This window comes from Schaalia turicensis, from assembly GCF_019380255.1.
GTDB classification, from domain to species: domain Bacteria; phylum Actinomycetota; class Actinomycetes; order Actinomycetales; family Actinomycetaceae; genus Pauljensenia; species Pauljensenia turicensis_A.
Map to the genome: position 1 here is coordinate 115344 of NZ_CP048928.1, position 115343 is coordinate 230686.

At 59.4% G+C, this 115343-nt stretch carries 101 protein-coding genes, 7 tRNA genes, 1 other RNA gene and 1 pseudogene (2 of these 110 cut by a window edge); 67 read left to right on the forward strand and 43 right to left on the reverse strand.

Annotation, left to right across the window (positions count from 1 at the left end; genetic code table 11):
• The 6 genes and pseudogenes from G5S47_RS00475 to G5S47_RS00500 form a co-directional block, all read right to left on the reverse strand.
• Window positions 1–278: the 5' portion of an HNH endonuclease family protein gene (locus tag G5S47_RS00475; RefSeq protein WP_103632995.1), read on the reverse strand. 487 nt of this gene lie to the left of the window's left edge; only the first 278 of its 765 coding nucleotides appear in the window; it begins with the start codon at window positions 276–278; its stop codon lies beyond the left edge, outside the window.
• Between the two features lie 315 nt (window positions 279–593).
• Window positions 594–1469: an ABC transporter substrate-binding protein gene (locus G5S47_RS00480; protein ID WP_219585849.1), complete on the reverse strand. Its 876-nt coding sequence runs from the start codon at window positions 1467–1469 to the stop codon at window positions 594–596.
• A gap of 171 nt (window positions 1470–1640) precedes the next feature.
• Window positions 1641–2267 (reverse strand): annotated as a pseudogene (locus tag G5S47_RS00485) (ABC transporter permease); the annotation flags it as partial.
• Window positions 2240–2932 carry an ABC transporter permease gene (locus G5S47_RS00490; RefSeq protein WP_219585591.1) on the reverse strand — a complete coding sequence of 231 codons (693 nt, stop codon included), beginning with the start codon at window positions 2930–2932 and terminating at the stop codon, window positions 2240–2242. The gene G5S47_RS00490 and the pseudogene G5S47_RS00485, both read right to left, overlap by 28 nt.
• Window positions 2929–3750: an ABC transporter ATP-binding protein gene (locus tag G5S47_RS00495; protein ID WP_006680688.1), complete on the reverse strand. Its 822-nt coding sequence runs from the start codon at window positions 3748–3750 to the stop codon at window positions 2929–2931. Before G5S47_RS00495 ends, G5S47_RS00490 begins: the two co-directional genes overlap by 4 nt.
• A gap of 294 nt (window positions 3751–4044) precedes the next feature.
• On the reverse strand, window positions 4045–5442 hold the full coding sequence (locus G5S47_RS00500; RefSeq protein ID WP_179370110.1) for a uracil-xanthine permease family protein: 1398 nt from the start codon (window positions 5440–5442) through the stop codon (window positions 4045–4047).
• A gap of 254 nt (window positions 5443–5696) precedes the next feature.
• On the opposite strand from G5S47_RS00500, the gene G5S47_RS00505 reads away from it, so the two are divergent.
• The 4 genes from G5S47_RS00505 (at window position 5697) to G5S47_RS00520 (ending at window position 7192) form a co-directional block, all read left to right on the forward strand.
• Window positions 5697–6431, forward strand: a complete 735-nt coding sequence (locus tag G5S47_RS00505; protein WP_219585592.1) for a glutamine amidotransferase-related protein — start codon at window positions 5697–5699, stop codon at window positions 6429–6431.
• Between the two features lie 87 nt (window positions 6432–6518).
• Window positions 6519–6603, forward strand: a tRNA-Ser gene (locus tag G5S47_RS00510).
• A gap of 80 nt (window positions 6604–6683) precedes the next feature.
• Window positions 6684–6779: signal recognition particle sRNA small type (gene ffs, locus G5S47_RS00515), an RNA gene on the forward strand.
• A 340-nt stretch (window positions 6780–7119) separates the two neighbouring features.
• A tRNA-Arg gene (locus tag G5S47_RS00520) sits at window positions 7120–7192 on the forward strand.
• Here the strand turns inward: G5S47_RS00520 and G5S47_RS00525 are convergent.
• The 4 genes from G5S47_RS00525 to gluQRS form a co-directional block, all read right to left on the reverse strand.
• A complete protein-coding gene (locus G5S47_RS00525; protein ID WP_219585593.1) occupies window positions 7158–7481 on the reverse strand; it encodes a helix-turn-helix domain-containing protein in 324 nt (107 codons plus the stop codon). The two genes, G5S47_RS00520 and G5S47_RS00525, sit on opposite strands and share 35 nt — an antisense overlap.
• 251 nt (window positions 7482–7732) lie before the next feature.
• Window positions 7733–8122, reverse strand: a complete 390-nt coding sequence (locus G5S47_RS00530; protein WP_219585594.1) for an HIRAN domain-containing protein — start codon at window positions 8120–8122, stop codon at window positions 7733–7735.
• Window positions 8123–8528: 406 nt separating this feature from the next.
• Window positions 8529–8900 carry a hypothetical protein gene (locus tag G5S47_RS00535; RefSeq protein ID WP_103633173.1) on the reverse strand — a complete coding sequence of 124 codons (372 nt, stop codon included), beginning with the start codon at window positions 8898–8900 and terminating at the stop codon, window positions 8529–8531.
• Window positions 8901–8985: 85 nt separating this feature from the next.
• The gene (gene gluQRS, locus G5S47_RS00540; RefSeq protein WP_219585595.1) at window positions 8986–9933 is read right to left on the reverse strand and encodes a tRNA glutamyl-Q(34) synthetase GluQRS; all 948 of its coding nucleotides are present in this window, start codon (window positions 9931–9933) and stop codon (window positions 8986–8988) included.
• Window positions 9934–10014: 81 nt separating this feature from the next.
• Here gluQRS and G5S47_RS00545 point away from each other — a divergent pair, with 81 nt between their 5' ends.
• The 5 genes from G5S47_RS00545 to G5S47_RS00565 all read left to right on the forward strand — a co-directional run bounded on the left by G5S47_RS00545 (window position 10015) and on the right by G5S47_RS00565 (window position 14028).
• A complete protein-coding gene (locus G5S47_RS00545; RefSeq protein WP_219585596.1) occupies window positions 10015–10557 on the forward strand; it encodes a fluoride efflux transporter FluC in 543 nt (180 codons plus the stop codon).
• A complete protein-coding gene (locus G5S47_RS00550; protein WP_219585597.1) occupies window positions 10554–11021 on the forward strand; it encodes a fluoride efflux transporter FluC in 468 nt (155 codons plus the stop codon). The genes G5S47_RS00545 and G5S47_RS00550 overlap by 4 nt, the downstream gene beginning before the upstream one ends.
• A 235-nt stretch (window positions 11022–11256) precedes the next feature.
• Window positions 11257–12249, forward strand: coding sequence for a methionine ABC transporter ATP-binding protein (locus tag G5S47_RS00555; protein WP_006680697.1), 993 nt, complete (start codon window positions 11257–11259; stop codon window positions 12247–12249).
• Window positions 12246–13007, forward strand: a complete 762-nt coding sequence (locus G5S47_RS00560) for a methionine ABC transporter permease (RefSeq protein ID WP_219811019.1) — start codon at window positions 12246–12248, stop codon at window positions 13005–13007. The genes G5S47_RS00555 and G5S47_RS00560 overlap by 4 nt, the downstream gene beginning before the upstream one ends.
• A gap of 172 nt (window positions 13008–13179) precedes the next feature.
• Window positions 13180–14028: a MetQ/NlpA family ABC transporter substrate-binding protein gene (locus tag G5S47_RS00565; protein WP_219585598.1), complete on the forward strand. Its 849-nt coding sequence runs from the start codon at window positions 13180–13182 to the stop codon at window positions 14026–14028.
• A gap of 199 nt (window positions 14029–14227) precedes the next feature.
• Here G5S47_RS00565 and G5S47_RS00570 read toward each other — a convergent pair whose 3' ends face one another.
• Both G5S47_RS00570 and upp read right to left on the reverse strand, forming a co-directional pair.
• On the reverse strand, window positions 14228–14776 hold the full coding sequence (locus G5S47_RS00570; protein ID WP_006680700.1) for a YagU family protein: 549 nt from the start codon (window positions 14774–14776) through the stop codon (window positions 14228–14230).
• Window positions 14777–15012: 236 nt separating this feature from the next.
• On the reverse strand, window positions 15013–15651 hold the full coding sequence (gene upp, locus G5S47_RS00575; protein WP_219585599.1) for a uracil phosphoribosyltransferase: 639 nt from the start codon (window positions 15649–15651) through the stop codon (window positions 15013–15015).
• A 291-nt stretch (window positions 15652–15942) separates the two neighbouring features.
• Between upp and tadA the strand changes: the two genes are divergently transcribed.
• Both tadA and G5S47_RS00585 read left to right on the forward strand, forming a co-directional pair.
• A complete protein-coding gene (gene tadA, locus G5S47_RS00580) occupies window positions 15943–16794 on the forward strand; it encodes a tRNA adenosine(34) deaminase TadA (RefSeq protein WP_006680702.1) in 852 nt (283 codons plus the stop codon).
• 118 nt (window positions 16795–16912) lie between these two features.
• Window positions 16913–17002, forward strand: a tRNA-Ser gene (locus tag G5S47_RS00585).
• Between the two features lie 114 nt (window positions 17003–17116).
• On the opposite strand, the gene G5S47_RS00590 is transcribed toward G5S47_RS00585, so the two are convergent.
• The 3 genes from G5S47_RS00590 to dcd all read right to left on the reverse strand — a co-directional run bounded on the left by G5S47_RS00590 (window position 17117) and on the right by dcd (window position 20015).
• Window positions 17117–18019, reverse strand: coding sequence for a hypothetical protein (locus tag G5S47_RS00590; protein ID WP_006680703.1), 903 nt, complete (start codon window positions 18017–18019; stop codon window positions 17117–17119).
• A gap of 106 nt (window positions 18020–18125) precedes the next feature.
• Window positions 18126–19427, reverse strand: coding sequence for a hypothetical protein (locus G5S47_RS00595; protein WP_006680704.1), 1302 nt, complete (start codon window positions 19425–19427; stop codon window positions 18126–18128).
• A 6-nt stretch (window positions 19428–19433) separates the two neighbouring features.
• The gene (gene dcd, locus G5S47_RS00600; protein ID WP_006680705.1) at window positions 19434–20015 is read right to left on the reverse strand and encodes a dCTP deaminase; all 582 of its coding nucleotides are present in this window, start codon (window positions 20013–20015) and stop codon (window positions 19434–19436) included.
• A gap of 45 nt (window positions 20016–20060) precedes the next feature.
• On the opposite strand from dcd, the gene G5S47_RS00605 reads away from it, so the two are divergent.
• Entirely contained in the window at window positions 20061–21107 is a 1047-nt protein-coding gene (locus tag G5S47_RS00605) for an HhH-GPD family protein (RefSeq protein WP_219585600.1), read from the forward strand.
• A gap of 172 nt (window positions 21108–21279) precedes the next feature.
• Here the strand turns inward: G5S47_RS00605 and G5S47_RS00610 are convergent, their stop codons facing one another.
• The 4 genes from G5S47_RS00610 to G5S47_RS00625 all read right to left on the reverse strand — a co-directional run bounded on the left by G5S47_RS00610 (window position 21280) and on the right by G5S47_RS00625 (window position 27213).
• A complete protein-coding gene (locus G5S47_RS00610) occupies window positions 21280–22680 on the reverse strand; it encodes an ABC transporter permease (protein ID WP_219585601.1) in 1401 nt (466 codons plus the stop codon).
• Entirely contained in the window at window positions 22677–23468 is a 792-nt protein-coding gene (locus tag G5S47_RS00615; protein ID WP_219585602.1) for an ABC transporter ATP-binding protein, read from the reverse strand. Before G5S47_RS00615 ends, G5S47_RS00610 begins: the two co-directional genes overlap by 4 nt.
• 1 nt (window position 23469) lies before the next feature.
• Entirely contained in the window at window positions 23470–24525 is a 1056-nt protein-coding gene (locus G5S47_RS00620) for an efflux RND transporter periplasmic adaptor subunit (protein ID WP_219585603.1), read from the reverse strand.
• 225 nt (window positions 24526–24750) lie between these two features.
• Window positions 24751–27213 carry a (Fe-S)-binding protein gene (locus tag G5S47_RS00625; RefSeq protein WP_219585604.1) on the reverse strand — a complete coding sequence of 821 codons (2463 nt, stop codon included), beginning with the start codon at window positions 27211–27213 and terminating at the stop codon, window positions 24751–24753.
• Window positions 27214–27464: 251 nt separating this feature from the next.
• On the opposite strand from G5S47_RS00625, the gene purF reads away from it, so the two are divergent.
• Together purF and purM are read left to right on the forward strand one after the other, a co-directional pair.
• Window positions 27465–29069 carry an amidophosphoribosyltransferase gene (purF, locus tag G5S47_RS00630; RefSeq protein ID WP_219585850.1) on the forward strand — a complete coding sequence of 535 codons (1605 nt, stop codon included), beginning with the start codon at window positions 27465–27467 and terminating at the stop codon, window positions 29067–29069.
• A gap of 91 nt (window positions 29070–29160) precedes the next feature.
• Window positions 29161–30351, forward strand: a complete 1191-nt coding sequence (gene purM, locus G5S47_RS00635; RefSeq protein ID WP_179370119.1) for a phosphoribosylformylglycinamidine cyclo-ligase — start codon at window positions 29161–29163, stop codon at window positions 30349–30351.
• Between the two features lie 288 nt (window positions 30352–30639).
• Here purM and G5S47_RS00640 read toward each other — a convergent pair whose 3' ends face one another.
• The 7 genes from G5S47_RS00640 to G5S47_RS00670 all read right to left on the reverse strand — a co-directional run bounded on the left by G5S47_RS00640 (window position 30640) and on the right by G5S47_RS00670 (window position 34089).
• The gene (locus G5S47_RS00640; RefSeq protein WP_006680713.1) at window positions 30640–30906 is read right to left on the reverse strand and encodes a DUF3073 domain-containing protein; all 267 of its coding nucleotides are present in this window, start codon (window positions 30904–30906) and stop codon (window positions 30640–30642) included.
• Window positions 30907–31101: 195 nt separating this feature from the next.
• Window positions 31102–31410 (reverse strand): DUF3618 domain-containing protein, encoded by a 309-nt coding sequence (locus tag G5S47_RS00645; protein WP_006680714.1) that lies wholly within the window; start codon window positions 31408–31410, stop codon window positions 31102–31104.
• A complete protein-coding gene (locus G5S47_RS00650; RefSeq protein WP_006680715.1) occupies window positions 31407–31835 on the reverse strand; it encodes a phage holin family protein in 429 nt (142 codons plus the stop codon). Before G5S47_RS00650 ends, G5S47_RS00645 begins: the two co-directional genes overlap by 4 nt.
• Window positions 31836–31948: 113 nt before the next feature.
• Complete coding sequence (locus G5S47_RS00655; RefSeq protein WP_219585605.1) at window positions 31949–33565, reverse strand: P-loop NTPase family protein; 1617 nt, start codon at window positions 33563–33565, stop codon at window positions 31949–31951.
• Between the two features lie 214 nt (window positions 33566–33779).
• A tRNA-Phe gene (locus tag G5S47_RS00660) sits at window positions 33780–33855 on the reverse strand.
• Window positions 33856–33882: 27 nt separating this feature from the next.
• A tRNA-Asp gene (locus tag G5S47_RS00665) sits at window positions 33883–33956 on the reverse strand.
• A 60-nt stretch (window positions 33957–34016) separates the two neighbouring features.
• Window positions 34017–34089: transfer RNA gene (locus G5S47_RS00670), tRNA-Glu, on the reverse strand.
• Between the two features lie 222 nt (window positions 34090–34311).
• Here G5S47_RS00670 and G5S47_RS00675 point away from each other — a divergent pair.
• The 3 genes from G5S47_RS00675 (at window position 34312) to G5S47_RS00685 (ending at window position 37686) form a co-directional block, all read left to right on the forward strand.
• A complete protein-coding gene (locus G5S47_RS00675) occupies window positions 34312–36297 on the forward strand; it encodes a mechanosensitive ion channel family protein (RefSeq protein ID WP_219585606.1) in 1986 nt (661 codons plus the stop codon).
• 90 nt (window positions 36298–36387) lie between these two features.
• Window positions 36388–36807 (forward strand): peptide-methionine (R)-S-oxide reductase MsrB, encoded by a 420-nt coding sequence (gene msrB / locus G5S47_RS00680; RefSeq protein ID WP_103633163.1) that lies wholly within the window; start codon window positions 36388–36390, stop codon window positions 36805–36807.
• Window positions 36808–36813: 6 nt separating this feature from the next.
• The gene (locus tag G5S47_RS00685) at window positions 36814–37686 is read left to right on the forward strand and encodes an EamA family transporter (protein WP_103633162.1); all 873 of its coding nucleotides are present in this window, start codon (window positions 36814–36816) and stop codon (window positions 37684–37686) included.
• A 390-nt stretch (window positions 37687–38076) separates the two neighbouring features.
• On the opposite strand, the gene G5S47_RS00690 is transcribed toward G5S47_RS00685, so the two are convergent.
• Window positions 38077–38151 (reverse strand) — tRNA-Lys (locus G5S47_RS00690).
• 79 nt (window positions 38152–38230) lie between these two features.
• On the opposite strand from G5S47_RS00690, the gene G5S47_RS00695 reads away from it, so the two are divergent.
• The 4 genes from G5S47_RS00695 (at window position 38231) to G5S47_RS00710 (ending at window position 45578) form a co-directional block, all read left to right on the forward strand.
• Complete coding sequence (locus G5S47_RS00695; RefSeq protein WP_006680725.1) at window positions 38231–38863, forward strand: hypothetical protein; 633 nt, start codon at window positions 38231–38233, stop codon at window positions 38861–38863.
• A 167-nt stretch (window positions 38864–39030) separates the two neighbouring features.
• Complete coding sequence (locus G5S47_RS00700; RefSeq protein ID WP_219585607.1) at window positions 39031–41427, forward strand: RNA degradosome polyphosphate kinase; 2397 nt, start codon at window positions 39031–39033, stop codon at window positions 41425–41427.
• 209 nt (window positions 41428–41636) lie between these two features.
• Entirely contained in the window at window positions 41637–42833 is a 1197-nt protein-coding gene (locus G5S47_RS00705; RefSeq protein WP_006680727.1) for an NUDIX hydrolase, read from the forward strand.
• Between the two features lie 570 nt (window positions 42834–43403).
• Window positions 43404–45578 (forward strand): VaFE repeat-containing surface-anchored protein, encoded by a 2175-nt coding sequence (locus G5S47_RS00710; RefSeq protein ID WP_219585608.1) that lies wholly within the window; start codon window positions 43404–43406, stop codon window positions 45576–45578.
• 119 nt (window positions 45579–45697) lie between these two features.
• Here G5S47_RS00710 and G5S47_RS00715 read toward each other — a convergent pair whose 3' ends face one another.
• The 4 genes from G5S47_RS00715 to G5S47_RS08755 all read right to left on the reverse strand — a co-directional run bounded on the left by G5S47_RS00715 (window position 45698) and on the right by G5S47_RS08755 (window position 48222).
• Entirely contained in the window at window positions 45698–47011 is a 1314-nt protein-coding gene (locus tag G5S47_RS00715; RefSeq protein ID WP_219585609.1) for a chloride channel protein, read from the reverse strand.
• A gap of 7 nt (window positions 47012–47018) precedes the next feature.
• Window positions 47019–47468, reverse strand: a complete 450-nt coding sequence (locus G5S47_RS00720; protein ID WP_219585610.1) for a MarR family winged helix-turn-helix transcriptional regulator — start codon at window positions 47466–47468, stop codon at window positions 47019–47021.
• A gap of 221 nt (window positions 47469–47689) precedes the next feature.
• Complete coding sequence (locus G5S47_RS00725; RefSeq protein ID WP_219585611.1) at window positions 47690–47881, reverse strand: hypothetical protein; 192 nt, start codon at window positions 47879–47881, stop codon at window positions 47690–47692.
• Between the two features lie 224 nt (window positions 47882–48105).
• Complete coding sequence (locus G5S47_RS08755; RefSeq protein ID WP_505566627.1) at window positions 48106–48222, reverse strand: hypothetical protein; 117 nt, start codon at window positions 48220–48222, stop codon at window positions 48106–48108.
• Between the two features lie 400 nt (window positions 48223–48622).
• On the opposite strand from G5S47_RS08755, the gene G5S47_RS00730 reads away from it, so the two are divergent.
• From G5S47_RS00730 to G5S47_RS00750, 5 genes are all read left to right on the forward strand, one after another.
• Window positions 48623–48949: a histone-like nucleoid-structuring protein Lsr2 gene (locus tag G5S47_RS00730; protein ID WP_006680732.1), complete on the forward strand. Its 327-nt coding sequence runs from the start codon at window positions 48623–48625 to the stop codon at window positions 48947–48949.
• A gap of 53 nt (window positions 48950–49002) precedes the next feature.
• Complete coding sequence (locus G5S47_RS00735) at window positions 49003–49740, forward strand: phosphoglyceromutase (protein WP_006680733.1); 738 nt, start codon at window positions 49003–49005, stop codon at window positions 49738–49740.
• Window positions 49741–49951: 211 nt separating this feature from the next.
• Window positions 49952–50470: a CarD family transcriptional regulator gene (locus G5S47_RS00740; RefSeq protein ID WP_040318486.1), complete on the forward strand. Its 519-nt coding sequence runs from the start codon at window positions 49952–49954 to the stop codon at window positions 50468–50470.
• 27 nt (window positions 50471–50497) lie between these two features.
• The gene (locus G5S47_RS00745; protein WP_219585612.1) at window positions 50498–51289 is read left to right on the forward strand and encodes an IspD/TarI family cytidylyltransferase; all 792 of its coding nucleotides are present in this window, start codon (window positions 50498–50500) and stop codon (window positions 51287–51289) included.
• Between the two features lie 218 nt (window positions 51290–51507).
• Window positions 51508–52872, forward strand: a complete 1365-nt coding sequence (locus tag G5S47_RS00750; protein ID WP_219585613.1) for an MFS transporter — start codon at window positions 51508–51510, stop codon at window positions 52870–52872.
• A 149-nt stretch (window positions 52873–53021) separates the two neighbouring features.
• Here the strand turns inward: G5S47_RS00750 and ispF are convergent, their stop codons facing one another.
• Window positions 53022–53546, reverse strand: coding sequence for a 2-C-methyl-D-erythritol 2,4-cyclodiphosphate synthase (ispF, locus tag G5S47_RS00755; RefSeq protein WP_219585614.1), 525 nt, complete (start codon window positions 53544–53546; stop codon window positions 53022–53024).
• A gap of 75 nt (window positions 53547–53621) precedes the next feature.
• Here ispF and thrC point away from each other — a divergent pair, with 75 nt between their 5' ends.
• From thrC to G5S47_RS00880, 25 genes are all read left to right on the forward strand, one after another.
• Entirely contained in the window at window positions 53622–55085 is a 1464-nt protein-coding gene (gene thrC, locus G5S47_RS00760) for a threonine synthase (RefSeq protein ID WP_219585615.1), read from the forward strand.
• A gap of 110 nt (window positions 55086–55195) precedes the next feature.
• Window positions 55196–56656 (forward strand): cysteine--tRNA ligase, encoded by a 1461-nt coding sequence (cysS, locus tag G5S47_RS00765; protein WP_103633154.1) that lies wholly within the window; start codon window positions 55196–55198, stop codon window positions 56654–56656.
• 233 nt (window positions 56657–56889) lie between these two features.
• The gene (gene rlmB / locus G5S47_RS00770; protein ID WP_219585616.1) at window positions 56890–57879 is read left to right on the forward strand and encodes a 23S rRNA (guanosine(2251)-2'-O)-methyltransferase RlmB; all 990 of its coding nucleotides are present in this window, start codon (window positions 56890–56892) and stop codon (window positions 57877–57879) included.
• Window positions 57880–58366: 487 nt separating this feature from the next.
• Window positions 58367–59344 (forward strand): SPFH domain-containing protein, encoded by a 978-nt coding sequence (locus G5S47_RS00775; protein WP_006680741.1) that lies wholly within the window; start codon window positions 58367–58369, stop codon window positions 59342–59344.
• Window positions 59345–59386: 42 nt separating this feature from the next.
• The gene (locus G5S47_RS00780) at window positions 59387–59608 is read left to right on the forward strand and encodes a type II toxin-antitoxin system antitoxin (RefSeq protein WP_006680742.1); all 222 of its coding nucleotides are present in this window, start codon (window positions 59387–59389) and stop codon (window positions 59606–59608) included.
• A 144-nt stretch (window positions 59609–59752) separates the two neighbouring features.
• The gene (locus tag G5S47_RS00785; protein ID WP_006680743.1) at window positions 59753–61033 is read left to right on the forward strand and encodes an adenylosuccinate synthase; all 1281 of its coding nucleotides are present in this window, start codon (window positions 59753–59755) and stop codon (window positions 61031–61033) included.
• A gap of 489 nt (window positions 61034–61522) precedes the next feature.
• The gene (locus tag G5S47_RS08445; protein WP_006680744.1) at window positions 61523–62497 is read left to right on the forward strand and encodes a hypothetical protein; all 975 of its coding nucleotides are present in this window, start codon (window positions 61523–61525) and stop codon (window positions 62495–62497) included.
• Window positions 62498–62594: 97 nt separating this feature from the next.
• Window positions 62595–63239, forward strand: a complete 645-nt coding sequence (locus G5S47_RS00795) for a heme-binding beta-barrel domain-containing protein (RefSeq protein WP_006680745.1) — start codon at window positions 62595–62597, stop codon at window positions 63237–63239.
• Window positions 63223–64512 (forward strand): CAF17-like 4Fe-4S cluster assembly/insertion protein YgfZ, encoded by a 1290-nt coding sequence (gene ygfZ, locus G5S47_RS00800; protein ID WP_006680746.1) that lies wholly within the window; start codon window positions 63223–63225, stop codon window positions 64510–64512. The genes G5S47_RS00795 and ygfZ overlap by 17 nt, the downstream gene beginning before the upstream one ends.
• Window positions 64512–64943 carry a D-aminoacyl-tRNA deacylase gene (gene dtd, locus G5S47_RS00805; protein WP_006680747.1) on the forward strand — a complete coding sequence of 144 codons (432 nt, stop codon included), beginning with the start codon at window positions 64512–64514 and terminating at the stop codon, window positions 64941–64943. The genes ygfZ and dtd overlap by 1 nt, the downstream gene beginning before the upstream one ends.
• Before the next feature lie 152 nt (window positions 64944–65095).
• Window positions 65096–67564 carry an ATP-dependent Clp protease ATP-binding subunit gene (locus tag G5S47_RS00810; RefSeq protein ID WP_006680748.1) on the forward strand — a complete coding sequence of 823 codons (2469 nt, stop codon included), beginning with the start codon at window positions 65096–65098 and terminating at the stop codon, window positions 67562–67564.
• 483 nt (window positions 67565–68047) lie between these two features.
• Complete coding sequence (gene ppdK / locus G5S47_RS00815) at window positions 68048–70756, forward strand: pyruvate, phosphate dikinase (protein WP_006680749.1); 2709 nt, start codon at window positions 68048–68050, stop codon at window positions 70754–70756.
• A 377-nt stretch (window positions 70757–71133) separates the two neighbouring features.
• Complete coding sequence (locus G5S47_RS00820; protein WP_006680750.1) at window positions 71134–71550, forward strand: DUF4418 family protein; 417 nt, start codon at window positions 71134–71136, stop codon at window positions 71548–71550.
• The gene (locus G5S47_RS00825; protein WP_257878466.1) at window positions 71528–72439 is read left to right on the forward strand and encodes a DUF6273 domain-containing protein; all 912 of its coding nucleotides are present in this window, start codon (window positions 71528–71530) and stop codon (window positions 72437–72439) included. The genes G5S47_RS00820 and G5S47_RS00825 overlap by 23 nt, the downstream gene beginning before the upstream one ends.
• 68 nt (window positions 72440–72507) lie before the next feature.
• A complete protein-coding gene (locus G5S47_RS00830; RefSeq protein ID WP_257878467.1) occupies window positions 72508–73632 on the forward strand; it encodes an FtsX-like permease family protein in 1125 nt (374 codons plus the stop codon).
• Between the two features lie 15 nt (window positions 73633–73647).
• Entirely contained in the window at window positions 73648–74856 is a 1209-nt protein-coding gene (locus tag G5S47_RS00835; protein ID WP_006680753.1) for an ABC transporter permease, read from the forward strand.
• Window position 74857: 1 nt separating this feature from the next.
• Window positions 74858–75577 carry an ABC transporter ATP-binding protein gene (locus G5S47_RS00840; protein ID WP_179370134.1) on the forward strand — a complete coding sequence of 240 codons (720 nt, stop codon included), beginning with the start codon at window positions 74858–74860 and terminating at the stop codon, window positions 75575–75577.
• 126 nt (window positions 75578–75703) lie between these two features.
• Entirely contained in the window at window positions 75704–77302 is a 1599-nt protein-coding gene (locus G5S47_RS00845) for an FTR1 family iron permease (RefSeq protein WP_219585618.1), read from the forward strand.
• A 41-nt stretch (window positions 77303–77343) separates the two neighbouring features.
• Complete coding sequence (locus G5S47_RS00850) at window positions 77344–77976, forward strand: iron transporter (protein ID WP_006680756.1); 633 nt, start codon at window positions 77344–77346, stop codon at window positions 77974–77976.
• Window positions 77977–78078: 102 nt separating this feature from the next.
• Window positions 78079–79341, forward strand: a complete 1263-nt coding sequence (locus G5S47_RS00855; RefSeq protein ID WP_006680757.1) for a DUF2318 domain-containing protein — start codon at window positions 78079–78081, stop codon at window positions 79339–79341.
• A gap of 46 nt (window positions 79342–79387) precedes the next feature.
• A complete protein-coding gene (locus G5S47_RS00860) occupies window positions 79388–80659 on the forward strand; it encodes an ABC transporter permease (protein WP_207326468.1) in 1272 nt (423 codons plus the stop codon).
• A gap of 5 nt (window positions 80660–80664) precedes the next feature.
• The gene (locus G5S47_RS00865; RefSeq protein WP_006680759.1) at window positions 80665–81828 is read left to right on the forward strand and encodes an ABC transporter permease; all 1164 of its coding nucleotides are present in this window, start codon (window positions 80665–80667) and stop codon (window positions 81826–81828) included.
• A 10-nt stretch (window positions 81829–81838) separates the two neighbouring features.
• Complete coding sequence (locus G5S47_RS00870) at window positions 81839–82579, forward strand: ABC transporter ATP-binding protein (protein ID WP_006680760.1); 741 nt, start codon at window positions 81839–81841, stop codon at window positions 82577–82579.
• On the forward strand, window positions 82576–83127 hold the full coding sequence (locus G5S47_RS00875) for an FMN-binding protein (protein ID WP_006680761.1): 552 nt from the start codon (window positions 82576–82578) through the stop codon (window positions 83125–83127). The genes G5S47_RS00870 and G5S47_RS00875 overlap by 4 nt, the downstream gene beginning before the upstream one ends.
• A 2-nt stretch (window positions 83128–83129) precedes the next feature.
• Window positions 83130–84218 carry an FAD:protein FMN transferase gene (locus G5S47_RS00880; RefSeq protein WP_006680762.1) on the forward strand — a complete coding sequence of 363 codons (1089 nt, stop codon included), beginning with the start codon at window positions 83130–83132 and terminating at the stop codon, window positions 84216–84218.
• A 185-nt stretch (window positions 84219–84403) separates the two neighbouring features.
• Here G5S47_RS00880 and G5S47_RS00885 read toward each other — a convergent pair whose 3' ends face one another.
• Window positions 84404–87595, reverse strand: a complete 3192-nt coding sequence (locus G5S47_RS00885; RefSeq protein ID WP_257878468.1) for an FAD-binding and (Fe-S)-binding domain-containing protein — start codon at window positions 87593–87595, stop codon at window positions 84404–84406.
• A gap of 258 nt (window positions 87596–87853) precedes the next feature.
• Here G5S47_RS00885 and G5S47_RS00890 point away from each other — a divergent pair, with 258 nt between their 5' ends.
• Window positions 87854–89104 carry a hypothetical protein gene (locus G5S47_RS00890; RefSeq protein ID WP_006680765.1) on the forward strand — a complete coding sequence of 417 codons (1251 nt, stop codon included), beginning with the start codon at window positions 87854–87856 and terminating at the stop codon, window positions 89102–89104.
• Window positions 89105–89142: 38 nt separating this feature from the next.
• Here the strand turns inward: G5S47_RS00890 and G5S47_RS00895 are convergent, their stop codons facing one another.
• Window positions 89143–90330 (reverse strand): alpha/beta fold hydrolase, encoded by a 1188-nt coding sequence (locus G5S47_RS00895; protein ID WP_219585619.1) that lies wholly within the window; start codon window positions 90328–90330, stop codon window positions 89143–89145.
• A 231-nt stretch (window positions 90331–90561) separates the two neighbouring features.
• Between G5S47_RS00895 and G5S47_RS00900 the strand changes: the two genes are divergently transcribed.
• Entirely contained in the window at window positions 90562–91851 is a 1290-nt protein-coding gene (locus tag G5S47_RS00900) for a C40 family peptidase (protein ID WP_285084210.1), read from the forward strand.
• A gap of 107 nt (window positions 91852–91958) precedes the next feature.
• Here the strand turns inward: G5S47_RS00900 and G5S47_RS00905 are convergent, their stop codons facing one another.
• Window positions 91959–92450: an inorganic diphosphatase gene (locus G5S47_RS00905; protein WP_040318497.1), complete on the reverse strand. Its 492-nt coding sequence runs from the start codon at window positions 92448–92450 to the stop codon at window positions 91959–91961.
• 107 nt (window positions 92451–92557) lie between these two features.
• On the opposite strand from G5S47_RS00905, the gene G5S47_RS00910 reads away from it, so the two are divergent.
• The 10 genes from G5S47_RS00910 to G5S47_RS00955 all read left to right on the forward strand — a co-directional run bounded on the left by G5S47_RS00910 (window position 92558) and on the right by G5S47_RS00955 (window position 103671).
• On the forward strand, window positions 92558–93934 hold the full coding sequence (locus tag G5S47_RS00910) for a D-alanyl-D-alanine carboxypeptidase/D-alanyl-D-alanine-endopeptidase (protein WP_103632665.1): 1377 nt from the start codon (window positions 92558–92560) through the stop codon (window positions 93932–93934).
• Between the two features lie 145 nt (window positions 93935–94079).
• A complete protein-coding gene (locus tag G5S47_RS00915) occupies window positions 94080–94916 on the forward strand; it encodes a hypothetical protein (RefSeq protein WP_181002143.1) in 837 nt (278 codons plus the stop codon).
• Window positions 94909–96039, forward strand: a complete 1131-nt coding sequence (gene tilS, locus G5S47_RS00920) for a tRNA lysidine(34) synthetase TilS (RefSeq protein ID WP_219585620.1) — start codon at window positions 94909–94911, stop codon at window positions 96037–96039. Before G5S47_RS00915 ends, tilS begins: the two co-directional genes overlap by 8 nt.
• A 132-nt stretch (window positions 96040–96171) precedes the next feature.
• The gene (gene hpt / locus G5S47_RS00925; RefSeq protein ID WP_219585621.1) at window positions 96172–96726 is read left to right on the forward strand and encodes a hypoxanthine phosphoribosyltransferase; all 555 of its coding nucleotides are present in this window, start codon (window positions 96172–96174) and stop codon (window positions 96724–96726) included.
• Window positions 96727–96810: 84 nt separating this feature from the next.
• The gene (gene ftsH / locus G5S47_RS00930) at window positions 96811–98790 is read left to right on the forward strand and encodes an ATP-dependent zinc metalloprotease FtsH (RefSeq protein WP_103632698.1); all 1980 of its coding nucleotides are present in this window, start codon (window positions 96811–96813) and stop codon (window positions 98788–98790) included.
• Window positions 98790–99362, forward strand: coding sequence for a GTP cyclohydrolase I FolE (folE, locus tag G5S47_RS00935; RefSeq protein WP_219585622.1), 573 nt, complete (start codon window positions 98790–98792; stop codon window positions 99360–99362). Before ftsH ends, folE begins: the two co-directional genes overlap by 1 nt.
• Entirely contained in the window at window positions 99359–100186 is an 828-nt protein-coding gene (folP, locus tag G5S47_RS00940; protein ID WP_006680776.1) for a dihydropteroate synthase, read from the forward strand. Before folE ends, folP begins: the two co-directional genes overlap by 4 nt.
• Window positions 100183–102405, forward strand: coding sequence for a 2-amino-4-hydroxy-6-hydroxymethyldihydropteridine diphosphokinase (gene folK / locus G5S47_RS00945; RefSeq protein WP_219585623.1), 2223 nt, complete (start codon window positions 100183–100185; stop codon window positions 102403–102405). Before folP ends, folK begins: the two co-directional genes overlap by 4 nt.
• The gene (locus tag G5S47_RS00950; protein WP_006680778.1) at window positions 102406–102882 is read left to right on the forward strand and encodes a DUF3180 domain-containing protein; all 477 of its coding nucleotides are present in this window, start codon (window positions 102406–102408) and stop codon (window positions 102880–102882) included.
• Between the two features lie 54 nt (window positions 102883–102936).
• The gene (locus G5S47_RS00955) at window positions 102937–103671 is read left to right on the forward strand and encodes a hypothetical protein (protein ID WP_006680779.1); all 735 of its coding nucleotides are present in this window, start codon (window positions 102937–102939) and stop codon (window positions 103669–103671) included.
• 125 nt (window positions 103672–103796) lie between these two features.
• Here G5S47_RS00955 and disA read toward each other — a convergent pair whose 3' ends face one another.
• The 4 genes from disA to G5S47_RS00975 all read right to left on the reverse strand — a co-directional run bounded on the left by disA (window position 103797) and on the right by G5S47_RS00975 (window position 108714).
• Window positions 103797–104867, reverse strand: coding sequence for a DNA integrity scanning diadenylate cyclase DisA (gene disA, locus G5S47_RS00960; protein WP_006680780.1), 1071 nt, complete (start codon window positions 104865–104867; stop codon window positions 103797–103799).
• Between the two features lie 37 nt (window positions 104868–104904).
• Window positions 104905–106275 (reverse strand): DNA repair protein RadA, encoded by a 1371-nt coding sequence (gene radA, locus G5S47_RS00965; protein ID WP_006680781.1) that lies wholly within the window; start codon window positions 106273–106275, stop codon window positions 104905–104907.
• A gap of 81 nt (window positions 106276–106356) precedes the next feature.
• Window positions 106357–107031, reverse strand: coding sequence for a potassium channel family protein (locus G5S47_RS00970; protein ID WP_040318363.1), 675 nt, complete (start codon window positions 107029–107031; stop codon window positions 106357–106359).
• 150 nt (window positions 107032–107181) lie between these two features.
• Window positions 107182–108714: a TrkH family potassium uptake protein gene (locus G5S47_RS00975; protein ID WP_257878470.1), complete on the reverse strand. Its 1533-nt coding sequence runs from the start codon at window positions 108712–108714 to the stop codon at window positions 107182–107184.
• 209 nt (window positions 108715–108923) lie between these two features.
• Between G5S47_RS00975 and G5S47_RS00980 the strand changes: the two genes are divergently transcribed.
• From G5S47_RS00980 to G5S47_RS00990, 3 genes are all read left to right on the forward strand, one after another.
• Window positions 108924–109151, forward strand: coding sequence for a helix-turn-helix domain-containing protein (locus G5S47_RS00980; protein WP_006680784.1), 228 nt, complete (start codon window positions 108924–108926; stop codon window positions 109149–109151).
• An 89-nt stretch (window positions 109152–109240) separates the two neighbouring features.
• A complete protein-coding gene (locus G5S47_RS00985) occupies window positions 109241–109339 on the forward strand; it encodes a 30S ribosomal protein bS22 (protein ID WP_003792170.1) in 99 nt (32 codons plus the stop codon).
• A 109-nt stretch (window positions 109340–109448) separates the two neighbouring features.
• Window positions 109449–110117 (forward strand): histidine phosphatase family protein, encoded by a 669-nt coding sequence (locus G5S47_RS00990; RefSeq protein WP_103632669.1) that lies wholly within the window; start codon window positions 109449–109451, stop codon window positions 110115–110117.
• Window positions 110118–110138: 21 nt separating this feature from the next.
• Here the strand turns inward: G5S47_RS00990 and G5S47_RS00995 are convergent, their stop codons facing one another.
• From G5S47_RS00995 to G5S47_RS01005, 3 genes are all read right to left on the reverse strand, one after another.
• The gene (locus G5S47_RS00995) at window positions 110139–110609 is read right to left on the reverse strand and encodes a hypothetical protein (RefSeq protein WP_219585624.1); all 471 of its coding nucleotides are present in this window, start codon (window positions 110607–110609) and stop codon (window positions 110139–110141) included.
• A gap of 155 nt (window positions 110610–110764) precedes the next feature.
• On the reverse strand, window positions 110765–111658 hold the full coding sequence (locus G5S47_RS01000; protein ID WP_219585625.1) for a 1,4-dihydroxy-2-naphthoate polyprenyltransferase: 894 nt from the start codon (window positions 111656–111658) through the stop codon (window positions 110765–110767).
• Window positions 111659–111806: 148 nt separating this feature from the next.
• Window positions 111807–113123 carry an AMP-binding protein gene (locus G5S47_RS01005; RefSeq protein WP_006680788.1) on the reverse strand — a complete coding sequence of 439 codons (1317 nt, stop codon included), beginning with the start codon at window positions 113121–113123 and terminating at the stop codon, window positions 111807–111809.
• Between the two features lie 96 nt (window positions 113124–113219).
• On the opposite strand from G5S47_RS01005, the gene G5S47_RS01010 reads away from it, so the two are divergent.
• Window positions 113220–114734 (forward strand): L,D-transpeptidase family protein, encoded by a 1515-nt coding sequence (locus G5S47_RS01010; protein ID WP_257878471.1) that lies wholly within the window; start codon window positions 113220–113222, stop codon window positions 114732–114734.
• A gap of 101 nt (window positions 114735–114835) precedes the next feature.
• Here the strand turns inward: G5S47_RS01010 and G5S47_RS01015 are convergent, their stop codons facing one another.
• A protein-coding gene (locus G5S47_RS01015; protein WP_219585626.1) for a 1,4-dihydroxy-2-naphthoyl-CoA synthase crosses the window boundary here: on the reverse strand, window positions 114836–115343 show its 3' portion. The gene runs 473 nt beyond the window's last position; 508 of the gene's 981 nt are visible here — the last part of the coding sequence; its start codon lies beyond the right edge, outside the window; the stop codon is at window positions 114836–114838.

The window sequence follows — 115343 nt, forward strand, 5'->3', positions numbered from 1 at the left end:
TGGTCGCGATCGTAGTCGGGTGCGTCATCATGATCGAGAACGGTGAGTGCTTTCAGTTGCCTCGCAGCTTCGCTGGGAGGCAGATCGTCGACGGAAACTGAGTGGGGGACGAGGAAGCCAACATCGTTCCACAGGCGGCCGAGCATAAAACGGAACGAGGGAAAAACACAATACGACCCGATACAGATGATGATCAACGCGACCGCGATGTCACCGATGCGGAGGGCTCTTCCATGAACCCTGCCACGACCGCGTGACGAAGTACGTCGTTTTCCCACGTGCTGCGCTCCTTTCTGCGGGCTGATCTCAGTCGCATTGGCGAGGCGAGGTGCAAGTCCAGCAAGCATCGTCGGCGACTAAAGAAGAGTATGTGGTCCTTACTAGTGTGACGCACGCTGAGGACAAAGGGAGGTTATCCACAAGCAGGCGTCTACGGTGAAGACGACTTGAAGATTTCTTCGAGCCGGCAATTCCGGTGTCATCCATAAGGAGGTACGTGCAACCGTTGATCGCGCACGATCATGCGTTAATAAGTGTGATCCCTACCATGTAGAAACCAAATTGCACAACGCGCTCAAGGCCGAAATTTTGCTTTAAATCAGCCCTTTGCGCTCCAACCATGAGCGAGCAATGGTAGCCGCCGGCGCGCCATCTTCGGTCGATTGACGGTTCATCTCCACCAGATCCGCGCTCTCAAGGGTCGCGGACACGCGATTGATCACGGCAGTCGCGGCCTCGTCGATTCGCGGGGAGACGATCGGCACCACGTGGGAGGCCAGGAATAACCCCTTCGGGTCCTCCAAGACTGTCAGATCTGAACCCGCCAGCGACGGGTCAGCCGAATAGATGTCGACCAGTTGCACGTCGCCGTCACGCAGAGCCTTCAGCGTGAGCGCGCCACCCGAGTCCTCGATCGGCGTGAACGTCGCGGTCACGCCGTACATGGACTTCAGTCCAGCCGGACCGTAGGGGCGCGTTGCCAACTCCGAATTGCCGCCGATCTTTACCGATCCCACGGATGCGAGGTCGCCGATCATCGTCAGCGAGTGTTCGTTCGCGAACTCGGTCGTCACCACGTACGAATCCTGGTCGGCAGCAGGCGCAGCGTTCAGCACGCGCAGTCCGTCCGGCAGAGTGGCGCTCAGAGCCTCGTACACCTCGTCTGCGCTGGTCTGCGTCGCGTCGGCATCCAAGTACTGCAACAGTGAACCCGTGTATTCGGGGAACACGTCGATCGCGCCCGCCTGGATTTCTGGCATGTAGACCTCACGCTGGCCGATGCGCAGTTCACGAGTGACCGCGAATCCGGCCTCCTCGAGGGCGATGGCGTAGGTTTCGGCGATGATTTCGTTCGAGTAATAGTCCTGCGATCCGACGATGATCGTCTCGCGCCCGTTCGATTGTGAGCTCGGGTCGAAGGTTGCTGCGGTCGCACACGCGCTGGTCGTCAGAGCAGTGGCGCCGAGCATTGCGGTGACAGCTTTGCGCTTGCGTTTTACCGCCGAGCGAGTCGCGGCGCGCGCATTGCTTTCGTTCTTCGTTGTGCGTCGTCCAAAGAATCGACGAGGCCGCTCAGCGTTCCCAGCGCCTTCGCCATTCAGGCGCGGGTTGCGTGATGCTCGCACCCACAGGGCGTCCAGAATCAATGCGAGGGCGACAACCAGGATCGCGCCACCAATCATCTGCCCGTAATCGCGGGTTTTCAGACCTGTGTAGAGGAAACGACCCAGCCCAGCGTCCGCGGTGTACGCCGCGAGCGTTGCAGTGGCGACAACCTGCAGGGTCGTCGAGCGCAAGCCACCAATAATCAAGGGAAGCGCGGCGGGCAGTTCAACTTCGCGTACGACTTGCATTTCGGTCAGGCCGATAGCTCGAGCAGCATCCACCGTTGTCGGAGAGGCTGACCCGATACCGGAATACGTTGCTGACAGCATCGGAGGAACCGCCAAAATCAGAAGCGCTAAGAATGGTGCTGACAAGCCAATACCCAGCCACAAGCCGATCAAAGTCAGAACACCCAGCGTCGGGATCGCTCGCGCCACCCCGAACGTCGCGCTCATTAGCGTGACAAAACGGCCGGTGTGCCCGATGTAAATACCAATTGGCAGCGCAATCAGGCCGGCAATGGTGACAACGCCGACAGTCACGCCAAGATGTTGAACAATACGAATGAGGATCCCCGTGGACCCCGTCCAATGGCCACCAGCAAACAGCCATGTCAATGCATCCATGAGCAAGCTCATGCGGCCACCTCCGCCTTCAAACATGGGTTAGAAACAGGGGAGCGATGAGGCGCGGATCCCGGCCTCGTCCATGGGGTGAGCAGGGCGCCCACGGCGATGGTCAGCGCATCCAAAACAAGCGCGACCAGAACGGTTGCAACCAAGCCGGCGAATACCTCGGACACCAGACCTCGCTGGAATCCGTCGGTGAACAGCGTGCCCAGCGAGCGAATCCCGATGAACGCACCTACGGTCACCAGCGACACCGTCGACACAACGACCACGCGTACGCCCGCGATGATGACGGGCAAGGCTAGTGGGAGTTCGACTCCGATGAACTTACGCCATGAGCTCATGCCAGCGGCGTCCGCAGACTCGAGAACCGAAGCTGGCAGAGAGGTAAACGCATTCGCGACCTGACGGATCAGCACCGCGATCCCGTAGAGCGCAAGAACGATGATGATGTTCAGCTCGCTCCGGAGCGCAATTCCTACGATCACGGGGATCACAACAAGCATTGGCAGTGAGGGAATCGCATACAGCAACGACAGTGCGGTCAATAGTGGGCTACCCCAGCGCTTCGAACGCGTCGAAGCCCAACCGACCGGGATTGAAATGATGACCGCGGCCAGAATTGCTGGTATCGCGATGCGTAGGTGCGCGACAGTAAGCTCCCAGAGTAGTAAGTAGTTTTGCGACAGCCAACTCATCGGAGTTCGCCTTCCGGCAACAGGCCGAGCGGACGGCCATCCGGGTCAGAAACGAGTGTGCCTGCGGGCGTGGACTTCATACTCAGACGGCGTTGGCCGGACGACCCGACGAAGGACGCGACAAAGTCGTTCGCGGGGTTCGTCACGAGGTTCTCGGACGTGCCCACCTGCGCTAGGACGCCACCGGTCTGCAGAACAGCGATCTGGTCGCCGAGCATGAACGCCTCATCTAAGTCGTGCGTAACGAACAGGATGGTCGTGCCCACGCGGTCACGCAGGTCGCGGAGCTCCCGTTGCAGGTCGGCGCGAACCAGCGGGTCCAGTGCGCCGAAAGGTTCGTCCATCAGCAGAATGTCCGCTTCGTTTGCGAGCGCGCGAGCAACACCCACCCGCTGACGCTGGCCACCTGACAGCTGCGCCGGATAGCGTTTCGCGAGGCCTCGATCCAAACCAACCAGGTCCATCAGCTCTAGCGCGCGTTTCGCCGATTCTCTACGCGAGGCACCCTCAAGACGCGGAACCGTCGCAATGTTGTCAACAATGCTGCGATGTGGGAAAAGTCCAGCATCCTGGAGCACGTATCCGATCGAGCGACGCAACTTCACCGGGTCCACATCCGCAACATCCTGCCCGCGCACAACCACGCGCCCAGATGTGGGGGAGAGCATCCGATTCACCATCCGCATCAGCGTCGTCTTGCCCGACCCAGACGTGCCCAGCAGGACCGTCGTCGTATGAGGCTCAACGTGCAGAGAAACGTCATCCAACGCCGTCGTCCCGTTCGGGAACACGTGCGAGATGTGGTCGAAAGTAATCACCGAGATGTCTCCTTTCGACGAAGACATGGAAGAGGAGGTGCGCAGGACATTACTGACCCTGGACACCATTCAAGGGTCTACCGGTATGAACGCCAAGGCTTCCCAAGATATTCAACCAATGTCAGCGAGTTTTAGTGACCTTGCGCATCTTCACTGTGGGAATTGCATGAAAATAGCCGGTGAGTGCCCCGCAGGGGGCAGTCACCGGCTATTCGCTCTGTAACTGGCCTCGTCAATTGGTGCTTACTGGATGTGCACCGAGGCTGTAGTCGGACTGAGCCGACTTCGCGTCAATCACGCTTCAGTTGAAGGTGCCTTCCGACGCTTCGCGTAGGGTTCGGACTCGAGTTCCGTGCCAGCGGGAACCGATGCGGGCGAAACCTGTTCGAGGTTCGTACCACGGGCCTTCGAGATCCAGCGCATGACGTGGTAGATGACAATCGCTGCAACGGAGCCGAGCGCAATACCGGAGAAGGTCATCTTGCCAGCAATCAGCGTGTAGTCGGCGATGGCGACAACCATGGCGACCGCAGCGGTGTTCAGGTTAACCGGATCGGAGAAATCAACGCGGTTCTGAACCCAGATACGAACACCGAGCATGCCGATCATGCCGTAGAGGATCGTTGCCGCTCCACCGAGGACACCGGCTGGGATCGTTGCGATGATCTGGCCGAACTTCGGCAGCATCGACAGGGCGAGAGCGGTGAAAGCTGCGACCACGTAAGCGGCGGTCGAGTAGACGCGGGTTGCGGCCATAACGCCAATGTTCTCGGCGTAAGTCGTCGTACCGGAGCCACCACCGAAGCCTGCGATCATCGTGGACAGGCCGTCGGCGAAGAGTGCGCGACCGGTGACATCATCCAGGTTCTCGCCGGTCATTGCGGACACGGACTTCACGTGACCGATGTTCTCAGCCATGAGGACCAGGACAACCGGGACGAACAGGCCTATCAGCGACAGGTCGAAGGCCGGGGCGCGGAACGCCGGGGCGCCAACCCAGTCGGCGTTTGCGATGGCGGAGAAGTCGACCTCGCCACGGATGCAGGCGGTTGCGTAGCCAATCAGAACACCGATGAGGATCGCGAGGCGACCGATGATGCCCTTGAATAGGACCGTGATCAGCAGGATCGAAACGATCGTGACGGTTGCGGTCAGCGGGGCGGTCTTCACGTTGTTCCATGCGCTAGGCGCAAGGTTGAAGCCGATCAGGGAGACGATTGCGCCGGTCACCACCGGGGGCATCAGCTTGTCGATCCAAGCAGCACCCGCGAAATGAACGATCAGGCCGATGATGAAGAGCGAGCCACCGGCCATGATGATGCCACCCTGTGCCAGGGAAGCAAGATGGTCGTCGATGGTCTGGCCACCGCCGGCAACGTAGCCGGTCACCGCGCCGATCGGTGCGATCAGCGCGAAGGACGAGCCGAGGTATGAGGGAAGGCGTCCGGCTGTGATGAGCAGGAACAGCAGGGTTCCGAAGCCGGTGAAGAAGAGAGTTGTTGACGGGTCGAAGCCGGTCAGCAGTGGAACGAGGAAGGTTGCGCCGAACATTGCAACAACATGCTGAATGCCGATGCCGATTGTTCGAGGCCACGTGAGTCGCTCGCTGGGGGAGACAACCTCGCCGGGGGCAATGGAAGTGCCGTCACCGTGCAGGGTCCAGCGGAAGAAGCCACGGGAATTATCGCTCATGGAAGAGCTCTCCGATCTGATCAGTTGATGGGCAGGGCCGTTTCACCGGTCAGAACATCAGATTAGCTTGCAGTGATATTGCGCCGGTAGTTTGGTGTCCGTTCTGTGAACGAATAGGCGCGAAGATGCAATTTGGTGCAAGGTTGGGACTGCGTATTTTCATCTGCAGTGTGGTGACGAGGCTCCTTGCGGATCGACAGTCTTCATTCTGAGAATTGTTAGACCATTTCCAAGTCTTTACCTATCCTTGACGTATGAAACCTCTCTTGCTGGTGTCGACACGTCCCGAAGACGTTGAAGTTGAAGCGGAATACCGTTCGTTTCAGCGAACGACCGGCCTAGCAGAAACCGAGCTTGAACAGGTCAGACTCGACATGCTCGGTCTGCCTGACATTGATGTTGAGGCCTATTCCGGCATCATCGTTGGTGGATCTCCCTATGGGACGACAACGTCCGACGTCCACAAGTCGGCGACGCAGAAGCGCGCTGAAGCTGAACTGTTCCACCTTCTTCACGATGTGACGACCGCTCACATTCCCTGTTTTACAACCGGGTATGGAACGGAAGTTGCGGCTGTTCTGATGGGTGGTCAGGTGACGACCAAGTGGGCTGAGCCCGCGCAGATCACCGAGATTTATATGGTTGCCGAGCATGCGGATGATCCGATCTTGGAAGGGGTTTCCCGCACGTTCTACACCTATGTGAACCACACAGAAGCCGTTGAAGAGCTCCCCGAAGATGCGGTCTTGTTGGCGAAATCGCTGACCTGTCCCGCTGAAGTCATGCGGTTTTCAGACAACTTCTACGCGACGCAGTTCAACCCGGAAATCGATTCTGATGCGATTCGTGCTGCCCTTGAACGCTATGAAGATGCGGGTTATCCGGGCACCGATGATGTGGAATCGCTGATGCTTGCCGGGCGCCTAGGGGCGTGTGACCATCAGGCGGGCAAGCTGGTTCGCAATTTCGTTCGCCTTTTTGGTGCGTGACCTATCCCATGAGGGTGTTCGATGTGCTGAGTTAGCATTTTTAGACCGTTTCAGCCTAAGATAAGCAAGCGCACTGATGTGCGTGCTGGAGGATTCGCCTAGTGGCCTATGGCGCACGCTTGGAAAGCGTGTTGGGTGCAAGCCCTCGGGGGTTCGAATCCCCCATCCTCCGCGGTTGTCCCGTCATCCTTTGGGTGGCGGGACTTTTGTTTTTCCGAATCGCCTTTGTGTGGTGGCGTGTGTAAACTGGGGAGCGATCCTCCGTGTGACGGTATCATCTGAACCTCCCCAGGGCCGGAAGGCAGCAAGGATAAGGGTGCGCTGCCGGGTGCGCGGAGGGTCCTTTTATTTTCCGCTTATATTCCGCACAGGCGCGGAATGGGAACGAAAACATGACGAACGCTCCTTCGTGGCATCGCTCGTGTGATCCTGCTCGACGTATCTGACTCAGATCGCGTCGACTACGCGTTGAGAGGGGGCCTCGTGCCCCGTTTTCCGTACGCGAAAAGCGCGCGACGGTGGTACGAGGCTCCTTCTTTATGTGGTTTCGGTCATTCACAGGGAGACTAAAATAGGAATAAATGGCTTGAATGAGCCCGCAATGGACTATTGATGTGATGCAAGCCCCATCTGCGAGTTTGTCATTGCGGGGTCTCGCGCGTAAAGTTGTTTTCAGCCAAACGGCGATGCGCTCGTAGCTCAATGGATAGAGCATCTGACTACGGATCAGAAGGTTGGGGGTTCGAGTCCCTTCGAGCGCGCAGCGGCCCCCCTCGGTGCGACCCACCGGCGGGGGTTCTGCATTTCTACCGAATGATCGGTAACGAGCTCTTGGACAGAGACGTCAAAAAGCTCAGATAGCGCATCAAGTTCGTGCAATTGCCAGGGTCGCAAGCCTTTCCACCGCTTGGTAATTGCTCCCTGAGACATTCCAAGCTCACGCCCCAGAGCTACCTGATTAATCTGCAGTCGGCCAGCGTGCGCGCGCACGTTTGAAGCAACAATATCGGCGGTGCTGACATGCTCATCTATGACTATTGCTGTGCTCATGTTGCTTAGTTTAGTCCAAAACGGACTATATCTATCATCATGGAGAGAATGCAGGCGGTCATTAGTCGTGAAGTTAAGCGATACATGAAAAAGACCGGTAATACACAGGCCTATATAGGTTCATTGCTTAACGTAACTCAGACGCATATCTCCCGACGCCTAACTGGTCGCACAAATCGGAGCGTCGACGATCTTGATGCCCTCACTGACGCGGGAATCGTTTACCCCCTGTGGGAGGACGCTGAATGATGCTAGGCGTACACCCGCAGTGCCCACCGGCCTTTTGTATCTCTCCACAAACGTGCATCGGCTCCAAGTTCATACGTCGAAGCGCTCTTGAACTGACGGTGAAAGCGTGTCGTTTCCTCATGTGGAACATGCCCGAGCAACGCAGAGCCGTAGCAGACCATCACCGCATTGGGGTCGTATTCGTTGTCCGGTTCAGGAATTAGGCTAACCGTCAGCGGGTACCCGTGCGGTGCTCCGACCTTTTCAGGAAGTTGCCACCCCTCAGCCTTCGCAACGCGTTTGAAAGCTCTTTGGTAATACTCTCGCCCTGTCGCTATGAACTCTTCGCTCGGGGTCGCCGCAATGACTTCGCGCGTGCGTTGTTTCCTGAACAAGTTTCCAAAAAGTCCCATACCCACATCATTACACCCCGCAACAGAATCGAGAAGTAGTTATGAGCAAAGAAATTACAGACGACAAACTGTGCAGGCATGCCTATTTCTCTCAGGTGTGATGGTCGCCGTCCATGGGCATTAGACGAATTGGCAGACGTTGCAGAACTGTTTGGGTGTTCCGTGCCTGAGTTGATTTCGGGCAACATTGCCCAACAAACGCAGAACCCCCGCCGGTGGATCGCACCGAGGGGGGCCGCTGCGCGCTCGAAGGGACTCGAACCCCCAACCTACTGAATGCGCTTTTTGGGGCTAATGCCCGAATTGTGTGTCTTTTCGGGCGTGTCGGGGTGATTTTAGTGGCCTGCCCAGCCTTTGCGGATGTGTAGGGATCCGTCTTGGTATTTGCTCCGATGAGTTTGCCGTGTCAGATATTGACGGTGACAATCCAGCGGTCAGCGTCGAGGAAAGCGGTTGTTTTGACCGCTGTCATTCGCAGGCCGTTGTCAGCGCGCATGCGTTCCATAGTGTCTGCGACCTGTTCGTGATTGAAAGTGGCGATCGGCTTACCCAGGCAGTTCACTTCCAAGTAGCCATCGGAGAACCCGCCGTGCACGATGAGCATGCAGTGGAACTCTGCAGGAGCATCCGCGCTGGTTGGAGCCCACTTTTCTTTGCGCGCACGACGTGCAATCGTGACGTCAAGGTCGTGCGACGGCTCTAACTGCGTCCAGTTGTCCGACTCTGCAACGATGAGCGTCGGTTCTTTGTATCCGAAAAGCTTCTGGAAGAAATCCATGGGTTAAGTGTGACACGAGGCCACCTACTTCTGCTGGTCATGCTCCTGTTCAGAAAGTGGAGGATGGAGGTGAAACCCGGTTGGCTCAGAATGCGGGGAGTCCGGTGGGCGGGGTGACAATCCACGGGTCAAGGGGGAGTGCTCGCAGGGAGTCGATGGGGAGAGCGTCTGCAATGTCGATGGCGGTTTGCGCTCCGTCGACCCCCAGGGAACGACCAATCCATTCGACGGCATCCTCCGTGGTCCACCCAAGTTCATGCAGGTCAGCGAGGGTGACGGCTCCGTCGCGCTTCGCGAGGCGAGAGCCCGCCTTGTTCAGTGCCAGTGGCACGTGCACGTAAGTCGGGACCGCGATTCCGAGCAGTGTTGCCAACGCCGCTTGAGCGGGCGCTTGAGACAACAGATCGTCGCCTCGTACAACTTGGTCGACATGCTGGAAGCCATCATCGACCACCGCGGCCAAGTTGTACGCGGGCACGCCGTCAGCACGGCGCAGCACGAAGTGATCGACGGGGCCGGTGAAAGAACCGTGGAGTTCGTCGAATACGGTCCACTCGCTTGCTGGAGCGCGAAGGCGAAGCGCGGGAGTACGCCCGATTTCGGTGAGCTGTCGGCGTCGAACCTCGCGCTCAGTGTCAGTCAGGTTGAGGCATGTGCCGGGGTAGTGTCCCGGCGGAACATGGGGAGCGGACGCGGCTTCTTTAATGTCCTTGCGGGAGCAGTAGCACTCGAACGCATATCCCTGCTCGAGCAGGTAATCGAGCGCCTGCGTGTGGGCGGCTGAACGCGTCGTCTGCACCAGTATTGTGCCATCCCAGTTCAGTCCGATCGCTTTCAGGTCGCCGATCTGGCGGTCGGCGCTGCCCGAACGCACGCGGTCTATATCTTCCATGCGCAGGACAAACGAGCGCCCGCTATTACGCGCCCAGGCCCAAGCGAGGATCGCGGTCCGCAGATTCCCGACGTGAAAATCCCCGGTAGGAGAGGGCGCAAAACGTCCCACGCCTTGCTGAATGAGGGAACCGCTGGTCATGGGTTTAGTGTACAAACTGCGCCGACAGGGCAGGCTGATCGTTCCTGCCCGAGTCTCGTGAACTTGTGTAGGCTGGACGCGATGAATGATCCTGCAAAGCCCGTCCAGCGCATCTGGCCGTACGTTGCCGTTGGTGGCGCGTTGGGCGCGCTTGTTCGCGCTGGCGTGGACTATCTGACAGTGTTCTTCCCCGATTCTGCGGTCATTTCGCACGCGGTTCCCATCATGTGGTCGACGGTTCTCGTGAATCTTCTCGGCGCGTTTGTGCTTGGTGTGGTCGTGCCGCTTTTTACTGATCCCTCACGCGAGTGTGTGCGCCTGCTGGTTGTCACCGGCTTCCTGGGAGCGTTCACGACCTACGGCACATTGATCGCTGCAACTGCGAATGGGATGATCGCGTCCGGATCTATTGTTGGGGCGATTGTTCCGGCGCTCGCGTCGCTGACGTTGCTTTTCCTTGGCGTCGTGTGTGCGGGGTGCGGTTGTGCGCTGGGCCGCTTTGTAAAGTTCGGCATGTTCGAGGTCGTTGAGGTGATTGACGAGGCCGGGTCCAGCGTTCCATCTCCGTCTTCTGATGCGGTCGGGATGGGCGACCGTGACACCTTCGCTGAGGAGGAACAATGATCGTTCTCTTGAGCGTGCTCGGCACGGCCCTCGGTGGAGCACTCGGTGCCCTCTCGCGCTGGAAACTCGACCTGGCTGTAAAAACTAGGTGGGTTGGCAAGCGCGCGTTGGCTGGAAAGCCCCTCCGCCCTTACGTCGGCATCGTGGTCGTCAATACGGTTGGTTGTTTCCTGCTTGGCTTCCTGACCGGGATCCTCCCGCTACTCGCGGTCCTTGTCGCCGGTGGGTCTACGGTCGACTATTCGGGCGTCACCGGAACCGTGTGTTTTGTCCTGTCAACGGGTTTCCTTGGTGGCTTCACCACGTTCTCAACCGCGGTCCTGGATGCGTGGACCGAGGTGTGGGCTCGTCGGGTCCGCGCCGGAATGAGTCTGATTGTTGTCGGCTGGGTGAGTGGCCTCGTCGCCTATCTGCTGGGACTTGGATTAACGGCACTCGTCTCCTGTCTGCTGGGGATTGGATGAGCTGTATCTGTCACCTAAGGTGCAATTCGCGATCTGGATCACTGTTCGCGCGCTGACGGTTACCGAAACGTGATCGCGTAAAACTGCAGGTCAGGCTCACTTTCATTTCACATCGTGGCGTTATGTAACAGAAAATTTGGGTGGCGCGGACTTGCCTCCTATGCTGACAACATCAACGCAGCACGAAAACGCGCCGAAAACCCGGCGCGCACGATCTGAATCGAAGGAGGGCGCCATGATTGATCTTGCCGGAGTGCGAAAGGTTTACTCCGTCAAAGGTGGCAACGAGGTTGTCGCGCTCGACAATGTCACCCTCCACGTTGAACGTGGATCCATCCACGGAATCGTTGGTCAGTCTGGTGCGGGCAAGTCAACGCTCATCCGATGCCTGACCGCGCTTGAACACCCCAGTGACGGCAATATCGTCGTCGACGGGCTCGACTTGGCGCAGTTGCGTGGAAAAGCCCTGCGAGAAGCTCGTCGCAAGATCGGCATGGTCTTCCAGGCCGCGAACCTGCTGGACTCGCGCACCGCGGCGCAGAACATCGGCTACCCCCTGAAACTTGCGGGCGTACCGAAGGATCAGATCAAAGCGCGCGTTGAAGAACTACTTGCCCTTGTCGGTCTTTCGGGACGAGGCGACTCATATCCGTCTCAGCTTTCCGGTGGTCAGCGTCAGCGCGTCGGCGTTGCTCGAGCGCTCGCGGACAATCCCAGTGTTTTGCTGTGTGACGAGCCCACCTCCGCGCTCGACACCGAATCGACGCGCCAGATTCTGGAACTCATCCGCAAGGTTCGCGACTTAGAAGGCGTGACCGTTCTGGTCATCACCCACGAAATGGCTGTCGTCCGCGAAATCTGCGACTCCGTTACTTTGCTCGGTCACGGTCGCGTCATCCAGACGGGCACTGTCGAAGAGGTCGTTGCCGACCCGTCCAGCCCACTCTCGCGTGAACTCGTTCCCGCACCGTCCGTTGATGATGCTGACCTGCGCGAAGGCACCACGCTTCTCGACGTTATCTTCACATCGCACCCCGGCGTGCCCACCGGTGCGACCGTTCTGAACCTCGCCGCCTCAATGGGCGCCGACGTGACAGCCGGAACCTTCGAATCTATTGGAATGACTCAGGTTGGTCGCCTGGCACTCTCCGTGCCCAGCTACCACTCGAAGCAAATTCTTTCTGAACTGCGTGAACATGACATCTACGCCGAGGTGAGGTCCGCATGACACCCGTTCTTCCCTCCCTCTACACGTCGCTTGCAGGCCTGTTGCCCGCAGGGTTGCTACCTGCTGGGCTCCTGTCCGCTGGTGTGAACGACCCGAAGTGGCTGGATAACCCGGCGCTGACGAAGCAGTTCCTGCCGGCAATCGGTGAAACCCTGGCGATGATGGGCTTTTCCACGCTGTTCACGGTCCTGCTCGGTATCCCGCTTGGTCTGTTGCTTGTTCAGACTGCCAAGAATGGCCTGACTCCGAATAAGACCATCTACCAGACCGCGTCGACGATCGTGAACGTCATCCGCTCGCTGCCGTTCATCATCGGCATCGTCGTCCTACTGCCCGTTACCCGCATCATTGTGGGAACAACGCTCGGCTGGCAGGCAACCGTCGTCCCACTCGTGCTCCTATCGGTGCCGTACTTCGCGCGCCTCGTCGAATCGAACATTCTTGCGATCGACTCCGGCAAAATCGAAGCTGCTCAGATGATGGGCGCAACGAACCGCCAGATCCGCTGGGGTGTTCAGGTTCGCGAAGCTGCACCCGCGCTGGTGCAGTCCACGACCACGCTTGCTATTACCCTGATCGGCTACTCCGCAATGGCGGGCGCCGTCGGCGGTGGTGGTCTTGGACAGATGGCCATTAACTACGGCTACAACCGTTGGCAGGACGACGTCATGATCGCCACGGTTATTGCGATCATCGTGATCGTCCAGCTGGTTCAGATGATTGGTGACATGATCAGCCGACTGGTGGATCACCGCTGAGTCGACCACCAGTCGGGCAACCGGCAGGCCAGCACTGTTCAATCAATCGTTTCACATCGACTGACCATTCAGTGGTCTATTTCGTTACACAGTCTTCATACCCGGACGTCTGTGCTCCCCTTGAGGTTGAGCGAGTACGTTTCTGGGTAACAACACAGAAAGAGGAATTCTCATGCGTTCCATCCGTAATCTTGCCGCTACTGGTGTAGCAACCGTCCTTGCCCTTGGCCTCGCAGCTTGTGGCTCCACCGGTTCCGATTCGTCCGCTTCCGGCTCTGAAGCGTCCGGTTCTGGCGACACCGTCACCCTGAAGGTTGGTGCCACCCCGGCCCCGCACGCAAAGATCCTGCAGTACATCCAGGACAACCTGGCAGCTGACGCGGGCCTGAACCTCGACATCGTCGAGTACACCGACTACGTCCTGCCGAACTCCGCCCTGAATGACGGCGAGCTCGACGCGAACTTCTACCAGACCGTCCCCTACCTGGAGATCGCTGAAAAAGAAAACGGCTACGACTTCACCGCCGGTGAAGGTATTCACCTTGAGCCTCTCGCAATCTACTCGTCGAAGATCAAGTCGCTGGATGAACTTCCGGCAGGCGCAAAGATCGGCATCATCGATGACGTCACCAACCAGTCTCGTGCGCTGACGTTGCTCTCCCAGCGGGGCCTCGTCGAACTGCCGACCGACGGTTCTGAAGCCAACGTGAACAACGTGAAGATCCTCGGCGACTTCACCTTCCAGGAGGTTCAAGGCGCCCAGCTGGTTCGCTCCCTGCAGGACGTTGACATCGCCGTTATCAACGGCAACTACGCCCAGGAAGGTGGCCTGTCGCAGGCTAACGACGCCCTGGTCGTCGAGTCCCCCAAGAACAACCCGGCAGTGAACGTCCTCGTTTGGAAGAGTGACACTAACAAGGCCGAAGCGATCGCGAAGCTCGAAGAGTTGCTCCACTCCGATGGGGTCAAGTCCTACATTGAACAGACTTGGGCCGACGGCTCCGTCATCCCCGCGTTCTGATCGGTACTGCTGACCAGCTCTGCTGACCGGCTGCCGGTGTTGATTGGCGAGCTTGGCAGCTGACCAGCCAACTTACTTTAAGAGAGGGCCACCCCGAAAGTCGGGGTGGCCCTCAGCTCAAGTGTTGGTCGCTACTGAAGCTAGCCTCGCTTGTCTGCGTGAATGCTTGTTCAAGTCGCGGTCAGCGTAATCAGTGCGATCAGTGAGTTTCCAGCGCGAACTCGGCGTCCGGTTCCTTGGTGAAGCGGTTGCGCAGGTCGCGACGGAAGACTTCAATGACCCACATCCAGACGATGTGGCCGAAGATCTCGGAGAAGTGCTCCTGCCACGGCTGATCCCACGGTGCCGGGACGATGCCCATGAGTGGCATGAGGATGACGTGGAAGCCGATCCACACGAGGATGCCGAAGACGGCACCCTGCCAGAGCTTGACCTGCGGGAAGCGCTCAGCGAGCACGCAGTAAACGATGGCGACGACGATCGAGAAGGAGAAGTGGATGATGAAGGACATCCACGGCAGGCCTTCATTGCCGTTGAAGGTGTAGGTGGCGTGCGTGAGGTCGGGGTTCATGCCGAACAATTCAAGCAGGGACTGCGGCGGGTTGGTGGCGTTGCGTTCCGGCGTACGCGGGGGCAGTGGTACCTCCCAACCGAATTTGATGATGGCGGAGATGATGCCACCAATGAGGCCAACGAGTGCTGCAACGCCGTACTTGCGACGCTTCGGATTAGTCTGTGTGATATTCATGCTGTCAGCATATGTCAATCCGTTGGCAGCGTGACATTATGTAAGCGATTAAACGCCTCACATCACATGTCAATCTCTGGCGCTGAGTGAACAACCAGGGGAATTCGTCCTCGTTGCTGATGTGCTGGAGCCAGAGAGACGAAGAAACAAAAGTAGGGAGCCACCCCGATTGGAATAGCTCCCTACTTCAGATATGCACGGCGTTCACCATGTCAGTGAACGTGCATGCAACAATGTCAGTCAGCGATGCCGTAGAGACGGTCGCCAGCATCACCGAGACCCGGGACGATGTAGGACTTCTCGTTGAGGTGGTCGTCAACAGCTGCGACAACAACCTTGACGTCTGCGCGGTCACCCACTGTCTTTTCAAGTTCGGCGATGCCTTCCGGGGCTGCGAGAATGCAGATGCAGGTGACATCCTTGGCGCCATGTTCAAACAGGTAGTTTGTTGCTGCGACCATGGTGTGACCGGTGGCGAGCATCGGGTCGAGGATGAAGCACTGGCGACCGGACAGGTCGTCGGGCAAGCGGTTGGCGTAAGTTTCGATTTCGAGGGTGTCGTCGTCGCGACGCATGCCGAGGAAGCCGACCTCTGCGGTCGGGACCAGGCGGGTCATGCCTTCGAGCATGCCCAGGCCTGCGCGCAGGACAGGGACGACGAGCGGGCGCGGTTCGGAGATCTGCAGGCCAACGGTCGGGGCGACGGGCGTGTTGATCGCGGTTTCGGAAACGGCGACGTTGCGCGTGGCCTCGTAGGCGAGCAGTGTGACGAGCTCGTCGACGAGCTGGCGGAAGGTTGCGGACGGCGTTTCGCGGTCGCGCAGAACGGTGAGTTTATGGCTAACAAGCGGGTGGTCCGCGACATGAAGATGCATAGTTTAAGGCTACCGCGCGCGGGCGGGCAGTGGGTAGCGCGCCGGCGTTTTCGTGATTATTCCGCCTCGGTGCCACTGGTGTTTGATGGGGGACGAGGCCCGGATCCGTAATGTGAGGGTGATTCCTTGATTGTGTCGGACACTATTGGGGCGATGTCTCAGGTGGAGAGATAGGTGGATTATTGAGTGAAAGGCGCGTGAAAAAGCCGTTTTTCCTGAGAGTTTCCTGCACGGTTGGATAGTGCGATTCAATTTGTATATGCCTGCCGGTAGGCTGTAGGCGTGACACCAATGGATCGTTATCGTGACGCGATGAGTCGCGCTTTGTTCTACGCCAACCAGGCCCGTGAATCGGGCGATGTGCCGGTTGGTGCCGTTGTCATTGATTCGCTGGGGCGGATTGTTGGTAAGGGTTGGAATACTCGCGAGGCCGCGCATGATCCGTGCGGTCACGCAGAGATCAATGCGCTTCGCGAGGCTGGCCAGACCTTGAAGCGTTGGAATCTTGTGGGCTGCACGCTGGTTGTCACGCTTGAGCCGTGCACGATGTGCGCGGGGGCGGCGTTGGCGTCACGCGTTGATCGCGTGGTGTTTGGCGCGTGGGATCCGAAGGCTGGCGCGGCGGGTTCGTTGCGTGATGTGTTGCGTGATTCTCGAATGAATCACAGCCTTGAGGTCATTCCGGGTGTTTTAGGGGTCGAAGCCACGATCCAGCTGAAGGCGTTCTTCCAAGACAAGCGCGAAACTACGGCTGAGCCGACGGGACGCGGTGCTCTAGCAAATGAGCCAGTTGCTGTCCCTCCCTTAGAGGCAATTGCGTCGTGGAATCACCCGGGTTCGCTCGAGTCTTCGGACTCCGTTTCAGACAGTGACAGGGAAGCGAAGAAGTCTGAAGAGCCTACACAAGAGTCTGCTACGACGTTGCTTCCGCAGATGGAGCGAGCTTCGCAACCAGTGTCTAATCGGGCGAAACCCGAAAATTTGGGCCTCGTTGCTTCGAAGGCGGATGCGGTGCCAGCTGGGGAAATGACGCCCTTTGTATCTGCGCCCACTCGCGCAAAACATGCGGGCACCCCGGCAGATGTGCGCATAGTGGCGGGTATTCCGTTGCGTAGTCACGCGTATAAGCGGGCGAAGCACTGATCGGTGCGCGGTTGGCAGAATGCCTGCGTAACGACGCGGGGACAACGTGTGGAACGTATCGCATGGGCGGACCTCGTGTGGAGTTTGCCGGCGACTTCTGTTTATACTTATGCGCATTGGTAGCGTGTCCGAGCGGCCGAAGGTGCAGCACTCGAAATGCTGTGTGGTGTAACAGCCACCCAGGGTTCAAATCCCTGCGCTACCGCCAGAGTGTCCCGCAGTCAACGACTGCGGGACACATTTTTATGCCGAGCGTCGGTGCCTCGTGGGGTATTCGGCAGTGACTGAGAAGCCTGCACCTTGTGGCGTATTCGGCAATGACTCAGAAGCCGGCGCCTCGTACCGCATTCATCACGGAGCGGACGTGTTCGCGCGTGTCGATGATGGGTGCAATGAAAGCGTTCCATGCGCGGATTGACGTGAGGGTGACAGCCGTCGAAATAATCGACGTGATGATCGCGGATGCGAGCGTCGCAATGCCGGTCAAGACCGCAGTGATGATCACGATCAGGCTGACGGCGCTGGCGACCCATTCCCACCAGCGGGTGATACCTCGTGTCGTGCTGTTGTTCATGTGGTGCACCGTTGTCGTGAATGAGACGCAGAATGCGACCGCTGAGACGACGAAGGGGATGGAGCCGGTGGATGCGGAAGCGAAGATTCCGCTGAGCAACCATGAGAGCCAAGTGATGAACACGAATGCGGTTGCTCGCCCGTTTTCTGCGCGTTTACGCAGGTAACTCCAGGTGGCATATGTGATTGCGATGGCGACGAGCGTTGAAACAAGTCCCGTCGCAATGAGTGCTGACCTGGTTGTCAGCATCGTGTTCAACGGTGCTGTAATTCCTGCGATTCCTGGGATCAAGGAAGTGAACGCCAGCATCATGTTCAGGATGAGTGCGACGAGGAGAGTGATCCCCAGAACCTGCAGGCTGGGCAGTTGTGTTTCGCTCAGGCGTGCGGTGGGGATTGAGTCGCCAGAGTATTCTTGACCAGCGTTTCCTGAGGTGTACGAGGCCGTGCCCGCTTGGGTGGTCGTCGGCTGGGGTGCGGTCTGCTCGTTGGTTCCCGGCGTTGAACGCTGGGTGAAGTGAACGCGGTCGCGCGAATCCGGCGTGGAGTTGGAGGCCGAAGATGCTGATCCTGCGGAGGGGCGCCCAGTGGGGGTGGGGTTCTCGAAGATGAGTTCGACTTCGCGAGGTTCGGGGCTACCGGTGGTGCTCATGAGTCTATTCCATCGCACTCGTCTGAATGTTTCCTGAATCGTGGCTGAGCAAGAGCTCGTGTGCGCTGTAGGCGAACAAACGGCGCAAGCTGGCCGAGTAGGGCTGTTATTCGATTGCGGTATCGTCCACAAGACCGACGAGGAAACCGTCTTCGTCAATCACGGATCCGCCGACGGCGGTGACGATGATTTCTGCGACCTTCTCAATGTCACGCGATGAGCGCATGCGCTCCAAACGCGCTGCTCGTGACACTCCAGTCGGTGTCTCGAGCATTCCTGCCGGCAACCACTTCAGGTGATATTCGATGATGACGCCCGTTGTCCACGACTCCCAACGCAGAACCTGGGGAGGACGAGGAACCGGTTCTACTTCGATCATGAGATCCGACCGGTTCGCGATCGGGGTGACAAGCGCGTACCCGGCAACAACTTCGGGGGTGGCACCGACTTCTTTCGCTGCCCTTTCGGCCAGTTCGCGTGCTTTCGCGATCTTTGTCGCGATATCTGTGCGGATCGTTCCAGGTTCCGCAGCGATCGCAGCATTTTTTTGAACCACCTGTTGCGCGGACTGCGATGCGGGAGTGGCAATCTGACGTGAATCTGTGAGCTGTGGGAAATGAGGCTTGAGCAGGTTCAACAGGTCCTCAGGATCCAGCCAGCGTGGAGTGTATACGGTCAACGAAACCGCTGAATCAGGATCCGGGGCGATCATCTTCCCCGAATCGGCGACGCGAACAGCGCCACCCAGGCGTCGAGCCATCCGCTTCAGTGCGGTCAAGATCCGGTACTCTAGGCCGACGGGAACTCCATCGGGGAAAACGCTTGCCCACTCGTCGAGGACGGCAAGCTGAGGATCCACGGGATTTCTGCGCGACTTTGGGCATTCCAACACCCACACGTTTGTGAGTGAAGCGGGGGTCTTGAGCGTCTTACGTAGAGTTGCGTCAATGCTCCATGGTCCCACCAGTCGTGCCTCGCCAACAAGGTGTAGCTGACCGGCTCCTTCCCAGCGAGCTTCATCCCAAATTGACAGGGCGAGTGCCTCAATTTCTAAGGGATCTACTTCATCCGCCAATAACAGTAGATGGTGTTCAGAGGCTGCGGCCTCGTCGATTGAACGCGCGGGAGCGGAAGTCGAAATTGTTGCCGAAATAGGAGCAACCTGCGACGTCTGCGAAACGCCTTCGGTGCCAACGGAGAAGGTCTGCGAAAACTCGGACAGAGAGGTGATGGCATTCAACGACGTTGAGGTGAGCGACGTTGAATCACCAACATAATCTTCGGTCAACGAGGAGCGTGAACGCGAAGACGCCTCTGCCATGCGATCGCGCAAAGAGCGACGCGCCAGCGCACCGGGAACACTATTCGTCCCAGTGCCCTCGTTGTTATCCGAAACCTCGTCTGACACGTTCGTTCAACGCTCGATCCGAGTGCGGTTGAAACGCAGGTGCGTGCGCGACGGAGTCGGGCCACGCTGACCCTGGTAGTGCGAACCCAAACCGGACGAACCGTAGGGGTGCTCCGCCGGAGATGACAGATTGAAGAAGCACAGCTGGCCGATCTTCATGCCCGGGTAGAGCAGGATCGGCATGGTCGCCGTGTTCGAAAGCTCCAGCGTGACGTGGCCGGAAAACCCGGGGTCAATGAAGCCAGCGGTCGAGTGCGTCAGCAGACCCAAGCGACCAAGCGACGACTTACCTTCAAGACGCGCTGCAATGTCATCACCCAAAGTGACCAGCTCGTAGGTTGCGCCCAGTACGAACTCGCCCGGGTGCAGAACGAACGGTCGATCCGGTCCCACATCAACCTGATGCGTCAGATCCGTCTGATCAGCGGACGGATCAATCACGGCGTAACGGTGGTTGTCGAAAAGACGGAACAACCTATCCAAACGCACGTCAATACTTGCTGGCTGAATCAGATCCCGATCAAGCGGGTCCAGCTGAATACGCCCAGAATCAAGGCCGGCATTAATATCGCGATCGCTCAATAGCATGGCTCAATTGTTTCACATTCACGGCGACCGTTTAGGCTGATGGTCATGTCCTCTTCCTCTTCTGGCGCTGTTCGTGGCGAAACTGCGCCCGCAAGCTCGGCTACTCGGCAGGCCAAACGCAACGAGGTGCTCACCGGTCTCGTGAATTGGATGAAGGAAAACAAGCGCGAACTCCCTATGCGCTCCGAGGACGTGACGCCGTGGGGAACTCTGGTTGGCGAAGTGATGAGCCAGCAAACACCCATGCCTCGTGTCCAACCGATTTGGAGCCGGTGGATGCAGCTGTGGCCGACGCCCGCTGCGCTCGCGGTTGCTCCTGCGTCGCGGGTTCTGGTCGAGTGGGGGAGGCTCGGCTATCCGTCGCGCGCACTGCGCCTTCGCGAGTGCGCGATCGCCATTAGTGAGCGTCCAGGTGGCCAGGTTCCCGCAGACTTTGAGTCGTTGTGTAGCTTGCCGGGCATCGGCCCGTACACGGCATCTGCGTTGATGTCGTTCCAGTTTCATGAGCGTCGCGCGGTGCTCGATACGAATATTCGACGCGTGATTGCGCGGATTTTCAGCGGAATCGAGCGACCTGCATCTTCGTCCCCGACTCGCGTCGAGAGGGACCTCGCCGATTCCCTGCTACCGTCGTCGGGCGTTGAGTGTGCGACGTGGAACCTTGCGCTGATGGAGTTCGGGGCGATTGCGTGCACATCGAAGAATCCTGGGTGTGATACGTGTCCGCTTGTCAGTGAGTGCGCATGGTTCGTTGCCGGGCGTCCAATGGTCGAGGTCAAGAGAAAGTCTCAGGCCTGGGCGGGCACGGACCGGCAGGCGCGCGGGCGAGTGGTGCAACTGTTGCGCGACCTGCACGTTTCCGGCGATTCCGCCAGTTCCGATTCTCCCGTTGCTTCCGGTGATCTGTCAGCTACCGGCAATGTCCCTTTTCCAATTGACGAGGCCGCTCCGACAGTTTCGTACTCTGCGGCGTTAGAAGTGGCGACCTTGCCGGGTGGTGACCCTGACCAGGCTCCCCGTGTGATCGAAGGCTTGCTTGCTGATGGCCTGCTGGTGCGCGTCGGCGAGGATCGCCTGGCTCTTCCGCGCTGATTGTCCTCGCTTGCATACTGCCACGGAGACAGGTTGTCCCCGAGGGCGAGTTGTGCTTGCTGCTGACGGCTCACCGACAGAGTCGGTGGGCCAGACTAAGAGCAGTTGCTGGAGCTTCCGGGGATTACCTGCACAGCGGCAGCGACTGGTTGGAGGCTAGCCAGGCAGGTTGTCAGTACCGGATCGCGTCGATTGGTTTGACTCTGACGGCAGCGAGCGCAGGGATAATTCCGCAGAGAGCGCCGATTCCCGTGGAGATGGCAATGCCGTCGATGGCTGCGCTCATCGGGAATCGTGGGCGTTCCTGCAGGTAGAAGCCCAACGTGTCAATCGGCAGAAGCCGGAGCACGATGATGGCAATTCCGACACCGATGACGCCGGCAACGAAAGTGGCGACAACCGACTCCATGAAGACCGCGAAGAAGACTCGTTTAGCGGATGCTCCCATAGCTCGCCGGATGCCGATTTCTCGGACGCGTTGGCGCACGGTGACGATCGCGACGTTCAGTAGCCCGAGTGCGCCCAGCAGGATGACGATGCCACCGATGACCATGATGACGGTGCGGATCGTATTCATGCTGGATTGTCCGCCGTCGTAGCCTTCACCGCCGTAGACGTCGCCTTTCCAGTCTTTGCCGAGTACGGATGCGAGTGCTTTGGGGAGCAGGTCTCGTGCTTGTTCTGCCTGGTCAGCTCCGGTCCAGACCAGCATTTCAACACCGTTTGATGCGGGGGATTGTCCGCTGAGCGCGGTCGACTGCGATTTGGTGAACTGCCAGGCGGTGTAGTCGATGTAGGCGGTTGGGCTGTCCCATTGTGAGGTGGATTTGACGACTCCGACGACGCGGTATTGGGTGGCGGAAGCATCGTTGGCGTGCAGGACGATCGGGTCTGCAATATTCGCGTTAGCTAGGTATTTCCAGAGCGTGGAGTTGATGACGATGGGGACGACTCGCTGGTTGGCGTCGCCCGCATCGATCCACCTGCCGACGGTTGGGGTCAATCGGAATAGCGTGGAGTACGCGGGGTCGACGGCTTTGATGGCTGTGGACGTTTCCATCGTTGTCAGGTCCTGCGTCGTGGGGACTCCTCGGTATGAACCGGCTTTTGAGATCTGTTCTATCTCAGTAAAGGTGATGTTCCCTGTTTCGAGCCTGGACCAGTAGGGGATTTGCAGGCGTTGAGCGACGGTTGTCATGGCGTCACCCATGGGGTCGTGAATGACGCCGGTGAGTGCGGTGAGTGCGTTGCTTCCGTCGCTGCTGGTAGTCGGCGTTCCTTCGGCGTTTGTTGTGGTGCCAGTTTCGCTTTCGGTCGACGAGGCCGCGTCTGTCCCACCGGTGTCTGAACTGGTTTTTGACGCGCTGACGTGCAGGGTAATGGATCGGCCTGAATAGGCTTCCTCCATTTCTTTATTGGCCTGAACCAGCATGTCGCCAAAGGCTATGACTGAGGACATGGCTGCGACGGCCGCGACGACGCCGACGAGGGAGAGGATGACTCGGGTTTTTTGTACTTTGACTTCGCCCCATGCTTCTACGAGGGCGCCGACGATCTGGTTGAGGGCATTCATTCCTGAGTCTCCTCCTCTTCGCTCCGACCACCGGTTGCGGGGAAGGTGACCAGTTGGGTGGGGTCGGCCTCGTCGATTGAAGGACGGGTGGCGGAAAGATCGTGGGAGTCGATTGCGTGCAGGGTACCGTCGGCGAGCTGGAAGATTCTCTTTGCGCGCGAGGCGACCGCGAAATCGTGGGTGATGACGATGAGGGCGGCGTTGTTTTCTCTGGCGACGGTTTCAAGGAGTTCCATGACCAGCGCGCCGGTTTCGGGGTCGAGTGCGCCGGTGGGCTCATCGGCGAGGATGACTCTTGGCTGGTGGACCAGGGCACGTGCGATGGCGATGCGCTGCTGTTCACCACCGGACATTTGGGAGGGGTAGGAGTCGAGGCGATCGCTAAGACCCACGCGGTCGAGCATGGAAGCGGCAAGCGTGCGACGCCTCCAAAATGCTTGTCCGGTTGCGTAGAGCAATGGGACTTCAACGTTTTCAAGTGCCGTGCGCGCGTTGAAAATGTTGAACTGCTGGAATACGAAGCCGAAGGTTGAACCTCGCAGGGCAGAGCGCTTCCCTTCGCCCAGGCGCGTCACGTCAATGTCGTTGATCATGTATGTTCCGTCAGTCGGCAGATCCAGAAGACCAATGATGTTGAGCATCGTCGATTTGCCGGTGCCGGAGCGCCCCACGATGGAAATGTGGTCGCCGGGATCGACGTTCAGGTCGACGCCACGCAGGATTCTCAGGTCGGACCCGTCGGGTAGTTGAACCGTCCGGGTGACCTGGGCGAGTTCGATCAGGCTCATGTCAGCCCGCCGAGTTTTCAATGGTGACCGTCAGGGGAGTGGCTCCATCTACACCGGATTCACTGCCCTGTGTTTTCTCTGAGCTGGAGGTGGGAATGAATTCGAGCACCGAGTCGGATTCCGTCAGACCTTCCTTGATCTCAACGATTTCACCGTTAGTCAGACCCAAGGTGACAGGCTTCTTTTCGGGTTTGTCGGCTCCATCACTGGCGGGGATGTAGACAAATCCGCTTTGGAAACGGCCTTCAACAGCGCTGATGGGGAGTGTGAGGACATCGGTTGCGGAGCCCGCGACAATGTCCATTTTCAAGCCGAGGCCGGGGAAGACCTTCTGATCTGCTGGGATTGCGCAACGTGCTTGGATACCGGTGCTCTGCTGGTTCTCTCCCTGCTGATTCGTGTTCTTCTGCGTCGTGTCAGGCGTGACGATCTTGAGTCCAGAGCAGGTGAAAGGTGCGGGCCCATTAGTGATGGTCACGGTTGCTTCGGAGGGAGTTTCTTGAATGCGGTACAGCTGGTCAGCGTTGAGAGTTGCCACGGCGGAATAGGTGGAGGGGGCGATGGTTCCCAGCTGGTCGCCGATGCTGAAGCGCTGGCCGAGTAGCGCGCTGAGATGCAGGGTGCCACTGGCGGGGGCAGTGATGTCCGTGTACGTCGGCGTCGGTTGAGCGTCTCCCGTGTTCCCCTCGTCGCCGGTATTCGGGATGCTTTCGTTGTTTTCATCGCGCACCTGCAGGATCATGGCCCCTGCTTCGACGTATGTGCCGTCACTGACGGCGATGTAGTTGACAGTGCCAGCCCCGGTTGCTTTAACAACGGTGGAGGGATCGTTTTCGATGCTGCCGGTGACCGAGACAGTGTTCGTGATGTCCGCTTTCGTTGGGGTGACCGTCATCTGCCCGTAATTCGCGCTCGGATCAAGGGGCTGATCGCTTTGGTCCGCCCCAGTGGAAGGGAAGAATGCGAATTTCACGAGGCTGATCGCGATGATGATCCATACACCTGTCTTAATCAGGGCGATGATCTTTTGAAAACGCGGGGACGTGGAAGAGGACACGAATACTCCTAGACGCTCATCAACGTTGATGGTTCCCAACGGTATCAGTGCCCCGTGTCGCGGGGAGATGAGGACACTGACAAATCAGGGGTGACTCAGGGTGAGTCAGGGTTGCGTGAATTCTGGTTTGAGACTGTTGAAAACTGCGAGTTTGGGCCCAAAGAAAGGTGACAATACCCGGTTAAACACAGTCTTGGCTCGGCAGAACGGAAGAGAATAACGACCCTACTGACCGCGCTTCACGGCTTCGAGTAGCATGACTGCCACGTCTTTCACCTCGGGCAGGGAAGTGGCTTCCGTCAACGTGGCGCCGTCAGCAGGTGCGCCCTGGCCAGAGCCGGACATGAAGCCCGCCGAGGAGCCGGACGCGGACCCCAGCATCTGTGAACAAAACGGGCACGCAGTGGCGACCACGTCCGCGCCTGTTGATGCTGCCTCGACAATGCGAGCATCGGCAATGCGGGTGCCTCGTGATTCTTCGAACCAGGCGTGCGCGCCACCGGCACCGCAGCACATGGCGCGGTCGCGGTTACGAGGCATCTCAACAACCTCAACACCTGGGATGGAAGCGACCAGTTCGCGCGGTGGCTCGTAAACGCGGTTATGGCGACCCAGGTAGCAGGCATCGTGATAGGTGACGTGCAGGGGGCGACCCGCTTGGTCGGTATCAGACGGAGAGCCTGGAGCAACCGGCTTTAACAGACCGTCGCGCACTAGGCGGTTCAGCAACTGGGTGTGGTGGATGACGTCGAAGTGACCACCGAGCTCCGGGTACTCGCCAGCAATCGTGTTAAAACAGTGAGCGCACGAGACAACGATCTTCTGAGCCTTCGCCTCGTTCAGAGTCTCAATCGCCTGCGCGGCGAGCATCTGGAAGAGAACCTCATTGCCGGCACGGCGCGCAGCATCACCCGTGCACGACTCACCCGAACCGAGGACAGCGAAGGAAACACCGGCAGTGTGCAATAGCTCTGCCACGGCAGCGCTGGTCTGCTTTGCCTTATCGTCGAAAGCGCCCGCGCACCCCACCCAGAACAGGTAGTCGACCTCTTCAGCGGTCTCGATATCTTCGCCGATCACGGGCACGTCGAACTCCAGGTTCTTCGCCCAATCCAAACGCTTCCGTGCCGGCTGATTGTAAGGGTTGGCCTTTGATTCCATGCCACGGAATGCGCGTCCCAGTTCGCGTGGGAATGCGGCTTCCATCAGCACTTGGTGGCGACGCAGGTCAAGAATGTGGTCGATGTGCTCAATGTCGACGGGACATTGTTCGACGCAGGCGCCACACATCGTGCAATCCCAGAGGACTTCCTCGCTGACAACGCCGGGAACCAGTGGTCCGGCGACGTCAGTGACGCCCTCAGGACCAGTTGCCCCGGACGCGGAAAGCATCTGCAGGACATCGAAGGAATGCGGGGAAGGCTCAACGCCCTTATCTAGCATCAGATCGCCGTGCTCAATCACGTCGGCAACAGTGCGGTCACCGGGGACGTTACCGTCAACAAGTTCCTGAGAGACGATCTCTTTATTCGACGCTGACTCCACGTGGTCGCGCATCGACATGATCAAAAGCTTGGGGGAGAGGGGCTTGCCCGTATTCCACGCGGGGCAGAGTTCCTGGCAACGACCACATTCCGTGCAGGCATACAGGTCAAGGCGTGCCTTCCACGACAGGTCGGTGGCACTGCCCGTACCCAGAACCGTGTCCTCGGGAAGGTCTTCGAACTGTTCTTCACTGGTCACCGGCACGCCGTTGATCAGCATGTGATCGGCGGGACCAAGCGACTTTGTGCCGTCATCGTTGCGACGCGCATACAGGTTGACGATCGCAACGAAACGGTGCCATGCAACGCCCATCGACGTCTGCACGCCGACCACCATCATCCAGAGCATTGACGTCATGATCTTGACGGTCGCAACTACGGCGATCGCGTTTGCAAGACCGGTTGAGCCAAGCCCAGCCTTCAAAGCAAGCGCGCCGATCCACCCGGTTAGCGGGAAGTGAACAATCAGAGGCAACGGCCATTCCTGACCCACATTGTGTTCGAACATCAGGCCGTATTCGAGGCCTCGTAAACCGATGATGCACACGCACACAATCAGAACGACCCACTCGACGAACAGCGCCTGCCATTTCGTCGACCCGAGGAAACGCGACGCCAACCCTTGTGGTGAACCGTCGCGCGGGTGCGGGCAGGACAGTGGCGCGTCGTTACCCGTCAGGGAAGCCTGATCATCATTCGACACGGCTGCCTCAGCGACACTGCCGTGGCCAGCGCGCTTGCGCACGATCATCAGGTAGATGATGCCCAGCAGACCACCCCAGGCGAGGACCTCTGTCAGCCACTCCCACGGCGCAAAATGCCCCAGCAGTGGCAGGGCATACATCTGATCGCGCAACTGCCCATAGCCGGCAACAAGCGTGAGGAACAGCAGAGGGAAGGAGATCATCACCAGCCAGTGAGCGACCTTCACCCACGGGCGATGCTTGAACTCACGGTGAGTCAAAATCGTAGAAATCATCGACCATAGGCGCTTGCCCACCGGGCGCAGACGCCCCGGATCAGGCTGGCCCTGGTTGATCTGGCGCCAGATATGTGCGATACCGCGACCGAACGCCAGCAGGGCGAGCAGAGTCACCAGCAGGGAAAACACCCAGCACACAACACTCAGAGCAGAAGATGCCATCGAAATGATCTCCGAACGGATAGGAATCAACTGCTTTCATTGTCGCACCCACTGTCTGCACATGGCGTTGTGGGGTGCAAACGCGCGGTTTCGACTCAATATGCTCCGCTCCTCATTCGCATTTTTCGCGCGCTCACTGTTGCGAAAGATCCGGAGAGGAATGGGATGAGTTCCTCACCTCACCCGGACGCTCGTGGCACGCGCACGTCAATCTGTGAGAAGGTGAAGCCGTGATCACAGACTCGGTGAACATGGACAAGCCCCTATCCGACCAAGAGATCTTCGAAGACGACCGACCGCACGACCACTGTGGTGTCTTCGGCGTGTGGGCGCCCGGTGAGGACGTTTCGCGACTCACCTACTTCTCGCTATATGCTCTGCAACACCGAGGACAGCAGTCCGCCGGTATCGCAACCTCGAACGGCTCTCAGATTCTGGTCTACAAAGACCAAGGCTTGGTGAACCAGGTGTTCACGGAACAAACCCTTCAAGGCCTGACCGGCCACGTCGCCATCGGACATGTCCGCTACGCGACTACGGGGGCGGATACGTGGCGTAACGCCCAGCCCACGCTCGGTCCCACGCCAAACGGAACGGTCGCTCTCTGCCACAACGGCAACCTGACGAACACGACCGAACTGCGTGAGCTGGCGAAGAAAATCGCCGACGAAGGTGACGACATTGAACATGGTGCAACCACGGACACATCCATCGTCACGGCCCTTCTTGGACTGGCAGATCGTATCCCTGGACCTGTGCCGTTTATTCCTCCAGCGCTCGCCCTTGCGTCCTCCATGGACCAGGGCGATTCTGCTTCTTTTGCGCAGTCGTCGACCTTAGAGGCCGGTTCTGCCTCCTCGTCTGGCGAGGTGCCGGCACAGGGGACAACAGAAGGCTATTCGTCTCTCATCCCGGCGGCCCTGAAGGTCCTTCCACGCTTGAAGGGTGCGTTCTCGCTGGTCTTCATGGACGAGAACACGCTCTACGCTGCGCGCGACCCCCACGGATATCGACCGCTAGTACTGGGTCGCCTGTACTCCGGCTGGGTCTTGGCTTCCGAAACCTCCGCCCTTGACCTGTGCGGTGCCACGTTCGTCCGCGAAATTGAACCCGGCGAGCTCATCGCAATCGACCAAAGCGGTGTTCACTCACGCCACTTCGCGGTTAAACGCTCCAACACCTGCGTCTTTGAATACGTGTACCTTGCCCGCCCTGACACCGTCATCGGTGATCGTCAGATTGTGGCGGCGCGCCGTGAGATGGGCGCGATCCTCGCCGAAGAGTCAGGTGTCGAAGCCGATCTGGTGATCCCCACGCCTGAATCGGGCACTCCGGCCGCCATCGGCTATGCAGAGGCGTCATGTATTCCCTTCGCGCAGGGCCTCGTGAAGAACGCCTACGTTGGCCGAACCTTCATTCAACCGACTCAGTCACTACGCCAGTTGGGTATTCGCCTGAAACTCAACCCGTTGCGCGAGGTTATCGGGGGGAAGCGGCTGATCGTCATCGACGACTCCATCGTCCGCGGAAATACTCAGCGGGCCCTGGTTCGCATGTTGCGCGAGGCTGGCGCATCCGAAGTACACGTCAGAATTTCATCACCGCCGGTCCAGTGGCCATGTTTCTTCGGTATCGACTTCCCGACCCGCGCGGAACTGATCGCCTCGGCGATGAACGTTGACGAGGTTTGTGCTTCTATTGGCGCCGATTCGCTGGCATACCTGTCGATGCCGGGCATGGTTCGCGCGACTCGCCAGGGAACCGGCCTCTGTCTTGGCTGCTTCACCGGCGACTACCCCGAAACAATCCCTGCAGGCACACCTATCCCCGGCACTCCAGGGGCTATCAGTTGCTAACCGGATACGGCCTCGTGACCACGCGATGCCGGATATGCACCATGATCCTCAACCGACCACCCCACCACCGCACCTCACCAAGGGAGCTTCGATGAGCGAGAACACCCCCCTCGACTACGCGTCAGCTGGCGTCGACACCGTGGCAGGAGACCGCGCTGTCGAACTCATGAAGGAAGCCGTGTCACGTACGCACGACGCGACCGTCCTCGGCGCAACCGGTGGATTCGCGGGCATGGTTGATGCTTCGGCGTTGCTTGGCATGAAGAAGCCGTTGCTCGCCACCTCCACGGACGGCGTTGGTACGAAGATTGCTATCGCGCAGGCCATGGACATCCACGACACCATCGGCCAGGACCTGGTTGGCATGGTCGTTGACGATATCGTCGTGATCGGCGCACGCCCCGTGCTGATGACCGACTACATCGCGTGCGGACACGTTGTCCCCGAACGTATCGCAGCGATCGTCACCGGCATCGCTCGCGCCTGCGAAGCAACCGGAACCCCGCTGATCGGTGGCGAAACCGCGGAACACCCCGGTGTCATGGAACCCGACGACTACGATATCGCTGGCGCAGCAACCGGCGTTGTTGACGCTGACATGTTGCTTGGGCCAGAACGCGTTGCTGACGGCGACGTGTTGATCGCTATGGCATCATCCGGCCTGCACTCCAACGGATACTCGCTGGTGCGTTCCGTTGTCGCGCGAACCGGGCTCGCGCTGGATGCCCACGTTGAAGAATTCGGTCGCACGCTCGGTGAAGAACTCCTAGAGCCCACGCGCCTGTACACCACGTTGTGTCTTGATCTGATTGGTCAGTTCGGCGTTGGAATGCTGGGTGAAGCTGGCGCTTCTTCGGCGGAGTCTGTGGCGGGTGCTGGCCTGACCGGCATTCACGCCCTGTCCCACGTGACCGGTGGCGGACTGGGAGCAAACCTCTCCCGTGTCCTCCCCAAGGGATCACTTGCGGACGTCGATCGCGGATCCTGGGTTGTCCCGCCGGTCTTCGACTGGGTGCGCCGTGGCGGATCCGTCAGCTGGGAAGGCATGGAAGACTCGCTCAACCTAGGCGTTGGCATGGTTGGTGTTGTTGGCGCTGAAAGTGCAGACGCTGTCATGGCTGCGACTAAGGCTACTGGCATTGATGCATGGGTTCTCGGCACCGTTCGTTCCGAAAAGAACGCTGATGACGAATCTGGCTTGACTGACGCTCGCATCATCTCTGGAACGAAGGGCGTGAACGCGGGAGCTGTTCGCCTGCACGGCCAGTACCGAATCGCTTGAGAAACTTCGTCGGAAGGTGATCGGAAGGCCAGAAGGTCCCGCTTAATCGAAAGCTCGGAAGCCCTTTATTGGAAAGCTTCGCATCACCCCATACACCCTCCCATCACCTCATACAAAGAGTGCCGAAGCCCCACCCGGGGTTTCGGCACTCTTCTATTCACACGTGAAATGGGTACACGAAGACCAGCGTATGAGCTAGTCATCAACAAACCTCTTCAGTCAGCGTCGGCAATGCACCGTAGTGGCACTACGTGACACCGTGAGTTCAACGGAACGCATACGGGTGCGTCACTTGGACGGGTTGATCCAGAAGTCCTCGTCGAGCTCGGGAGATTCCTCCGCATCATCGGCGTCGGCAAAATCCGCGTATTTGGAGTAGAGGTCGTCTTCTTCGTCCTGCTTGTCCTCTGCGTCCTCGTAGTCGTACTCGTCGTAATGAGAGTGCTCAGAGGAAGCGAGCTCGCGCTGCAAAGCGTCGAGATCGGTATCAGGACTGAAATACTTCAGCTTGCGTGCGACTTTCGTCTGCTTGGCCTTTTGACGGCCGCGCCCCATGGCGTCGACCCCCTCCGCGTTGTTCGGGTCCGCGCGAGGCGGTGCCCTGGTTAATGAAAATGTGTCGTGGGAACATCATAGCGTTATTCGGGCGCAATGCTCACATGCATCCATACCCACGGGCGCGCTTGGTTCCCCGGCGGTGCCGGCAAAAAGCCGGTTTTTCAACGAAATGATCGAATAAGAATCTGAAAATCAGTGCTTCTTACGAATGATGTTGAGAACGATCAGACCGACAACCGTGGCCGCTCCGGCCGCCGCGATACCGACCTTCTTCAGGGCCTCGGGTTCGCCGTCCTTGGCATCCTGAACGGTGATCTGAGCCTGAGTCTGGAAGTTGGCGAACTTTGCCTTCGCGGTTTTCTTCGTCTGATCCATGATGTACGACGGCTGAACACGACCGAAGAGCTCATCGACGGTGGCCGTCATTTCGGCGCGCGTAGTCGCCAAGTCGGCGAGAATCTGAGCTTCGGTGCGCTCGCTGGTTTCCTTGATGTCGCTCACTTGCCCAAGCCTTTCTTCAGCGCGTTGATGTCACGGGTGATGTGTTCCTTCGGATCCGGCTTGTCTGCCTGCGACTTCTTCAAGAACGAGGCGCCAACAAGCGCCAAAATCAGCACGATCAGGAGCAGAATGCCGGTGGTGATGAGCGAGGCGGCCCACGCGGGAAGAGCGATTGCGATAGCGATCTCGACGGTGTGGAACACCCATCCGAGCAGGTAGAGCGCAAAAACGGCTGCAACCGCAAGCAGGACGCCACCGATGCCGATCCTCTTCACAAAGTTCTTAGCTTTGAGCTTGTTCAGCTCGATTTCGCCGTTGACCAGCGTCGTAATCTGCGAGGACAGGGTCGCAAACAGTTCCCCCATCGATGCGGGGCGAGCTTTTGCTGCCTTGGGTTCCTCGATCGGTTCGAGCGGAGTTGTCATCGGTGACGCTCGCTTCCTGAGTTCGTTTCTTGCGGTAGGTTCCGCGCTTTACTCCAGTTTCTCACGTTCTGCGCGCCCCTGCAGTCGTATGTGGTGACCGCGCAGATCGGAGCCTATTCCGGGATCACCGAACCGGGGAGCTCGTCCAAGATCTTGCGCGCTTTGTCGATGACTTCTGCCTGTTGGGGCGTGGGTGCGTTATGTCCCGTTCCGTTCGATGGATACGAGGCTTGGCCAGCATGTGAATGTGCGGCTTCGGCAAGGGCTTCTCGGCCGTTCGGCGATGCGAGCAAACGAATCGCTTGAGTGATCGGATCGGGTTCTTCATCCCGGCGGGGCAGATCGACCGGATGCGTTGAGTCGGCATCTTCGTCTGCTATCGGAGTGTCGTTTTCCTCCGGCGCATCCTCGCTTTCGTTGAGGGGTACAGACACATCGACATCCGTTGAATCATCTTCGGGAGTAATCTCCAGATCGCCGGCTTCTTCAGCGTGCGAAGGAGTCCGAACAACCTCGCTGGTGAAAGGTGTCAGCCTCGTGAAACCGGAGTATCGCGGTTCCGCAGCGGGCTCGTCAGAATCGGTGGCGTCTGCGTCATCTGTTTCCTCCTCGAGCTCCAGTTCTTCCGAATCGGGAAGTTCATCAGAAACAGTATTCGAATCCTCAGGCTCAACGTCTTCGCTCAGCTCCGCAGAATCATCGCTCGTGTTCGTCTGAGCCTCTTCGGTGGCGTGTTCCGTCAAAGGCCTCCACTGAATCGCAATCTGTACATCATGATCACCATCAGCTAGCGGTTCGCTGTCCTGGGTCTGCGATGAAGAATCCTGATCCAGAGTGGAAGCCCCGGCCTCGTCCCCAGAAAGTGAAATGGGCAAAGAAGACGAAACTGACGGAGAAGCCGACGTTGCCGAAACTGAAGTCGCAGGTAGAGCCGAAGGAATCGGACCTAAGTAGGTTGCGGGGTTATCAACATCCTCGCTCTGAGCCTGCTTAATCGCCTGAAGCGTCGGGTGAATAAGGTCCGCGCTCAACACCGAGTTGGCCAGCAGTACAGCACGTTTGCACGAGGCCGCGACCTGCGCATCAGCCGTCGCACAGATGACGGTCGCATCGAACTGCGTGAGACGGCTCAACAAGTCGATCGCCTCAAGCCTGAGCGGAGCCGGAAGGAACGTCGGGTCATCCGCCAGAATAATGTCGCCACCAGCGATAACAGCCTGCGCCAGAAGAAGGGCATACAGGTCAATTTTCTTCAACGAAGACGTCGGCGTATCCAACAGATCCTTCAACCCCAGAATCTGAGTAATCGAATGGAACGTCGACGCCCGCGCGCTCACCCCGGTCAGAGCAAGAGGAGCCACAAGGTTCTGGCGGACAGTCAACGACAGGTTCAACGGCGAAGACGCGGTAATCAGAGCAACCGAGGCGCTACGACCAGGCCGATTCGCGTGTCGGCTACGCACAAAAACGGCCCCAGAATCAGGCTGGGAAAACGACGCAATCACATCAAAAAGAGCCCGCGCACGCTTACCCGTCGGATCATAAATCGCGGTCAGTGAAGCCGAACGGAACCCCAAAGAAACACCGTTGAGCAGGCGAATCCCCTGATCAGACTTCGCCGTCACGTCACGCAAGAAGACGGTCACAGTTTCGCCTGGCCCTGGCGCATGATGAGACTTAGCGCTCTTGAACCAAGGTTTGCGACCGTGTACGTCGATGTCCTTTGTCATATCAGCATTGTCTCAGATTGAGGCACGTTGCCGTGCGTGTGTTGGATCAGCATGACCCCTATAGTGGGAGGCGCGTACGAGCCCGAAGACGCGAATAGCCGTTATTTCCTGCGATGCATGAAGGAAACGCAACCAGTGACCTCGTGCATATGAAAACGGGAGCGGGGCTCGGGATAAACAAAAACCCCGAAAGTTTGTGAACTTTCGGGGGATCTGGTGGCTCCGACCGGCGTCGATCCGGTGACCTTTCGATTTTCAGTCGAACGCTCTACCAACTGAGCTACAGAGCCAGTAACCGGACCGGCAGGTCTGGTCGGCGACCCCGACGGGACTTGAACCCGCGACCTCCGCCGTGACAGGGCGGCGCGCTAACCAACTGCGCTACGGGGCCTTACAACAGGTAAGACCTATTGAGTTATTTTCACTGTTCAGCACGAGTGCCGTCAGAGAGTACCCCCAACGGGATTTGAACCCGTGTCGCCGCCGTGAAAGGGCGGTGTCCTAGGCCGCTAGACGATGGGGGCCTTTTCGGCCACCACAGTGGCGTCCGAAGACGAGGAAAAGCATATGTGTAAAATGGGGTGGAATGCAAAACGGAATCATGGTGAACCGACTCACAGTTAATAAAAATGGCTAAAATTCGCTGAAAACTCCATATTGTTTCTCTCCGATTTGAGGCTTTCGGTGTCCGCGTCTAAGCCCGTGCGTCTTCAGCAATCTGAAGAATCACCCCCTAGGCTTGGACTATGACTTTGCCGACTCTGTTTTCTTCGCACATGCTGACCCTCTGGGGGGCCTCGTATATAGCCACGGAAGCTGATGCGCAATCTGATGGCACCCAGTCGGGCGTTGCGGAAGTCGCGGTGAGCAATGCCATTGATATTGCTTCACTGCTGCTCAGCGCAGCAGTGGCAGCGGTGATCGGTTTCGTCGTTGCCGCGTTTGTTTCCGCACTTGTCGGTCGAACCTTCCGTCGTTGGCCTGTGGGAGCCGCGCTGGTGAAGCGCGTTCACACACCCCTGTATGTCACAGCGATGGTCTGGGGCGCGTGGATTGGACTGAATTGGCGCCTGCAAGAAGCAGATCTGACAAAATGGTCGAACGGGGCCCTAGTCTCCAGCGCCCTTCACGGTCTGCTGATACTGGCGATTGTTGCGATGACGTGGATTCTGTATTCGGCAGCGTGGGTTTTTGAAGACGCGGCGCGTCTGCGTAACCGTGCGGATCAAGGGCGTTCGAGGCGCTTTGCAACCCAAGCCCAGGTGCTACGACGTTTGACGCAGGTTCTCGTTGTGATTGTCGGTATCTGCGTCATTCTGGGGACGTTCGCGGCCGCGCGCCAGGCGATGGGAACCCTACTTGCATCCGCAGGTTTGATCTCCGTGATCGCAGGTCTTGCCGCGCAACAAACCTTAGGCAACGTATTCGCTGGAATTCAGCTTGCTTTCACGGACGCGATCCGCGTAGGCGACGTTGTTGTAGCGAACGCGAGGGGAGAGTCGGGTGCGATTGAAGAAATCACGCTCTCGTACGTGGTTGTCCGAGTGTGGGATGAGCGACGCCTGATTATTCCTTCGACCTACTTCACCTCAACAACCTTCGAGAACTGGACACGACGGGCTGCCGCTCAGCTGGGAACGGTCGAAGTCCAGCTGGACTGGTCTGCTCCGATGGCGCTGATTCGCCAGAAGGTGGAGCAGATCCTGACCTCGACGGATCTGTGGGACGGGCGTACGTGGAACGTTCAGATGACGGCATCCGATACCTCGACGGTCACGATCCGAATTCTGGTGTCCGCCGCGAACTCTGGAAACCTGTGGGATCTGCGTTGCCACTTGCGAGAACGCTTGATCGAATGGATTGTTGCCGAAGAACCGTGGACTCGGCCGTCGACGCGCATTCAGACCTACCAGGGAACACCGGTTGCGCATGACACCTCTCGCGCGCAGGTTGCAGCGTTCGCTGCTGAATTGCGCTCGATCGCCGGAGACACCTCGGTTCCGCTGGGTCAAGAGTCTGGTAATACGGCGATCGAAGATGCGCGTCACGCCCTTGAAGGTGAGGATGCAGGCATCGATGCGGAGCACGCTGCTCGTATGGTCGCGGCACGCCGTAAAGCAAAGCGTGCGCGTCGACGTGCAATGGCGGATCGTATACGCGACTTGGCTGAAGCGGGCGATCGCGGAGAGGCCTCTCCGAGCGACGATTCGTCGACTCAGGTGATGACTCGCGGGACGCTACAGAAGGTGCTCGAAGCTGTTGCGAAGGGTGTTCAACCGGGTACCGAAGAATCTTCATCGCCAGTGTCTGGAACACAGGGCGTAATGGCCACGGGGGCTATCAGCGCCCACGAGCTCAGTGAAAAAAATGGGTCGGCTAGCGCCTTAGAGCAAGCCACCTCGTCTTCGCAGAGCGAGCAGAGCGAAAAGACTTCTTCGCAGAGTAAAGAACCGGACGCCATAACAATGACCCTGACAACCAGTGGCAAGGGCGAACGCTTGTTCTCCGGTTCACCTGACGCTGAAGAACGATCCGCGATCTTCGCCGGCCCGGGTGAAGACGCGCTCGCGGAACGTGAAGCGACGCGTCAACGTCGCGAGCGCGAACAGGAAACACGCGAGCAAGAAGCAATGAACGCCACCGGATCCTTCCCGGCCATCGTGTGTGATGGCGAAGAATCTGGCGACGGTCATGACGAAGATCTGACGGAAACGAAGATCCAGCACCTCTGATTCGCTCTGGGTGTCATCTACCCGCGTGAAGGTAAGTCCGAAGGTTAATCGCGAATCGCGACCTCGTCCCTCAAGGGCGACAATAGGTGTATGACTGATTTTCCAAGCTTGAACGATGCAGCGAACATGACCGATGCGCAGTGGAAGCGTATCTTGACGCCGATGCAATACCACGTGCTACGCGAGGCGGGGACCGAACGCCCCTTCACGGGAGAGTTGCTGGGGGAAACTCGTGACGGCGCGTATCACTGCGCGGCGTGTGGTGCCCAGCTGTTCGATGCGAGCACCAAGTTCGAATCGCACTGCGGTTGGCCGAGCTTCTATCAGGCGAAAGACGCGTCGACGACCGAGATTGAAGACCGCTCGCACGGCATGGTCCGTACCGAGGTTCGTTGCTCGAACTGCGGTTCGCACCTCGGTCACGTGTTCCCGGATGCGCCGAATCAGCCGACGGGCAACCGCTACTGCATGAACTCTGCAGCGCTCACTTTCCTGCCCGCGGGCGGATGATGCGCGGTGCCATCGCTTCCTTCACAGTCGGGGCTGGACAGGGTTCCCGCTCAGTTTTTCATCGTCGGTTCGGCGCTGATCCAGTACGTTGGCGCAGCTATTGCAATCGGCCTGTTTGCACAGATGTCGCCTGCTTCGGTCGCATGGTGGCGAGTTTTAGTCGCCGCGAGCATCCTGCTCGCGTGGCGTCGCCCGTGGCGTGAAAAGTGGAGTCGCAAAGATCTTGTGACGTCCATGGTTTTCGGTGTGTTCATCATTTCGATGAACTCCACCTTCTACGAAGCCATCGCTCGCCTCCCGCTTGGTGCGGCCGTGTCGTTGGAATTCTTGGGCCCCGTTCTGGTTGCGATTTTTAGGGGACGAGGCCCAGCGCCACGCATCGCCGCCCTCCTTGCGTTTGCTGGGGTTGTGTCGATCTCTGGGCTTGGGTTGGACCTTGATGCGCCCGGTGTGAAGGCTGGTATTGTCTGGATTCTGTTGGCGGCGACTGCGTGGGCTGGCTACATCATGGTCGGTCAGAAGCTTGCGTCGAAACGGTCGGCGGTATCGAATCTGGCAGCGTCGCTCGGTTGGAGTGCGCTGTTCAGTTCGGTTGTGTTGGCTCCCGGTGGCGTCGGAGGTTTTACGTCTGCGCACTTGTTCGGGGCGCTCGTCGTAGTGGGTGTGCTGTCGACGGTAATTCCGTTTAGTTTAGAAGCTTTGGCGATGTCGCGTGTCAGCGCAGCAACCTTTGCCCTGTTTACGGCGATGCTTCCGGCAACGTCGACGATTGTGGGTGCGGTGATGCTCCGTCAGCTCCCAACGCTGGGTGAGCTGGGTGGACTCGTGCTGATTTCCATTGCAGTCTGGATTGCGTCGTCCCCGCGCTTCCAGCGCTGAAGCGTAGTTCTGGCTGGACTTACGGTTCCCGGTTCTGGCTGACGTACACGCGGGTTGCTTTGTGATGGGCTTGGGTCCGAATTTCGGCGGGGGATTTTTCTTCTTTGAACCACTGTGTCGCAGGGCGCGCCCAGCTACGTCCGAAGTCCGATGAGCGAGTTGGCGTCACGCAATTGGAGTGCCGTCGCCATGGCGTTTCTGCGCCCCTTGATGCGACGAGTCATCTCTATGAGGAGAATGCGGAGAAGCCGACGAAGGGTCGGATTCTAAGAATCTTGGTAGACCCCCAATGTGGAAGGCTAAGGGGTGAGCTATGCGGAAGGCAGGTGCGCACACTGATCTGCAACCATGCAGGTGAAGTGGCATTTGAAAAGCCGACGAAGCAAGTGGTGGTAGGCCCAGGGGGACTCGAACCCCCAACCCACGGATTAAAAGTCCGCTGCTCTACCATTGAGCTATAGGCCCAGCGGTTTCGGTCGCGCCAAAGCGCGTGAACCGCCCAAGATCGTAAAGATCTGTCTCTATTGTAATAAGGATTCTTCTAATGGTTAAATCGTGTTCACCGCGTCGCCCCGCCATGTTGACGCCAACGAAGGCGGAGTCAATCGTCGGCGACGAGGACACGGCGGCAAGTTCCGGCTTGGCGCATTCGAGTGCGTGGGCGCTGATGGGCGTGGGCGATGAGGATTTTGACCGCGAGGCCACGCTTCGTCTTCGGGCTCTTGTCCGGAACCTGGGCGTGGACCAGGTGGCACACCTCTGGTCGCGTAGCCCGGAGTTCACTCTGCCGGGTGCTTTGTGGCGACTCTATCTTCTACTCGAGTGGTATGAACGCGAGCCCGGCCTCGTTGATGAGCGATACGTGGACGGGGCGCACGCCGATATTGTTCCGGGACTGGAACACCCTCTGAACTTGCCGGAGTTGGCGGACGTGATGGCGGATGTCGCACGACTGCTGACCGGCGAGCTGACGGACGATGATCTGGAAGAGGTCATCACGGACGCGTCGAATGCGATGCGAGTGCTGGCTGCTGGTTTCGGTGGTGGCGGTTCGTGGATCACGGATCCGAATGATCCGCTGGCCTACCCGGTTTCGACGCGTGCGAAGGCGCTTTTGAAGACGGCGGAAGAGCTGTCCGTCAGTGCGCGTGAGGCGCATGTTGGTGCGCTCGAATAGTGAGTCGGCGGGGGTACGAGGGCACTGCAAGAGCACAATGCCCGCACGTTGTGATTCTTTGGTGCGTTGAAGCTCTTTTGGCGTGCGAAAACGCCCGCTCAATGACACCATAGAAGGCAGTTCAATGCGCCAACGCGCATAAAGCAACGATGCGTGAAGAGGCCCCCATGTCGAACGACGAACCCACATTCTCTGCGCCCGACGACTCGTGGCCGGGACCGGTCATGCCCGACGAGCGCGATGATGCGCAGAACGCGGACACGACTCAGATGACCAATGGTGTTCAGACCGCTCGGGCAACAGAGATGTTTGTGCCTCCGTCGCAGGCTGGCGGGCTTGTGGGCGTTGAACATGAGGATTCTGAGTATGACGACGATGTGGCCACACCTCGTATTTTGCTCCCCGCTTTGACGACTGACGTTGATATGTCTGCGCCAATCGGAGAGGACAAGCCACTGCCGAAGGGGCGTTTCGCGGATCGTGAGATCTCGTGGATGGCGTTTAACCAGCGTGTCTTGGAACAGTCGGAAGATCCAACGTTGCCACTGCTAGAACGCGCCTGGTTTACTGCGATTTTCTCGTCGAACTTGGACGAGTTCTACATGGTGCGCGTTGCCGGTTTGAAGCGTCGCATCGCCGCGGGGATCGCGAAGAAGGGCGCGTCTGAGTTGGAACCGCGTCAGGTGCTTGAGGGAATTCAGGCACGTACGCAGGAGTTGACTGCGCGTCAGGCGCGTGCATTCCAGAACGATATTCTGCCGGCACTTGCTGAGCAGGGGATTCGTTTGGCTCGATGGGATGATGTGTCTGAAGATCAGCGTGCTCAACTCACCCGCTACTTCCGTCGTCAGATTTTCCCTGTTCTGACCCCGTTGGCGGTTGACCCGTCACACCCGTTCCCTTACATTTCCGGCCTGTCTTTGAACCTCGCGGTTGTTGTCCGCAATCCGCTGACAGGCAAATTGCACTTCGCGCGCGTGAAGGTTCCCCAGTCGCTTCCGCGCCTGATCAACGTGGATTCTGTGATCGGGGGTGGACCTGCGGAATCGTATGTGGCGACTGATGAAGGCACGACGTTCATCACGCTCGAAGACGTGGTGCGCGCGCACCTTGAGCACCTGTTCCCCGGTGTTGAAATCGTTGAAGCTCACGGGTTCCGAGTGACGCGTAACGAAGATCTTGAGGTCGAAGAGGACGATGCTGAAAATCTGCTGACGGCGATGGAGGAAGAGCTTCTGCGCCGTAAGTTTGGCCCGGTTGTACGCCTTGAAGTTGAGGATACGATTTCATCGTTCGTCCGTGACTTCCTGATCGAAAAGCTTGAGATTTCGCCGGCTGACGTGGTCAGCGTTCCGGCTCCGCTGGACTTGACACTCTGCAACGAATTGCATGATCTGGATCTAACGGACTTGAAGTACGCGAAGTACGTGCCGGTGACCGCCGCTGGCTTGGCGGAGTTCGAGTCGGCGCGTGCGGGTGATATTTTCGCTCAGATCCGCTCGCATGATGTTTTGCTACATCATCCTTACGATTCGTTTGCGACGTCGGTGCAGGCGTTCATCACGCAGGCTGCCCGTGATCCGAACGTGCTGGCAATGAAGCAGACGCTGTATCGCACCAGCGGTGATTCGCCGATCGTGTCGGCGATGATTGAAGCAGCGCAATCCGGCAAGCAGGTCGTTGCAATTGTTGAGATCAAAGCCCGTTTCGACGAGGAAGCGAATATCGGCTGGGCGCGAAAACTGGAGCGTGCGGGCGTCCATGTCGTGTACGGCATGGTCGGCTTGAAAACGCACTGCAAGCTCTCCTTGGTCGTCCGCCAAGAAGCCGACGGTCTGCGTCGCTACTGCCACGTGGGTACGGGTAACTACCATCCAAAGACCGCGCGTGGCTATGAGGACCTTGGCCTGCTTACCTGCGATCGTGAGGTCGCTCAGGACCTGACCCGCCTATTCAACCAATTGTCCGGGTATGCGCCTCGTTCGACGTTCCACCGACTACTGGTTGCTCCGCTGTCGATTCGCGATGGGCTCATTGAACGCATCAACGCCCAGATCGCGCGCAAGAAGGCTGGTGGCGAAGCGTGGATTGGTATCAAGGTGAATTCCGTGGTCGACGAGGCCGTGATTGACGCCCTCTATCGCGCTTCACAGGCCGGAGTGAAAGTCGACGTTCAAGTTCGAGGCATCTGCGCGATCCGCGTCGGAGTTCCCGGCTTGTCTGAAAACATACGCGTCCGCTCGATCCTGGGTCGCTACCTGGAGCACTCGCGTATTTACGCGTTCGGGGTGCCCGGTGAGGAAGAAGTGTGGATTGGCTCTGCCGATCTGATGCACCGCAACCTGGATCGTCGCGTTGAAGCATTGGTTCGCATGAGCGACCCCGACCAGGTTGAGTATCTCGCAAACTTGATTAGGCGCGGCGTTTCATCGAAGACCTCATCGTGGGTGCTGAAGAAGAGCGGAAACTGGAAGCGTCATCAGGTGAACAAAGACGGCTCGCCCCTTGTTGATCTGCAAGTTGAGCTGATGGAGGCGGCCTCGTCGCGCGTGATCGGGCGGTAACGCAAGGGGGTGGCGCGGGTTCGCTCGACGGGGATCGCGCTCTGAAGTTGAGCCAGCAACTCGGCGTGGTCGCTTGGCGTGCGCGCAACTGCTGTGTGATCTCCGTTGATTCAGCGGGTGGGGCGCCGTGCCGGTAGGCTAAGGGGGTGTCTCGTTCGATTCGCCCGGCTCCAGTCCCGACGCGCCTTGTGCGCGCTGCGGGAGCTTTAGTGTGGCGTTTCGTTGATCCCGAGCGCCGGGGCGTTCCCGGGCAGGTGATTGTGCCCGAGGACATTGAAGTCCTCATGGTTCACCGTCCTCGTTACAAGGACTGGTCGTGGCCGAAAGGTAAATCGGAAGCGAACGAACCGATCATCTGCGCCGCCATCCGCGAGGTCGAAGAAGAAACTGGCGCCTCCGTTATTTTGGGTGCTCCGCTGACAACTCAGCGCTACCGGCTTGGCTCCGGGCAGACGAAGGAAGTTCGCTACTGGGTGGGCACGCTGGCCGACGATGACCGTCGCACCGGTCTTGACACGTCAACGATCGCGCCTATGGCGACTGCTACGCCGATTTCTGCGCCAGTGTCTACACCGGTGAAAGTTCGTATTTCTCCGGCTATTTTCGCGAACCGCAAGAAGGGGCAGGCTCTCAAACCGGCTCCTGTGCCTACTCACATGCCCGAACCCGCGGACAAACAGCCAGTCGTTTCGCCTGTACAACTGTCGCAGCCCTCTGCTATTTCCCGCGTTCGCACTCCCGTGAAGCCAGCTCCGGCCAGCGAAATTGATGAGACACGCTGGGTGTCACCCGATCAAGCCGAGCAGATGCTCACCCGCCGAGGTGACCGGCGACTACTCCAAGAGCTCGTTGCGCGAGCGGAAGAAGGCAGGCTTGTTACCGTCACGTTGGGCCTCGTTCGCCATGCGAAAGCGGTGTCGCGTACTCAGTGGGCAGGCGATGAGGCCTCGCGCCCGTTGACGCGCTTGGGCGTGCGACAGGCGATGGGCTTGGTTGATGTTCTCAGTGCGTTTGGGATTGAGCGCGCCGTGTCGTCGTCGTGGATTCGTTGCCAGCAGACGCTTGGCCCGTGGACGAGCGTCGGCGGAGGCCAGGTTGAGGTTCGCGACGAGCTTACGGAAGCTGCGGTTGCGGCTGATCCTGCGTCGGCTTCGGCGGTTGTTGCGCAGTGTGTGCGCCAGACGAACGCGGTTGTTGTGTGCGCGCATCGACCGACAATTCCGGCGCTGTTGGATCCGATCCGTGCGGTCACGCCTTCGACTTTGTTGCGCTTGTTGCCTTCTGAGAGTCCGTGGCTGACAACCGCGCAGATGCTGGTTGTGCATATTTCGCATGCGTCGGGTCGTCCTGAAGTGGATGCTATCGAGACGCACGGTACGCGTACGAAGGATCTTCTGGGGCTCTAGGGGGCGGCCAACTTCGTTCAGCGCGTTTTTGGGTCGGATTGCTGTTCTCGGATGCTTGGGTCTGATTTTCTCCGATAGGTGCCGTCGTTCAAGACTGCTCGGATTGTTATTGAGTTGTTCAGCAACAGTCGTTTGACGTTCGACTCACGCGAAACGTAGTCGAAACCACGGTGAGTAAACAGGTTCGTTGCAGTGAGCGTTGAACCCATGACACCGGAATTCGCTGTAAGAAAAGACTCGATCTGTTTCCGAGAGTCGACTGGAAGCAGGGATTACCGTCAATTGCGTCTTTCTAGGTGCAGAATCACCCACTTATCAACAAGCGTGAGGTTCCCATTTTTTTATCCACAATTTCTTTTCAGTCCACTCGCACCCACGTGCGCCGAGCGGAACACTGATGGCAACGACAGGCGTCGTCGTGAAACCCACTTCTCGCAAAGCTGATCGCCAAGTTGGTGGGTTCCATATGTATTCCCATCAGTTGAAAGGAATTTGATGATGGTGGATTCTTCTGTGCCTAGGGCGGCACACTACTCACGGCTGAGGTCTATCTTAGCCTCTCTTGTAACGATGGTGGTTGTGTGTGCCTCGTTGACTGCTTTGGCTCCTGCTTCTGTTGCTGCGGGTTCGTGGGTTCGTGGTGTGCCGATTGCTGGATTGTCTGGCTGGTTGGGGACGTGGATTCCCTATAGTGGTCAGCCGGTTCCTGGTTTGTGTATTCAGGCTGACGCAGTCAATCCTGCAGCAGAGGTGGTCGTGACACCCGGTCAGTTGACGGTTCAACCTTCTTTGTCTCGTCCGGCTGATTTGAGTGTTGATATTGCGCAGATGGCGTACATCATGAAGTGGTATACGCCAACTTCGCTTGAGTTTTCGAATACCGATGTCGATGCGGCTGCGACTGCTTTTCTTGCTCACGTGAATTTTGAGAACTCGCGTCGTGCTCAGGCGAATGTGAATACGCTTCTTGCTTCCGTTCCCGAAAGCATTCAGTCTCGTGCTCGTCAGATGGTTGCTGAAGCAAAAGCGGTCGGTGTTGTTGGGTGGAAACCTGGTACGGTGACGGGTGAGCGTATGCGCTTTGGCACTATTGACGGCATTGGTGTTACTAATGCTGATGGAACTCTGATCGCGGGCAAACCATTCACTATCACTTTGAACGGTCCGGCTGTCTTCGAAGCAACTGGGACGAACACCTATACGGGAACAACTACCGCATCGCGTATTGATGGTATTCAATGGCGTTCAACAGCGAACGGCACAGTTCACTCGAGTATTAAGTATGACAATCTTGGATACTCTGCTTTGGGATATGCCTCTTCTAGGGGGATGCGCCAGGATGTGATCTGGTTCGACAGTTCAAGCCTGCGTTCTGAGACGGTTGCGGGTCCGTCGTTTGAGGTGATTTTTGATTTTCAGCCGATTGCTACGTCCAATGTGGGTTCGTCTAAGGTGATTGATTCTCAGACGTTGTCGGACACGATCACTGCCAGTGCTGACCCGAATTATGGTGATGGTAAGTGGCTGGAAATTGATGGCAAGCCAGTTCCGGTTGTGTATGAGGGCACTGCCTATGCGTTGGGCGAAGAGCCGGTAGACCCCCGTGATGAGGTTCCCGTAGACGCTCATGTGGTTGCGACTGCGTCGTTTACTGCTACCGGTCCTGGTGAGCATAGTGTCAATGTTGATGTGGCAGGCTTAGCACCTGGGTTTTACACGTGGGTGTGGAAGGTTGTCAAGGATGCTCAGCCTGGCACGATTGGTGATCCGGCGATTGACATTAAGGAATTGGTGCACGCTGACTGGCATGACCAGTTCGGGTTGGGTGATGAAACCCTGTCATATCGTTTCAAGGCGAATGTGGATACTAGTTTGTCGGTTCGTACCACCAAGTCGGGCTCGTACCTTGTCGACGACATGTTCGTCACCGAAATGCCTGAGTCTCACCCGAATTTCACTGGTAAGGCTGGGTTTAAGGGTGACGAGCTGACGTTTACGCAGAAGCTTGTGTTTTTCCCTGAAGGCGAAGCGGTCACTGACGAAAACGTTGTGGCCGGTGAGACGATCAGTGAAGTTCAGGTTGATGCTTCACATGGTTTTAAGCCCTCTGTTGGGTCAACCGGGTTCAAGATGAAAGACGGTGAGCCGGGTACGTACGTGTTTGTCACCTCGTTTGCTGGTGATGATCGTGTTGCTCCTTTTACGACCTCTGTTACTGATAAGAGCGAGCAGTATGTTGTTGAGGCTAATCCGCCGACGTTGAAGACCACCGCGACCGACAAGGCGGACGGCGATAAGACTCTCGCTTCTTCGGGCCTGGTGACGATCACGGACAAGGTGTGCTACACGAACCTGAAACAGGGCAGGGAATACACCCTGTCGGGCACGTTGATGGATAAGGCTACTGGTGGGCCGCTGATGATTGAGGGCAAGCCTGTGACCGCTTCCAAGACGTTCACCCCAAGCCAGGCTGATGGGTGCGAAAACGTTGATTTCACCATCGACGGCTCCATGGCGGTCGGCAAGACCACCGTCGTGTTCGAACGCCTCGAACACGACGGACAAACCATCGCTGTCCACACTGACATCAACGACGAAGACCAGACAGTGCTCTTTGAAAAGACTCCCACCCCGCCCGAAGAACACCTTGCGAAAACCGGTGCCCAAACACTCTCATTCCTTGCAGGTGCCACACTCTTTGCACTGATGGGCGTCGGAGCTATTGCACTCCATCGTCGCTCTTAAAAGCAATCCACGCCCCAACAGGGGGAGTGCCCGCCGGGGTGCTTCGACCAAGGGTGAAGAAGATTGCTACGAGGTCGCGCACTAAAAACGCCAAGCGATGTTTGAGGTGCGTGGCCTCGTCAATCAGAAGAAGGAAGAGGTGGAATCGACACGGTTGCGTGGACTTCGGCAAGCCTGCGAGCCTCGCGCCTCTTGCGGATCCACGCGGTCATCAACACCGAACCAACCAACGCGATTCCAGTAGAACCAACAATGGGAAGACCTGCAAAACCGGTGAACTCGAAAACCAGAGTCAAACCGGTTAACGGAGCCGCCATCGACGAACCCAAGAAAATCGCAGCACCAATAAACACACATGCAGCCACCGATACGCTGGGAACAACCTGTTGCCACACCAAACCAGTCACCGCGCCAATACCGGCACCCAAGGCGACTCCAGGAGTCAGCGTTCCACCCCACGCCCCAGCACGAATCGTCACAAGAGTCGTGAACGTCTTCGCCACAAGGACCAATAGTGCCGTGATCAAACCAGCGCCAGCTAGCCAGCGAGCATCAAACTGCGTCTGAGCACTCGCCTGCCCATTGCCGAGCACCGAAGGAATCACTATCGCAATAAGACCAACAACGACGAACGCCAGCGGAAGTGACCAAAGAAGGTGAGCAGATCGGGGCTTAGCCTGTTCGCACCGGTCAACCCACGTTCGGAACAATTCACCCAGCGCACCCAAAATGGGTCCCATGATCAGCGCCCAGACGACAAGCCCCCACGACGTCTTCAAAGGCTCAACCGAATAAAAGGGTGCAGGTCGATGCCAGCCGGTAGACACCAATACGGAAAGAACAGCAATAAAAGAAGCGGTCGCAACCGCCTTCGGGCGCTTGGACAAAAGCAGAATTTCAAGAGCATAAACAGCGCCGGAAATAGGAATCGAATACACAGCCGACAAGCCGGCACCCGCACCACACGCGACAATAATTCTGCGATCCTCGGCGGACAACCCGCAGTGCGAAGATAGCCAGGAAGAGAGCGAGGCGCTCACTTCACGAGGAGCTACTTCACGGCCAATCGAAGCTCCCATGCCAACCAAGACAATCTGCGTCAGCGCATGCCAGATGGTTCGAAGCGGAGGTAGCGTCTCTCCCTCAACCCCAGCCTTCACGCTGGTCAGCTGAGGATTCTTCTGGAACATCACAGTCCACGAAATAGCCCCTAACACGCCAGCAATAAGCAGGATCAAGGGGCGATGCCATGAAACGGAGGCAGAAACAGAATCAAGGAATGTGCCCGAGTGATGATTCCACACCACTGCCTCGACTCCATGCAGAAGGCGAGTACACAGCCAGCCAACAATTCCGGCGGTAACCCCCGTCGCAAGGGTCGCACTGATATAGCGAACCCAATAGGGCAGGGTAGGCAAGCGGTTGGAAGGCATAGGCGGGTCAGGCCATATGGTCGTCGATGCGTCGAGCGATGCGACCAAACACTTCGTTGAGCACGGTGATCTCTTCTACGCTCAGATCGTTCAGTACGATCTCTCGAACGACCTCACGGTGCACGTCAGCAGCCTTTTCGAAGAACTTCTTGCCAGCATCCGTCATTAGAATCAGGCCACCACGTCCGTCACCCACGCACGTCGTACGCTCCACGTATCCGCGAGAGACAAGCCGATTTACAGTGTGTGTCAGGCGGGAGGGGCTGAATACAACCTCATGAGCCAAAGCGGAGGGGCGAATGCCTTCATCGCCAGCTCGTGCCACCTGAAGGAGCACGTTATATTCGGGCTGAGTCACGTGGCACTTCGCCTTCAGCTCGGCTTCGATAGCGTTCGTCAGACGTGCCGTGGTCACGAAATACGTTTCCCACGCGCGTCCGCGAGCATCGCGTCTCATGATCATCCCTTCAGTGGCGTTTCAAAGTCAGCAAACCCAGGCCAATGCGAGGCTTCTTGGTCTGAGGCAGCGTCCATGGCCACCTGAGACGCAAGGTCTCAACTATATCCGATTCGGAAAAGTTATCGAGTATAGGTGAATCATTCTCTGGCTGAGAAACGGCGGAATCTCACGGTTCGTCATGTGAAGTGTGAACAGAAAGTGCCAAACGTCCAAAAAGATCACGTACGCCTCGCGCAATCCGATCGGCACGTTTCGCTGTCGAAGACTCCTCCGACATTCCAGCGTGAATGAGGACGAACCGCATCCTGCGACTTGCGTGCCATGAAGACTTGACCACCCAGACCGACAATTGCCTTCTTTACAGGACCGTGACCGTAGTGTTCAAAGTGCTCGTGGTACAGGGCGACCATGTGTTCTGGCGACCAGAAAACACTGTTGTGGAAGAAACAGTCACCGTAATAGGCGACCTGTACAGTAATTTCGGGGGAGCGAATAGAGCCGTGTCATACAAATGGAGCAATTCCGTCCAGTGGGCGTGGAGTGGACGTGAAACCGTGCAAAGGCGTACGTACGGAATTTACCGTGCCAATCGACATTATCTTCGCTCCATCAACGGCGTAGAAGAGCGTAGTTTTCAATGGCCAACGGAATACCGTTGCGAATATCTTTTCCGAACCACGGGGTAAACCGAATCTGTATTTCCGTGACTCATCATCAGGTCAATTCGACCACCTGACATGTGTTGCGCCATTGCGTAGTCTTCGGCATTTCTGGTGGGGTTGTTGGTTGTAATCAGAGTCGGTGGTGTCTGAGACGCTCATGATTCCGAACTGCATGGGTGCTCTTTGTTCTTAGCTGAGATCCAATGTGGTACAACGTTCAACCCAATTGAAGTTGGTGGCAGATTTTCTCCTGTGCGCTTCGTCTCTAGGGTTACGAGGTCGACCCCACTGAACAAAACACCCCTCTTGGTTCACGCGTCGGAGAGTTTTGGTCAATTAACTCTCGCTTCTAGTCTTACTTTATAAGTATTCAATTTCACTATTTAAAAACGGTTGCGTCGGTTCTTTCTTATTTATATTCTGTCCGGAGACAATTTGATTGTCTCCGGACAATAACAATCGAACATCAATGAGTGAATAGGACCCCTTATGAAGAAGACGCACGTCGTTCTCGTTGACGATATTGATGGAACTCCTGCAAAAGACACCGTTACATTCTCATTCCAGGGTGTGACCTACGAAATTGACCTCTCGGAAGAACACATTTCTGAAATTTCCGCTGATTTTGAAAAGTGGATTTCTTCATCGCGCCGTATCGGTGGTCGAGCAATCCGCGGTTCACGCGTGGCCTCGTCGGCAGCTCTGTCGCGCGCAGGTGAAATTCGCGCATGGGCCACAGAAAACGGAATCCAGGTTTCCGACCGTGGGCGCATCCCCGCCGACATCGTCGCGAAGTTTGAGAGGGCTCACGCCTGAGATAGGTCCTTGGGGTCTATGACAACACCCCTCGAAGATGGAAGAATGACGTCATGACATACACACTGGTGCTGCTCCGCCACGGCGAGAGCGAATGGAATGCAAAGAACCTCTTCACCGGCTGGGTTGACGTGCCGCTCTCCGAAAAGGGCCGCGCCGAAGCCGCACGCGGTGGCGAGTTCCTCAAGGAATCTGGCGTTCTGCCGGACCTCCTGTTCACCTCGATGTTGCGCCGCGCAATCATGACCGCGAACCTCGCACTCGATGCTGCCGATCGTCACTGGATCCCGGTTGAGCGCAACTGGCGTCTGAACGAGCGCCACTACGGTGCTCTTCAGGGTAAGAACAAGAAAGAAATCCGCGACGAATATGGCGAGGATCAGTTCATGCAGTGGCGTCGTTCCTACGACGTTCCGCCACCGGCAATCGAAGCTGGCTCCGAATTTAGCCAGGACACCGACCCGCGTTACGCAGGCGAGCCGATCCCGATGACCGAATGCCTGAAGGACGTCCTTGAGCGCCTGCTCCCGTACTGGGACGGCACCATCGTCCCGGCAATCAAGACCGGCAAGACCGTCATGATCGCCGCACACGGCAACTCGCTGCGCGCCATCGTCAAGCACCTCGACGAAATCTCCGACGAGGACATTGCAGGCGTCAACATCCCGACCGGTATCCCGCTTGTTTACGAGCTGGATGAGGAAACCCTCAAGCCGATCAAGAAGGGTGGCACCTACCTGGATCCCGAGGCAGAAGCAAAGATTGCTGCTGTCGCCAACCAGGGCAAGTGAGCATCTAGATAGCTGAACGAGTGGGGCGGATCCGCGAAAGCGGGTTCGCCCCATTTGTATTGTGCTGATTTGAATCCACATGTGAAGTAGATCGCGGGGGCCGAGTGCCGCCCCTCGTGAGTGGCTTCGGCCCGCCAGCGCCTAGTCGGGTAGGAAACGGGTGCAAATGGTAGACTTGTATCCGCTAGTCGCATATCTGCAGGGAGCTCTCATGACGTTCGAAATTGGTCAGACGGTCGTTTATCCGCACCACGGTGCAGCCACGATCGAAGAGATCTCTACGCGCACGTTGCGTGGTGAAGAGATCACGTTCTTGACCTTGCGCGTCGAACAGGGCGACATGACCATTCAGGTTCCCGCAAATAACGTTGACCTTGTTGGTGTGCGTGAAGTTGTCGGTGAAGATGGGCTGGAAGAGGTTCTGAAGGTTCTTCGTGCCCCCTACGTTGAAGAGCCCACCAACTGGTCCCGCCGGTTCAAGGCAAACCAAGAGAAGATCGCAACCGGCGACATCGTGAAGGTCGCTGAAGTTGTTCGTGACCTGACGCGTCGCGACGATCTGAAGAAGCTTTCCGTTGGTGAAAAGCGTACCCTGACCAAGGCTCGTCAGATCCTCTGCTCTGAACTTGCGTTGGCGCGTAACATCACCGAAGAACAGGCAGCTGCTCGCCTTGACGAAATCCTCGCCGAAGGTCGTATCACCCCTGAAGACGCCGTAGACGCTGAGTGACCTGACCCGTCACACTTCGGATCCTCAATGTCAACCGCTCTTGCAGTCCTGACAGCAGCAGGCTCCGGCACCCGTTTGGGGTCTGACGGTCCCAAAGCTCTTGTTGAGCTTGCTGGCACTACTCTTCTTGAACGATCCGCCCGCGGGCTAGCTCAAGCTGGTGTTGCAGGCATCGTCGTGACAGCGCCCGCCGATCAGGTCGATACCTTCGCCACTTACTTTCCAGATGGACGTATCACGCTTACAAGCGAGCAGGGCGAATCCTGTTCAACACCTGTTCTTGTCGTTGCCGGATCATCCGCGTCGCGTCAAGCCTCAGTTGTCCTCGGACTGGATGCGTTAGAAACCCTCGCCGAAACCCACGGGATGTGCCTTGACGCTTCAACCCCCGTCCTTGTTCACGACGCCGCGCGAGCTTTGACTCCGCCAGACGCGATTCGTCGCGTCATTGCAGCCGTTACGTTGGGATACAACGCCGTCATCCCGGTTCTGCCAGTGACCGACACGCTCAAACAAGTTGGCGACTCCACTGCGTCAGCGCACCTCGGCATTGGACTGCGCCCGGTGGTGGCAACCCTCGACCGTTCCACCCTTGTCAGCGTGCAGACACCTCAAGGATTCGCGTGGTCCACCTTGCGCGAAGCGCACGAGTCCGCCCGGACTCGTGGAGCAAATGAACGTACAGCGGCGACCGATGACGCGGGTCTTGTGGAAGACGCGGGTGGCCAAGTGATGACAGTCCCTGGCGACCTTCTCTCCATGAAAGTCACAACCCGGCTCGACCTTGCGCTCGCAACACTTCTACTCGATCAATCCTGAAAACTGCCAGCTTGCCTGCCACAGCGGGGTAAGAAAGATGCCCGGTGTGGCCTCGTCAATGAGGGACTAGAACGGGGACACAAGGCAGATAATGCGACCGACTTGCACGTCCACGAAACGTTCAAGAAATCAAATTTCGCTCCTCTTCGTGTTAAGTTCCAGATGTCAGCAACACTGACAGCGCCCAAAGCAGCGGACGTATGTCCGAGGAGAAACGAATGTCATCCACCCCGAACACCCCAGTGGCATCAAAAGAAAAAACGAAAATCCTGACGCGCCCCGTCATTGAATGGGCAGCGTGGGACTGGGGGTCGGCAGCGTTCAACGCTGTCGCCACCACTTTCGTCTTCTCCACCTACCTGACCAGCGATGGGCTGTTCACCGATGCGGGAACCGCGAACTCGCACCTGTCGATCGGGTTGACGGTCGCAGGCCTCATCATCGCTCTTCTCGCGCCGATTACCGGCCAGCGCGCAGACCGTCGTGGTAAGGGCGGTGTCTGGCTCGGCTGGTTTACCGGCGCGGTTGTCCTGTCGATGCTCGCCATGTTCTTCGTCGCCCCCGAATCGTCGATCGGGCCGAACGCGTCGCTCTGGCTCGGTATTTCACTGCTGGGCGTCGGCAACATCTTCTTCGAGTTCGCGTCCGTGAACTACAATGCGATGCTCAACCACCTGGCTGACAAGAAGGACATGGGGCGTATCTCCGGCCTTGGCTGGGGAGCCGGCTACGTTGGTGGCATCGTCCTGCTACTCATCCTCTACGTCGGCTTGATTGGTCCGAACCTGCTGGGTGTGTCCACCGACAACGGTCTGAATATTCGTATCGCGATGATCATCGCGGCACTCTGGTTCGGTCTCTTCGCCCTGCCGGTCGTGCTGCACCCGCCGAAACCGTCAGTCCTGAACCACGATGATTCGAAAGAATCTCTGCTCGACTCCTACCGTATGCTCTGGCAGACCGTGAAGGGCCTGCACCGCGAAGCGCCGCATACACTGTTTTTCTTGCTGGCTTCCGCCGTCTTCCGCGACGGCCTGGCAGGCGTTTTCACCTTCGGTGCAATCCTGGCAAAGTCCGCGTTCGGTTTCTCCGCCGGTGACGTCATGGTCTTCGCAATCGCCGCGAACGTCGTGGCGGGCCTAGCTACCATCGGCTTCGGCGCTCTCGACGACAAGATTGGCCCGAAAAAGGTCATTATCTTCTCGCTCGCTTCGATGGTCGTTTTCGGCCTGGGCGTCTTCTTCTTCCACGCGCACGGCTCGATCGTCTTCTGGAGCCTTGGCCTGTTGCTCTGCATCTTCGTCGGCCCGACCCAGTCGGCATCCCGTTCGTTCCTCGGCCGTATCATCCCCGCAGGTCGTGAAGGCGAAGTCTTCGGCCTGTACGCGACCACCGGCCGCGCCGTCTCTTTCCTGGCGCCGTTCATGTACGGCGTCTTCCTGAAGATCGGCAAGGCGCAGTCCACCGGTGGCGACTACACCTACTGGGGCATCCTCGGTATCATCCTGATCCTCGCCGTTGGCTTGGTCCTGACCATCCCGGTCAAGGCAGACGAGGCACACTTGGAGCACCTCGAAAAGTAATGGGGGAGTAGCGGGCTGACTCTTTCTGCCTGCTCGCCTCTGTTCTCTTCCCGATTCTTGAGGTGCGCTTGTCGCGGGGGATCTCGACCGCCGTTTTCTTCGCGGGTACTCACCCGCGGTTTCCCCGTGACCTCGTTCGCGCTGGCGAACTACTGAGCCCGAACGACGAGCGCAACCGCTGTTGCTGCCAAGCCGTCGCCTCGTCCCGTAAACCCAAGCCCGTCCGTCGTCGTGGCGCTGACGGAAACGGGGGCGCCGACGATCTCGCTCATCCGCTGGCACGCTTCGGGGAGACGCGCAGCCATGCGAGGCTTTGTGCCGATCACTTGCACGGTCGCATTACCGATGTGCCAGCCAGCTTTGCGCGCCATTCGGCATACCTCGACAAGGAACTGTTCGCCGGATGCGCCCGACCACTCGGGTCGACTGGTCCCGAACACGCTTCCCATTTCGCCCAGACCGGTCGCCACCAAAATCGCGTCGCACACTGCGTGAGCTGCAACGTCGCCATCAGAGTGACCCTCCAGTGGGGTTTCGCCCGGCCACTCCACACACGCGAGCATGAGAGTTTTGTCGGGCAGATTCCCACACTCGTCTGCGACTGCGAACGCGTGAACGTCGATCGCTTGGCCAACGCGGAAGGGGACGGGAGTGGAATGAGCGGTGTCAGTCATGCTTCAAGGCTAGCCGGTGCGACGCGGATTTGGGACGGAGCTCGCACGACAGCCTGACCCCGATAGGATCGGCGCATGCGGTACATTTCGACTCGCCAATCTTCGGCCGACAACGCGCGCTCGTTCAGCGACATCCTTCTTGAGGGCCTCGCTCCCGACGGCGGCCTCTACATGCCTGAAAGCTACCCGCAACTGGGCGCGACAGACCTCGAAGAACTCAGCCGAGTCCTCGCAGATGAAGGCTATGCGGCGCTCGCTGCCCGCGTTCTTGAACTGTTCATTGACGACATTCCCTCCGAGCACCTGAAGGCGATTACCGCTCGCGCCTACCGCACGCCCGCGTTCAGCGACCCGGCGATCGTTCCGGTTACGCACCTCCAGTCCGGAGTCTGGGTGTCGCACCTGTCGAATGGCCCGACGGCAGCGTTCAAGGACATGGCGATGCAGTTGCTTGGCGAACTCTTCGAGTACGAGCTCGACCGCCGTGGAGATTGGCTGACGATTGTGGGTGCGACCAGTGGTGATACCGGCTCTGCTGCCGAGTACGCGCTACGAGGCCGGAATGGCCTGTCGGTCGTCATGCTTACTCCGGCCGGACGCATGACGCCATTCCAGCGCGCGCAAATGTTCTCTCTGCTGGACGACAACATTGTGAACGTCGCAGTTGAGGGCGTATTCGATGACTGTCAGGACTTGGTGAAGGCGGTTAACATGGACCCTGACTTTAAGGCGAAATGGCATCTGGGCGCGGTTAACTCGATCAACTGGGCGCGCCTGCTCGCCCAAGTTGTGTATTACGTCGCGACCTGGTTGCAGGTGGCACGAGGTGCGGACGGTGGCCTCGACCTGGATTGCCGAGTGAACGTCGTCGTTCCCTCGGGCAACTTCGGCAATATTTGCGCAGCCCACGTGGCGCGACAGATGGGTGTGCCACTGGGAACGCTTGTTGTGGCCACGAACGAGAACGATGTTCTTGACGAGTTTTTCCGCACCGGTGTCTACCGCGTTCGTTCTTCGGCTCAAACACTGGCAACCTCGTCGCCGTCGATGGATATTTCGAAGGCATCCAACTTCGAGCGCTTTATCTTCGACCTGCTTGGTCGCGACGGGGAGCGTACCGCTCAGCTGTTCGGCGAGGTCCTGAACTCGGACGGCTTCTTCGATCTGTCCGGCACTGAAGAATTTGCCGCCCTTGGCGAAAACTACGGCTTCGTGTCGGGCACCTCAAACCATGCCCACCGCCTGGAACAGATTCTCTTCACCGAAGAAAACGACGGCTACCTGCTGGATCCGCATACCGCGGACGGCATGCACGTCGCACGCCAGTGGGCACCGCGCCTGGGCGGGCCGACCGTCGTCATGGAAACTGCGCTTCCCGTGAAGTTTGCCGACACGATCCGCGAGGCAACCGGCCATGAACCCACCGTTCCCGCCCGATTCGCCGATATTGAGGGGGGCGAGCAACGCGTCGTGAGCCTGCCGAACGACGCCGACGCCCTGCGTGCTCTGATCGAAGAAAAGATCACGCCCAGAAACTGAGCTTCCGAAACGCCTGTCCCCTGTGCCACCCCGCCCTTTCGTCGCGTTACGCAGTCCTAAAAGTGGAGGCGGCCTCGTACCGTGGGAGCCGACGCGGGTAGCATGGCACTATGACGCTTCACCTGTACGACTCGAAGTCCGCCACCCTGCAGCCACTGGTTCCTGTAAACCCGGGGAAAGTGGGGATTTACCTGTGTGGCGCGACGGTGCAGGGTGCGCCGCACGTCGGACACCTGCGCGCGGCCGTCGCGTTCGACTCGCTGATTCGTTGGCTGAAGCGCAATGGTCTGGACGTCACTTACATCCGTAACGTCACCGACATTGATGACAAGATCCTCAACAAGTCCGCCGACGCGGGCGTTGAATGGTGGGCGTGGGCGCAGCGTTTCGAGCGCGAATTCACCGAAGCGTATGCGACCCTCGGTGTTCTGCCACCGACCTACGAACCTCACGCGACCGGGCATATTCCGGACCAGATTGACTTGATTAACCGCCTGATCGAGCGCGAGCACGCCTACGCCGACGGCCAGGGCAACGTCTACTTCTCCGTTGCCAGCCAGGACGATTACGGGTCGCTGACCCGCCAGAAGCTCGACGACATGCGCACCACCGAAGACGAGGCGCAGATCGACGCCGCCGTGGAAGCGGGCAAGCGCGACCCTCGCGACTTTGCGCTCTGGAAGGCAGCCAAGGCAAGCGAGCCGGAAACTGCGGCTTGGGATTCTCCGTGGGGACGAGGCCGCCCGGGCTGGCATCTCGAATGCTCTGCGATGTCGCGGCGCTATTTGGGTGACGAATTCGATATTCACGGCGGTGGAATCGACCTGCGATTCCCGCACCACGAGAATGAACAAGCGCAGTCACACGGAGCAGGTTGGGGATTCGCGCGCCTCTGGGTTCACAACGCGTGGGTCACCATGAAGGGCGAAAAAATGTCGAAGTCGCTGGGCAATGTGCTCTCCATCGACGCTCTGACTGCAGAGCATCCGGCTGCTGCCGTTCGGTGGGCGCTTTCGACCGTTCATCACCGCAGTGGAATTGAGTGGGGCCCTGAAACCATGCCAGCTGCTGCCGCTGCATGGGCGAAGTTTTCCGCCTTCGTGGAACGCGCGATTGCGATTGCAGACGAGGTTCCCGCTTCCGAAATTGCACTGCCTGCGTCCGAACTACCCGAGGGCTTCGTGACCGCAATGGACGATGACCTGAACGTGGCCGGAGCGCTTGCCGTCATTTACGAGCACATGAAGGCCGGCAACGTTGCCATCGAAGCGGGCGACACCGAAGCGGTCCGACGTGAACAGCAGTTGGTGCGCTCCATGCTTGATGTCATTGGACTTGACCCCGCATCCGAGCAGTGGCGAAGCGGACTAGGCTCCGCTGGAACAGCTGGAGGTGCGGGATCTGGCGAACACGACGCGCTCGACACCCTCGTTCAGGCCGTCATCGAAGAACGTGCGCAGGCTCGCGCCGAAAAGGACTGGGCGCGCGCAGACGCTCTTCGCGACCGCCTCGCGAACGCAGGAATCGAAGTCGCTGACGGGCGTGATGGAGCAACCTGGAAACTCGCCTGACCTTCCGTTGATCGCAGGCACGTTTCTCGCGAGGAATTGCCAAGGCCGATAATCGGAGCGAAAGCTGGAAATCGCTGGCGTTCTCGGCCTCGTCAATTGGTGAACAAGAGAAAGTGCGCCGTGATACCTACCGCAAATGGCGATATCGTGCGGGAAAACAGTCGGGGAGCCGATAGGCTTGCTATCTGAACTGCTCGCCGGGAGGCGAGACCAACGAACGATAGGTGAAACTCATGGCGGGAAACGACGGTCGTCGCGGCGCAGTGCGCAAACCTGGATCGAAGAAGGGCGCGAAAGTCGGCACCGGCGGGCACTCGCGTCGTAGGCTCGAAGGTAAGGGGCCGACCCCGAAGGCTGAAGACCGGACCTACCATCCCGCGTACAAGCGCAAGATCCAGCGGGAAGCACGCGAAGCTCGGGAAGCAGCGATCGCGCGCGCACGCGCCAAGTCATCCATCAAGGTCGCACCCGGCCACGAACTGATCGCCGGTCGCAACCCCGTCGCCGAAGCTGTCCGCGCCAACGTGCCGATTGAACGTGTCTTCGTGCTCGACAATGTGAAAGACGACCGCGTCGAAGAGGTCATCCGCCTCGCCACCCACATGGGGGCCCCTGTTTTCGAGGTCACCCGTCGCGACCTCGACGTCGCAACTGAGGGCGCAGTCCACCAGGGCGTAGCCGTTGAGGTGCGCGGATACGAATACTCGCACGTCGAAGACCTGATCGTCGGATCCTTCCAGAAGGTTGGAACGCCCCTGCTGGTCGCGCTCGACCAAGTGACCGACCCGCACAACCTGGGCGCAGTTCTCCGTTCTGCCGGAGCATTTGGTGCCGACGGTGTCATTATCCCGGAACGTCGCTCCGCAGGTGTCAACACCACCGCGTGGAAGGTCTCTGCTGGCGCAGCCGCCCGAGTTCCCGTCGCGCGTGCAACCAACCTGGTCCGTGCCCTCGAGGAATGCAAGAAGAACGGTATGTTCGTCATCGGCCTTGACGGCGGGGGAGACGCGTCGTTGCGCGGGTTGAAGCTCGCCGATGCGCCGCTGGTCGTTGTCACCGGCGCCGAAGGGGCGGGCCTGTCCCGCCTGGTCCGCGAAACCTGCGACCAGATTGTGTCCATCCCGATCTCGTCCGCGGTCGAATCGTTGAACGCCGCCGTCGCAACCGGCATTGCCCTGTACGAGGTCGCCTCCGTCCGCGCGGAGGCTGCCACGGTTAAGTGAGGTAACCGTCAACTACGGTAGGCATTGCCTGGCGAGGTAGGTGATGCCAGCTGAGGTAGGTGTCGCCAGCTTTTTCGTCGTGCCCGTGTTTTCCCTTGCGTAAGAGCGCGAGCATGAGGCATGTGTGGGTGCTCGGCGGAGTGCGGGTGGTGGCAGGCGTCGGTTTTTGTCGTGTAAGGCGATGTTTTCCCAGTTGAAAGCCCATTTTCGTCGCCTTGTACGTCTTTTCTTTCCTGAGCGCTCATCCGGGTTGCCTTCAGCTGACCAGATGTGCCACGCATTCTGCGTGAGCACCCATTTTCGGCTGGCGTTGCGCGCGTGGCCTCGCGAATTGTCGATAGTACGCGATCGTGAATGATGCACGAGACCGCCCACTGTACCCAGACAAAAACATGCTATTGACGCGGAGTAAAAAATAGATATCATATTGATATCGCACTCGTGTGGAGCTAGCCGACCGGCTGGCGCGAGTCGCAAAGGAGAACTGATGTCGCACTCGGTGGCTCAGGAAGAGCACATCAACGTCAAAGGCGTAGCTGATAATGCGTTTGCTGAAGCAAAAGCGCGCGTGAATATTGCGGAAAAGAAGGCGCCGGCACTCGGATCGGCGATCGCCTTCCCGATGGCCTTGATCCTGCTCGCAGGTTTCGGCTACTCGATCTACCTGTTCGTTACAGGTGCGATCGCGGATGACGCTGGCGAAGCGGGCGGTGTCGCAAGAATCGTTTCCGGTTCGGTCATGTTCCTCCTCGTCATGGTGTTGATGCCCTGCTTGGCGGTCATCTCTCCTGGCCAGACCTCGGTTCGCCAGTTCTTCGGCAAGTACGTTGGCACGGTTCGCAAGACGGGCCTGGTGCTGGTACCGCCGTTGACGAATGGCAAGAAGGTCTCCGTCAAGGTCCATAACTTCGAGACGAGCGAGCTGAAAGTCAACGATTCCGACGGTAATCCGGTGAATATTGCGGCGATCGTCGTGTGGCAGGTTGCTGACACGGCGCGCGCGGTCTTTGCAGTCGAGCAGTACGAGGAATTCATCAAGGCTCAGGCGGAGTCGGCGCTACGTCACGTCGCCACTTCGCACCCCTATGACGAGCCCGGCCCGGGCGAAACCTCGCTACGTGGCGGTACAGACGTCGTCTCCGCTGAACTTGCGCGCGAAGTTGCGGCTCGCGTCGAACTGGCTGGTCTTGAAATCGTCGAGGTTCGTATTTCGTCTCTCGCTTACGCGCCCGAAATTGCGCAGGCAATGTTGCAGCGCCAGCAGGCCGGTGCTGTGATCGCTGCCCGTGAGCAGATCGTTGAAGGGGCGGTCACCATGGTTGAGCAGGCGCTGAACCGTCTGGAAGACAATGACATCGTGTCGCTTGATGATGAACGCAAAGCTCAGATGGTGTCGAACCTGCTGGTCGTGCTCTGCTCTGATCAACGCACTCAGCCGATCGTGAATGCGGGCTCGCTGTACTGACCTGCTGGGTTGGTATTGGGGAGCGAATCGCCGGGTGAGTAAATGACTCCGAAGAATGAGCGCAAGCAAATTCTTCTGCGCTTAGATCCTGCCGTCCACGAGGCGTTGTCCAAGTGGGCGGCAGACGATCTGCGCAGTGTGAACGCGCAGATTGAGATCATTCTGCGTCGCGCGCTGAAGGATGCGGGGCGTGAAGCAAAGGCTCAGCCACTTCGGGGACGAGGCCGCCCGCCCAAACAAACCCCCACTGAAGGGGCGGAGTAAGATTTCTATTGCTTAATGCGTACGTGAAGGCGTATGCGTTAAGCGTGTCTGCTGTTACTGCTCACGCGCTGGCGTAAATCTCGGTAGAATTGTGCGAGGTGCGGCCACAGTCGTACGTATAGCAAGAATATCGGGGAGAAACCCATGCCAGCCGTGATCGTGCTCGGTGCCCAGTGGGGCGACGAAGGTAAAGGTAAGGCGACCGACCAGCTCGGCCAGAACACTGACTATGTCGTGAAGTTCAACGGCGGTAACAACGCCGGTCACACTGTCGTCATCGACGGTGAAAAGTACGCGATGCACCTGTTGCCCGCGGGCATCCTGTCCAAGGGTGTTACCCCGATCATCGGCAACGGCGTCGTCGTTGACATTGATGTTCTGTTCCAGGAATTGGCCGAAATGGAATCGCGTGGCGTTGACTGCTCGCGCCTGAAGATTTCCTCCAATGCTCACATCATCCCCAGCTACAACCGTCTGATGGACCAGGCGAACGAGCGCGCTCGCGGGAAGAACCAGATCGGCACAACCGGCCGTGGCATCGGCCCGACCTACGCGGACAAGATGAACCGCGTTGGCATCCGCATTCAGGATCTGTTCGACCCGAAGACGCTGAGCGAGAAGATCGAGGCAGCTCTTGCCCCGAAAAATGAGGTTTTCGCAGCCGTCGGCATGGAAACTCTCGACCCTGACACCGTCACTGAAGAACTGCTCGCATATGCCGATCGCATCCGCCCGATGGTCTGCGATGCGTCCCTCGAAGTGAATGACGCGCTCGATCGTGGCGACACGGTGCTTTTTGAAGGTGGTCAGGCCACCATGCTCGACATCGACCATGGCACGTACCCGTTTGTGACCTCGTCGAACCCGACCGCCGGCGGTGCGCTGACTGGCACCGGTGTTGGCCCGACCCGCATCGACCGCGTTGTCGGTGTTGCGAAGGCGTACACGACGCGCGTGGGTGAAGGCCCGTTCCCGACAGAACTTGATAATGAGGTCGGTGAGGCCCTGCGTCACAAAGGTGGCGAATTTGGTGTGACCACCGGTCGTGCTCGCCGCACCGGCTGGTTCGACGCGGTTGTCATGCGCTACGCGACCCGCATCAACGGCCTGACCGACATCTGCCTGACGAAGCTCGACGTGCTTTCTGGCTATCCGACCATCCCGGTCTGCGTCGCCTACGAGGTCGATGGTGTCCGCATGGAAGAAATGCCTCTTGACCAGGTCGGTTTCGAGAACGCTGTCCCGGTGTACGAAGAACTGCCCGGTTGGGAAGAGGACATCACCGGTTGCCGTACCTTCGAAGAGTTGCCGAAGAACGCGCAGGATTACATCGCGCGCCTCGAAGAGCTGTCGCGTTGTCGCATTCAGTCGATCGGCGTCGGCGCTGGTCGTGAAGCGACGATCGTCCGCTACCCGCTGATCTGACACCGCTGGCGACCGTCCGCCGTTTGGCGGATCTCTCGCCCCGCGCAGACTGAGCTGCTACTCCGCTGATTTCGGCGTGAGCTTAGCAGTACCGTCCGCGATCATAATGACGAGGCCTGGCCCGGGTGAAACACCCGGGCCAGCCTTGTTTTATCCCTTGGCGTTCATAGGGGCCTACAGGGAACGGGCGGAACAGAAAAAGTGGCCACGACAGGAGACCCATCGCAACCACTTTCCAACGATTAGACACCGAGCCGAAAGCGCCTGTCGGCGCGAAGGCCGCTCGTAGCGGCAAAGTTTGGAGCCCGGGGCTTAACAACTCGGTGCGCGTACAAGCATACGTAATGCGAGCCTCGCTAGCGAGGGGAGGACAGGTGGGACATCCCACCAAAATGTGCGACCATGAATCGTATGGAGTCTGTTCCCACTCGACCTGCCTCGAGGCCCCATTCTCATCGAGGGCGTCGCGATTTAAGCGACCGCCTTTCGATGGCAACCCTGTCAATCACGACCGGTATGCGCTTATCCGCGGTCATCGTTCTTCTTTTCTCGATTCTGACCGTGGTCGTGTGGGCGTTGCCGGCAACGTCTTTGACGTTTGCTTCTCTGATTGCTCTGATCGGTGTTGTTCTTGCCTTCACGTGGGGTGCGCTTACCGGTCTGGATCTTCCTCCCCTCACGATTATCGCGTTGGCGTTTTCGGCAGCTGTTCTGCCGATGGTGGTCGCGCTGATGGGCGACTTAAAATATGGCGTTCCGGTGATTGGGGCGTCGGTTGTTGCGATTGTTGCTTCGGTGATTTTCACGGCTCCAACGCCAACGAATCACTCGTTTATCACAGGTGAGAATTGTGCTGAAACGATCGCGCAACGCCAGCGTGAGCGGGCTCTTCAGGAAGCTCTTATCGCAGGTGAATCAGTCGATGAGGCCGATGTGATGGTGCTACGCCGAGTGAAGACTCGTCCTAATGAGCGTCCGACCTCTTTGACTCTTGCCTCCGCGATCGGAGCCTTGATTCTGATTGCCGCGTCGGCTGTGTGGATCACGTTGAATTCTCTTGAGCAGTGGAGCATGATGATCCCCGTTGCCGCGGTCTTGATTGCGCTGATTGTGTGGGGAGACCAGATTGGCCACACCTATCGTTCGCAGTCGATTGGTGCGCTTTCGGTGGGAGCGATCTCGGGCGCAATCATTGGTGTTGTCGCATATATTGCCGGTCGCGCATCGCAGATGACGCCGATTATTCTTCCGGGCCTTGCGTCTGTCATCGGTCCGATCCCGGCGGCCGCTCTTTTCGGTTTGCTTGAAGGTGTGGCTGTTGGTGTGACGATTGTGGTTCTTGATGGTCTGCTAGGTGATCACACGACGCGTCGCCCGCCGACGGGTGCGCTGGGTCGCGCCTGCGCAAAGTTCTTGGTTGCTGCGATTCCGATTTACGCGTTGATCCGCATCGGTGGCATCTGAGCCAAATCCTCGCTTCGAGCCTCGAAACTGCTGACTGACGCGGTGGTCGCGGATCCAAATATCGCGTGGGCGCGCGCAAACCTTTAGGCTAATTTCCATGATGGTTATTCCTGCTGATTTGCCTGTTGCTCTTGCTCCTCTCGCGTGGATGCTCGGTACGTGGAAGGGCTGGGGGATGGCCGCTGGCGCTGAAACGGATACTGCGATCATTGAAGAGATGCGCGGTGAGATTTGTGGTGAGCAGATGCGTTTCACCACGTCGATTTACCAGGGGCTTCCGGCTCCCGGCGTTGAGATTGAGCCGACGTGGGACGCTGCCGAGGGGCTGTCACACATTGGTCGCGGTGAGCTTTTGGTCGAAGAGACGATGTACGTGTCGGTGATGCCGGGCACGGATGAACTGCCTCCGCCGGGTCAGTATGTGCCGCGCGAGTTCACGGCGACTTCGGCTTTGACGAATGGTCTTGGTGTGCTGTGGGCGGGCGTGGGAGTTGGCCCGCGCGTGCAGATGGTGTCGGATGCGATTGCGCGTGACGCGAAGGCGCAAGAGGTCGAACACCTGGGTCGCATGTACGGCCTGGTTGCGGGTGAGCTCATGTGGACGCAGGAAAAGACTATTGTCGGTGGCGAAGCTGGAGTTGAGTTCTCAGGCCGCTTGATGCGTACCGAGCAGGCGCGCACCGCGTCGGGCGAAGCCGTTGAAGGCATTGACGCCCAGGCTGAGAGTGGTTTCCTTGTCTGATTCCCCCGTTTCTTCCACTACGTCGGATTCGCCTGCTGACGAGTGGCTGTCTCCGCTTGCCACGTGGCCGGGTGCGATTCTCACGTCCGACGATCTAGGGGGCCAGGCCACCCGCGCTCAAGAAGCTGACACCCCTGAAGAAGGGGCGGAGCCACAGACCTTTGCGATCCCCGTGACGCCGATTGCCCTGCATTACGGCGACCCTTTGGGGGAACAGTGGGCCTTGGAAGAGGGGCGCGCGATCACGGATCGCGCAGACTTGGGCGTCATCACCGTGTCTGGTGCGGATCGTCAGACGTGGCTGACCAGCATTACGACGCAGATTGTCACGGGTATGGGCCCGGGGGATTCGAAGGAGCTTCTGGTTCTGGATCCTCAGGGTCATATTGAGCACCAGGCTGCAGTAGCGGACGACGGTAAGAACACGTGGCTGATCTGTGAAGGCTATGACACCCAAGGTCTAGTGGAGTTCCTGCGTTCGATGCAGTTTGCTCTGCGCGTGCAGGTTGATGTGCGCTCTGACGTGACGGTGTTCGCGACCGCGGGCAGTGACACGGATACAGCTACCGGGCTTCCCGGCCTCGTGCTGACGTGGAACGATCCGTGGCCGGGCGTGACCGAGGGAGGCACGGAATACTTCCAGGGCTCTCATCCGGGCGAGCGTTCACGGATACGTTTGCATGTTGTGCATCGCGACGGGGCGAAGCAGTTTATTACCGACTGGCTGGCCACTGATGCGAAGCGGAAGCCTGCGGGGTTCCTTGCGTGGGAGGCGATGCGTATTGCTGCGTGGCGCCCGCGCTTGGGTGTCGACACGGACGCGCGGTCGATTCCGGCTGAGGTCGACTGGCTGCGCACCGCGGTCCACACGAATAAGGGCTGCTATCGCGGGCAGGAGTCGATTGCTCGCGTGCTCAATTTGGGGCGTCCGCCGCGTCGCCTGACGTTCCTGCAGCTTGATGGTTCACGAGGCGACCTTCCCGAGGTAGGTACTCGCATTGAATCGAACGGTCGAGTTGTTGGTATCGTGACCTCTGTTGCTCGCCATAGAGAGCTTGGTCCGATTGCTTTGGCGGTGCTTGCGCGCAACGTTCCGGCGTCGATGGTGTTCGACTTGGGTGGTATTGCTGCAGCTCAGGAACTGATTGTTCCCGTTGATGGCAAATCTGCAATGTCCCCCGAAACACGTCCGGGAGCTGATTTGAATAATCCTGATCTGCGTCGCCATGACGTGTCGCCGATCGGTGGCCTGGGCGCGTTGGGAGCCCGCTGATGCGCGCGGTTATTCAGCGCGTGACCAGCGCTTCCGTGTCTGTTGACGGTCAGGTTGTCGGGGCGATTGATTGCCCGGGCCTGATGGTGTTGCTCGGCGTGAAAAGAGGAGACAGTGCGGAGCAGGTTGCGACTGTCGCCCGTAAGATCGCGGAACTTCGCATTCTCGGTGATGAGCAGTCCGCCTCGGAACTCGGTGCTCCGATCCTGCTGGTTTCGCAGTTCACGCTCTACGGGGATACGCGCAAGGGGCGTCGCCCCTCGTGGGTGAATGCCGCCCCGGGCGATGAAGCACAGCCTCTCGTCGATGCGGTTGTCGCCGATTTACGAGGTCGCGGCCTCGAAGTAGCAACGGGCGAATTCGGCGCGATGATGGAAGTTTCGCTGGTCAATGATGGCCCGTTCACCGTACTGGTGGAATCCGAAGCGTAACTGAAACAGCCGGGAGCCGATCGGCCTCGTCGATATTCCTTTTTCACCCCATGGCGAACTAACGCGCATATAATCGTGCGCTCGCTTAGTGTGGTTTCAGTTGAAGAATCACTCCGCGTGTTGGCGCGGTCCTAGGACGCAAAGGGAATGACATGTTCGAACGGTTTACCGACCGAGCTAGGCGCGTCGTCGTCCTCGCGCAGGATGAAGCGCGCGGGCTCAAGCACAACTACATCGGGACTGAGCACCTTTTGCTCGGCCTGATCTCCGAAGGTGAAGGCGTCGCCGCGAAGGCGCTCGCGATGATGGACATTAACGATGACGACGTCCGCGCGTCCGTCATTGAGATCATTGGCGAAGGCGAAAAGACGGTTGAAGGTCACATCCCCTTCACGCCGCGCGCAAAGCGAGTCTTCGAGCTGTCACTGCGTGAGGCACTGCAGCTCGGCCACAACTACATCGGCACCGAACACCTTTTGCTCGGTCTGCTGAAAGAAGGTGAAGGCGTCGCTGCCCAGGTCCTGACCAAGCGTGGCGCTGACCTTTCCCAGGTCCGCCAGAACGTGATCCAGCTACTCAGCGGATACCAGCGTGGCGAAGGCGAAGGACGCGAATCTGTCGGCGCGGGCGTCGGCGGATCCTCCACGCACGAACGCCAGAACTCTGCGGTTCTAGAGCAGTTCGGTCGCAACCTGACCCAGGCTGCTCGCGATAACAAGCTCGACCCGGTGATTGGTCGTCGCGTCGAGATGGAGCGCGTCATGCAAGTCCTCTCGCGTCGCACCAAGAACAATCCGGTTCTGATCGGGGAACCCGGCGTTGGTAAGACCGCCGTCGTCGAGGGACTGGCGCAAGCAATCGTCCACGGTGATGTGCCCGAAACGATCAAGGACCGCCAGATCTACAGCCTGGATATGGGGTCGCTGGTCGCTGGCTCGCGCTACCGTGGCGACTTCGAAGAACGCCTGAAGAAGGTCCTCAAGGAAATCCGTACGCGTGGCGACATCATCCTCTTCATCGACGAAATCCACACCTTGGTTGGTGCGGGCGCCGCTGAAGGGTCGATCGACGCCGCCCAGATGCTCAAACCCATGCTTGCGCGTGGCGAGCTCCAGACGATCGGCGCGACCACGAACGACGAATACCGCAAGTACATCGAAAAGGATGCGGCGCTTGAACGACGCTTCCAGCCTGTGAAGGTCGACGAGCCCTCTGTCGAGGACACCATCGAAATCCTGAAGGGCTTGCGCGATCGTTACGAGGCCCACCACCGCGTCATCATCACCGATGAAGCAATCAAGGCGGCCGCTGAACTTGCGGACCGATACATCTCTGATCGCTTCCTGCCGGACAAGGCCATCGACCTGGTCGATGAGGCGGGCGCGCGCCTGCGTATTCGTCGTATGACCGCTCCGCCGGAGTTGCGTGAACTCGACGAGAAGATCGCCGAAGTTCGTCGCAACAAGGAATCGGCGATCGACGATCAGGACTTCGAGAAGGCAGCCGGCCTGCGCGACGAAGAATCCAACCTGGTTGCTCAGCGTGAAGAGAAAGAAACGTCCTGGAAGGGCGGAGAATCCGACTCCATCGCAGAGGTCACGGAAGAAGAGATCGCCGAGGTCTTAGCCATGTCGACTGGTATCCCGGTCTTCAAGCTGACCCAGACTGAGACGACGAAGCTTTTGAAGATGGAGGATGAGCTGCACAAGCGTGTCATCGGTCAGGAAGAAGCTGTTCGCGCACTGTCGCAGTCGATCCGCCGCACTCGCTCTGGGCTGAAAGACCCGAATCGTCCCGGTGGCTCGTTCATCTTCGCCGGTCCGACCGGTGTCGGTAAGACCGAGCTGGCGAAGGCGCTTGCCGAATTCCTGTTCGGTGACGAAGATGCTCTGATCCAGCTGGACATGTCCGAGTTCTCTGAGAAGCACACGGCATCGCGCCTCTTCGGTGCTCCTCCTGGCTACGTCGGCTACGACGAGGGCGGCCAGCTGACCGAAAAGGTTCGCCGCAAGCCGTTCTCTGTCGTCCTCTTCGACGAGGTTGAAAAGGCTCACCCGGACATCTTCAACTCGCTACTGCAGATCCTCGAAGAAGGTCGTCTGACCGACTCCCAGGGACGCAAGGTCGACTTCAAGAACACGGTCATCATCATGACCACGAACCTCGGCACGCGGGACATTAACAAGGGTGTTTTGACGGGCTTCCAGTCCGCTGACAACCTGACGCATGACTACTCGCGTATGAAGGCAAAGGTTGATGAAGAGCTCAAGCAGCACTTCCGCCCCGAGTTCCTGAACCGCGTCGATGACACGATCGTGTTCCCGCCACTGAACAAGGATCAGATCAAGCAGATCGTCGACCTGATGATCGCGAAGCTGGCCAAGCGTATGGAAGCGCAGGACATGCACCTGCAGCTCACCGACGAAGCACGCGACCTGCTGGCCGATCTTGGCTTCGACCCGGTGCTCGGTGCGCGCCCCTTGCGTCGCGCCATCCAGCGCGAGATCGAAGACGCTCTGTCTGAGCGCATCCTCTTTGGAGAGATCGTGGCCGGCCAGGTTGTTACGGTCGGTGTCGAGGGTGAAGGTTCGGACCGAAAATTCACTTTCAACAGTCACTGACCTTCAACGGTCAGCGACCTTCAATGGTCAGCGGCCGGCGTTGACCGTGTAGAGCTGGCGGGCTCACCCTTGGGGTGGGCCCGCCAGTGTTTTGTGCACCGACTGCACCTGGTGCGATGGTTTGGTTTGTTTTAGTGGGGTTTTGTCGCGTGAGGTGTAGGCGGTGACGCGTGTCGGTGGGTTTTGTGTTCCCGGGTGCACTTGGTGCGACGGTTTTGCGTGTTTGAGCTCGGGTGTGTCGCGTCAGGTGCAGTGCGTCGAGGGGCCTCGTCGATGGGAAGTGGAACGAGGCGTAGGCACACCTCTGCCCCTACTGAAACAGCCTGAAAATGTCATATATGCGACAAACTGCCTAAGCGAACTGCAAAGATGTTGAAAACAAAGGTAAAGCATTCGGTGACCTAAGTCCCTTTTTGCTATTCTTCCCACTAGCGGCCCGATGGTGGGCCACTTTTACGTGATCGACGGAAGTTGAGGACCTCAATGGTCAAATATGTGTATGACTTCTCCGAGGGCGACAAGTCCATGAAGGACCTGCTCGGAGGTAAGGGTGCAAACCTTGCGGAAATGACGAAGCTTGGACTGCCCGTTCCCCCCGGATTCACCATCACCACCGAGGCATGCCGCGCATACCTCAAGGATTCGATTGTTCCCGAATCCCTGGAAACTGAGGTGACCACCGCTCTTCGCCGCGTCGAAGATCAGATGGAACGCCACCTGGGTGACCCCTACAACCCGCTCCTTGTCTCGGTGCGTTCAGGCGCAAAGTTCTCGATGCCGGGCATGATGGAAACCGTCCTCAATATCGGTCTGAACGACGACTCGGTTCAGGGTCTCGCAAAGATCTCGGGCAACGAGCGCTTCGCATGGGACTCCTACCGTCGTCTGATCCAGATGTTCGGCAAGACGGTTCTCGACATTGATGGTGACCTGTTCTCCGACGCCCTGGACGATCTGAAGGCAGCTCGTGGCGTCAAGGGCGACACCGAATTGACCGCTGACGACCTGAAGGGCCTCGTTGAGACCTTCAAGAAGATCGTTTCCGAGCAGAAGGGCATGGACTTCCCGCAGGATCCTCGCACCCAGATGGATATGGCCATCGAAGCCGTGTTCCGCTCCTGGAACACCGAGCGCGCACGCATCTACCGTCGTCGTGAGCGCATCCCTCACGACCTGGGCACCGCAGTCAATATCTGCACTATGGTCTTCGGTAACATGGGTGAAGGCTCCGGCACCGGTGTCTGCTTCACCCGCGACCCCTCGTCCGGCCACGCAGGCGTGTACGGCGACTACCTTGAGAACGCTCAGGGTGAGGACGTCGTTGCAGGTATCCGCAACACCCTGTCCCTCGCCGACCTCGAGAATATCGACAAGGCTTCCTACGACAAGTTGCGTGGCATCATGCGCAAGCTTGAAACCCACTACCGCGACATGTGTGATATCGAGTTCACCATCGAGCGCGGCAAGCTCTGGATGCTCCAGACCCGCGTTGGCAAGCGCACCGCTGCCGCCGCATTCCGTATCGCCATCCAGCTGACCGAAGAAAAGCTGATTACCCGCGACGAGGCCCTGACTCGCGTCACCGGCGATCAGCTGACCCAGCTGATGTTCCCGCAGTTCGACTCGAAGGCTGCCAAGGAACTCATCGCACGTGGCATGGCCGCTTCACCGGGCGCAGCAGTCGGCAAGATTGCCTTCGACAACGCTCAAGCTGAGAAGTTCCACGCTGACGGCGTCAAGTGCGTTCTGGTTCGTCGCGAAACCAACCCGGATGACCTGCCGGGCATGGTTGTCGCCGAAGGCGTTCTGACCGCCCGCGGTGGCAAGACCTCGCACGCTGCAGTTGTCGCGCGTGGTATGGGCAAGACCTGCGTCTGTGGCGCCGAAGCACTCGAGATTGACGCCGAGGCCGGCACCGTCGTCATTGATGGCACCACCTACACCTCCGACGACACGATCGCGATCGACGGTCAGACTGGTGAAATCTTCATCGGCGAGGTCCCGGTTACCGACTCTCCGGTCACCACCTACCTGTCGCACGGCCTCGAAGCTGGCCTGATTGCTGCCGGCAACGACGAAGGCACCCAGGAACTGGTTAAGGCGGTTGACAAGATCCTGCAGCGCGCCGACAAGGTTCGTCGCCTGAGCGTCCGCGCCAACGCTGACACCCCGACCGACTCGCGTCGCGCGATCGAGTTCGGCGCTGAAGGCATCGGTCTCTGCCGTACCGAGCACATGTTCCTCGGCGCACGTCGCCCACTGGTTGAGCGCGCAATCCTCTCCGCACCGGGCTCGAAGGAACGCGCCGCAGCGTTCGGCGAACTCGAAAAGCTTCAGAAGCAGGACTTCCTCGAGATGCTCGAGGTCATGGATGGCAAGTCGATGACCGTCCGCCTGATTGACCCGCCGCTCCACGAGTTCATGCCGGCACTGTCCGAGCTGGAAATCAAGGTTGCTGTCGCGAAGGCGACCGGCGAAGCTGATCCGGCTGACGAGAAGATGCTGGCTGAGGTTCGTCGCTTCCACGAGCAGAACCCGATGCTCGGCCTGCGTGGCGTCCGCCTCGGCATTTACCTGCCCGGCCTGTTCGCCCTGCAGATGCGCGCACTCTGCGAGGCAGCCGCTGAACTCGTTTCCCGTGGCCTGTCCCCGAAGCCGGAAATCATGGTTCCGCTGGTCGGCTCCGTCCGCGAGCTCCAGCTGATCCGCGAAGAGGGCGAAGACATTATCGCCGAGGTCGCAGCCGAGCGTGGCGTTGACCTGTCCGGTGTCACCATCGGTGCAATGATCGAGCTTCCGCGTGCAGCAATGACCGCTGAAGATCTCGCTGAAGAAGCTGACTTCTTCTCGTTCGGCACGAACGACCTGACTCAGACCGTCTGGGGCTTCTCGCGTGACGACGTCGAAGGCGTCTTCTTCCCGCACTATATTGAGGCGGGCATCTTCGGTGTTTCGCCGTTCGAGTCCATCGATGTCCACGGTGTTGGCACCCTGGTCCGCGAGGGCGTGACGCGCGCTCGTTCGACCAAGCCGAACATCAAGCTGGGTGTCTGTGGCGAGCATGGTGGCGATCCGCTGTCGATCCACTTCTTCCACGAGGTCGGCGTCGATTACGTGTCGTGCTCGCCGTTCCGCGTCCCGGTTGCTCGCCTTGAGGCTGGCCGCGCCGCGGTCCTCACCGAGGAGGCCTGAGCCGATTCCGCGGCCCGGATCGTGCGCCCGTGGAACGGGAGTCGGTCCGGATCGTGCTCTCCCGTCGCCGATGAGCGGCGATGAGAGCCCGTCGAACCTCGGAGCCCCCGCCCTCGACCGTCGTGGCCGAGAGCGGGGGCTCCGCCTTCCCCGGGAGCGGGCGACGTCGCCCTCCGGCTGTTTCTGCCCGATTATCGCGTATGTCGAAGGCTCTCGGGCGCTTCCGGTTTCCGGAATCCCAGGATGAGAGATCCGCGGTCCGGCGATCCGCAGTCCGGCGGTGCCCGCAGATTGACAATTTAAGTAAGGATGCCCTTAACTATATGTGTTCAACCTCGTCAGCATATGAGCCCGTTAAAGAACAAAGGAGCAAACCCATGTCGAAGAAGAATCTGGCGCTCGCCGTCGCCCCAGCAGCGTTGAGTGCCCTGCTCATCCTCGGGGTCACGACGGTCTTCTCCGCCTGCCCCCGTCGAGAGGACGGCACCTGGATGCACTGTCACCAGTGTCAGAACACGGTCGCTGCGGGAGGCATCGGCCTCGTCGTCCTCTTCGGTACCGCCGCTTTCGTGAAGAACAGGGGTGTGAGGATCCTTCTTCAGCTTCTCGCCATCATCGCGAGTGTCGTCCTCTTCTTCGTCCCCGGCGGGATCTGCCCCATGTGCATGATGAAGAACATGCGCTGCTACACCGTATTCCAGCCCTTCACCCGAGTGATGACGGGTCTCATCGCCCTGTCCGGCGCAGGGGCGCTCGCCTCCGTGGCGAAGCGTGGCGAGCGGACCGTCGCCTGAGGTGAGGGCGCGTGCCATCGCGCTTCCGCCCTCCCCTGCGAGGCGGAAGCGGCGCGCGATCGTCGTCGGGGTCGCGTTGCTTGCGCTCGCGCTCGCCCTCTTCGGGATCCACCGCCTTCGGATGGACGCCGCCTATCGGGAGGCTCTCCGCCTTGAAGAGGTCGGCGAGCGCGAAGGGGCCTACCGCGCCTATTCGCGCCTCGATGGGTACGCCGACTCGGCCGAGCGCCTTCGGGGGATGACCGAGGCGGACCCCGCCCTCCCTTATCGTTCGGCGAAGAAGGGGGATCTCATCGAGTTCGGCTCCTTCGAACAGGACGGCGATGCCGCGAACGGCCCGGAGCCGATCCGCTGGATCGTCCTCGACCGGATCGACGGGAGGCTGCTGCTGCTCAGCCGCGATTCCCTCGACGCCGCCCCCTACCACCGCGTCCCCTTCGAGCCCGTCACCTGGGAGCGCTCCGACCTCCGCAGATGGATGAACTCGGACTTCCTCGCGGCAGCTTTCAATGAAAGCGAGCTCTCCCTCGTCCCGACGGTCGAGGTCCCCAACACTCCGCAGTCCACGACCGGCACCGCTGCGGGCCCCGCGACGAAGGATCGCGTCTTCGCGCTGAGCGAGACCGAGGCCTCGATCTACATCTCCAACGCCGTCGAGCGCGCCGCGCTCGGTTCGGCCGCCCTGTCTGCGGCCGTCGACAACGACGATCTGCCCGCGGACGAGGAGGGGCGGGCCGACTGGTGGTTGCGCTCCCCGGGGACCTACGACTTCACGGCGCAGTACGTCGACCGTGAGGGCGTACGCCACGGCTCCGGTGCCGCCGCCGATGCGACCTACGGAGTCCGTCCGGCCCTGTGGCTCGATACGAGCGCGGGAGGTGCCGGGTGATGAGGCACGACCGTCTTTCCCTGAGGGGCCTCCCGCTGAAGAGCGCGCGGGCCCGCCCGCTGAGGACGATGATCATCGCGCTCCTCGCGCTCGCGCAGACCGCCTGTGCGCTGACGGGCCTGCTCCTCGTGCAGTCGACGAGGGCGGAGCTCTCTCTGGCTCGAGACAGACTGGGCGCGGACGTCGTCGTCTACCCCTCGGCGGGCTTCCTACAACTCGACAAGTCCTGCATCCAGATGGTCGGTAGCCCCGTCCTCTTCCACAAGGAGCGCTCAACTCTGTCGCGTCTGAACTCCAACGAGGACATCGATCGCATCGCCTATCAGCTCTACCTGTCGGACGCGAGCGGTGGGGGGGAGCCCCTCTGGATCATCGGTTTCGACCCCGCCTCCGACTTCGTCGTCGCGCCCTGGCTGCGCGAGGGCCCCGATCACGTGGTGCCGGAGGGATCCGTCGCGGTGGGCGCCGATGTGGCGGTGTCGCGGGAGGGCACGGTGACCCTCTTCGGCGAGGAATGGCCGGTCGACTCCCATCTCGAGAGGACCGGCGCCGAGCTGGACAAGGCGGTGCTCGTGCCGATAGGCTCCCTCGAGCGGGTGATCGCCGCCGCGGTCGCCACAGGCGACGATTCCTATGCCTCTATCGACCCGCATGCCGACTACTCGGTCGCGCTGCTACGACTCAAGGAGCGCTCCCACGCGGAATCGGTGACGAACTGGATCAACCTCTACATCCGACGCGTGACGGCCGTCCATTCGGAGGAAGCGCTGGCGGGGACCGCCTCCTCGGTGTCCGCGCATTCGTCCATGCTCGCCGGGGTCGCGGCCCTGACGTGGCTGATCCTGCTCGGGGCGCTCGCCGTCGCCCAATGGGCGCTGTTCAACGAGCGGCGCCGCGAGGCGAACGTGTGGCGGATCCTCGGGGCTTCGAGGGCCCTCGTCGAGCGCGTCCTCCTACGGGAGGCGCTCATGGTCCACGCCTCGGGGGCTCTGCTCGGGGCGCTCGTGGCAGCGGGGCTCGTCGCCCTCATCGGCGTCGCGCCCGTGAGGAGCGAGCTCGTCTCCCCGGGCAACCTCGCCACGCTCGCCGCCGCGGCGATGGCGATGAGCCTCCTCGTCGCCTGGATCGGCGCAAGGGCCGTGCTTCCGAGGCTGTTGCGAGCCGCCGACGACTCGATGCTGTTGACGACGTAGGAAGGAGACGGATCCATGCGTTCTTTGAGGGAGCTGCCCCTTCGCGCTCTGCGCGCGCAGCCGATTCGCGCCTTCGCGCTGTTCATATTCGCAGCGCTCATGGCCTCGGCCGTCTTCGGGGGAACCATCCTCGTCCAGGGGATCTGCGGCGGCTTGGCGACGGTGGAGGCGCGTCTCGGGGCCGATGTGCTCGTCACCCCGAGCGATGCCGGCGGAGATTTCGACGCCCAGACCTTCCTCCTCGAGGCCGAGCCGGGCTATTTCTACATGGATGCGGGAGTCGTTGCGAGGGTCCGCGATGTCGTCGGCGTGGAGAAGGCATCTCCCCAGATCTTCCTCGCATCCGCGAGGGCGAGCTGCTGCTCGGGGAGATACCAGGTCATCGCCTTCGATCCGGAGACGGATTTCGCCATTCAACCGTGGATCGCCGACACGACGGGCGACGTGGAGATCGGCGAGATGGACGTCCTCGTGGGAGCGAACGTCACCGTACCGGTCGACGGCTCCTTCAAGATCTACGGTCGGACTCTCAGGGTCGTCGGCCAGTTCGATCCGACAGGCTCGACCCTCGACAACGCCGTGTACGCGAACTTCGACACGGGCAGGAGCCTCATGGCGGCCTCCTTGGAGAAGGGACTGAACAAGTATCAGGACGCCGATCCGGGGAGCGTCGTGTCCTCGGTTCTCGTCCGCGTCGCGGACGGCGAGGACGCGGAGGCAGTCGCTCAGCGGATCCGCGAGAACGTGGACGGGGTCTCCGTTTCGACGGCGAAGAGCATGGTCTCGGGGATCTCGGAGACGCTCGTGCGGACATCGCGCGCGGTCGCGCTGCTCGTGGGCGTCGTATGGGCGGTCGGATCGGGGATGAGCGTCCTCGTGTTCACGATGATGATTCACGAAAGGGCTCGGGAGTTCGCCCTCCTCAGGGCGATGGGCGTGAGTCGCTCGCGGCTCGGACGTCTCGTCCTCGCGGAGTCCGCGGCCGTCGATCTGGCCGGCGCGCTCGCGGGCATCGTCGTGTCGGGGGTCCTGCTCTCGGCCTTCCGGGTGCTGGTCAGTCAAATGCTCGGCATCGGGTTCCTCATGCCGGGGCCCTTGGAGTCGGGACTCATCGCCCTCGCCGCGCTCCTGGTCGCCCTGGCCTCGGCGGGAGTCGCGGGGTGGGTCTCGATTCGCCGTATCGGTGCGATGGACGTGGGGCTCGTCCTCAGGGAAGGGGAATGACGTGACTCTTGAAGCGAAAGGCGTGAGGAAGGACTTCCCGCGCGTCCGCGGCGGAGCGATGTTCTCGGCGGTCGAGCCGGTGGATCTTCGCCTGAACCCCGGCGAGTTGCTGGTGATTCGCGGACGCTCGGGGAGCGGTAAGAGCACCCTGCTGTCGATGATGGCGGGGATCCTCGCGCCGACGGAGGGGGCCGTCCTGATCGACGGCGAGGATCTGTACGCCCTCCCGGATGCCGTGGCCTCGGCGCTCCGCAACGAGCGGATCGGCGTGATCCCTCAGGGGCACACCGCGCTACGCAGCCTGTCGGTGCTGGAGAACGTCCTCCTCCCGTCGATCATCCGGGCGCGAGTCGAGCAGGAGGGGGTCCGCGAGCGGGCGGAGGCCCTGCTGGAGGGCGTCGATCTGGCGCCCCTGGCCGACGCTCGCCCCGATGAGCTCTCGGGAGGGGAACTGCGTCGGATGGCTGTGGCGCGGGCGCTGGTGATGCGGCCGGAGACGGTCCTCGCCGACGAACCGACCGCGGGGCTGGACGCGGGGAACGCCCAGACGGTGCTGAGGATGCTCCGGCGTGCGGCGGACGAGGGTGCGGCGGTGCTCGTAGTGACGCACGAGGATGAGGCCGTTCATTTCGCCGATCGTGTGATGGTGATGGAAAGCGGAGTCCTGCGCCTTGGGGATGCCCCGCGCGGAGGCTCTCCCACCTGCGAAGATCTCAAATAGGTAACTCTTCGGTGACTTATTTCTGAATTTGCGGAGGTTAGGCTAAACTAATTCTGGCGATTTCGGGGTCGGCATGGTCCCCTCGCCCTCATCAACATCGACAAGCGGAATTCTGGAGGAACACGGGTGGGCGTATCGACATCCTCGACGACGGCATTGACGAGGCGTCCCTGGATCCTCTTCGCCCCGCTCCTCCTCGCCCTCCTCATCGGGGTCCTCGCCCCGGCCGCTGCGCGAGCCGAGGGCGCCGTGTCCAGCTGGGGCGCGGTCGCCGAGGAGATGGGTGAGATCCTGGATCAGGCCGAGAAGGACTATCTGGCGGGCGATGTCGAGGCGGGTAAAGACGGGGTGAATACCGCCTACTACCGGCGTTATGAGACCCTCGGCTTCGAGAAGCAGGTCATGGCGCGCATCTCGGGGAATCGGGTCTCCACCGTCGAGATGAAGTTCTCCCTCGTCAAGAAGGCGATGAGCGATCATGACGACGCTGCGGTCGCTCAGCACCTCACCGATCTCAAGAACTACCTGCGCGAGGACGCCAAGACCCTCGACGGCGCCGGGAACTCGGCTGTCTCGAACGACTACAGCCCGGGGGCCTGGGGGCGCGTCGCGAAGGAGATGGGTGAGATCCTGGATCAGGCCGAGAAGGACTATCTGGCGGGCGATGTCGAGGCGGGTAAAGACGGGGTGAATACCGCCTACTACCGGCGTTATGAGACCCTCGGCTTCGAGAAGCAGGTCATGGCGCGCATCTCGGGGAATCGGGTCTCCACCGTCGAGATGAAGTTCTCCCTCGTCAAGAAGGCGATGAGCGATCATGACGACGCTGCGGTCGCTCAGCACCTCACCGATCTCAAGAACTACCTGCGCGAGGACGCCAACACCCTCGACGGCTACGTCGGCGAGGCGGCCGCCCCCACGAGCCCTTGGCTCTCGGGCTTCCTCCCCTCGCTCCTCGTCATCCTCCGAGAGGGCATGGAGGCGATCCTCGTCGTCGCCGCGATCCTCGCCTACCTCGGCAAGGCCGGGCACAAGGACAAGTCGAAGATCGTGTGGATCGGGGTCGCGCTCGCCCTCGTCGCCTCCGCGGCCCTCGCCGTCCTCTTCTCCTCGTTCGCGAATCTCGCCGGAGCCAATCAGGAGCTCCTCGAAGGCTTCGCCGCCCTCTTCGCGGTCGCCATGCTCATCTGGGTCTCGAACTGGATGGTCTCGAAGTCCTCCAACGAAGCCTGGGACCGTTACATCAAGGGTCAGACGGATGCCTCGCTCACTCGCGGCTCCCTCCTCGGCCTGGCCGCCATCGCGTTCCTCGCGGTCCTTCGCGAGGGCGCCGAGACGATTCTCTTCTATGTGCCGGTCATCTCCCACGCGGGCGCGGCCATCGGGCACGTGTGGATCGGCATGGGCGTCGGCCTCGCCGTCCTCGTCGTGGTCTACCTCCTCATCCAATTCGCCGCCCTGAGGATTCCGCTGCGCCCCTTCTTCGCGGTCACATCGCTGCTCCTGGCGGTCATGGCCGTCACCTTCACCGGATCTGGCATCAAGGAGCTCCAGGAGGCCGACGTTCTGCCCCTGACGCCTCTTGACGGCCTCCCGACCATCGACCTCTTGGGGATCTACCCCCGAGTGGAGAACCTCTCCGCACAGGCAGCGGTTCTCGTCATCATCGTCGGCCTGTACCTCTGGGGGAAGCGGCGCATGCGCCGCGCGATCCCCGAGAAGTGACGAACCGTCGAACCATCCCACACTGACATGGAGTTTGATTCATGAAGCGCTCACTTAGCACCATCGGCGCGGCCGTCGCGGCCGTCGCCCTGATGACCGGCCTCTCGGCATGTTCTTCCCAGACCGCAGAGACCGAGAAGCCCGCGGAAATGGCCACTCAGTCCAGCGAGAGCGAGGCTGCTGCGCCCGGCGAGGACGCCGGCTTCGACGAGTTCCCCCTCGGCGACGACGTATTCTCCGGCCCTCTGAAGATCTCCGGCGTCTACTTCCAGCCGGTCGACATGGAGCCCCAGGTCCAGACCCCCGCCAAGGACTCCTCGATGCACATCGAGGCTGACATCTCCGCCGTCGAGGGCAACGATCTCGGCTACGGCGTCGGCGACTTCATCCCGGGCCTCAAGGTCGACTACAAGATCCTCGGTGCCGACGGCAACGCCGTTCTCGAGGGCACCTTCATGCCGATGAACGCCTCCGACGGCCCGCACTACGGCCTCAACCTGCCGAAGCTCGACGCCGGCACCTACACGGTTCAGTTCATCGTCCACTCCCCCGAGGAGAACGGCTGGCTCCTCCACACCGACGAGACCACGGGCGTCAAGGGGCGCTTCTGGACCGAGCCGATCACCGCGGAGTTCAAGGATTGGAAGTGGGACCCCTCCGCTGTAGAGTGGTGACCACGTGACGGACGGGCCGGAGGCGGACTCCGGCCCGTTGTCGTGCCCTCGTGATGACGCCGACGCGCCCCCGCGTCGCGACGACGAGAATAAGGATGAACGATGATCGAACAGATGAGCCAGGCGACTCTCGCGCTGCTCCTCACCGCTCTCGCTGCGGGAGCGGCCATCGGCGCGCTACCGGCGCGAGAGCGCGGCAGATCCGGTAGAGCCGCCCGGAGATGGGCCATCGGCATCGGTGCCGTCGCCGGGTTCGTCTCCGCCTTCGTCCTCACCCTCGTCAACACCCTCGCGCCTCGCGCCGTCAATCGGCAAACGGTCGCCCTGTGGACCCTGCCCCTGGCCGTCCTCCTCGCGATCGCCTTCGTTTCGCTCTTGGCGCTGCGGGCGCGCCGGGCGCCGAGCGCGCCCCTCGACTCCGCTCTCCTCCTCGTGATGAGCGCCTACCTGGCGCTCATCATCTTCCGCGCGGCTCCCACGGCGATGGCCCAGGCGGTCATGATGTTCCCTCGGGGAATCGAGGTCTTCGCGACGACTACGATGCTCGCCCTGGTCGGCTACGTCCTCGGCTGGCTCATCCCCCTCGCCCTCGGCGCCCTCTCCTGGAGGATCGTCTCCCTCGGTCGACGCAGGACCTGGCCGATCGCCCTCGTCGTGGCCGTCCTCGCCCTTACTCACGTCATGCTCGTCGTGCGCATCCTTCAGGCGCAAAGGGTCGTCTCGATGTCGAACGAGGCCTTCACCGTGCTCTCCTGGCTCATTAACCACGAAGCCGTATTCCCGATCGTCGCGATGTTCGTCCTCCTCCTCGTCGCCGCTCTCGTCGTCCGCGAGGGACGATCCCTGCCCCGAGTCGGCTCCAACCCCGCCGAGGGGCGCCTCTACCGCGCCCGCGCCCGCGTCTGGAAGACGATGGCCGGGGTGGCGGCGGGCGGCTACCTGTGCGGCGCGCTGCTGGTCACCCTCGGCGTCGTCGTCGGCTCCGCCGAAGTCGAGCTCTCCGAACCGGAGTCCTACTCCGTTGTCGAGGAGCGTGCGGTCATCGACATCGCGGACATCTCCGACGGCCACCTCCACCGCTACGCCTACACGACCTCTTCGGGGGTCGAGGTCCGCTTCATCGTCATCCAGAAGGCGGGCGCCTCCTTCGGCGTCGGCCTCGACGCCTGCGAGATCTGCGGGCCGACCGGCTACTACGAGAAGGACGGGAAGATTATCTGCAAGCTCTGCGAAGTCGCGATGAACATCGCGACGATCGGATTCAAGGGCGGCTGCAACCCCATTCCGATCGAGTACGAGGTCTCCAACGGGACGCTGACGGTCCCGCTGTCGGTCCTCGAGGCGAATGCGAGCGTCTTCGCATGAGCCCTCTCGTTTTCCGACCCCACAAGGGAGAGGATCTGATCCCATGATGTTCCTGAGAATGCTGGTGGGGGCTCTGGCGCGCAGGGGCGAGCGTCACCTCCTCATCGCCGTGACGGTCGCCCTCGGCGCCGCCGTGGCCACGTCCATGCTCTCGGTGATGTTCGACGTCGGGGACAAAGTCAACCAGGAGTTGAAGTCCTACGGCGCGAACATCGTTGTGCGACCGCGCGGCGCGGCGGTCCTCCAGGACCTCTACGGCGCTCACTCCCCCGCGCAGACCTTCCTCCGCGAGGACGAGCTCGGCCGGATCAAGACGATCTTCTGGACGTACAACATCCTCGACTTCGCCCCGCTGCTGTCCGTCGACGCGGTCGGCCCCTCGGGGGAGCCCGTCGCGCTCACCGGGACCTGGTTCGATCACCACCTCGACCTGGAGACTGAGGAGACGCTCGATACCGGCCTCGACAAACTGCGGGCCTGGTGGACGGTTACCGGCCAGTGGGTCGCAGACGAGGACCCCGAGGGTGCGATGGTCGGTGAAGGCTACGCCGCGGCGCATGGCCTCGCCCTCGGCGATCCCCTAACCCTGAGCAGGGACGGGCGCTCCGTTGAGCTGAAGGTGCGCGGGATCTTCGAATCGGGCGACGAGGCCGATTCCGGCGTCTACGCGAACCTGGCTGTCGCCCAGGACCTTCTCGGAGAGCCCGGAGCCGTCAGCTCCGTCGAGGTGTCCGCCCTGACGACCCCGGACAACGACCTGGCGCGGAAGGCAGCGAAGAATCCGGAGTCCCTGTCCGTGTCCGAGCGTGAGACCTGGTACTGCACCGCCTACGTCTCCTCCATCGCCTACCAGATCGAAGAGGTCATGACCGATTCCGTGGCCAGGCCCGTTCGGCAGGTCGCCGAATCGGAGGGGACCATCCTGGAGAAGACGCAGCTCCTCATGCTCCTCGTCACCGTCCTCGCCCTCGTCGCCTCCGCGCTGGCCATCGCGAATCTCGTCACCGCGAACGTCATGGAGCGCTCCGGGGAGATCGGTCTGATGAAAGCGATCGGGGCGAAGAACCGCTCGATCATCGCCCTGCACCTCAGCGAGATCGCAGTGGTCGGCCTCGTCGGAGGGGCCCTCGGCTACGGGGGCGGGATCGGGCTCGCGCAGATCATCGGGCGGATCGTGTTCGGCGCCTCGATCTCCTTCACCCCGGTCGTCCTGGTACTCGTCTCGCTCCTCGTCCTGCTCGTCGTCCTCAGCGCGTCGATCCCGGCCATCCGCTACCTGCTGCGGCTCAACGCCGCGGAAGTCCTCCACGGAAGGTGAGAGAGATGAAGCGTCGCACAATGTTCTGGCGGATGGTCTCCTCGTCGATCCTGAGGAGGCGCTCCCGCGTCCTCATCGCCGTTCTGGCCGTCGCCATCGGCGCCACGACCCTGTCGGGCTTGGCGACCATCGCCCTGGAGGTCCCCGCTCAGCTCGCACGCGAGGTCCGCTCCTACGGCGCGAACCTCGTTGTCTCCCCCGTTTCGGGGAAGGACTCCATGAGCGCCGAGTCCCTCGAGGCGATCCCCTCCCTCGTGCCGAAGGGGGCCCTCGTCGGCTCGGCGGCCTTCGACTACGAGGCGATCAGCGTCAACGATCGGCCCTACGTCGCCGCAGGAGCCGATCTGGAGTCGGTGCGCGCGATGAACCCGTACTGGTACGTCGAGGGGGAGTGGCCGCAAGGACCCGACGAAGTGCTGATCGGCGAGGAGATCGCGGACACGATCGGCGCTTCGGTCGGGAAAAGGATCTCCGTCGTCCGCCTCGAGGAGGCGGACGAGCGCGCCCAGTCCGGTGGGGCCGAGGCGAAGACGAGCGTCGACTTCACCGTATCCGGGGTCCTCAAGACCGGGGGCACGCAGGACTCCTACATGTACATGACCTCGCAGGCGATCTCCGCCCTGACCGGCGTCGAGGCGCGCGCGACGGTCGCGGAGTACTCGATCGCTGTCGAGGGCCCGGTCCTGGAGGGCGTCGTCGCGGCCATCAACGACTCCGTGCCCGGAGTGTCGGCGCAGGCCGTCAAGCGCCTCGCGCAATCCGACTCCGGCGTCATCTCGATGCTGCGCTCCCTGCTTGTCATCATCGCCGGCATCGTCCTCGTCCTCACCCTGATCGGGGTGTCCACGACGATGGTCGCCATCGTCGCCGAAAGGCGCAACGAGATCGGCCTGCGCAAGGCCCTGGGCGCGACTTCGCGCTCCATCGCCCTCGAATTCATCGGCGAGGGTGTGCTCCTCGGTCTGATCGGCGGTCTGATCGGCGTCGTCCTCGGGTACGGTCTCGCCTCGGGGATCAGCTACAACGTGTTCCACCGGAGCATCTCCCTTCCGCCGTTGATCGCTCTCATCACGGTCCTCGCATCCGTGGCCGTCGCCGTCCTCGCCTGCCTGCCCCCGGTGCGCCGAGCCGCCGCCGTCGACCCCGCCCTCGTCCTACGTGGAGAATGAAGGAAGAATCATGACAGACACGATGCCGACGCCCCTTCTCGATCTGGAGGGGGTCTCGAAGATCTACGGCGACCTCCACGCGCTCGACGACGTCTCCTTGACCATCGGGCGTGGGGAATGGGTCTCCATCGTCGGGCCCTCCGGATCGGGCAAGACGACCCTGATGAACATCGTCGGGTGCATGGACACCGCGTCCAAGGGACGGGTCCGCCTCGACGGCCAGGACATCTCGGATCTCACGGGGGACGAGCTCACGGAGATCCGCCGCTCCACGATCGGGCTTGTATTCCAGCAGTTCCACCTCATCGGGCATCTCACTGCGCTGGAGAACATCATGGTCGCCCAGTACTACCACTCGATGCCCGACGAGAAGGAGGCGATGGAGGCCCTCGACAGGGTGGGCCTCGCCGATCGCGCCACCCATCTGCCCCGTCAGCTCTCCGGCGGCGAGCAGCAGAGGGTGTGTGTGGCGCGCGCGCTCATCAACTACCCGAAGCTCATCCTCGCCGATGAGCCGACCGGCAACCTCGATGAGACGAACGAGAGGATCGTCCTCGACCTGTTCGGGCGACTCCACGAGGAGGGCACGACCCTCATGGTCGTCACGCACGACGCCCTGGTCGCCGGCCGAGGCCAGCGCGAGATCGCCCTCGATCACGGGCGCATCTTCAAGGAGACGTGGCACGATCACGACGCGCTCGAGGCGGGGCTCGAGTCGGGAACGGGGAAGAGCAAGGTGGATCTGCGATGAACGCGAAGCGCGGGGCCCTGAGGGCCGGGATCGTGGGACTCGGCGCGATGATGCTCGCCGCATGCGCTTCCTCGCCGGGCGTCGACATGAGCGTGCCGATGAAGGACGGTGAGTGGAAGGGCCGTTCGAACGCGGACGATCAGGGGGCGATCGGGGTCATCACGATCACGGTCGAGGGTGGCGACATCACGAGCACGAGCTACGAGACCCTCCAGGCTAACGGAACGGACAAGGACGTCGACTACGGGAAGAGCTCCTCCGGGGAGGTCTTCAACGAGGACTACTACGAGAAGGCGCAGAGGGCCGTCGAATCCTTTGCGCGCTACTCGCAGGAGCTCACCGAGAAGGACGATCCCGCGAAGGTCGATGTCGTGTCGGGCGCGACCGTCGCGCACCGCCAGTTCATCCAGGCCGCGATCCGGGCGATCTCCGCGGCCCAGGGGGTCGACGACTCTGGGGCGAACGGCGTGGAGATCCCGGGGCTGGAGGAGTCGACCCGCATCGGGGACGCGGATCTCGACAAGGACCTCGGCGGGACGGACCGCTAGCGGTGGGGGAGCGTCCGCTCGTCGAATTCGAGGTCGGCGAGGGCGGGGGCGCGCGTTCCTGGCGAGTCTCCTTCCCGGCGATGGGCACGCGCGTTGACCTCATCGGTGCGGGCGGGGATCTTCCGCACATCACGCGCGGGGTGTGCCGACTGGTCGCCGAACGCGAAGCGCTGTGGTCCGTCTTCCGCCCAGACTCGGACGTCTCGAGGATCAACTCCGGCGAGGGGTGGTGCGAAGTCGATCCGCGCACGGATTCGCTGCTCCTCGATTCCCTGGCCCTGTCGGAGGTGACCGGCGGGGCCTTCACTCCGCTGGCGGGGGCACTCGCGCGCCTGTGGGATGTCAAGGGCGCTCGAAGGTCTTTCCTCGCGAGCGGGCGCGTGCCCGAGGCCCCGTCCCAGGAGGAGATCGACGGGGCGCTCCGCTCGTGTGATCCGGCGCTCTTGGAACGCGACGAGGCCGCTCGCTGGCGTCTCGCGCGGGCCGTGAACGGGGGAGCCTCCCCGTCGAGGGGACCGGCCCTCGACCTCGGCGCCATCGCGAAAGGGGCGACCGCCGACGCGGTGCGCGACGCGGTCGTGGCGGCCGGCGCCGAGGGGGTTCTCGTCTCCCTGGGCACATCGTCCATCGCCGCTTTCGGACGCCGGTGGGACGGGAGGCCGTGGACGGTCGGCCTGCGGGAGCCGGGCGCGGCGGAGAACGAGTGGACGGGTAGCGTCGAGCTCTCCTCCTCATCGGCTCTGTCGACCTCGGGCGACTACGCGCCCGCATCATTCGACGCCGGTCGCCCGTTCCCGGAGGCGCTCGCCCACGAGACCTTCGATCCGAGGACGGGACGGCCGAGCGAATCGGGCGTTCTCCAGGCGAGCGTGATCTGCGCGTCGGGAGTCATGGCGGAGGCGCTTTCAACGGCCCTCCTCGTCGCCGGGGAGGAATGCGTCGACGGTACCCGTTTGGACGTCTGGGGGAGGGCGAGGGGACTCTCGACCCGCTGGGAGAGCGTCGTCGCGCGCGGGGATGGGATCGCCTTCTCCGAGGGGGCGGGGTGGGTGCCGAAAGGGGCTCGAGGAACGGGCGGATCCGCGCTCTGATCTCGCGATTCGTCCGAAGGCGTTCTCGTTCACGTTATGGTACGCTCCCCTGCGTGCTGCTTTCGAAGTGCCCCAGGAACAGTCGCGGAAGGCTCGTCTCGATCGACGTGGATTCTGTGTATCGCCTCCGCCTCCAAGAGCTCGGCCTGAGGCCGGGAGCGCGTCGGTGTCTCCGCCGGGAGGGCTCAGTCGGCCTTCGGGCCGCACGCGAGGAGGGTCGCGAGGTGGACGCCACCGCGCTCGGCGAGTTGGCCGGCCTGCGTCCTGCAGGAGAATCCATCCGCCAGGTACACGGCATCCGGGTGCTCGCTGAGCGCAGGTAGCAACGACTGCTCTGCGACCGCGACGGAGACCTCGTAGTGTCCCTTCTCCATGCCGAAGTTGCCGGCCAAACCGCAACATCCCGATAGCTGAGTAACCGTCGCACCCAGACGATCCAGTAGCGCGCGATCCGCGTCCCACCCCATGACCGAGTAGTGGTGGCAGTGTGGCTGAGCCACAACTTCAACACCGCTCAGGTCTGGTAGGTTCAACTGTTCATCCGGGACGGTCGCCAGTAGCTCAGCAAGCGTCACAGTATCCTTCGAGACCATCGCCGAACGCGGGTCATCCGCTAGCAGATCCAGCAGGTCATCACGCAAAACAGCAGTACACGACGGCTCCACGCCCACGATCGGGATGCCGTTCGCCGCGAATGGCGCGAGCGTGTCCAGCAGAGTCGCCAGATGCTTCTTTGCGCCCTTCAGCTGGCCCGTCGTGATCCACGTGAGCCCGCAGCACACATCCGGCGCGACGATCACGGCAAAGCCGTTCGTTTCCAGTAGCTCGGTCAAAGCGCGTGCTCCCGTGTCGTCCAGTGTCTGCGAGAAGGAATCCGCCCACACCACCACATAGCGACGGCCATCCGGGTCTGTGGGGGAAATGGGTGTCGCCGATTTCCTGGTTTTGCTCATTGACGAGGCCGGTCGGCCTCCGCCCTGTGACAGCTGGTCGCCAGACGTGGAGGCGACCTCGTCAAGGGGGGAGAAAGCGGACGACACCATCGAAGTTGTGCCACGCTTACGTGCCCAGCGCGAGAACCTGCCCGACTGCAGAGGTGGCATCGGACGACGTGAATCCAACCCGATCAGCCCGAACGCCAGCCGGCGTAGCACATCCACGCCGAGGAGAGCGTTGCCGACCTTTGCCAAACCGGGGATCGACGCCGTCAGGCGCGTCCAGCGTGGCAACCAGCCCAGCGTGTAATGCGACAACGGACGAGCCTTCCCGCGGTAACGGCGGAACAGCGTCTCTGAACGGTACTTCGCCATGTCGACCCCGGCCGGGCAGTCCGAGGAGCACGCCTTGCATGCCAGGCAAAGGTCGAGGGCATCGAGGACTTCCGCAGAATCGATCGCCTGAATCAACTGGCCGTTCGCCGCATCCTGCAGGGTGCGGGCGCGGCCTCGAGTCACGTCCTTCTCGTCCTTCGTCGCCTTCCAACTCGGGCACATGAACGTCCCCGAAATACCCGCGCGACACTTGCCCACGCCCGTGCAACGGTGAATTGCGTTCGTGAAATCGCCGTGATCCTCGCGGAACGCGAAGCCACCATCGGCGGGCATTGAACGCGCCGCGGGACGACGAAGGAAATGATCCACCAGATCAACGCCCGGCTGCGGATCAACGCGCGAAGCCGAGACAGCAACAGCGGCCGGCTTCAGTGAATAGGCGTCACCTAAAGCATGGCGACGTTCGGTTGCGGTGGTCGGGCTCATCGGTGCAGTCAACAAACCCGGATTCATCATGTTGCGCGGATCAAACAGAGCCTTCACCTGTGCAAACAAGTCCAGCATTGCCGGCGAATACATGAAGCGCAACAACTCTGTGCGAGCGCGACCATCACCGTGCTCACCCGACACAGACCCACCGTGCTTCGCGCACAGGGTCGCCGCGCGCTCCAAGAAGCGACGAGTGTGGGCGACACCCTCGTCAGTGTCCAATGGGTAATCAAGACGAACGTGGACGCAGCCGTCACCGAAGTGACCGTAGAGCAGGCCGTCAATGTCAAACTCATCCATCAGAGCAGTGAAATCACGCAGGTACGCGCCCAATTTCGCGGGCGGAACCGCGGCATCTTCGAATCCTGGCCACCCCTGCTCATTGCCTGTGCCGGACGCCGGATCAAACGGCGTACGGCCACCAAGACCGGCACCATCAGCGCGAATACGCCACAAGCGACCCGCATCGTCACCCGGCGGGTAAATCGCGACCGAGTCGGTGGTGGCGCTCGCGACCAAAGCGTGAGCGCGTTCCAGAGAATCCTCTGGCGAGCTTCCGCCGACCTCGCACATCATCCAGGCTTCGCCCGGTGGCAGTTCGGGGACAGTGCCCGGGCCTCGGTGCTGGCGAACAACATCGACGAGGCGCTTATCCATACCCTCAACCGCCAGAGGATGATGCTCCAAAAGTGCGGGCACGTCGTCGGCAACGTCGATCATGTTCGGATAGCCGAGGACGACCAAAACGGGAGACGTTGGCAGGTCAACAAGGCGAACCGTGACCGATAGGATCGTGACCAGTGTGCCTTCGGTGCCCACCAGCATCGCGGCAAGATTACGGTGACCTTCCGGCGTCGCATGTTCCAGCGAATAGCCGGATACTTGGCGTCCGAAGGTGCCAAGCTCAGTGCGGATCAATGCCAGGTTCGCATCTACAAGCTCTGTCAGACCCGGAACTTCGGGAATATCGGGGGCATGCTCGGTGGTTGCCGTGAATCGACGTCCCAGCCCGTCGATGCATTCGAGGGACACGATGTTGTCAGCCGTACGCCCCCAAGCGGTCGCATGTGGGCCGCACGCGTTATTGCCAACCATGCCCGCGATCGTCGCGCGATTCTGGCTGGACGGATCAGGACCGAAACGTAGCCCAAAAGGGGCCGCCGCGGCCTGCAAAGTTGCCTGCACGCATCCGGGCTCAACGACAGCGGTCTTTGCCTTGGGATCAATGCTGACCACATGGTTCAAATAGCGGGTGAATTCGATAATGAGACCTGGGCCAACAGCGTTGCCGGAGCAGGATGTGCCACCACCGCGCGTCGTCACCGGAACGCCGAAGGTGCGCGCCACGGCAAGCGTTGCCTCGACATCCTCGATCGATTTCGGGAACACAATCGCCAACGGTGGAATGCGGTACAGGCCAGCATCCGTGGAAAAGCGCGCGCGAGATCCCGTCGACGTATCTATATCGCCGTCGACCGCTTCGGTCAGAGCCCGCAGAAACTCCGGATCGATCTGGCTTACCGCAGCTTGCCGTGTTGCCGTCCCATTTTTCGGGGCAGGATCGATCGGCGTTGATGAATGCCCGGTTGTAGGGGCTGGATCCCACGTGACGCTCATAGGTGAATCTTCGCATGAGCTAGCCTTTTCACTGCTTTGTCGCATACTTTTTGGCGCCAATGCGTGAATCTGTGTGTTCGCCACGTGGAACAGTCCGTGACGAGGCCCTGAATTTGAGGGGGAGCATAGGCCGTAATTTTTATTGAGCCCCTAGTTTTTGGGCAGTGTTATGCGCCTGCCAGATGTGAAACAATAGGGGGACACTGTCGCCTTTCTCGGCAAGGCGATATGTCCGGTCAATCCAGGGAGGAAACGCCAGTGGCTCTTTTCGAGTTCGACAACGGTCGTCTGGTTCCTGCGCAATTTGGGCGCCCATTGGATTCTGGTTTGACTGGCGACGTTATCGACGCTGTGTGTGGGCAGGTCTTGGAGATTGTTTCCCGCCCGCTTTTCCCAATTACTTGGCGGGATATTGTTCGCGGTTACGAAGAAGACGAAGATTCTCAACGCTTGACTGCCCTCGATGCGACGGGGCAAGTCGTCAGTGTTGAAGTGATTACATACCTTGATTCAGACACCCTCATTAGCTCTCTGTCGCGTTTGGCGGATACTGCTGCCCTGTCGTGGAGTGACTTGGCGCGCGAATACGACGGTGGTCTTGACGCGTTCCGTCATGGGTGGATGCAGTTCCGTGACGCTATGCCACCGTCGCCGGGTGCGGGCCCGCGCTTGATCGTTGTTACCGGCGAAATTGATCCGCAGGTTCGCCCCGCTCTGGACGTTCTGGCGAATTCTGGCGTGGAAGTTCACGAGGTTCAGGTTCGAGTGATGTCCAATGGACGCGTTTTCCTTGATGTTGTGCCCGTTGGCTCGCGCCTGTACATGCACTCGCCAGCCCTGTTGTCCCAAGGCTCCCAAGGCATCAGTGAAATCACGGCTTCCCTCGATGACTCCGGCCATGATGCGTCAGCATTGGAACAGGCACCTGAGAATGATCAACCGGCAGACGACGCGGAATTCATTGCTGCACCCGAAGAAATCGAAATGACGCTCGACGCTGGTGTCTCTGACTTTGTCAACGATGCACTTGCTCTTGTTGCCGGGGGAGTCCGCGCCAACCTTAATGAAACAGACGACGCGGATGGTTTCGACTCCATCGTTACGGATGCCCCGGCAACTAAAGATGAACGTGGCTTCGTTGAACCCGACGATATTCGCCAAGCTCGTGAAGATGGAGTGCCGATCCTAGATGCCACCGCATCGACTCTTCCTATTCTTGGAGCGATTATCGGCCAGGCAGTTCCCCTTGTTGCCCCTCCAACGTTCAAGGTGCCGTCCGACCTTCAACTTGGTGTCGATGGCATGATTCGAAGCGCGCTTGGACAGTGGAACGACGTCGATGAGCTTGAAGAGCTTCTTCCCAACTTTTCTGACGCCTGGAATAACCTCTACATCGCTGACCTTGCGGGACCAACACTTGCCGAGGCCCTTATAGAGGTCAATCGCGAAATGATCCGCGAATACCGCATCGTTCCCGCTTCTTCGGGCATGGGGAAACACGGGCGATGACCCGTATCTGACCGCTCACGGCCTAGTTGCCGGTTGGTTTACTCAACGGGCGTGACGAACGCTCCGATCCAACGTTTCATCGTTTGACGCACATTCGCGCGCACATCCGGGTCGGACAAGAATAGGTCGTGCTTGCCTGGGAAACGAGCAATCGTCACGCAATCAGCAAGATTCATTGAGCGTTCAGCAATCACCTCGACGTCCAAGACAACGTCAGAGGAAAAGATGCGTTCTGACCATTCTTCGCCCGTGTACGACGAGGTCGACATCATGGACAGAACCGGGCATGACAGGTGCACGTCGTTTTCGACCGTGTTGTGGCCATCCAAGATTGCGTCCAACCATGCGACGGGAATCGGATACGACTCCGGGCGCTTCCAGGCCAGCGCATACTCCCAGCCCTTCACCGCTGGATCGTCGGGATTGTCTGCGCACGCTTGTGGCACAGTCAGACCGGACGTTGCCCAGCCTTGAGTCAGTGAACGCCCGTAGAAGCCGGGGCCACCGCCACCGGGAACTTCCCAGCGAGGGTTGCGTTGCGCGATCCGTTCTAGGACAGGCGCAACCGTCGTCCGTAGATTTGCTAGCGTTTGCATTTCTAACCACGCTGAATTCAAAACTAACGCGTCGAACGCGCCAGGGTGGCGATGCGCCCACAGCGTTGTGATCAAACCACCCGTTGAATGTCCCGACAGGATCAGGGGCAGATTTGGATTCTCTTCGGCAATGATGTCGAGTGCTTCGCCAATCTCCTCGTCGTAGACATTCAGGTTGTCCGTGTAGCCGATCGTTTGCCAGGGGCGAAGTGAACGACCGTATTTGCGCAGGTCAAGCGCATAGAAAGCGGAACCTGCTTCGGCGAACGTCTGCGCCAGCTCAGTCTGGAAGAAATAGTCGTTGCGCCCGTGTAGGTACAGGGTGACGCTCTTCGGGAATGCTTTCGCATTTTCGCTGACATCTGGGTCACGGTGGGGAAGATACTTCACCAGCGTTGCCACGTTGTCGCCCTCGGCATCTGCGATCAGTTCGATCGTCTGTGACTTATAAGCCGGCCCCAGGATGTCGGTGCGCCACTGGCCAACCGGAGCTGGTCCTTCTTCACCCCAGGGAGCCATCACGTCATAGGTGGGTTCCCCATCCGAAGCGACGAGACCCTCTAGGTGCTCACTGTCCGCGGTCGCTTCAAGGGGGTGAAGTGTGCGTGTCTCGAGATCCTCGTCAGTCATACGACAACCCTACGAGGTTCCCCTAAGTCCGGCAGGACTTCCTGGTGGGCGGGAAGGTGTGCGTCAGTCCAAGGACTTGTATGACGCGGGGGCGAGATGATGACCAAATATGTTGCTGATGTTGTCAATGTTGTAAATGGGAAAGATGTGAAAATAGTTGCAGGTGTTGCTTTTGTTGTTAAGAGTGACTACTCTCACCACAGGTGCACTGTCTGATGACGATGCTCGTATATGTTCCCGACGACAGGTGAAGTAGTGTTCAACCAGTCAAGACGTTCGCAGCGTCTCCGCTTCCGTGTAGGAGCAATGGTTCTGCTTGCCAGCATGGCGCTGATCGCCCCACAAATGGCGCAAGCTGCCCCCTCAGAAGCGGACATCGCCCGCGCGCAGGCAGAAGAAGAAGCTGCCAAGCTTTCAGTGGCTCAGATCGAAGTTCGCCTTGCATCAGTGAAGACTGAAGCCGATCAAGCATTTCAGGCCGCCCAGGTCGCAGCAGAAGATCTCAACGCAGCCAACATAGCTCTCGAAGAAGCCAAGAACACTGCCAGCTCAGCGCAAGCTGATGCTGATGAAGCAAAAGCGAACTTCGAAGCGGGCAAGAAAGAAATTGCCTCAGTCGCACAGACTGCGTACCGCGATGGCGGATCCGAAATGGATGCCCTTGCCCCCTACGTGAACGCGGATGGTCTGCGCACTGTTGAAACCAAGCAGGCATCAATCGAAGCTTTCTCCGCTTCAGCTGACGCAAAGATGCAACGCGTTGCTGCCCTTCAACAGGTCGCCAACGTCATGCAGAAAGCTGCCGACGAAGCAGTTGCTGCACAAACTGAAGCAACGACTGAAGTACAGCGACGCACTGAAGCTGCGCAGGCGAGTGCCCAGAAGGCACTCGCTCTTCAAGAAACCACTGAGGCAACCCGCCAAGGTTACCTTGCTGAGCTCGCCCGCAAGCAGAACACCACGGTCGAACTGATCCAAGAACGCGAAGCGGCCCTTGAAGCAGAACGCGCAGCCGCCGCCGAAGCTGCGGCGCGTGCAGCGGCCGAGGAAGCTGCGCGACGTGAAGCAGCTCGCCAAGCTGAAGCGGCGGCGTCAGGCTCATCGTCGTGGACTCCGGAACCGTCATACGAACCGCCAGTCAGCTACCCCGGCTCCGGTGGTGCATCGACTGCTATCGCAACAGCGAAGAGCTACCTGGGCGTCCCCTACGTATGGGGTGGGGCGTCACGAGGTGGTGTTGACTGTTCGGGTCTCACTCAGATTGCGTGGGCATCAGCAGGTGTTTATCTTCCTCACTATTCCAAGTCGCAGTACGACTACGGAACCAAAGTGTCCTTCAATAACGCTCAACCCGGTGATTTGCTGTTCTGGTCGACCAACGGTTCGCAGTCCGGAATTTATCATGTTGCCATTTACTTAGGTGGCGGTAGCATGATCGAAGCACCGGCTCCGGGTAGTAGTGTCCGTATCACCTCAATCTGGGGTTGGAATCAGCTCATGCCGTACGTCGTGCGCTTCTGATACCAGTCATTCTGATCGAGGTATCGCAAGGAAGCTCAGAGCATCCAAAAAGAGGGGCGGGAATCGAGTTCAACTCGATTCCCGCCCCTCTTGAGGTTCAGGGAAGGTCAGTGGTCTTCTGCTGCCGTGAGGCGATCATAGGAACGCTGGATTTCAGCTTCGGCGTCTTCACGACCTACCCAGTGAGCGCCTTCAACGCTCTTGCCGGGCTCAAGATCCTTGTAGACCTCGAAGAAGTGCTGGATTTCAAGGCGGTGGAACTCCGACACATCATCGATGTCGGTACGCCATGAGGCGCGCTGGTCAGATGCGGGGACACACAGAACCTTGTCGTCACCGCCCTTTTCGTCGCGCATACGGAACATACCCAGAGCACGGCAACGAATCACACAACCGGGGAACGTGGGTTCTTCAAGCAGAACCAGCGCATCAAGCGGGTCGCCGTCTTCGCCGAGGGTGTCATCGATAAAACCGTAATCATCCGGATAACGCGTCGACGTGAAGAGCATGCGATCCAGACGGATACGCCCGGTCTCATGATCGATCTCGTACTTGTTTCTATTCCCCTTGGGAATTTCGATGGTCACGTCGAATTCCATCATGGTGAGCTCCTTCATCATCGAGATGGTCCTATGGGTGTCGGACCGCCTGCCTGCTACCCGAAACGCTACTGTTGAAACCAGTGTATTTAACCTCGAGGAGATCCATGCGTCACAGGACTGTTGGTGTGATTGTATGCGCTGTAGGCCTAGTTGCGGGTCTTGCTGCGTGCAACAGTGCCGATATTGGTGATAGTGCCTCGTCGGCCGCGCAAACGTCGTCAGATGTGCAAGCGACTCCGATTCCTGGATTTCCCGCTGAACAACCCCAATCCCTCTCGCCGGCAACACTCTCGCAAGGCGCTGAAGTATCTCCTGACACTGTCGCAGCCGCCTGGGCATCTGTCACCCGAGCAGGCAGCGAAGGCCACTACACGACATGGGGAAGCGTCCTTGACGCGCAAACGGGCACAGTTCTGCTGGATGCTGGAGCAAACCAAGGGCACACTCCCGCATCAATCACAAAAGTTCTGACAGCATTTACCGCACTCAACACCCTTGATCCCTCCTCAACGTTGAAGACGCGCGTTCAGCTTCAAGGCTCAGACATCTACCTGTCCTCCGATGGGGATCTACTTCTTGGCGCCGGCCCCTCGAATGCCAGTGAGGTCAATGGGCGAGCCGGCCTCGTCGATCTGGCAAACGAAACCGCGAAGGGGCTGGCCGAAGCTGGGGTGAGCGCAACCACCCTCTACTGGCAAGCCGATCCGTTTGTCGGCCCCGACTATCTCTCAGACTGGATTTCTCAGGGTGCTGGTGAATTCGAGGGACATGTTGGGGCGATGGCCATCGATGCTGGCAGGACAGCGCCTGACGCCTACTCCTTCTTTGCTGACCCCGAAGCGCAAGTCGCGCAGGTGTTCGCGAACGCCCTGTATTCGGCCGGAATCGCGACAACCCTAGGCTCTGTTGCCACTGCCCCCGAAGGGGCGCAGAAGATCGCAGAAATCGACTCAGCAACGGTCGCTGAACAGGTCAGATGGATGCTTCACAACTCTGACAACACGCTTGCCGACCAATACTGTCGATTGAGTGCATCCGCCGCAGGACAAGAGACCTCGTACCAAGGAGCGGCCGCCACTCTTGCCACCACTGTCGCGAACGCGGGGCATCCTATTGACGGGCTGCGCCTAGACGACTGCTCGGGCCTGTCGAGCAACGACAGAATAGCCCCCTACACGCTGGCACATGTCATCCAATCGTCCGTTATGGGGTCGGGTGGCACGGCTGACCTGGTCCGTTCACTGCCGTGGGCCGGCCTTGACGGGACGATGACACGTCGTATGTCCAACTCTGCCGCCTGGGCAAACGCACAGGCCAAGACTGGTTCACTGTCGACGGCTTCGACCCTCGCTGGCATCGTGTCGACCTCCAGCGGGCGACTGCTGGTCTACGTGATCGGCACGGAGAACGTTCCTGACGATGCAGCTGCGAACACTCGTCCCGCGTTGGATAAGTTCGTCGGCGCACTTGCAGCTCTCTGACGCGCCAGGCCGTGTGGCCCTGAGGAGTGATGCCGTAGCTCTGAGACACGCCGGACGTGTGCCCGCACCACCTTTCCTCTATTCGCCCGTGCACGTTTCTCCGACTAAAAGGTCGGGACAGCACTTTCCTTTTAGACTTGGGGGCATGCAGGTACCTTTTGGCGCGTCCGCTATGGCGTCCGTGATGAATGCCTTGTCCTATGCTGGCCCGGCGACTCACTCGTCGAATGCCTATACGTGTGTTGCGATGCTGAAGAAAGCAACCGGGTGGGCAGATCGCAGGCTTGCCAAGTTGACCGGACTAGACGAAGCGGCTGATTGTGTAGTCAATCAGCCGACCTATGTGGTTGATCGTCATACCTTCGCCTCAATGGTCGCCAGGATCTATGACACGTCGATGCCCAACGAATCTCTGATGGATGTTGTCACTGGGGCAAGGATTACCCGCACGCTCACAATGCACGCGACCGCCCTGTGGGATCCGACAACCAGCTCGCGTGTTCTGCTGGCTCCCAACGTTTTGGAACGCACCTACCGCTATTCCTTGGATCAGTCCCAATGGTGTAAGTGGGTCAATATGCATGCGGGTCTCTATGGCGTCATCTTGAGCGCCGCTCCCTTCCTCTGGAAACCGGATGGTGGGCTGGACGTTTTCATTGAACGACTCCTGCTTGCTGACGCTCTTGTCGACGCATGTATGGACACTCTGACGGCAAAGGACCTGTCCTCGGTAGAGTGGTTGCGCAGTCACGGGCCTCGTGTCTCTGTTCGTTCCCTGATTGACTACGTCGGAGTTGGCGAGCCAACCGACGAGAACCAGAACACTCATATGCCTGACAATCCCAGCCGTGACGGTATTGAAGAATTTGCTCGATTCATCATCCACGGTGGGCATTTGCCGCGACTGGTTGAAGACGAAGCGAACGTTCCTTCGGCTCACGAATGCGCAAACCCTGACGTGTGGACTATGCGCGTTGGCTGAAACACCCTCTCTTTCGTCGCGTATCGGCCCAAACCCCGGTGGCGGACTCGGCAGAGTATCGCGTGCCGTCTGGGCGTGTTTGAAGGAATTCCAGCCGGGCTCCGCTGTTGTCATCGGCTTGTCCGGTGGCGCCGATTCGTTGGCGCTCACCTTGTGTGCCCTAGATTGTGCCTCCCGCTTGAGACTCAACATTGTCACTGTGACTGTCGACCACGGAGTTCGCGCGGAATCAGCTGACGAGGCACGTACCGTCGGAGACCTTGCCCGATCCTATGGAGCCGACTCCCGCGTTGTGCGGGTCGCGCTCGCGGATAAAGGAGGTCCTGAAGGTGCTGGGCGCGAGGCGCGTCGTGAGGTGCTCGCGCGGGTGGCGCGTTCCTACGATGCTCCGATTCTGCTGGGGCATACGTTGGACGATCAGGCGGAAACGGTTCTCCTGCGCCTGGGACGAGGCTCGGGAGCACATTCGCTACGTGCGATGCGTCAAGATGCGACCGACCGCGAGGGGATCAGGTGGATTCGTCCCCTGCTACATCTGCGTCGAGCCGACACGATCGCTACCTGTCAGGCGCTTGCAGTTAGCTTTGTTGATGATCCGACGAACTATCCCGATGGTCCTTGGAAAGCCGCCGACGGGTCTCCTCTTCGCCGATCTGCTCTGCGTCACCGTGCGATTCCGCTACTGGGGGAGGCACTCGGTAGTGACCCTGCGCTTGCCCTAGCGCGCACGGCGACCCTTGTGGCGCGTGACGATGATGCTCTGAACCAATGGGCTGATAGAGAGTGGGCGCGCGTGAAAGTGACGCTAGAACGCCCCGCTTCGCTTTCCCCCATCGACGAGGCCACCCACACGTATCCCGCGGCGCACACTCAAACGGTGGCTCTTACAGTCGAACCTTTGAAATCACTTCCGCAAGCTGTCAGAACCCGCATCATTCGACGCTTCCTTATCGAATGTGGAGCTGACGAATCAAAGCTCGCTATGACCCACATTGATCGCGTCGACAACCTTGTCGTGAATTGGCACGGTCAGAAGGAAATTGAGGTGCCCTCACTGGCCATTTTTCGGCTAAAAGATAAAGAAAATGGGGCCAGCCTCGTCCCATTGCTTCGCACTCACTAGCGTCGAACCTCAGTGGCACGTTCGCCCTAAGGTGACAAAGAACGTGATGGATCGCGTCAGGCGGGCACATGTGGCAATCTTGATGGTAGGGCGCTTCTCGAATTGGGGGCGCATTCACGGAAAGAAGATGACGTGGACGCACAGGATATGGGCGACGACCTGCAGGAAATTCTGGTCACGGCAGAGCAGCTTGACCAGCGCCTGAGCGAAATGGCCGCGCAAATTGACGCGGATTATCAAGGCAAAGAAATCCTCATGGTTGGTGTCCTTCGTGGCGCTGTCATGGTGATGGCTGACCTGTCACGCAAACTGCACACTCCGCTGGAAATGGACTGGATGGCCGTGTCCTCGTATGGCAGTGGTACTAAGTCGTCGGGTGTTGTCCGGATCCTGAAGGACCTAGACCACGATGTGAATGGTCGCGACGTGTTGATCGTTGAAGACATCATCGACTCCGGCCTGACCCTTGCGTGGTTGAAGACCAACCTTGAATCGCGTGGCGCGAAGAGTGTGAAGATCGCCACCGCCCTGCGCAAGCCGGAAGCAATGAAGGTTGACGTGGAAGTTTCCTACGTCGGTTTCGACATTCCTGATGAATTCGTCGTCGGATACGGCCTCGACTACGCCGAAAAGTACAGGAATCTGCCGTTCGTTGGAACGCTCAAGCCGTTCGTGTACTCACACTGATCTATCGCATTACTTCAAAGGAAACTTGTGGCTGAAAAGGCAAAGAAGAAGCGAGTTCGCTGGACTGGAATCATCGTCCCTTTCATGATTTTCATGATCGGTGGATGGTTCCTCTGGCAGTACTTCCAACCGCGCGCAGTTGACACGTCCGAGGGCCTCGAAATCCTCAAGGGTGAAACCGTGTCACGCGTTGTCCTGAACGAGGGCACCCAGCAGGTCAACCTGACGCTGACGCAGGACTACACACACGAGGCCACCGGCCTGGGGGATAGGACTCGCAATCTGGGTAAGAACGTCTACTTCACGTACTCGTACACCCAGACCGAAGAGATTCTTACCACGGTCACTGAAAAGGCCCCCGTAAAGGGATGGAACGCCATTCGTCCCCAGGGGTCAGCCATTTCTGCCGTCCTACAGATGGTCATCCCCATCCTGATCCTGATGCTCGCCTTCTGGTTCTTGATGTCCAGATTGTCCGGCTCGCGGATGATGGGCGGATTCGCCCAATCCAAGGCAAAGGAATTTAACCAGGAACGCCCCGACATCTCTTTTGCTGACGTTGCCGGAGAAGACGAGGCCGTCGAAGAACTCGAAGAAATCCGTGAATTCTTGGCTTCGCCTGACAAGTTCCACAAGGTTGGTGCACGCATCCCGCGTGGTGTTCTGCTCTACGGTCCTCCCGGAACCGGCAAGACCCTGCTGGCCAAGGCAGTCGCAGGTGAAGCGCACGCCCCGTTCTTCTCAATCTCCGGTTCGGAGTTCATGGAACTCTACGTCGGCGTCGGCGCATCTCGTGTTCGCGACCTGTTCGAGCGCGCCAAGAAGGCGGCTCCCGCGATCATCTTCGTCGACGAAATCGACGCAGTTGGTCGCCACCGTGGCTCCGGCATTGGCGGTGGCAACGACGAACGTGAACAGACTCTGAACCAGTTGCTGGTTGAAATGGACGGCTTCGACGAGCGTGCGAACATCATCATGATCGCTGCAACGAACCGCCCTGACATTCTGGATCCGGCTCTTCTTCGCCCGGGTCGTTTTGACCGTCAGATCGCTGTTGAAGCTCCCGACTTGAAGGGCCGCGAAGCCATCCTGAAGGTCCACGCCGGTGGCAAGCCCATGACCAACGACGTTGATCTGCGTCAGATCGCGAAGCGCACCCCTGGTTTCACCGGCGCTGACTTGGCCAACGTTCTGAACGAAGCAGCCCTGCTGACAGCGCGCTCGAACGCGGACCTGATCGACAATCGTGCGATTGACGAAGCAATCGATCGCGTGATTGCCGGCCCGCAGAAGCGCACCCGCGTGATGAATGACCATGACAAGGCTGTTACCGCCTACCACGAGGGTGGTCACGCACTCTGCGCCGCAGCGTTGCGCTATACCGACCCAGTCACGAAAGTGACGATCCTGCCGCGTGGCCGCGCGCTCGGCTACACCATGGTCATGCCGACCGAAGACCGCTTCAACCACACGCGCAACCAGCTCCTCGATGAACTGGTGTACGCAATGGGTGGTCGCGTAGCCGAAGAACTCATCTTCCGCGATCCGTCGACGGGCCCGGCAAACGACATCCAGCAGGCCACCAAGACCGCACGCGCTATGATCACTGATTACGGTATGTCTGAGCGCGTGGGTCTGGTCAAGCTCGGCACCACCGACACCGAAGCTTTCGGTCACGGCGGTGGCTCTGAAGCTCGCCCCTACTCTAACGAGATGGCTGGCATCATCGACGATGAAGTTCGCCTACTCTTGGATGGCGCTATGCGCGAAGCATGGGAGATTCTGACCAAGAACCGCGATGTCTTGGACACCCTTGCCCAGCGCCTACTGGACGAAGAGACCCTGGATGAAGCTCAGCTTGCTGAAATCTTCAAGGATGTCGTTAAGCAGGATGAGCGCCCCGTTTGGAACTACGGTGCAGATGCCGCTATTGAAGGTGCTCGCTTAGGTAACCCCGTGGGTATTCCCTCGGCTCAGACTCCCACTGCGCCGGCCCAGCAAGCTGACCGTGTTGAAGAGGCCCCGGCCTCGTCCACGAACGAAAGCCAAGCAGGGGAGAACTGATGGCGTACGACGCGGCCGGCGTGGAAAAAGCGTCGCGCGACCTGCTGATTGCGATCGGCGAGGACCCGACGCGCGAAGGTATGGCAGGTACTCCTGAACGGATGGCGCGCGCATGGCGTGAAATGCTCTCTGGCTTGGAAGAAGATCCGCGCGACTACCTGCGTACTCAGTTTGAGGCGGGAACGGACGAACTTGTCCTAGTCCGCGACATCACCTTCCACTCTATCTGCGAACACCACCTGCTCCCCTTCTACGGTCGTGCACACGTCGGTTATATTCCGTGCGGTGGCAAGGTCACTGGCCTGTCGAAGCTCGCACGTGTCGTCGAAGGCTACGCGCGTCGCCCTCAGGTTCAAGAACGCCTGACCGCGCAGATCGCGGACGCCATCGACGAGGTCCTTTGCCCCCAGGGAGTCATCGTCGTTATCGAAGCAGAGCATATGTGCATGTCCATGCGCGGCATCACGAAGCCCGGGTCTTCCACCGTTACCAGTGCACTGCGCGGAATCATGAATGACGGAACGACACGCGCTGAGATGATGGCTCTCGTCCTTGGAGGTGATCGTTCGTGAACCTCCGCGGTCCGCTTCTGCCTGATGGCCGTACGCTTGGGGGCGAAAACACGCTGGTCATGGGCATCCTCAACGTCACTCCCGACTCTTTTTCAGACGGCGGGAAATGGGCGCACGTGGATGCCGCGATCGAACATGCGCACCAGATGATCGCCGAAGGGGCTACGCTGGTCGACATTGGTGGCGAGTCCACCGCTCCCGGGTCAACGCGGATCGATACGGACGAAGAGTGGAAACGCATTGGTCCCGTCGTTTCATCGCTGGCTGAAGATGGGATCGTTTGCTCGGTTGATACGTTGCACGCTGTGAGCGCGGTGCGTGCCATGGAAGCTGGGGCGCTGATCATTAACGATGTGTCCGGTGGTGGCTGGGATCCGCAGATGCTCTCGGTTGTTGCGGATACGAAGGCAGGTTTCATTCTTCAGCACTATCGTGCGCTTCCCGGAATGCCTGGTGAACACTTCGACTACGGCTCCGACTTGATGGCAACACTGTCGGAGCGTCTGATGCACCAGGTTGATCTGGCTCTGGATGCCGGCGTGAGTGGCGATGCAATTGTCATTGATCCCGGTCTCGGATTCTCGCTGACGAACGAACAATGCTGGCAGATTGTGCGTTCTCTAGGGGAACTGACCGCACTGGGCTACCCTATTCTTATCGGCGCGTCCCGTAAGCGTTTCATCAAAGCGACTGGGCGGGACATGGACGAAGAAACTGGTCGGATCAGTGTGACGTGCATGCGTAACAGTGTGTGGGCGGTTCGCGTTCACAACGTTGGCTTGAATGTTGCCATGATGCGTGAAGGAAATGAGGAAACGCGATGAGCTCGCCGCTTGACGTCATCACTTTGCGTGGTCTGTACGTTGAGGCTGCTCACGGTGTATTTGACTTCGAGCATGACGCGCCCCAGCCGTTTATCGTCGACTGTGCCCTGTGGGTGGATACGTCCGCTTCCTCATCGTCAGATGATATCGCCGACACTGTGTCGTATGCGCTGGTCGCGGATGAAATCACGTCGATTGTTTCAGGTCCCTCCGTGAAGCTGATCGAGACCCTCGGTAATGCGATTGCGAGGCGTCTTTTGCGCTTGGCTCACGTCCTCGGCGTTGAAGTGACGGTTCACAAGCCCCAGGCCCCGCTTGAACAGCCATTTGTGGATGTGTCGGTGACGGTTCGTCGCGGGCAGGTTCCGCTTGCTGTGCCGTCATCTGCATCTTCCTCTCCTGATGTGTCCGCGTCAGCTGGCGTGTTAGATTCTGCCCGGGATCGTTCCTTTATCGACGAGGTCGGCCACCCCGGCTCAGTCGCTACTGGCGGTGAGATGGCCGATGATGATCGGCTCGCGAACCTGAGCGAATCGGCGTCTGTCGTGGACACGGATTCTTCTTCGTCGCGACCTTCGGCTTTGGTTCCTGTCCTTGCCCTTGATTCCGAGGTAGACGAGGTAGCCGATCAGGGTGAGGATTGTCCGGCATCGCCCGTCCGAGTGGTCTTGGCATTGGGTGGAAATATTGGTGACGTGCCGTCAACCTTCGCTTCGGCAATCGAAGCGTTGATTGATGATGCGCGTTTCGACGTTGTGAACGTATCGCCGATCCTACGCACACTTCCTGTTTTGAACGAGAACCAGGAGCCGCAGAGTGACTACTGGAATGCTGTCGTACTGGTTGATACAGATTTGACCCCGCGCGAGGTCCTCGACGTTGCCCACGAACTTGAGGACGCAGCTGGGCGCGAACGTAGCGAGCACTGGGGTGCGCGCACGCTGGACATTGACATTGTCGATTACGCGGGTATTTCATACGACGATGGCGTGCTTGTTCTTCCGCATATTCGCGCGCATTCTCGTGCTTTTGTTCTCGCTCCTTGGCTGATGGCTGATTCTTCGGCCCAGCTTGATGGGGTGGAAGTTGAAAAGCTTTTCAACGATGCCTCGGACAAAGATGGCATCATTGACGCGGTTGAAGATTGGCTGATGGACCCAGCGTCCGTGATCGCTGAGTCGGATGAGTGTCTGAATGCTACTTCGTCTGCTCGTGTCTCTTCGATTGTGGATCTCGAAGAGACACGTTCGGCTGACGCGATGCCTGAATCGGAGTCTGAGCTTCGGCAGGACTCTGCTGTTGGCGTTGATGCTGAGTCTCAGACGCCACGTGTTCCGAGCTTGTATGACTTGGATCTGTCGGATCTGTCAGTCGCGTTAGCTGCTCCTCCGACTCTTGAAGGTGAAGAGACTCGTCTTGACCGTATGCCGGCTATCTCTCGCGTGAATCTGCAACCGGATAAGGGAGCAGATGACAAACTCTGGAACGCGTTGTGGGCCAAGTGGTCGCTGATCCGTGCCGACGAGGCCTTAGAAACCGTTGCTGAGCAGGACGAAGCTGACACTCAGTACCAGGAAGAATCTGGCGATATCGTCGAGGTGCCTGAGCTGGACGTTGATAATCCGGTGATGCTTGATCAGGACAACTTGGTCGAAGGGAACGAAACAGAATCGGAATCGCCCGTCGAGATGAGCGACGAGGCTTCTATTCCTCCTAACGTGGATGCGCAGGAAGAATCTGTTGCGGATGCTGATGCAGACGTTCATGACGACGAAGAAACATCAGCGGGTGAAGAGGCTGGCCGGGAGTCAGAACCTGTTTCCAAGTCGACGTCTTCCCATCGTCTGCAGGGGTTTGGACGCTCACTGAAGTGGTTCCCACTGTTCCCGCGTGACGAAGCCCAAGAACTGAACCCGACCGAAGATCGTGTGCCTGAAAACGCTCGCAAGGGTGAGGTTCGGCCGATGTCACGTGCTCTTCCGAGTTGGGATTTCGCTCATCGTGAGGTACGTATTGTTGACGAACCAAGCCCCGTCGATGCTCTTTCGTCATCTGGGGCCGTTCAGCGACGTTCAATCGTTGATCCTCAGCTACCGGCAGATGCGCTTCGCGGTCCGATCGATGACTCTGAAGTAACGAAGACATCGATCATCCGCAAGCTTGTGGTTCGTCCCTCTTCAACTGGACACATTCCACTGACTAAAGATCAGGGTGAGTGAATGAAACCCGTTTCGTTACCTCGTCTGATTGGGTACGCAATCATTGCGTTGCTCTTGGTGGGCGTGATCGGAATGGGTGTTGTCATCATGGGTGGCACTCCACTTGAAGTCACTCCGATGATCATGGTGCTTGAACTTTTCCTTGCGCTCATGCTGATCTGGTCGGGTATTCATGTGAAGCGCTATCTTGCTCACCGTAAAACCTGGGTGAACGCGCTCAATGCGTTGCGTATCGCCGTGGCAGCCCGCGCCAGCGCGTATGTTTCATCAATCGTCACGGGTACGCTTATCGCTCTCATGCTCATTTCGATGGCACGTATTGGGGCTCCAGCAATGGTTGCCAATGCTGTGATTTCTGGGTTGAGCGCCGTTGCGGGAATCATTTGGTGTGTGTGTGCGGTTATCGTTGAACGCTGGTGCGTCATCGATGCTGACGATGATCCGGAGCATCACAGCCCGAATGTCAGCCCCGCCTGATTCGACGAACCACACGTTTTTGCCTGCTTTTACTTCATAAGGAGGAATTCGGCGATGGGCTCATCTTCCACAGCACCTCGGCCTCAGCCTGCGAAGAAGCGCGTGAAAAAAGTGAATCTCTGGCCGCGACGTATCATCACGGGCACGGGTCTTCTTCTGATTATTGCTCTGCTTGGGTGGGGCATCTATTCGCTCGTCATGATGGCAACGGATGCAACGAAGAAGCAGGTGGAAGGACCTCAGTCGATTTCGGTATACACCGAAGAGACGGTGCAATCTGGTGATGGTGAGATTCGTCTTCGCTCAACCGATAAGGTCACCAAGGATGGGATTATTGCTGCCGATGATTCGGTGACGATCCCTCGCTGTACTTCGGCCGCGATTAAGTATCAGGCATCGACGACGGATACGAACGAGGGCGCTGGCGAGGAAGTCAGTGTTATCGTGAAAAATGAGGGAAATATTTCCTGCTGGACAACCTTCGGGCAGGTTTCACTCAAGATCACCAGTGGTGACCAGCTGATTTATGATTCAGCGCAGTGTTCTGCGTTCGATGAGACGGCGACGAAGCTGGTATTGGCCCCTGACCTTGAATGGGCTACCAGTATCACGTGGGATGGGCGTCATCACTTAGGCGGATGCGTTGAGCTTGCTGAGGGGGAAGAAACCAGTTCGGCACCGGTTGCCGCTGCGGGAACCTATAACGCTCAGCTGTATGTGGGAGCTCGCTCGGTAACGGATAAGAGTGCGTTTGTTGTGATTGCCCCCGAACCGGATCCTGCTGCGTAGGGCTCAGCAGGATCGTCGAGCCTGAGAAAACCTCGCAGAATGAACTGAAGGTGAAAAGTCTGTCGGTTCAACAGTTACTTCGCCAGAGGGCTTATGCAGTTTGGAGTAGTGCTCAATTCGAAGAATTACCAGCCGACAATTCCGTTTGCGGCAACCTGGGCTTGGTGTTCCAAACTGTCGCGAATCAAGCGTGCGCGGTAGGGGCCGATTCCTTCGATGCTCTGGAGTTCGTCCACGGAAGCTCCACGTAGAGATGCGAATGAATCCCAGTGGGTGGTCAGTTCTTTGATGACGCTCCACGGAAGATGCGGAACCAACGACAGCGAACGAATACCACGAGGTTGGATCTCACGGTCGAGGTCAGCGACCTCAAAGACGGACAGGCCAAGAACGTTAGCGATTACTGCCAGGTCGACGAGCTTTTCACTGGGCATATCCGACAGATGCTTTTCGACCGAAGCAACATTTGCTTGATCGCGAATGTAATCGCGCATCACCAGCGCACGTTCGGATGCGGAGCCTCGGATCAGATCATCAAGCTGCAGCGCAAGTAGTCGACCTTCCGAACCGAGTTCTTCAAGATAACCATTAATTTCGGATGTGATCCTGCGGATCATTTCCATGCGCTGCATAACGGTTGCGACATCACGAACGGTCGCAGAATCGCGCATCTCAAGAACGGTCAGAGTCTGGAGGACCTCGTCAAGACGCTGCGAGTAGCGGTCCAATGTGTCGACGGCCAGGTTTGCGCGTGCCAGCAGAGATTCAGGCTCTTCAACCAAGTGGTGATGAGGTCCAACGTAGATGGAAATCATGCGCATCGACGCCGAGAGTGACAGGACAGGCAAGTGTGTTTGGCGGGCGGTACGCTGAGCCGTGCGGTGGCGCATACCGGATTCTTCCGTCGGAATCGACGGGTCTGGAAGTAGCTGGACGTTCGCCTTTCGGATCTGCCAGTTGTTTTTGTCCAAGATGACAGCGCCGTCCATCTTGCAGAGTTCGCGAAGACGCGAGGCGCTGAAAGGAATATCGAGATCGAAGCCGCCCGAACACATGGCTTCAATTTCAGGCGTGTATCCGAGCACGATCAACGCCCCTGTGTGCGAACGCTTAATGCGTTCAAGTCCCTCGCGGAGGTCTGTGCCTGGAGCAACAGCCTGCAGGGCTTCACGGAGAGTTACGGAATCGTCGGTCATCGCTCGGGCCTTCCTTTATCGAGCATCTATTGAAATTTTACGGGAGACCAACACGAATGGCTGTTGAAAGATCAGAGACGGTGAACACGGTCATTCCCTCGATTGGTGGCAAATCTTCGCTTCCCTGTGCGGGAATGATCGCCGTTGTGAACCCCAGACGAGCGGCTTCCGTGAGGCGACGCCCAAGTCCGGTGCATGCTCGGATTTCTCCGGTTAAACCGATTTCACCCATCGCAACGAGTGACTCCCGTGGGGGAGTGCCCTTAAAAGCCGAGATGATCGCAATGGCGGTAGCAAGGTCAATGGCGGGCTCAGTTGTCTTGGCTCCACCAACGGTTGAGGCATACACGTCTAAGGAAGACGAATCGAGTCCCAATCGCGATTGTGCCACCGCCAAGATCATCGAAACACGCGAATGGTCGACGCCCGATGTTGTGCGCCGGGGAGATCCACCCGCGCTGGGGGCAAGAAGAGCTTGAATCTCGATCGGCATGGGGCGTCGGCCTTCAAGCGACACGGTCGCGCACGATCCTGGGACATCACGCGACGTCTGTGACAAGAACAATCCGGAAGGATCCGGCAGAGCGCGGATCCCAGAATCGATCAGTTCAAAACAACCGACCTCGTCAGTTGGTCCGTAGCGGTTCTTGACTGCCCGCAATAGGCGTAGGCGTGAATGGCGTTCGCCCTCAAACTGACACACCACATCCACAAGGTGCTCAAGGACGCGAGGGCCGGCGATCCCGCCGTCTTTTGTTACGTGACCAACCAGAAGAATCGGCAGGTTTCGTTCCTTAGCCAAGCGAATCAGCCCAGCGGCAACAGCGCGTACCTGCGCGACACCACCCGCGCCACCATCAACCTGTGGAGACTGAATTGTCTGAACCGAATCAACCACCAGAAGCGAAGGAGAAGTCGCATCCACGTGCCCCAAAATGGTCGGCAGAGAATTGTCGTCGGCGAGCAGAAGATCATTGTGAATCGCTCCAATGCGTTCTGCGCGAGCCTTCACCTGCGACGATGATTCTTCACCCGTGATGTAAAGAACCGGCCCCTTTTTCCCTGAATCCCGCGCGGCGCGTGCGGCAACGTCTAAAAGAAGTGTTGATTTGCCAACGCCCGGTTCCCCGGCAAGAAGGATCACCGCACCGGGAACAATGCCCCCACCCAAGACGCGGTCGACTTCCCCCACCCCTGTTGGACGAGACTGGGCTTGAGCAGAATCAACGTCAGCAATAGGTCGGGCAAGAACCCTGGGTGCAACCGGCGTGGCAACACCAGCGATGGCGCCACCCGCGCTGGCCTCTTCCACTGTTCCCCACGCCTGGCACTCGCGACACTGGCCGACCCATTTGGGTGAAGTCCACCCGCAGTCGGTGCATCGGTAGCTGATCTTTTCCTTAGCCATAGGACAACGCTACAGCCCACCGTGTAGAAACCCGATTGCAATTCCACATGACGTGGTGCAACCCGCTGAAGTGATGCGACTTTATGGACGGTTCGCGAAGTACTCCAGAAGGCGCGCATCGCCCGATACGATGATGACGTCTTCGGGATTAATACGGGTCGTTGCATCGGCGTACTCGAACGGCATTCCCGGCCTGAGTAAGCCGAGCATATTCACGCCATACCGGCCTCGTAGATCCAGATCGGCCAACGTAAAACCGTGCACTTCCTTTGGTGGACGCAACTTCATAATCGCGAAGCCGTCCTTCTCCATCTCGATGTAGTCGATCATGCGACCACCAACGAGGTGAGCCGTGCGCTGGCCGGCATCAAACTCGGGATAGATGACGTGATGAGCGCCAATACGACGCAGGATTCGACCGTGTTCACGCGAGGTTGCCTTCGCCCAAATCGACGGCATCCCCATGTCAACCAAGTTTGCTGTGATGAGCACGGACGCTTCCAAGGACGAGCCGACGCCAACCACGGCAGCGCGGAAATCGCGAGCACCTAGCTGTTCAAGAGCCTCGATACTCGTTGCGTCGGCCTCCACCAGTGGGAACCTGCCGGCGAACGCCTGAACGCGAGCGGGGTTCTTTTCCACTGCCAGGATCTCGTATCCCAGCTTGTCGAGTGTGACCGCAACTGCCGACCCGAAACGACCCAATCCGATAGCCAGGGTGCCGGACGAAAGGTCCTTGATGTCATCTGATGCCATGGCGCAATTATGCCCTGTTTTTGTTTCCAATGGGTATGGGGCAGGGAGGCCGCGGCGTGGGCGGGCAGAGAGGTGGCCGTTCGCACCAAGCGACGAGGCCGGCCACACCTTCGCGGCCCTCTTTTCCCCGGTGGCCGATCATGCACAACGTTAGCCGATAATTGGGCGTTCCTCGGGCATGCGGATCACGCGAGAACGCTCACGAAGAGCCAGAGCTGCAGCAACCGTCATCGAACCCGTTCGGCCGGCAAACATCAGGGCAATCAAGACATACTTCGCTAGTGGAGGCAAAGTCGCCGTAATGCCTGTCGACAAGCCAACTGTTGCGAAGGCAGAAATTGTTTCGAACAGAATCGTGTCCAGCGAATAGTTTGTCAGGCTCAGCAAAATAACAACGGAAACGGCCACCATTGCCAGCCCCAACAGCGAGACGGCAACAGCAAGGCGGACAACCGACGGAGCAATGCGACGGCCAAAGGTTTCGATGTCCTGATCACCTCGAGCCTCGGCGATAACGGCGAGTACCAAGATGGCGAAAGTCGTCACCTTCACGCCACCGGCCGTCGATGCGCTGCCACCACCGATCATCATCAAGATGTCTTGAACGAAGTGCGTCTGCGGGCGCATCACCCCAACGTCAACCGCGGATAATCCCGAGGAACGTGTATTCACACCGGATAACAACGCATTCAAGATACGACTGGGAACAGGCAAGGCTCCCAGCGTCTCCGGGTTTGTCCACTCCGTCAATGCGAAAAGGACAGCGCCAATGAAGATCAAGGACACGTAGACCGACAGGGTCAGCTTCGTGTGGAGCGCCCACTTTTGCGGGGTGCGCCAACGGTGAGCAAGATCCTGGATGACGGGGAAACCAATGGCGCCGGTGAAGGTACCTAAAGCAATCGGAGCCAGCATCCACCAGTCGGAAACGTGGGGAGCAAGCCCACCAACTAGAATCACGAATCCCGCGTTATTGAACACTGAGATCGCCATGAAAAGCGCTTCCCATAGCGAGTGAAGAACGCCTTCACCCATGGTCAGGAAACGTGGCAGGAAAACCAGGAAAAGAAGCAACTCGCCCACAAGTGAGGTTGCGATAACAGCCTTCAACAGCCCCGTGATTTGGCCGAGGCCGTCGGACTTTGTTTCCTGGGCGGCTAGCATTCTTTGTGTCAAACCCAGGTGACGTGAAACGGCAAAACCGAGGATCGACGCCAGGGTCATCACGCCCAAGCCACCGATCATGATGCCCATTGCAATGACGACCTGACCGAACACTGTCCAATGGGTGGCTGTATCAACGGTCGTTAAACCTGTCACACACACGGCAGAAACCGCGGTGAAAAGAATGTCAACGAACGATGCCGAACGCGTTGACACGGACGCAAAAGGTAAGCAGAGAAGCCCTGTGATGACCGCAATGATCAGAGCGAAAATGCCCAGAGCCAGACGCGCCGGCGAATAGCGGGCCTGAGAAACAAACCACGCACGGAACTTGTCCATCCGAGTGGTTTCTTTTTCGTGAGCCAAGGGGCGCGTGGACGCTGAGTGTGTCGCCAGGGACTGGTCTGCGTATTGCACAAGAGGGGTAGCGGCGAAGTCATCGGAGTGCGACGAGCGTTCAGACGATGCGGAATGCTTTCGCCTTATCGACACAACACTCGCCCCCCTATCGCTTGGCATTCCATGATTCCTTGCCACGCTACCACCCCACTATCACCAAAGAAACTCTTGGTTTTCGCCGGCGCGCGACTGCGAAGTAAAGATATCTGAACGCATTCTTCCAGAATTATCCACAACCTGTCTTTAGGCATTAGTATTGACCCTGAGGCTACGCGCGCAAAAGGACCGGCGCCACTGGCTGCCTCACGAAGATATTTTTGGGAGTTCTCATGGTGTCGCATTCCGCCCCCCGTTTTCTAACGGTCGCTGAAGTGGCGGAAATTATGCGCGTCTCAAAAATGACCGTCTACCGTTTGATTCATTCTGGCGACCTGCCTGCGATCCGCGTCGGCAAGAGCTTCCGCGTGCCGGAAGCAGCGCTTGGCCAGATCATCGAATCGGGTCTTGCTGATCACACCGAGACTTCCATTTCGGTGAGTAGTGCCATTAACGGGTAAGATAGCAACGCTATGCCTGTAATGGGCATGATTCGTCAGGCGGTAGGAACCTCTGCCGCGAGCTAGTTTCAACAAGAGGGAGGAACCCCATGGGCTCCGTCATCAAGAAGCGCCGCAAGCGTATGGCAAAGAAGAAGCACCGCAAGCTGCTGCGCAAGACGCGTCACCAGCGTCGCAACAAGAAGTGAGCTTCAAGGCCCGGCCGATTCGGTCGGGCCTTCGCTTTTATCTGTCGGAGCCCGCTTTGGTCGGAGCCCGTTTTGCGCGTACTCACATGATTCGTGTCAGACTTACCCCATGACGACAACGAAGATCCACGTGATGCGCCACGGCGAAGTCGATAATCCAGACGGCCTGCTCTATGGGCGTCTTCCCGGTTTTGGTTTGACGGAGCTCGGACATCAGATGGCTCAGCGTGGAGCCGACTATCTGAAAGAAACCGACGCGGATATCACGGCCGTCATTGCGTCGCCTCTTCTTCGTGCGCAGCAGACCGCGACCCCGACTGCTCGCGCCTACGAGCTTCCTATTCACTCGGATCTTCGCCTGATCGAAGCTGGAAATATCTTCGAAGGCCAGCCGGTGAATGCTGACCGCAGGGTGTTGATCAAGCCGAATGTGCTGAAGTACTATCGCAATCCATTTGAGCCATCGTGGGGCGAACCGTATGCGCAGATTGCGTCGCGCATGAGTGCCGCACTGTCAGGCGCGTTGAAACGCGCCTATGGTCACGAGGCCCTTGTTGTTTCGCACCAGAGTCCGATTACGTTGCTCACGCGTTTTGCTCGCAAGCAGATGCTGGCACACGCCCCATGGTCGAGGCACTGTTCCCTAGCGTCGATCACGACGTTTATTTTCGATGACGGCACACTGGTCGATATTGACTACGTTGAGCCAAGCGCTGACTTGCTTGTTCACGCACACGATATGACTCCCGGGGATTCCGAAGCGGCCCTCAAACGCTGAGTCTTTATCGCGCCGACCCGATCAAGCCTGGGGGTCGTTGCGGTTTGTGGTCTCGTCGTCATGGTTCGCGGACGTATCTGACGCGCCCGAGCCCTCTTCGAATGCGGATGGTGAATCGGGAGCGGAATCGTTAGACGCGTTCGCGCTTTCCTTGCTGGCCTTCTTGCGTTGGCGTTGAATGTCGCGCTCGAGCCGGAAAAGAAACTCCGGATCGTCATCGGGAGCAAGGGGTGCGGGCGTTTGTTTCTCCGAGGGGAGGCGGGTGACGGAGAAGCTGATGGGAGCCTCGCCGGCTTCCGCTTTGGCGACGAAACGCAAGGCGATCCACGCGATCGACCCGATCGACAACGACGGGATCGTCAAGATTATCAGCAGTAGCCAGATGTTCTTTGGCAACTTCGCCGGCACTTGATCTTCGGGCGTGCGAAGCCAATCCGTGATCGCGTAAATCGTGACCGTGGCCCAAATGACGATGCCAAGAATGCGTACCATTGCGCCAGTCTATCCAAGGAGCGTTGAAGCGTCGCAGCGAGGGCTTCGCGGGGAGGGCTTCGCGGTCAACGGATGCGAGCGAAATGCGCGGGGTGCTCAATCTCGCCATCGTGTACGAGGCTCAGGCTGAAAGTCCGAGCTGAGCGGCTAGGGGATCAGGCGAGGAGCAGGAAAGCGCTGACCTCGATCGCCCAGGCGAGCGTGTACAGGCCGGTGTTGCGCAAAACAGGAATCAAACGGGCGCCAGTTTCTCCACGCACGATCGGGAGAACTGCGAGAGCAGTCATGAATCCGGTGATGATGAGGGCAACAAGAATCAGTGGCCACGAATAGATGAGGGTGAACAGCAATACTGCAAGGCTCATCACGGACAGAGTAAAGCAGGCGGTGAATATATTGCGCGACGTTGTATCACCCAGGCGAACAGCAAGAGTGCGTTTACCGGATTTGCGATCCGTTGGAATATCGCGGATGTTATTCGCCATCAGCAGTGCGACTGACAGGAAACCCAGCGTGGATGCGAGCATCCAAAGCCAGCCCGGTGCCTGAGGGATCTGAGTCCACGTGGTGCCCACGCACGCCATCAAACCGAAGAAAAGGAAAACGAACAGCTCGGACAAGCCGATCCCCATGTAGCCGTAGGGAGTGCGGCCACCCGTGTAGAACCATGTGGCAAGCACGGCCAAAATGCCCGGGATCAGAAGAATCCATGCGCCAGACAAAGCAAGCAGGGCTAAGCCGGCCACACCAGCAATCCCGAAACAAGTGAGCGCGGCAATCAGGACATTCTTCGGAGCGGTCAACTTTCCACCCGTAAGGCGCGCAGGCCCCAGGCGGAAATCGTCGGTGCCTCGAATACCGTCCGAATAATCATTCGAATAGTTTGCGCCGATCTGCAACGCCAAGGCAACGACAAGAGCAAGAACGGCGCGCACTGGCGCAACGGCACCCATGTGGATTGCTGACGCGGTACCGACCATCACGGGAGCAATAGCAGCAGGCAGAGTGCGAAGACGCGCCCCTTCGATCCAGTCGTTCAACGTTGCCATGAGTGGCAGTACCTGCTTTCCATTGTCTGAAAAAGTGACGGGCTCACGAGCGTTTGTCGCAAGCGTGCTTCACGAGAATACGCTGTCTAAGATGAAAACAGCATTCTGCTTCGGTTGCATGTCAGGCACAAAAGCCAAGAAGCGCGCCTTAACGACGCCAGTCAAAGACCGTGTCTTCAGCATCCTTCAACAGTTTCGTGGCCGCCATGCGATCGATCTTCATCTCCGACAGGTAGGGGAGAACACCGGTCACAACAACACGGCGAGGAGCGTACACGCGCCCCAAGACCTCGCCCACGTCAGAACGCAGATGCCGAGCAAACTGATCGACTTCGTCCGCAGATGAAATAGGATTCTTCGGGACAACCAGCGTCGTGATTAACTCGCCCCACTTATCGTCAGGAGTCGACGTCACCCATGCGTCAGCTACCTCATCGCAAGATAGAACAGCTTCTAAGACCGGGGCAGGAGCAACAGAAAGACCACCGGAAACAATGACATCATCCGCGCGCCCCTGAATTTTCACGGTTGACTCACTCGTGATCACACCGATATCGCCCGTCAGCATCCAGGTTGTGCCTCCTTCAACAAAAAGAGGGGAATCCCCGTCCACATAACGAGTCATCAGCATCGGGCCTGAAAGAGCGATCCGCGCCTGAGAATCATGCTCAACAGTTCGCACCTCAACACCGGGCTGAGGCACCCCGTTATAGATGCACCCTCCGCACGTTTCCGTCATCCCATACGTCGTGACGATATTCAGACCACGGCCTCGTGCCACATCCAGCAGATCCGAACGCGTGTGCGCGCCACCAACCAAAATCGCAGAAAGCCCTGAAAGAGCCTCGATCACTTGATCGTCAGCCAAGCACGAGGCCAACTGAGTCGGAACCAACGACAGATAACCAGGAACTCCGTCCTCGGCCGTAGCCCCAGCGATCGCAGGAAGAAGCGCTCGCGGATCGAAGCCCGCAGACGTATCAACGATTTGCGGATTCGTTTCGGCAACGGCCGCGCGAAGCAAAACCATCGCTCCGGCAATGTGGTGGGCCGGCAATGCTAGAATCCATTTTCCCGGCCCGGAAAGGGCTTCGTGCGTTGCACGCGCGGACGCGATCAACGCATCGATCGACAAGCCCACAAGATGAGGTGTGCCTGCGGACGAACCGGACGTGGGAATGACCAGGTCGACACCGCTAAAGAAATCAGGCTCGGTGATCGCCGGATAGAGCGAGGGGAAACGCTCGGCTGGAAACGCCTCTTCGACGGTTGCCGAGGCCCCGCGCAGAGTTGATGGCGGAACATCCTTCGGATCACGCATCACAACCACCGTGTGAGGTGCGGGGTGATTCGGGTCAGCTTGGCGTTCTTCGTAAAGTTCCACCAGCTTGTGAAGAGCCGCATGTGCAAGAGCGACAGCTCCGATTGAGGTTCCTCCAGGTACCACCAGCGTTCGAGTTGTCAATGTGGATCCCCCTAGAATGCGTCTGTTCTGTACTGCCTACAGCCTAGGTTGCACGTATAAAAAGCGCTCAATTAAGCCAAGAATGGTCGTGGAATTGTGGCAGATTTTCCACTCCTCCTTGTGGGACTCAAGTCGCTTGAAAAATGTACAACCGATAAGGTTGAGCCGATGTTGAACAAGCTGAATTCCAAGATGAAGTGGACGGTCACAGGTATCGTTGCGGCTGTTCTTGTTGCCCTGGGTGCCTCCGGCGCATATGCCGCGTATTTCGCTCACAAGGCTCTGCCTGGAGTCAAGATCGCTGGTGTTTCCGTTACGGGGATGACCCGCGACCAGGTCAAAGAGTCCATCGCCCAGCGAGTTGAGGACACCATCGTGACGTTCGACGTTGACGGTGCGACCTCGCAGACGACTCTTGCCGATGCTGGCGTTACTGTTGACGTTGACAAGACCGTCGACGAAGCGTTTGAAGGCAACAAGAATTTCTTCACTGAAATGAAGGCTCTGTTCGTCAAGAAGGACGTTGCTCCGGTTCTGGTCACCGACGACCTGATTCTGTCCGAGTTCGCGACCACACTAGCTGAATCGACCGGCACTGTCGCGCAGGACGGCACGGTTGTCCTTGGCGGCGACGGTGTAACTTTCGAAGGCACCGAAGCTGTTGCGGGTGCGCTGATCGATACAAAGACTGTGAAGGACGGCGTGCTGACGCAGGCGAGTACACTGACCTCCGGATCCGTTACTCTTTCTCCGGTTCAGCGTGAGCCTAAGGTGACAACTGAAGACGCTGCCGAGAAAGCCACTGAAGCAAATGCTCTGGTCGCCGTTGACGTTTCGATCAACACTGGAACAGAAACCGTGACCGCGACACCGGCAGAAAAAGCATCGTGGATTGAAGTCACCACAAACGAAGACGGCTCGCTGAAGACTCCTTCGGTCAACCTTGAAAAGGCCACCGCGTGGGTTCAGGCAACCGCTGAAGCATCAAACACAGCCGTTGTGAACGGCGTGAACAATGTGAACTCTGCGGGGCAGGTTCTGACTGTCTTCAAGGAAGGCCGGCCCGGCAAGAGTGTCAACAATGTCGATGCGATCGCTCAGGCGCTGGTTGAATCTGTCAACGCCCGGACCGCGTACAGTGCTGAATTTACCTATGACGAGGTTCAACCCACCTACGAGAGCCGTCAGGTCGCTGAAGGCGCAGAAAACCTGGTCTACCAGGCAGCCGACGGTGAAAAGTGGATCGACCTCAACCTCAGCGAAAGCGCCGTTATTGCATATGAGGGTGGTACGGTCGTTGGCGGCCCCTACTACATGGTTCCCGGCGCCCCCGCGACCCCGACTGTCACCGGCACCTACCACGTCTACTTGAAGTACGCGAAGCAGACAATGCGTGGCGAAAACGTTGACGGTTCCAAGTACGAAACTCCGAACGTCCCGTGGGTTACCTACTTCACCGGTAGCTACGCGTTCCACGGTGCACCATGGCGTTCATCCTTCGGTTGGTCTGGCCCCGGTGGCTCGCACGGTTGTGTGAACATGCCAGTTGAAGCGGCCAAGTTCATCTACGACTGGTCCGACTACGGCACCACGGTGGTTTCCCACTACTGAGGTATGCCCAGGCTTTTACCAAGGTCTGTCCACACGTTTGTATAGTGAAGGCTCAGCGGTTGTATGCCGCTGAGCCTTCACTATGTTCTGGCTTCCTCGGTTTAGAAGTAGTACGGGTGCCCGCTCCAATCGGGCTGACGATGCTCTAAGAATGCATCGCGTCCCTCTTGTGCTTCTGCAGTCATATACGCCATGCGAGTGGCCTCGCCCGCGAACACCTGCTGGCCTGCCATTCCATCATCTGCCAAATTGAATGCGAACTTGAGCATGCGGACTGCCTGTGGACTCTTGGTAGCGATTGTGCCAGCCCACTCGAGCGCGCGTTCCTCCAGTTGCGCGTGGGGAACCGACGCGTTGACAACGCCCCACTTTTCAGCAGTATCGCCGTCGTAGCGCTCGGCGAGGAAGAAGATCTCGCGTGCCCTTTTGTCGCCGACCTGGCGGGCCAGTAGAGCTGACCCGTATCCGGCGTCAAAGGACCCCACATTCGCGTCAGTCTGCATAAACGCAGCATGCTCTTTCGATGCGACGGACAGGTCACAGACCACGTTCAGAGAATGCCCGCCACCGGCAGCCCACCCAGGAACTGCCGCGATGACAACTTTCGGC

What these genes read in the sequence shown, in the direction of transcription:
- G5S47_RS00480 (WP_219585849.1), bottom strand. Translation starts at nt 1,469, where the DNA reads ATGCTCGGCGCCACTGCTCTGACGACCAGCGCGTGTGCGACCGCAGCA.
- G5S47_RS00490 (WP_219585591.1), bottom strand. Translation starts at nt 2,932, where the DNA reads ATGAGTTGGCTGTCGCAAAACTACTTACTACTCTGGGAGCTTACTGTC.
- G5S47_RS00500 (WP_179370110.1), bottom strand. Translation starts at nt 5,442, where the DNA reads ATGAGCGATAATTCCCGTGGCTTCTTCCGCTGGACCCTGCACGGTGAC.
- G5S47_RS00505 (WP_219585592.1), top strand. Translation starts at nt 5,697, where the DNA reads ATGAAACCTCTCTTGCTGGTGTCGACACGTCCCGAAGACGTTGAAGTT.
- G5S47_RS00525 (WP_219585593.1), bottom strand. Translation starts at nt 7,481, where the DNA reads ATGAGCACAGCAATAGTCATAGATGAGCATGTCAGCACCGCCGATATT.
- G5S47_RS00530 (WP_219585594.1), bottom strand. Translation starts at nt 8,122, where the DNA reads ATGGGACTTTTTGGAAACTTGTTCAGGAAACAACGCACGCGCGAAGTC.
- G5S47_RS00535 (WP_103633173.1), bottom strand. Translation starts at nt 8,900, where the DNA reads ATGGATTTCTTCCAGAAGCTTTTCGGATACAAAGAACCGACGCTCATC.
- gluQRS (WP_219585595.1), bottom strand. Translation starts at nt 9,933, where the DNA reads ATGACCAGCGGTTCCCTCATTCAGCAAGGCGTGGGACGTTTTGCGCCC.
- G5S47_RS00545 (WP_219585596.1), top strand. Translation starts at nt 10,015, where the DNA reads ATGAATGATCCTGCAAAGCCCGTCCAGCGCATCTGGCCGTACGTTGCC.
- G5S47_RS00550 (WP_219585597.1), top strand. Translation starts at nt 10,554, where the DNA reads ATGATCGTTCTCTTGAGCGTGCTCGGCACGGCCCTCGGTGGAGCACTC.
- G5S47_RS00555 (WP_006680697.1), top strand. Translation starts at nt 11,257, where the DNA reads ATGATTGATCTTGCCGGAGTGCGAAAGGTTTACTCCGTCAAAGGTGGC.
- G5S47_RS00560 (WP_219811019.1), top strand. Translation starts at nt 12,246, where the DNA reads ATGACACCCGTTCTTCCCTCCCTCTACACGTCGCTTGCAGGCCTGTTG.
- G5S47_RS00565 (WP_219585598.1), top strand. Translation starts at nt 13,180, where the DNA reads ATGCGTTCCATCCGTAATCTTGCCGCTACTGGTGTAGCAACCGTCCTT.
- G5S47_RS00570 (WP_006680700.1), bottom strand. Translation starts at nt 14,776, where the DNA reads ATGAATATCACACAGACTAATCCGAAGCGTCGCAAGTACGGCGTTGCA.
- upp (WP_219585599.1), bottom strand. Translation starts at nt 15,651, where the DNA reads ATGCATCTTCATGTCGCGGACCACCCGCTTGTTAGCCATAAACTCACC.
- tadA (WP_006680702.1), top strand. Translation starts at nt 15,943, where the DNA reads ATGGATCGTTATCGTGACGCGATGAGTCGCGCTTTGTTCTACGCCAAC.
- G5S47_RS00590 (WP_006680703.1), bottom strand. Translation starts at nt 18,019, where the DNA reads ATGAGCACCACCGGTAGCCCCGAACCTCGCGAAGTCGAACTCATCTTC.
- dcd (WP_006680705.1), bottom strand. Translation starts at nt 20,015, where the DNA reads ATGCTATTGAGCGATCGCGATATTAATGCCGGCCTTGATTCTGGGCGT.
- G5S47_RS00605 (WP_219585600.1), top strand. Translation starts at nt 20,061, where the DNA reads ATGTCCTCTTCCTCTTCTGGCGCTGTTCGTGGCGAAACTGCGCCCGCA.
- G5S47_RS00610 (WP_219585601.1), bottom strand. Translation starts at nt 22,680, where the DNA reads ATGAATGCCCTCAACCAGATCGTCGGCGCCCTCGTAGAAGCATGGGGC.
- G5S47_RS00615 (WP_219585602.1), bottom strand. Translation starts at nt 23,468, where the DNA reads ATGAGCCTGATCGAACTCGCCCAGGTCACCCGGACGGTTCAACTACCC.
- G5S47_RS00625 (WP_219585604.1), bottom strand. Translation starts at nt 27,213, where the DNA reads ATGGCATCTTCTGCTCTGAGTGTTGTGTGCTGGGTGTTTTCCCTGCTG.
- purF (WP_219585850.1), top strand. Translation starts at nt 27,465, where the DNA reads ATGGACAAGCCCCTATCCGACCAAGAGATCTTCGAAGACGACCGACCG.
- purM (WP_179370119.1), top strand. Translation starts at nt 29,161, where the DNA reads ATGAGCGAGAACACCCCCCTCGACTACGCGTCAGCTGGCGTCGACACC.
- G5S47_RS00640 (WP_006680713.1), bottom strand. Translation starts at nt 30,906, where the DNA reads ATGGGGCGCGGCCGTCAAAAGGCCAAGCAGACGAAAGTCGCACGCAAG.
- G5S47_RS00650 (WP_006680715.1), bottom strand. Translation starts at nt 31,835, where the DNA reads ATGACAACTCCGCTCGAACCGATCGAGGAACCCAAGGCAGCAAAAGCT.
- G5S47_RS00655 (WP_219585605.1), bottom strand. Translation starts at nt 33,565, where the DNA reads ATGACAAAGGACATCGACGTACACGGTCGCAAACCTTGGTTCAAGAGC.
- G5S47_RS00675 (WP_219585606.1), top strand. Translation starts at nt 34,312, where the DNA reads ATGACTTTGCCGACTCTGTTTTCTTCGCACATGCTGACCCTCTGGGGG.
- msrB (WP_103633163.1), top strand. Translation starts at nt 36,388, where the DNA reads ATGACTGATTTTCCAAGCTTGAACGATGCAGCGAACATGACCGATGCG.
- G5S47_RS00695 (WP_006680725.1), top strand. Translation starts at nt 38,231, where the DNA reads ATGGTTAAATCGTGTTCACCGCGTCGCCCCGCCATGTTGACGCCAACG.
- G5S47_RS00700 (WP_219585607.1), top strand. Translation starts at nt 39,031, where the DNA reads ATGTCGAACGACGAACCCACATTCTCTGCGCCCGACGACTCGTGGCCG.
- G5S47_RS00710 (WP_219585608.1), top strand. Translation starts at nt 43,404, where the DNA reads ATGGTGGTTGTGTGTGCCTCGTTGACTGCTTTGGCTCCTGCTTCTGTT.
- G5S47_RS00715 (WP_219585609.1), bottom strand. Translation starts at nt 47,011, where the DNA reads ATGCCTTCCAACCGCTTGCCTACCCTGCCCTATTGGGTTCGCTATATC.
- G5S47_RS00720 (WP_219585610.1), bottom strand. Translation starts at nt 47,468, where the DNA reads ATGAGACGCGATGCTCGCGGACGCGCGTGGGAAACGTATTTCGTGACC.
- G5S47_RS00725 (WP_219585611.1), bottom strand. Translation starts at nt 47,881, where the DNA reads ATGGTCGCCCTGTACCACGAGCACTTTGAACACTACGGTCACGGTCCT.
- G5S47_RS08755 (WP_505566627.1), bottom strand. Translation starts at nt 48,222, where the DNA reads ATGGCGCAACACATGTCAGGTGGTCGAATTGACCTGATGATGAGTCAC.
- G5S47_RS00730 (WP_006680732.1), top strand. Translation starts at nt 48,623, where the DNA reads ATGAAGAAGACGCACGTCGTTCTCGTTGACGATATTGATGGAACTCCT.
- G5S47_RS00735 (WP_006680733.1), top strand. Translation starts at nt 49,003, where the DNA reads ATGACATACACACTGGTGCTGCTCCGCCACGGCGAGAGCGAATGGAAT.
- G5S47_RS00740 (WP_040318486.1), top strand. Translation starts at nt 49,952, where the DNA reads ATGACGTTCGAAATTGGTCAGACGGTCGTTTATCCGCACCACGGTGCA.
- G5S47_RS00745 (WP_219585612.1), top strand. Translation starts at nt 50,498, where the DNA reads ATGTCAACCGCTCTTGCAGTCCTGACAGCAGCAGGCTCCGGCACCCGT.
- G5S47_RS00750 (WP_219585613.1), top strand. Translation starts at nt 51,508, where the DNA reads ATGTCATCCACCCCGAACACCCCAGTGGCATCAAAAGAAAAAACGAAA.
- ispF (WP_219585614.1), bottom strand. Translation starts at nt 53,546, where the DNA reads ATGACTGACACCGCTCATTCCACTCCCGTCCCCTTCCGCGTTGGCCAA.
- thrC (WP_219585615.1), top strand. Translation starts at nt 53,622, where the DNA reads ATGCGGTACATTTCGACTCGCCAATCTTCGGCCGACAACGCGCGCTCG.
- cysS (WP_103633154.1), top strand. Translation starts at nt 55,196, where the DNA reads ATGACGCTTCACCTGTACGACTCGAAGTCCGCCACCCTGCAGCCACTG.
- rlmB (WP_219585616.1), top strand. Translation starts at nt 56,890, where the DNA reads ATGGCGGGAAACGACGGTCGTCGCGGCGCAGTGCGCAAACCTGGATCG.
- G5S47_RS00775 (WP_006680741.1), top strand. Translation starts at nt 58,367, where the DNA reads ATGTCGCACTCGGTGGCTCAGGAAGAGCACATCAACGTCAAAGGCGTA.
- G5S47_RS00780 (WP_006680742.1), top strand. Translation starts at nt 59,387, where the DNA reads ATGACTCCGAAGAATGAGCGCAAGCAAATTCTTCTGCGCTTAGATCCT.
- G5S47_RS00785 (WP_006680743.1), top strand. Translation starts at nt 59,753, where the DNA reads ATGCCAGCCGTGATCGTGCTCGGTGCCCAGTGGGGCGACGAAGGTAAA.
- G5S47_RS08445 (WP_006680744.1), top strand. Translation starts at nt 61,523, where the DNA reads ATGGCAACCCTGTCAATCACGACCGGTATGCGCTTATCCGCGGTCATC.
- G5S47_RS00795 (WP_006680745.1), top strand. Translation starts at nt 62,595, where the DNA reads ATGATGGTTATTCCTGCTGATTTGCCTGTTGCTCTTGCTCCTCTCGCG.
- dtd (WP_006680747.1), top strand. Translation starts at nt 64,512, where the DNA reads ATGCGCGCGGTTATTCAGCGCGTGACCAGCGCTTCCGTGTCTGTTGAC.
- G5S47_RS00810 (WP_006680748.1), top strand. Translation starts at nt 65,096, where the DNA reads ATGTTCGAACGGTTTACCGACCGAGCTAGGCGCGTCGTCGTCCTCGCG.
- ppdK (WP_006680749.1), top strand. Translation starts at nt 68,048, where the DNA reads ATGGTCAAATATGTGTATGACTTCTCCGAGGGCGACAAGTCCATGAAG.
- G5S47_RS00820 (WP_006680750.1), top strand. Translation starts at nt 71,134, where the DNA reads ATGTCGAAGAAGAATCTGGCGCTCGCCGTCGCCCCAGCAGCGTTGAGT.
- G5S47_RS00830 (WP_257878467.1), top strand. Translation starts at nt 72,508, where the DNA reads ATGATCATCGCGCTCCTCGCGCTCGCGCAGACCGCCTGTGCGCTGACG.
- G5S47_RS00835 (WP_006680753.1), top strand. Translation starts at nt 73,648, where the DNA reads ATGCGTTCTTTGAGGGAGCTGCCCCTTCGCGCTCTGCGCGCGCAGCCG.
- G5S47_RS00850 (WP_006680756.1), top strand. Translation starts at nt 77,344, where the DNA reads ATGAAGCGCTCACTTAGCACCATCGGCGCGGCCGTCGCGGCCGTCGCC.
- G5S47_RS00855 (WP_006680757.1), top strand. Translation starts at nt 78,079, where the DNA reads ATGATCGAACAGATGAGCCAGGCGACTCTCGCGCTGCTCCTCACCGCT.
- G5S47_RS00860 (WP_207326468.1), top strand. Translation starts at nt 79,388, where the DNA reads ATGTTCCTGAGAATGCTGGTGGGGGCTCTGGCGCGCAGGGGCGAGCGT.
- G5S47_RS00865 (WP_006680759.1), top strand. Translation starts at nt 80,665, where the DNA reads ATGAAGCGTCGCACAATGTTCTGGCGGATGGTCTCCTCGTCGATCCTG.
- G5S47_RS00870 (WP_006680760.1), top strand. Translation starts at nt 81,839, where the DNA reads ATGACAGACACGATGCCGACGCCCCTTCTCGATCTGGAGGGGGTCTCG.
- G5S47_RS00875 (WP_006680761.1), top strand. Translation starts at nt 82,576, where the DNA reads ATGAACGCGAAGCGCGGGGCCCTGAGGGCCGGGATCGTGGGACTCGGC.
- G5S47_RS00885 (WP_257878468.1), bottom strand. Translation starts at nt 87,595, where the DNA reads ATGAGCGTCACGTGGGATCCAGCCCCTACAACCGGGCATTCATCAACG.
- G5S47_RS00895 (WP_219585619.1), bottom strand. Translation starts at nt 90,330, where the DNA reads ATGACTGACGAGGATCTCGAGACACGCACACTTCACCCCCTTGAAGCG.
- G5S47_RS00900 (WP_285084210.1), top strand. Translation starts at nt 90,562, where the DNA reads ATGTTCCCGACGACAGGTGAAGTAGTGTTCAACCAGTCAAGACGTTCG.
- G5S47_RS00905 (WP_040318497.1), bottom strand. Translation starts at nt 92,450, where the DNA reads ATGGAATTCGACGTGACCATCGAAATTCCCAAGGGGAATAGAAACAAG.
- G5S47_RS00910 (WP_103632665.1), top strand. Translation starts at nt 92,558, where the DNA reads ATGCGTCACAGGACTGTTGGTGTGATTGTATGCGCTGTAGGCCTAGTT.
- G5S47_RS00915 (WP_181002143.1), top strand. Translation starts at nt 94,080, where the DNA reads ATGCAGGTACCTTTTGGCGCGTCCGCTATGGCGTCCGTGATGAATGCC.
- ftsH (WP_103632698.1), top strand. Translation starts at nt 96,811, where the DNA reads ATGATTTTCATGATCGGTGGATGGTTCCTCTGGCAGTACTTCCAACCG.
- folE (WP_219585622.1), top strand. Translation starts at nt 98,790, where the DNA reads ATGGCGTACGACGCGGCCGGCGTGGAAAAAGCGTCGCGCGACCTGCTG.
- folK (WP_219585623.1), top strand. Translation starts at nt 100,183, where the DNA reads ATGAGCTCGCCGCTTGACGTCATCACTTTGCGTGGTCTGTACGTTGAG.
- G5S47_RS00950 (WP_006680778.1), top strand. Translation starts at nt 102,406, where the DNA reads ATGAAACCCGTTTCGTTACCTCGTCTGATTGGGTACGCAATCATTGCG.
- G5S47_RS00955 (WP_006680779.1), top strand. Translation starts at nt 102,937, where the DNA reads ATGGGCTCATCTTCCACAGCACCTCGGCCTCAGCCTGCGAAGAAGCGC.
- disA (WP_006680780.1), bottom strand. Translation starts at nt 104,867, where the DNA reads ATGACCGACGATTCCGTAACTCTCCGTGAAGCCCTGCAGGCTGTTGCT.
- radA (WP_006680781.1), bottom strand. Translation starts at nt 106,275, where the DNA reads ATGGCTAAGGAAAAGATCAGCTACCGATGCACCGACTGCGGGTGGACT.
- G5S47_RS00970 (WP_040318363.1), bottom strand. Translation starts at nt 107,031, where the DNA reads ATGGCATCAGATGACATCAAGGACCTTTCGTCCGGCACCCTGGCTATC.
- G5S47_RS00975 (WP_257878470.1), bottom strand. Translation starts at nt 108,714, where the DNA reads ATGCCAAGCGATAGGGGGGCGAGTGTTGTGTCGATAAGGCGAAAGCAT.
- G5S47_RS00980 (WP_006680784.1), top strand. Translation starts at nt 108,924, where the DNA reads ATGGTGTCGCATTCCGCCCCCCGTTTTCTAACGGTCGCTGAAGTGGCG.
- G5S47_RS00985 (WP_003792170.1), top strand. Translation starts at nt 109,241, where the DNA reads ATGGGCTCCGTCATCAAGAAGCGCCGCAAGCGTATGGCAAAGAAGAAG.
- G5S47_RS00990 (WP_103632669.1), top strand. Translation starts at nt 109,449, where the DNA reads ATGACGACAACGAAGATCCACGTGATGCGCCACGGCGAAGTCGATAAT.
- G5S47_RS00995 (WP_219585624.1), bottom strand. Translation starts at nt 110,609, where the DNA reads ATGGTACGCATTCTTGGCATCGTCATTTGGGCCACGGTCACGATTTAC.
- G5S47_RS01000 (WP_219585625.1), bottom strand. Translation starts at nt 111,658, where the DNA reads ATGGCAACGTTGAACGACTGGATCGAAGGGGCGCGTCTTCGCACTCTG.